General features: G+C 63.2%; 101 protein-coding genes and 1 pseudogene (1 of these 102 running past the window's edge). 61 read left to right on the top strand and 41 right to left on the bottom strand.

The window, feature by feature from the left end; genetic code table 11:
• Positions 1-49: 49 nt before the first annotated feature.
• The 8 genes from AC3ANQ_RS00005 to dnaA form a co-directional block, all read right to left on the bottom strand.
• Positions 50-745 carry a DUF3566 domain-containing protein gene (locus AC3ANQ_RS00005; RefSeq protein WP_488303225.1) on the bottom strand — a complete coding sequence of 232 codons (696 nt, stop codon included), beginning with the start codon at positions 743-745 and terminating at the stop codon, positions 50-52.
• The gene (gyrA, locus tag AC3ANQ_RS00010) at positions 742-3,483 is read right to left on the bottom strand and encodes a DNA gyrase subunit A (RefSeq protein ID WP_488303226.1); all 2,742 of its coding nucleotides are present in this window, start codon (positions 3,481-3,483) and stop codon (positions 742-744) included. The genes AC3ANQ_RS00005 and gyrA overlap by 4 nt, the downstream gene beginning before the upstream one ends.
• Before the next feature lie 62 nt (positions 3,484-3,545).
• A complete protein-coding gene (gyrB, locus tag AC3ANQ_RS00015; protein ID WP_488303227.1) occupies positions 3,546-5,621 on the bottom strand; it encodes a DNA topoisomerase (ATP-hydrolyzing) subunit B in 2,076 nt (691 codons plus the stop codon).
• Positions 5,622-6,018: 397 nt separating this feature from the next.
• Positions 6,019-6,573: a DciA family protein gene (locus AC3ANQ_RS00020; RefSeq protein ID WP_265978184.1), complete on the bottom strand. Its 555-nt coding sequence runs from the start codon at positions 6,571-6,573 to the stop codon at positions 6,019-6,021.
• A complete protein-coding gene (recF, locus tag AC3ANQ_RS00025; RefSeq protein WP_488303228.1) occupies positions 6,560-7,753 on the bottom strand; it encodes a DNA replication/repair protein RecF in 1,194 nt (397 codons plus the stop codon). The genes AC3ANQ_RS00020 and recF overlap by 14 nt, the downstream gene beginning before the upstream one ends.
• 23 nt (positions 7,754-7,776) lie before the next feature.
• Positions 7,777-8,661: a phosphogluconate dehydrogenase (NAD(+)-dependent, decarboxylating) gene (gnd, locus tag AC3ANQ_RS00030; protein ID WP_488303229.1), complete on the bottom strand. Its 885-nt coding sequence runs from the start codon at positions 8,659-8,661 to the stop codon at positions 7,777-7,779.
• 93 nt (positions 8,662-8,754) lie between these two features.
• Positions 8,755-9,879 (bottom strand): DNA polymerase III subunit beta, encoded by a 1,125-nt coding sequence (gene dnaN / locus AC3ANQ_RS00035; protein ID WP_488303230.1) that lies wholly within the window; start codon positions 9,877-9,879, stop codon positions 8,755-8,757.
• 523 nt (positions 9,880-10,402) lie between these two features.
• The gene (dnaA, locus tag AC3ANQ_RS00040; protein ID WP_488303231.1) at positions 10,403-11,824 is read right to left on the bottom strand and encodes a chromosomal replication initiator protein DnaA; all 1,422 of its coding nucleotides are present in this window, start codon (positions 11,822-11,824) and stop codon (positions 10,403-10,405) included.
• Positions 11,825-12,283: 459 nt separating this feature from the next.
• Between dnaA and rpmH the strand changes: the two genes are divergently transcribed.
• The 8 genes from rpmH (at position 12,284) to AC3ANQ_RS00080 (ending at position 17,886) form a co-directional block, all read left to right on the top strand.
• Entirely contained in the window at positions 12,284-12,421 is a 138-nt protein-coding gene (gene rpmH, locus AC3ANQ_RS00045; protein ID WP_011776797.1) for a 50S ribosomal protein L34, read from the top strand.
• A 41-nt stretch (positions 12,422-12,462) separates the two neighbouring features.
• On the top strand, positions 12,463-12,870 hold the full coding sequence (gene rnpA, locus AC3ANQ_RS00050) for a ribonuclease P protein component (protein WP_488303232.1): 408 nt from the start codon (positions 12,463-12,465) through the stop codon (positions 12,868-12,870).
• Positions 12,863-13,261, top strand: a complete 399-nt coding sequence (yidD, locus tag AC3ANQ_RS00055; protein WP_395800055.1) for a membrane protein insertion efficiency factor YidD — start codon at positions 12,863-12,865, stop codon at positions 13,259-13,261. Before rnpA ends, yidD begins: the two co-directional genes overlap by 8 nt.
• Before the next feature lie 17 nt (positions 13,262-13,278).
• Positions 13,279-14,250, top strand: a complete 972-nt coding sequence (gene yidC, locus AC3ANQ_RS00060; protein WP_488303233.1) for a membrane protein insertase YidC — start codon at positions 13,279-13,281, stop codon at positions 14,248-14,250.
• Positions 14,250-14,828, top strand: a complete 579-nt coding sequence (locus tag AC3ANQ_RS00065; RefSeq protein ID WP_488303234.1) for a Jag family protein — start codon at positions 14,250-14,252, stop codon at positions 14,826-14,828. Before yidC ends, AC3ANQ_RS00065 begins: the two co-directional genes overlap by 1 nt.
• A 6-nt stretch (positions 14,829-14,834) precedes the next feature.
• Positions 14,835-15,485: a 16S rRNA (guanine(527)-N(7))-methyltransferase RsmG gene (gene rsmG, locus AC3ANQ_RS00070; protein ID WP_488303235.1), complete on the top strand. Its 651-nt coding sequence runs from the start codon at positions 14,835-14,837 to the stop codon at positions 15,483-15,485.
• Between the two features lie 87 nt (positions 15,486-15,572).
• Positions 15,573-16,628, top strand: a complete 1,056-nt coding sequence (locus AC3ANQ_RS00075; protein ID WP_488303236.1) for a ParA family protein — start codon at positions 15,573-15,575, stop codon at positions 16,626-16,628.
• Between the two features lie 67 nt (positions 16,629-16,695).
• Entirely contained in the window at positions 16,696-17,886 is a 1,191-nt protein-coding gene (locus AC3ANQ_RS00080) for a ParB/RepB/Spo0J family partition protein (protein ID WP_488303237.1), read from the top strand.
• A gap of 6,602 nt (positions 17,887-24,488) precedes the next feature.
• Here the strand turns inward: AC3ANQ_RS00080 and trxA are convergent.
• From trxA to AC3ANQ_RS00105, 5 genes are all read right to left on the bottom strand, one after another.
• Entirely contained in the window at positions 24,489-24,815 is a 327-nt protein-coding gene (gene trxA / locus AC3ANQ_RS00085) for a thioredoxin (protein ID WP_184741286.1), read from the bottom strand.
• A gap of 36 nt (positions 24,816-24,851) precedes the next feature.
• On the bottom strand, positions 24,852-25,808 hold the full coding sequence (gene trxB, locus AC3ANQ_RS00090) for a thioredoxin-disulfide reductase (protein WP_488303238.1): 957 nt from the start codon (positions 25,806-25,808) through the stop codon (positions 24,852-24,854).
• Positions 25,809-26,019: 211 nt separating this feature from the next.
• Positions 26,020-27,666 carry an ABC transporter substrate-binding protein gene (locus AC3ANQ_RS00095; protein ID WP_488303239.1) on the bottom strand — a complete coding sequence of 549 codons (1,647 nt, stop codon included), beginning with the start codon at positions 27,664-27,666 and terminating at the stop codon, positions 26,020-26,022.
• Between the two features lie 142 nt (positions 27,667-27,808).
• Positions 27,809-29,890, bottom strand: coding sequence for a murein biosynthesis integral membrane protein MurJ (murJ, locus tag AC3ANQ_RS00100; protein ID WP_488305398.1), 2,082 nt, complete (start codon positions 29,888-29,890; stop codon positions 27,809-27,811).
• 60 nt (positions 29,891-29,950) lie between these two features.
• The gene (locus AC3ANQ_RS00105; RefSeq protein WP_488305399.1) at positions 29,951-30,451 is read right to left on the bottom strand and encodes an NUDIX hydrolase; all 501 of its coding nucleotides are present in this window, start codon (positions 30,449-30,451) and stop codon (positions 29,951-29,953) included.
• Between the two features lie 226 nt (positions 30,452-30,677).
• Between AC3ANQ_RS00105 and AC3ANQ_RS00110 the strand changes: the two genes are divergently transcribed.
• The 5 genes from AC3ANQ_RS00110 to AC3ANQ_RS00130 all read left to right on the top strand — a co-directional run bounded on the left by AC3ANQ_RS00110 (position 30,678) and on the right by AC3ANQ_RS00130 (position 36,641).
• On the top strand, positions 30,678-32,174 hold the full coding sequence (locus AC3ANQ_RS00110) for a CCA tRNA nucleotidyltransferase (RefSeq protein WP_488303240.1): 1,497 nt from the start codon (positions 30,678-30,680) through the stop codon (positions 32,172-32,174).
• A complete protein-coding gene (locus tag AC3ANQ_RS00115; RefSeq protein WP_265978165.1) occupies positions 32,175-32,759 on the top strand; it encodes a histidine phosphatase family protein in 585 nt (194 codons plus the stop codon).
• Between the two features lie 582 nt (positions 32,760-33,341).
• Positions 33,342-33,482, top strand: a complete 141-nt coding sequence (locus AC3ANQ_RS00120) for a hypothetical protein (protein ID WP_265978164.1) — start codon at positions 33,342-33,344, stop codon at positions 33,480-33,482.
• A 188-nt stretch (positions 33,483-33,670) separates the two neighbouring features.
• Complete coding sequence (locus AC3ANQ_RS00125; protein ID WP_488305400.1) at positions 33,671-35,203, top strand: glycosyltransferase family 87 protein; 1,533 nt, start codon at positions 33,671-33,673, stop codon at positions 35,201-35,203.
• Positions 35,196-36,641 carry a phytoene desaturase family protein gene (locus tag AC3ANQ_RS00130; protein ID WP_488303241.1) on the top strand — a complete coding sequence of 482 codons (1,446 nt, stop codon included), beginning with the start codon at positions 35,196-35,198 and terminating at the stop codon, positions 36,639-36,641. Before AC3ANQ_RS00125 ends, AC3ANQ_RS00130 begins: the two co-directional genes overlap by 8 nt.
• Before the next feature lie 229 nt (positions 36,642-36,870).
• Here the strand turns inward: AC3ANQ_RS00130 and AC3ANQ_RS00135 are convergent, their stop codons facing one another.
• A complete protein-coding gene (locus AC3ANQ_RS00135) occupies positions 36,871-37,476 on the bottom strand; it encodes an NAD(P)-dependent oxidoreductase (RefSeq protein WP_488303242.1) in 606 nt (201 codons plus the stop codon).
• An 83-nt stretch (positions 37,477-37,559) separates the two neighbouring features.
• Here AC3ANQ_RS00135 and AC3ANQ_RS00140 point away from each other — a divergent pair, with 83 nt between their 5' ends.
• Positions 37,560-37,952: a winged helix-turn-helix transcriptional regulator gene (locus tag AC3ANQ_RS00140; protein ID WP_488303243.1), complete on the top strand. Its 393-nt coding sequence runs from the start codon at positions 37,560-37,562 to the stop codon at positions 37,950-37,952.
• A 72-nt stretch (positions 37,953-38,024) separates the two neighbouring features.
• Here the strand turns inward: AC3ANQ_RS00140 and AC3ANQ_RS00145 are convergent, their stop codons facing one another.
• Together AC3ANQ_RS00145 and AC3ANQ_RS00150 are read right to left on the bottom strand one after the other, a co-directional pair.
• Complete coding sequence (locus AC3ANQ_RS00145; protein ID WP_488303244.1) at positions 38,025-38,723, bottom strand: ABC transporter ATP-binding protein; 699 nt, start codon at positions 38,721-38,723, stop codon at positions 38,025-38,027.
• Between the two features lie 38 nt (positions 38,724-38,761).
• Positions 38,762-39,853 carry an ABC transporter permease gene (locus AC3ANQ_RS00150; protein WP_488303245.1) on the bottom strand — a complete coding sequence of 364 codons (1,092 nt, stop codon included), beginning with the start codon at positions 39,851-39,853 and terminating at the stop codon, positions 38,762-38,764.
• Between the two features lie 199 nt (positions 39,854-40,052).
• Here AC3ANQ_RS00150 and AC3ANQ_RS00155 point away from each other — a divergent pair, with 199 nt between their 5' ends.
• The 9 genes from AC3ANQ_RS00155 (at position 40,053) to AC3ANQ_RS00195 (ending at position 50,734) form a co-directional block, all read left to right on the top strand.
• Complete coding sequence (locus AC3ANQ_RS00155; RefSeq protein WP_488303246.1) at positions 40,053-41,396, top strand: sensor histidine kinase; 1,344 nt, start codon at positions 40,053-40,055, stop codon at positions 41,394-41,396.
• The gene (locus AC3ANQ_RS00160) at positions 41,393-42,052 is read left to right on the top strand and encodes a response regulator (protein ID WP_488303247.1); all 660 of its coding nucleotides are present in this window, start codon (positions 41,393-41,395) and stop codon (positions 42,050-42,052) included. The genes AC3ANQ_RS00155 and AC3ANQ_RS00160 overlap by 4 nt, the downstream gene beginning before the upstream one ends.
• 82 nt (positions 42,053-42,134) lie before the next feature.
• Positions 42,135-44,129, top strand: coding sequence for a penicillin-binding transpeptidase domain-containing protein (locus AC3ANQ_RS00165; RefSeq protein WP_488303248.1), 1,995 nt, complete (start codon positions 42,135-42,137; stop codon positions 44,127-44,129).
• 305 nt (positions 44,130-44,434) lie between these two features.
• On the top strand, positions 44,435-45,715 hold the full coding sequence (locus AC3ANQ_RS00170) for an FAD-dependent oxidoreductase (protein WP_488303249.1): 1,281 nt from the start codon (positions 44,435-44,437) through the stop codon (positions 45,713-45,715).
• Complete coding sequence (locus AC3ANQ_RS00175) at positions 45,712-46,335, top strand: TetR/AcrR family transcriptional regulator (protein ID WP_488303250.1); 624 nt, start codon at positions 45,712-45,714, stop codon at positions 46,333-46,335. Before AC3ANQ_RS00170 ends, AC3ANQ_RS00175 begins: the two co-directional genes overlap by 4 nt.
• Before the next feature lie 33 nt (positions 46,336-46,368).
• Positions 46,369-48,051: an ABC-F family ATP-binding cassette domain-containing protein gene (locus AC3ANQ_RS00180; protein ID WP_488303251.1), complete on the top strand. Its 1,683-nt coding sequence runs from the start codon at positions 46,369-46,371 to the stop codon at positions 48,049-48,051.
• A gap of 281 nt (positions 48,052-48,332) precedes the next feature.
• Positions 48,333-48,911: a sugar O-acetyltransferase gene (locus AC3ANQ_RS00185; RefSeq protein ID WP_488303252.1), complete on the top strand. Its 579-nt coding sequence runs from the start codon at positions 48,333-48,335 to the stop codon at positions 48,909-48,911.
• 4 nt (positions 48,912-48,915) lie between these two features.
• Entirely contained in the window at positions 48,916-49,485 is a 570-nt protein-coding gene (locus AC3ANQ_RS00190) for a TetR/AcrR family transcriptional regulator (protein WP_488303253.1), read from the top strand.
• 55 nt (positions 49,486-49,540) lie between these two features.
• Positions 49,541-50,734, top strand: a complete 1,194-nt coding sequence (locus AC3ANQ_RS00195; RefSeq protein WP_488303254.1) for an MFS transporter — start codon at positions 49,541-49,543, stop codon at positions 50,732-50,734.
• 132 nt (positions 50,735-50,866) lie between these two features.
• Here the strand turns inward: AC3ANQ_RS00195 and AC3ANQ_RS00200 are convergent, their stop codons facing one another.
• Genes AC3ANQ_RS00200 through AC3ANQ_RS00215 form a run of 4 tightly spaced genes read right to left on the bottom strand, consistent with a single transcriptional unit; the run spans position 50,867 to position 54,860 of the window.
• Positions 50,867-51,283: a hypothetical protein gene (locus AC3ANQ_RS00200; protein WP_488303255.1), complete on the bottom strand. Its 417-nt coding sequence runs from the start codon at positions 51,281-51,283 to the stop codon at positions 50,867-50,869.
• 59 nt (positions 51,284-51,342) lie between these two features.
• Positions 51,343-52,590: an ABC transporter permease gene (locus AC3ANQ_RS00205; protein WP_488303256.1), complete on the bottom strand. Its 1,248-nt coding sequence runs from the start codon at positions 52,588-52,590 to the stop codon at positions 51,343-51,345.
• On the bottom strand, positions 52,587-53,315 hold the full coding sequence (locus AC3ANQ_RS00210) for an ABC transporter ATP-binding protein (protein ID WP_265978112.1): 729 nt from the start codon (positions 53,313-53,315) through the stop codon (positions 52,587-52,589). Before AC3ANQ_RS00210 ends, AC3ANQ_RS00205 begins: the two co-directional genes overlap by 4 nt.
• A gap of 6 nt (positions 53,316-53,321) precedes the next feature.
• The gene (locus tag AC3ANQ_RS00215; RefSeq protein WP_488303257.1) at positions 53,322-54,860 is read right to left on the bottom strand and encodes an efflux RND transporter periplasmic adaptor subunit; all 1,539 of its coding nucleotides are present in this window, start codon (positions 54,858-54,860) and stop codon (positions 53,322-53,324) included.
• A gap of 383 nt (positions 54,861-55,243) precedes the next feature.
• On the opposite strand from AC3ANQ_RS00215, the gene AC3ANQ_RS00220 reads away from it, so the two are divergent.
• The 5 genes from AC3ANQ_RS00220 to AC3ANQ_RS00240 all read left to right on the top strand — a co-directional run bounded on the left by AC3ANQ_RS00220 (position 55,244) and on the right by AC3ANQ_RS00240 (position 60,684).
• A complete protein-coding gene (locus AC3ANQ_RS00220) occupies positions 55,244-56,278 on the top strand; it encodes an ABC transporter ATP-binding protein (protein ID WP_488303258.1) in 1,035 nt (344 codons plus the stop codon).
• Positions 56,275-57,165 (top strand): ABC transporter permease, encoded by an 891-nt coding sequence (locus AC3ANQ_RS00225; RefSeq protein ID WP_488303259.1) that lies wholly within the window; start codon positions 56,275-56,277, stop codon positions 57,163-57,165. Before AC3ANQ_RS00220 ends, AC3ANQ_RS00225 begins: the two co-directional genes overlap by 4 nt.
• A gap of 67 nt (positions 57,166-57,232) precedes the next feature.
• Positions 57,233-58,519, top strand: coding sequence for a sensor histidine kinase (locus AC3ANQ_RS00230; protein ID WP_488303260.1), 1,287 nt, complete (start codon positions 57,233-57,235; stop codon positions 58,517-58,519).
• A complete protein-coding gene (locus tag AC3ANQ_RS00235) occupies positions 58,516-59,211 on the top strand; it encodes a response regulator (protein WP_488303261.1) in 696 nt (231 codons plus the stop codon). The genes AC3ANQ_RS00230 and AC3ANQ_RS00235 overlap by 4 nt, the downstream gene beginning before the upstream one ends.
• A gap of 171 nt (positions 59,212-59,382) precedes the next feature.
• Positions 59,383-60,684 carry a M18 family aminopeptidase gene (locus AC3ANQ_RS00240; protein WP_488303262.1) on the top strand — a complete coding sequence of 434 codons (1,302 nt, stop codon included), beginning with the start codon at positions 59,383-59,385 and terminating at the stop codon, positions 60,682-60,684.
• A gap of 33 nt (positions 60,685-60,717) precedes the next feature.
• Here AC3ANQ_RS00240 and AC3ANQ_RS00245 read toward each other — a convergent pair whose 3' ends face one another.
• Complete coding sequence (locus tag AC3ANQ_RS00245) at positions 60,718-61,392, bottom strand: DUF1345 domain-containing protein (protein WP_488303263.1); 675 nt, start codon at positions 61,390-61,392, stop codon at positions 60,718-60,720.
• 37 nt (positions 61,393-61,429) lie between these two features.
• The gene (locus tag AC3ANQ_RS00250) at positions 61,430-61,768 is read right to left on the bottom strand and encodes a YnfA family protein (RefSeq protein WP_488303264.1); all 339 of its coding nucleotides are present in this window, start codon (positions 61,766-61,768) and stop codon (positions 61,430-61,432) included.
• Positions 61,769-62,028: 260 nt separating this feature from the next.
• On the opposite strand from AC3ANQ_RS00250, the gene rpsF reads away from it, so the two are divergent.
• From rpsF to AC3ANQ_RS00280, 6 genes and pseudogenes are all read left to right on the top strand, one after another.
• A complete protein-coding gene (gene rpsF, locus AC3ANQ_RS00255) occupies positions 62,029-62,334 on the top strand; it encodes a 30S ribosomal protein S6 (RefSeq protein WP_265978101.1) in 306 nt (101 codons plus the stop codon).
• Between the two features lie 55 nt (positions 62,335-62,389).
• Positions 62,390-62,965, top strand: a complete 576-nt coding sequence (locus tag AC3ANQ_RS00260) for a single-stranded DNA-binding protein (RefSeq protein WP_265978099.1) — start codon at positions 62,390-62,392, stop codon at positions 62,963-62,965.
• 123 nt (positions 62,966-63,088) lie between these two features.
• On the top strand, positions 63,089-63,328 hold the full coding sequence (rpsR, locus tag AC3ANQ_RS00265; protein WP_003800144.1) for a 30S ribosomal protein S18: 240 nt from the start codon (positions 63,089-63,091) through the stop codon (positions 63,326-63,328).
• Between the two features lie 17 nt (positions 63,329-63,345).
• Entirely contained in the window at positions 63,346-63,798 is a 453-nt protein-coding gene (gene rplI / locus AC3ANQ_RS00270; RefSeq protein ID WP_265978085.1) for a 50S ribosomal protein L9, read from the top strand.
• 150 nt (positions 63,799-63,948) lie between these two features.
• A pseudogene (locus AC3ANQ_RS00275) lies at positions 63,949-64,683 on the top strand (PhzF family phenazine biosynthesis protein); the annotation flags it as partial.
• A 103-nt stretch (positions 64,684-64,786) separates the two neighbouring features.
• Complete coding sequence (locus tag AC3ANQ_RS00280) at positions 64,787-65,413, top strand: FMN reductase (protein ID WP_488303265.1); 627 nt, start codon at positions 64,787-64,789, stop codon at positions 65,411-65,413.
• 28 nt (positions 65,414-65,441) lie between these two features.
• Here AC3ANQ_RS00280 and AC3ANQ_RS00285 read toward each other — a convergent pair whose 3' ends face one another.
• Complete coding sequence (locus tag AC3ANQ_RS00285) at positions 65,442-66,017, bottom strand: hypothetical protein (protein WP_488303266.1); 576 nt, start codon at positions 66,015-66,017, stop codon at positions 65,442-65,444.
• A 3-nt stretch (positions 66,018-66,020) separates the two neighbouring features.
• Positions 66,021-66,500, bottom strand: a complete 480-nt coding sequence (locus AC3ANQ_RS00290; RefSeq protein ID WP_488303267.1) for a hypothetical protein — start codon at positions 66,498-66,500, stop codon at positions 66,021-66,023.
• A gap of 623 nt (positions 66,501-67,123) precedes the next feature.
• On the opposite strand from AC3ANQ_RS00290, the gene dnaB reads away from it, so the two are divergent.
• A complete protein-coding gene (dnaB, locus tag AC3ANQ_RS00295) occupies positions 67,124-68,503 on the top strand; it encodes a replicative DNA helicase (RefSeq protein WP_265978081.1) in 1,380 nt (459 codons plus the stop codon).
• 47 nt (positions 68,504-68,550) lie between these two features.
• Here dnaB and AC3ANQ_RS00300 read toward each other — a convergent pair whose 3' ends face one another.
• Entirely contained in the window at positions 68,551-69,519 is a 969-nt protein-coding gene (locus tag AC3ANQ_RS00300) for an acyl-CoA thioesterase (protein ID WP_488303268.1), read from the bottom strand.
• A gap of 153 nt (positions 69,520-69,672) precedes the next feature.
• Here AC3ANQ_RS00300 and AC3ANQ_RS00305 point away from each other — a divergent pair, with 153 nt between their 5' ends.
• From AC3ANQ_RS00305 to AC3ANQ_RS00315, 3 genes are all read left to right on the top strand, one after another.
• Positions 69,673-71,016: an MATE family efflux transporter gene (locus AC3ANQ_RS00305; protein ID WP_488303269.1), complete on the top strand. Its 1,344-nt coding sequence runs from the start codon at positions 69,673-69,675 to the stop codon at positions 71,014-71,016.
• Positions 71,017-71,025: 9 nt separating this feature from the next.
• Positions 71,026-71,580 carry a DUF308 domain-containing protein gene (locus tag AC3ANQ_RS00310; RefSeq protein WP_488303270.1) on the top strand — a complete coding sequence of 185 codons (555 nt, stop codon included), beginning with the start codon at positions 71,026-71,028 and terminating at the stop codon, positions 71,578-71,580.
• A 72-nt stretch (positions 71,581-71,652) separates the two neighbouring features.
• Positions 71,653-72,009 carry a hypothetical protein gene (locus tag AC3ANQ_RS00315; RefSeq protein WP_488303271.1) on the top strand — a complete coding sequence of 119 codons (357 nt, stop codon included), beginning with the start codon at positions 71,653-71,655 and terminating at the stop codon, positions 72,007-72,009.
• Positions 72,010-72,133: 124 nt separating this feature from the next.
• Here AC3ANQ_RS00315 and AC3ANQ_RS00320 read toward each other — a convergent pair whose 3' ends face one another.
• A complete protein-coding gene (locus AC3ANQ_RS00320) occupies positions 72,134-72,682 on the bottom strand; it encodes a CGNR zinc finger domain-containing protein (RefSeq protein WP_488303272.1) in 549 nt (182 codons plus the stop codon).
• 70 nt (positions 72,683-72,752) lie between these two features.
• Here AC3ANQ_RS00320 and AC3ANQ_RS00325 point away from each other — a divergent pair, with 70 nt between their 5' ends.
• Together AC3ANQ_RS00325 and AC3ANQ_RS00330 are read left to right on the top strand one after the other, a co-directional pair.
• On the top strand, positions 72,753-73,784 hold the full coding sequence (locus AC3ANQ_RS00325) for an EamA family transporter (protein ID WP_488303273.1): 1,032 nt from the start codon (positions 72,753-72,755) through the stop codon (positions 73,782-73,784).
• Positions 73,785-74,044: 260 nt separating this feature from the next.
• Complete coding sequence (locus AC3ANQ_RS00330) at positions 74,045-74,317, top strand: DUF2277 domain-containing protein (RefSeq protein WP_184739977.1); 273 nt, start codon at positions 74,045-74,047, stop codon at positions 74,315-74,317.
• Between the two features lie 78 nt (positions 74,318-74,395).
• Here AC3ANQ_RS00330 and AC3ANQ_RS00335 read toward each other — a convergent pair whose 3' ends face one another.
• The 6 genes from AC3ANQ_RS00335 to AC3ANQ_RS00360 all read right to left on the bottom strand — a co-directional run bounded on the left by AC3ANQ_RS00335 (position 74,396) and on the right by AC3ANQ_RS00360 (position 83,267).
• Positions 74,396-76,831: a heavy metal translocating P-type ATPase gene (locus AC3ANQ_RS00335; RefSeq protein ID WP_488303274.1), complete on the bottom strand. Its 2,436-nt coding sequence runs from the start codon at positions 76,829-76,831 to the stop codon at positions 74,396-74,398.
• 8 nt (positions 76,832-76,839) lie between these two features.
• On the bottom strand, positions 76,840-77,079 hold the full coding sequence (locus AC3ANQ_RS00340; RefSeq protein ID WP_488303275.1) for a heavy-metal-associated domain-containing protein: 240 nt from the start codon (positions 77,077-77,079) through the stop codon (positions 76,840-76,842).
• A gap of 49 nt (positions 77,080-77,128) precedes the next feature.
• Positions 77,129-77,545, bottom strand: coding sequence for a metal-sensitive transcriptional regulator (locus AC3ANQ_RS00345; RefSeq protein ID WP_488303276.1), 417 nt, complete (start codon positions 77,543-77,545; stop codon positions 77,129-77,131).
• Between the two features lie 1,000 nt (positions 77,546-78,545).
• Positions 78,546-79,121, bottom strand: a complete 576-nt coding sequence (locus AC3ANQ_RS00350; protein ID WP_488303277.1) for a TetR family transcriptional regulator — start codon at positions 79,119-79,121, stop codon at positions 78,546-78,548.
• 70 nt (positions 79,122-79,191) lie between these two features.
• Positions 79,192-81,864: a glycoside hydrolase family 3 protein gene (locus AC3ANQ_RS00355; protein ID WP_488303278.1), complete on the bottom strand. Its 2,673-nt coding sequence runs from the start codon at positions 81,862-81,864 to the stop codon at positions 79,192-79,194.
• Complete coding sequence (locus tag AC3ANQ_RS00360) at positions 81,861-83,267, bottom strand: MFS transporter (protein ID WP_488303279.1); 1,407 nt, start codon at positions 83,265-83,267, stop codon at positions 81,861-81,863. The genes AC3ANQ_RS00355 and AC3ANQ_RS00360 overlap by 4 nt, the downstream gene beginning before the upstream one ends.
• Before the next feature lie 396 nt (positions 83,268-83,663).
• On the opposite strand from AC3ANQ_RS00360, the gene AC3ANQ_RS00365 reads away from it, so the two are divergent.
• Entirely contained in the window at positions 83,664-83,981 is a 318-nt protein-coding gene (locus AC3ANQ_RS00365) for a hypothetical protein (protein WP_488303280.1), read from the top strand.
• 111 nt (positions 83,982-84,092) lie between these two features.
• Here AC3ANQ_RS00365 and AC3ANQ_RS00370 read toward each other — a convergent pair whose 3' ends face one another.
• From AC3ANQ_RS00370 to AC3ANQ_RS00385, 4 genes are read right to left on the bottom strand one after another with little or no spacing between them, the layout of a single operon-like run.
• On the bottom strand, positions 84,093-85,193 hold the full coding sequence (locus AC3ANQ_RS00370; RefSeq protein WP_488303281.1) for an aminotransferase class V-fold PLP-dependent enzyme: 1,101 nt from the start codon (positions 85,191-85,193) through the stop codon (positions 84,093-84,095).
• Positions 85,193-85,597 carry a RidA family protein gene (locus tag AC3ANQ_RS00375; RefSeq protein ID WP_488303282.1) on the bottom strand — a complete coding sequence of 135 codons (405 nt, stop codon included), beginning with the start codon at positions 85,595-85,597 and terminating at the stop codon, positions 85,193-85,195. Before AC3ANQ_RS00375 ends, AC3ANQ_RS00370 begins: the two co-directional genes overlap by 1 nt.
• Positions 85,594-86,355, bottom strand: a complete 762-nt coding sequence (locus tag AC3ANQ_RS00380) for an IclR family transcriptional regulator (RefSeq protein ID WP_488303283.1) — start codon at positions 86,353-86,355, stop codon at positions 85,594-85,596. The genes AC3ANQ_RS00375 and AC3ANQ_RS00380 overlap by 4 nt, the downstream gene beginning before the upstream one ends.
• The gene (locus tag AC3ANQ_RS00385) at positions 86,352-87,383 is read right to left on the bottom strand and encodes a sugar kinase (protein ID WP_488303284.1); all 1,032 of its coding nucleotides are present in this window, start codon (positions 87,381-87,383) and stop codon (positions 86,352-86,354) included. The genes AC3ANQ_RS00380 and AC3ANQ_RS00385 overlap by 4 nt, the downstream gene beginning before the upstream one ends.
• Before the next feature lie 231 nt (positions 87,384-87,614).
• On the opposite strand from AC3ANQ_RS00385, the gene AC3ANQ_RS00390 reads away from it, so the two are divergent.
• From AC3ANQ_RS00390 to AC3ANQ_RS00420, 7 genes are all read left to right on the top strand, one after another.
• Complete coding sequence (locus tag AC3ANQ_RS00390) at positions 87,615-88,967, top strand: type III PLP-dependent enzyme domain-containing protein (RefSeq protein WP_488303285.1); 1,353 nt, start codon at positions 87,615-87,617, stop codon at positions 88,965-88,967.
• Between the two features lie 10 nt (positions 88,968-88,977).
• Positions 88,978-90,645, top strand: coding sequence for an N-acyl-D-amino-acid deacylase family protein (locus AC3ANQ_RS00395; protein WP_488303286.1), 1,668 nt, complete (start codon positions 88,978-88,980; stop codon positions 90,643-90,645).
• The gene (locus AC3ANQ_RS00400) at positions 90,635-91,270 is read left to right on the top strand and encodes a bifunctional 4-hydroxy-2-oxoglutarate aldolase/2-dehydro-3-deoxy-phosphogluconate aldolase (RefSeq protein ID WP_488303287.1); all 636 of its coding nucleotides are present in this window, start codon (positions 90,635-90,637) and stop codon (positions 91,268-91,270) included. The genes AC3ANQ_RS00395 and AC3ANQ_RS00400 overlap by 11 nt, the downstream gene beginning before the upstream one ends.
• A 22-nt stretch (positions 91,271-91,292) precedes the next feature.
• Entirely contained in the window at positions 91,293-92,684 is a 1,392-nt protein-coding gene (locus tag AC3ANQ_RS00405; RefSeq protein WP_488303288.1) for a GntP family permease, read from the top strand.
• 374 nt (positions 92,685-93,058) lie between these two features.
• Positions 93,059-93,259, top strand: coding sequence for a hypothetical protein (locus tag AC3ANQ_RS00410; protein WP_268019899.1), 201 nt, complete (start codon positions 93,059-93,061; stop codon positions 93,257-93,259).
• A 57-nt stretch (positions 93,260-93,316) separates the two neighbouring features.
• The gene (locus AC3ANQ_RS00415) at positions 93,317-94,471 is read left to right on the top strand and encodes a WD40/YVTN/BNR-like repeat-containing protein (protein ID WP_488303289.1); all 1,155 of its coding nucleotides are present in this window, start codon (positions 93,317-93,319) and stop codon (positions 94,469-94,471) included.
• A gap of 8 nt (positions 94,472-94,479) precedes the next feature.
• On the top strand, positions 94,480-94,767 hold the full coding sequence (locus AC3ANQ_RS00420; RefSeq protein ID WP_184740006.1) for a MoaD/ThiS family protein: 288 nt from the start codon (positions 94,480-94,482) through the stop codon (positions 94,765-94,767).
• 17 nt (positions 94,768-94,784) lie between these two features.
• On the opposite strand, the gene AC3ANQ_RS00425 is transcribed toward AC3ANQ_RS00420, so the two are convergent.
• Both AC3ANQ_RS00425 and AC3ANQ_RS00430 read right to left on the bottom strand, forming a co-directional pair.
• On the bottom strand, positions 94,785-95,021 hold the full coding sequence (locus tag AC3ANQ_RS00425) for a hypothetical protein (protein WP_059388807.1): 237 nt from the start codon (positions 95,019-95,021) through the stop codon (positions 94,785-94,787).
• 195 nt (positions 95,022-95,216) lie between these two features.
• Positions 95,217-96,536, bottom strand: coding sequence for an MFS transporter (locus AC3ANQ_RS00430; RefSeq protein WP_488303290.1), 1,320 nt, complete (start codon positions 96,534-96,536; stop codon positions 95,217-95,219).
• A gap of 206 nt (positions 96,537-96,742) precedes the next feature.
• On the opposite strand from AC3ANQ_RS00430, the gene AC3ANQ_RS00435 reads away from it, so the two are divergent.
• The 12 genes from AC3ANQ_RS00435 (at position 96,743) to AC3ANQ_RS00490 (ending at position 108,174) form a co-directional block, all read left to right on the top strand.
• Positions 96,743-97,513: an IclR family transcriptional regulator gene (locus tag AC3ANQ_RS00435; RefSeq protein WP_488303291.1), complete on the top strand. Its 771-nt coding sequence runs from the start codon at positions 96,743-96,745 to the stop codon at positions 97,511-97,513.
• A 166-nt stretch (positions 97,514-97,679) separates the two neighbouring features.
• On the top strand, positions 97,680-98,603 hold the full coding sequence (locus AC3ANQ_RS00440) for a shikimate dehydrogenase (RefSeq protein WP_488303292.1): 924 nt from the start codon (positions 97,680-97,682) through the stop codon (positions 98,601-98,603).
• Complete coding sequence (locus tag AC3ANQ_RS00445; protein ID WP_488303293.1) at positions 98,603-100,552, top strand: bifunctional sugar phosphate isomerase/epimerase/4-hydroxyphenylpyruvate dioxygenase family protein; 1,950 nt, start codon at positions 98,603-98,605, stop codon at positions 100,550-100,552. Before AC3ANQ_RS00440 ends, AC3ANQ_RS00445 begins: the two co-directional genes overlap by 1 nt.
• 54 nt (positions 100,553-100,606) lie before the next feature.
• Entirely contained in the window at positions 100,607-101,479 is an 873-nt protein-coding gene (gene pcaH / locus AC3ANQ_RS00450; RefSeq protein WP_488305401.1) for a protocatechuate 3,4-dioxygenase subunit beta, read from the top strand.
• Between the two features lie 4 nt (positions 101,480-101,483).
• Positions 101,484-102,065 carry a protocatechuate 3,4-dioxygenase subunit alpha gene (gene pcaG, locus AC3ANQ_RS00455; RefSeq protein ID WP_488303294.1) on the top strand — a complete coding sequence of 194 codons (582 nt, stop codon included), beginning with the start codon at positions 101,484-101,486 and terminating at the stop codon, positions 102,063-102,065.
• Entirely contained in the window at positions 102,062-103,486 is a 1,425-nt protein-coding gene (locus AC3ANQ_RS00460; RefSeq protein ID WP_488303295.1) for a lyase family protein, read from the top strand. The genes pcaG and AC3ANQ_RS00460 overlap by 4 nt, the downstream gene beginning before the upstream one ends.
• Positions 103,479-104,282 carry an alpha/beta fold hydrolase gene (locus tag AC3ANQ_RS00465; RefSeq protein ID WP_488303296.1) on the top strand — a complete coding sequence of 268 codons (804 nt, stop codon included), beginning with the start codon at positions 103,479-103,481 and terminating at the stop codon, positions 104,280-104,282. The genes AC3ANQ_RS00460 and AC3ANQ_RS00465 overlap by 8 nt, the downstream gene beginning before the upstream one ends.
• Positions 104,279-104,701 (top strand): 4-carboxymuconolactone decarboxylase, encoded by a 423-nt coding sequence (gene pcaC, locus AC3ANQ_RS00470; protein ID WP_488303297.1) that lies wholly within the window; start codon positions 104,279-104,281, stop codon positions 104,699-104,701. The genes AC3ANQ_RS00465 and pcaC overlap by 4 nt, the downstream gene beginning before the upstream one ends.
• Complete coding sequence (locus AC3ANQ_RS00475) at positions 104,698-105,927, top strand: thiolase family protein (RefSeq protein WP_488303298.1); 1,230 nt, start codon at positions 104,698-104,700, stop codon at positions 105,925-105,927. The genes pcaC and AC3ANQ_RS00475 overlap by 4 nt, the downstream gene beginning before the upstream one ends.
• A 6-nt stretch (positions 105,928-105,933) precedes the next feature.
• A complete protein-coding gene (locus AC3ANQ_RS00480) occupies positions 105,934-106,593 on the top strand; it encodes a 3-oxoacid CoA-transferase subunit A (protein WP_488303299.1) in 660 nt (219 codons plus the stop codon).
• Position 106,594: 1 nt separating this feature from the next.
• Positions 106,595-107,266 (top strand): 3-oxoacid CoA-transferase subunit B, encoded by a 672-nt coding sequence (locus tag AC3ANQ_RS00485; RefSeq protein ID WP_488303300.1) that lies wholly within the window; start codon positions 106,595-106,597, stop codon positions 107,264-107,266.
• Between the two features lie 86 nt (positions 107,267-107,352).
• The gene (locus tag AC3ANQ_RS00490; RefSeq protein ID WP_488303301.1) at positions 107,353-108,174 is read left to right on the top strand and encodes an IclR family transcriptional regulator domain-containing protein; all 822 of its coding nucleotides are present in this window, start codon (positions 107,353-107,355) and stop codon (positions 108,172-108,174) included.
• 43 nt (positions 108,175-108,217) lie between these two features.
• On the opposite strand, the gene AC3ANQ_RS00495 is transcribed toward AC3ANQ_RS00490, so the two are convergent.
• From AC3ANQ_RS00495 to AC3ANQ_RS00505, 3 genes are all read right to left on the bottom strand, one after another.
• On the bottom strand, positions 108,218-111,841 hold the full coding sequence (locus tag AC3ANQ_RS00495; RefSeq protein ID WP_488303302.1) for an RCC1 domain-containing protein: 3,624 nt from the start codon (positions 111,839-111,841) through the stop codon (positions 108,218-108,220).
• 163 nt (positions 111,842-112,004) lie between these two features.
• Complete coding sequence (locus AC3ANQ_RS00500; RefSeq protein WP_488303303.1) at positions 112,005-112,616, bottom strand: NADPH-dependent FMN reductase; 612 nt, start codon at positions 112,614-112,616, stop codon at positions 112,005-112,007.
• Between the two features lie 655 nt (positions 112,617-113,271).
• Positions 113,272-114,414, bottom strand: a complete 1,143-nt coding sequence (locus AC3ANQ_RS00505; RefSeq protein ID WP_488303304.1) for a YncE family protein — start codon at positions 114,412-114,414, stop codon at positions 113,272-113,274.
• A 777-nt stretch (positions 114,415-115,191) separates the two neighbouring features.
• On the opposite strand from AC3ANQ_RS00505, the gene AC3ANQ_RS00510 reads away from it, so the two are divergent.
• A protein-coding gene (locus tag AC3ANQ_RS00510) for a hypothetical protein (protein ID WP_488303305.1) crosses the window boundary here: on the top strand, positions 115,192-115,343 show its 5' portion. 52 nt of this gene lie beyond the right edge of the window; 152 of the gene's 204 nt are visible here — the first part of the coding sequence; its start codon is at positions 115,192-115,194; the stop codon falls past the right edge of the window.

Here is a 115,343-nt window from a genome sequence, read left to right on the forward strand (position 1 = left end):
TTTCCACCACTGTTTTTCAGCAGTTTCCCTCTTTTTCCGACCGTTTGGGCTAGTCGTCGGTGAGGGTCACTCCGATGCCACCCACGAGTGTTGCCGAAATGTTATACAGCACGGCGCTCAGCATCGAGAGGGCAGTCAGCAGGACCACATTCACCACGGCAATGATGGTGGCGAAGGAGGCAACCTGTCCGAGAGATGCGACCTTCTTGAGTTCAAAGCCGCCGCTTTCCGAACCTGCGAGCGTGCCCAGAAGGCTGTCCACCTGGTTGAAAATGCCAGTGAGGTCCAGAACGGTCCAGAGAACGATCGCGGCAATCACGGTCACAATGCCCAAGGCAACGGACAGCAGGAATGCCATCTTCAGCACCGACCACGGATCAACTTTGCTGACCAGCAGGCGGGCGCGGCGGACCTTTGCCTTCGGTGCCGGCTTCACAAGCCCCGGATTCCCTGCGGCCGGACGCTGCTGAGACTGCGCGGGCCGCTGGCCGGGTGCAGGACGCTGGCCGGGAACGGCGGGACGCTGCCCTGCCGGGCGCTGCTGACCCTGTGCGGGCCGCTGGCCGGGAACGGCCGGGCGTTGGCCCGGGACCCTTTCCTCGCCAGTTCCTGCCGGGCTCGATGCAGATGCCGCTGGGCGCTGCTGGGGACGGGCCGGTGCGTCTACCCGCGGAGTAGCCGACGGCTGCCGGAATCCTCCAGGGACACCCGTACTCGGCTTGGGATATGAGTCCGAATTGCTCACTCGTTACCTCCGGTGTTGTCTTCGTTCAGCTCGACGCCGGACCCATTACCGGATCCCGCGGCCGATCCCGATTCGGCCGTTGCGGTCGCCTCATCGGCACCGCCGTTTGCAGCCAACGTTACGTCATCGGCCGCCTCGGACAGTCCTTCAAGAGGATTTTCGACACTATTGGCGGCTAAGTCGTTGTCAGCGCCGTCGCCGTGCTCGTCGTCGGTATCCTCGCCATCAAGGCCGCGTTCGCTGTTGCGGGCCACCTCGATGATGCGATCGTTCTTGTCCGGCTTCGCGAAGATGACGCCCATGGTGTCGCGGCCCTTGGCGGGAACGCCAGCCACAGCAGAACGGACAATCTTGCCGCCCTCCATGACCACAAGGACTTCATCTTCCTCGTTGACGATCAGGGCACCGACGAGGTCGCCGCGCTCTTCCTGAAGCTTGGCCACCTTGATGCCCAGGCCGCCACGGCCCTGGAGCCTGTATTCCTCGACGGCAGTGCGCTTAGCGTAGCCGCCTTCGGTCACCACGAACACGAACGAGCCGTCCTGGACGACGTCGGCCGCGAGGAGTTCGTCGTCTTCGCGGAACTTCATGCCGGTCACACCGGAGGTGGCGCGCCCCATGGGACGCAGCGCCTCGTCGGTGGCCGTGAAGCGGATGGACTGACCCTTGCGGGAAACCAAGAGGAGATCGTCGGTTTCGGACACGAGCTGCGCCGAAACGAGCTCGTCCTCATCCCGGAGGTTGATAGCGATGACGCCGGCGGTGCGATTGGTGTCGTAGTCCTCCAGGCGCGTCTTCTTCACGAGGCCGTTCTTGGTGGCGAGCACCAGATACGGGGCTTGCTCATAGTCGCGCAGGTCAAGGACCTGGGCGATGTGCTCGTCCGGCTGGAAGGCCAACAGGTTTGCCACATGCTGGCCCTTAGCGTCGCGTCCGGCCTCGGCAAGTTCGTACGCCTTGGCCCGGTATACGCGGCCCAGGTTGGTGAAGAACAGCAACCAGTGGTGCGTGGTTGTGACGAAGAAGTGCTCCACGACGTCGTCGCCGCGAAGCTGGGCACCCTTGACGCCCTTGCCGCCGCGCTGCTGCGAACGATAGTTGTCGCTCCGGGTGCGCTTGACGTATCCGCCGCGGGTGATGGTGACCACCACTTCTTCCTCGGGGATGAGGTCTTCCATGGACATGTCTCCGTCGAACCCCATGAGGATGTGGGTGCGGCGGTCATCACCGTGCTTGGCCACGATCTCGGCCAGTTCCTGGCTGATGATGTCGCGCTGGCGCTGCTCGGAGGCCAGGATCGAGTTGAACTCCGTGATCATGGCCTCAAGCTCGGAGTGCCTGTCCTGGATCTTCTGCCGTTCCAACGCGGCGAGGCGCCGGAGCTGCATGTCGAGGATGGCGCGGGCCTGAAGCTCGTCGATCTCCAGCAACCCCATCAAGCCATCGCGGGCAGCCTCGGTGGTGTTGGACGCTCGGATGAGCGCGATAACCTCATCCAGCATGTCAAGCGCCTTGAGGAGTGCGCGCAGGATGTGCGCCTCTTCCTCGGCCTTGCGCAGCCGGTAGCGAGTCCGCCGGACAATGACAGTCATCTGGTGGATCACCCAGTGCCGGATGAAGGCGTCCAGGCTTAGGGTGCGGGGTACGCCGTCAACGATCGCCAGCATGTTGGCGCCGAAATTGTCCTGCAGCTGGGTGTGCTTGTAGAGGTTGTTGAGCACAACCTTGGCCACGGCGTCGCGCTTGAGAACAATCACCAGTCGTTGTCCGGTGCGGCCGGACGTCTCGTCGCGGAGGTCCGCGATGCCTTGGATCTTGCCGTCCTTGACGAGTTCGGCGATCTTAATCGCCAGGTTGTCCGGGTTTGCCTGATACGGCAGTTCGGTGACCACCAGGCACGTGCGGCCCTGGAGTTCCTCCACGTTCACCACGGCGCGCATGGTGATGGAGCCGCGGCCCGTGCGGTACGCGTCCTCGATGCCCTTGTGGCCGAGGATGGTGGCCCCGGTCGGGAAGTCCGGGCCCTTGATGCGCAGCAGCAATGCTTCAAGCAGCTCTTCACGGCTCGCCGTTGGGTTGGCCAGATACCACTGCACACCCTCGGCAACCTCGCGGAGGTTGTGGGGCGGAATGTTGGTGGCCATGCCGACGGCGATGCCGGAGGAACCGTTGACCAGCAGGTTGGGGAAACGCGCCGGCAGAATGGTGGGTTCCTGGTTCTTGCCGTCGTAGTTGTCCTGGAAGTCGACCGTTTCCTCGTCGATGTCACGGACCATTTCCATGGCCAGCTGGGCCATCTTGGTTTCCGTGTATCGCGGAGCCGCCGCACCGTCGTTGCCAGGGGAACCGAAGTTGCCCTGGCCCAGCGCCAGCGGATAGCGCATGGTCCAGTCCTGGATGAGGCGGACAAGGGCATCGTAGATCGCGGTGTCACCGTGCGGGTGGTACTGGCCCATGACCTCGCCCACTACACGGGCGCACTTGTTGAAGGAGCGGTCCGGGCGGTAGCCGCCGTCGAACATCGCGTAGAGCACTCGGCGGTGGACCGGCTTCAAGCCGTCGCGGACGTCCGGAAGAGCACGGCCAACGATAACGGCCATCGCATAGTCCAAGTAGGAACGCTGCATCTCCGTCTGGAGGTCCACCTGGTCTACGCGGTCGGTCAGGACATCGCCCTCAAGTACGGGTTCCGGAATGCCGGCCGACTCAGCGGGAACCTCGGGTGTTTCTTCACTCATAGTTTATGATTTCCGTTTCAGGTATATGTCAGTTCTGGAATATTCCTAGGGCCTTGAAGTCCCTAGATATCCAGGAACCTGACATCCTTGGCGTTCTGCTGAATGAAATTCCGGCGCGATTCCACGTCCTCACCCATCAGCACGGAGAAGGTCTGGTCCGCTGCCAGGGCATCGTCCATGGTGACTTGCAGGAGCGTGCGGTGGTCCGGATCCATGGTGGTGTCCCAGAGCTCGGTGTAGTCCATTTCACCGAGGCCCTTGTAACGCTGGATGCCGTTGTCCTTCGGGATTCGGCGGCCAGCGGCCTGGCCGGAGACCAGCTTGGCATCACGTTCACGGTCGCTGTAGACATAGTCGTGAGGGGCGTTCGACCACTTGATGCGGTACAACGGCGGCTGGGCGAGGTAGACGTAGCCGTTCTCAATCAGCGGCCGCATGTAGCGGAAGAGCAAGGTCATGAGCAGCGTGGTGATGTGCTGGCCGTCCACGTCTGCGTCGGCCATGAGGACGATCTTGTGGTAACGCAGCTTGGAGATGTCGAAGTCCTCGCCGATGCCCGTGCCGAAGGCTGTGATCATGGACTGGACTTCATTGTTGCCGAGGGCCTTGTCCAGGCGTGCGCGTTCCACGTTCAGGATCTTGCCACGCAATGGCAGGATGGCCTGGGTTTCGGGGTTGCGTCCACGCTTGGCCGAACCACCGGCGGAGTCACCCTCCACGAGGTAGACCTCGCAGCGCGCGGGGTCCTTGGAGGAACAGTCGGAAAGTTTGCCCGGCATGCCGAAGGATTCCAGGGGGCTCTTGCGACGTGCGTTGTCGCGGGCCTTGCGGGCAGCCATACGCGCTTGGGCAGCCTGGACAGCCTTGCGGATGACGTCGCGGGCCGGGCCGGGATTGCGCTCCAACCAGTCGCCAAGCTGGTCGGTGACCACGCGTTGGACGAAGCCCTTGACCTCGGAGTTGCCCAGTTTGGTCTTGGTCTGCCCCTCGAACTGGGGCTCGGACAACTTCACCGAGATGACCGCTGTGAGCCCCTCACGGATGTCGTCACCAGTGAGGTTGTCTTCTTTTTCCTTGATGATGGTTTTCTCACGCGCGTAGCGGTTGATGAGCGAGGTCATCGCAGCGCGGAAACCTTCTTCGTGGGTGCCGCCCTCGTGCGTGTTGATGGTGTTCGCGTAAGTGTGGACACTCTCTGAATAGGCCGTGGTCCACTGCATCGCGACCTCGACGGCGATGTGCCGCTCAGTGTCTTCGGTTTCGAAGGCGATAACGTCCTCGTGGACGATGTCCACCTTCTTGCTTGAGTTCAAGTGCTTCACGTAGTCGAGCAGACCGTCGTTGTACTGGTAAACGACCGTGCGGTGTTCTGCCGCCACTTCGCCGTCAGTAGCTACTGCGTCAAGATCCAGGTCATCGTCGCCGGCCCCTGCCACAGGACGCTCGTCCGTGAGGGTGATGCGCAGGCCCTTGTTGAGGAAGGCCATTTGCTGGAAGCGTGCACGGAGAGTCTCGAAATCGAAATCGGTGCTCTCGAAGATGGTGCCGTCCGGGTAGAACGTCTGGGACGTTCCGGTCTGATCGGTTGCTTCGCCCTGGACGAGCCCGCCCTGCGGCTTGCCGCCGTCGGCGAAAGTCATCCGCCAAACGTGGCCCTGGCGACGCACCTCGGTGTCTACCCTGCGTGAAAGCGCGTTGACGACTGAAATACCGACGCCATGGAGGCCACCGGACACAGCATAGCCACTGCCGCCGAACTTACCGCCCGCGTGCAGAATGGTCATGACAACTTCAACGGTCGGCTTCTTCTCGGTAGGGTGCATATCCACCGGGATGCCGCGGCCGTCGTCCACGACCTTCACGCCGCCGTCGGCCTGGAGGGTCACTTCAATGTGGCTGCAGTACCCGGCAAGAGCCTCGTCCACCGAGTTGTCCACCACTTCGTACACCAAGTGATGGAGGCCGCGCGGGCCTGTGGATCCGATGTACATACCGGGGCGCTTGCGCACCGCTTCGAGACCCTCAAGCACGGTAATGTCGCTTGCACCGTACTCCCTGGACCCTGAGGGTGTGTCAGGCTTATGGGCGTTCTCCTTCGCGGGCTCTACTGCCAAGGTCTCTGCATTGTCGTTAGCCACAGGCGCTTTCGACTCCTCCGTGTTCGATGGTCGCCAGCCGTCACCGCACCAAGGAAGCACGTCCGTCAGGACACACCACAGGGATACGGCAGCCGCCAACAGGGACGTCACTGCTAACGCCGGTTACTCCGTGACTGGCGGATCCGCTTTTACATTGCTGTTTCAGCGAAGCCAATCAACGTTCACCGGCGCCCAGTTGTCTATGCCGATTCTATCGTGACTGAGCGCCGTTCCTTGCAAAACCCGGCCCTAATGCTCACGAATGTACCTGTGGGAGGCCGCTGGCCCCATCTTGAAGCCATCAAAAGAGCACCCTCTAGGGAGCTATACGGTCCGGGGAGGTTTCTCGCCCCTGTGCGCCGTTCAAGGAAACCGGCTGACGCGGGTGCCCGGGAAGTTACCCGTAGGTATCCCGGGGGCCTCGTCCATTGACGCTCCGGCCGCCCTTTCGCCAGTTGGGTGCGGTTGGCGCGAGCACCTGAATAGACGTCACCACACCGTCGCCGAGCTCCCTCCGGAACATCTCCAGAAGGCTCGTACTCAGGAGCCGCAGTTGCGTCGCCCAGGCCGTGGAATCACAGCGGACGTGAAGCGTGGTGTCGGTAAAGCTCTCAGGGGTGCAATGCGCCGAAATTTCCGGACCCACCAGGGCGTCCCATTCCGCCATCACGGAACCGACAGCCACGGGGGACGTCCAACCCCGTTCAGCGACGAGCCTCCCCACGACTTTCCCCAAACCAAGCGGGTCCCGCCCACTGCCATGGAATTGGCTGAATCCACGGGTATCACGGACACCTTTCCGTTTCGGAGCGGCACCGGTACGTGGCGCAGCACGCCGGATTTCGCCCCGTGCGGCGGCCGCTTCGCGCATCCGGTTCAGGGCCGATTGGGCAGCGTCAATCTCGTCAGGGTCCCTGCCCGGCTGGCGTCCGCCGGGGCTATCCTTCTCCATCAATGCCTCCGGGCACTACCTTCACGCGCCGCCCAGCCAGTTCCTCGGGAATGTCGGCGTCGACAGCGGCCGTCACCAACACCTGTTCGGCGCCGGCCACTATTGCAGCCAGTTTACGCCTGCGCTCCACGTCCAGTTCGGCGAACACGTCGTCAAGAATGAGGATCGGGGCGGAACCGCCCGTACGCGTGTCATCGAGCATGACGTAGTAGGAGGCGAGGCGCAGGGAAAGGCACATGGACCACGTTTCGCCATGGGAGGCATAGCCCTTGGCCGGAGCTTGCCCTAGAACCAATTCGAGTTCGTCGCGGTGGGGTCCAACCAAGGAAATCCCGCGTTCCAACTCCTTGCGGCGCGATGCGGCGAAGGCCTGGACATAGCGCTCGGTGAGCTGTTCCACGGAAAGCGAGCGGAGGTCCTCAACCCCGTCCGAACCTTCATCCATGCGCTCGGCGGGACCGCCGTCGTCGTCCAACACCCCCTGAATGGTGGAGCGGTAAACCGCGCCGGCTTCCTTGTTGCCATCCGTCAGTTGCGCGTAAGCGTTCCTGAGGTGGGGGCGGAGCCGCTCCACGAGTTCCAGCCGTGCGTGCAGGAGCTCCGCGCCGGCCCGGGCCATGTGCTGGTCCCAGACATCAAGGGTTGCTTCATGGGCCGAGGTGAACTTTCCGGTGCGGGCCGATTTCAGGAGGGCGTTACGTTGTTTAAGCACGCGATCGTAGTCGCTCCGGGTCGCCGCGTGAACCGGCATGAGACTGACCAGAAGTTCATCGAGGAAGCGCCGGCGGTTGGACGGATCACCCTTGACCAAGGCGAGATCCTCAGGGGCGAACAGCACCGTGTGGCAAATCCCCAGGATGTCGCGGGCGCGCACCGGATTCCCGCGATTGATCCGCCCACGATTGGCGCGCCCCGCATTGATTTCAAGTTCTACCACCGTCGATTGTTCGCCGCTAACAAATTTCGCGCGAATCAAAGCCCGTTCGGTGCCGAAGCGCAATAGGGGCGCATCCGTACTGACCCGGTGCGAGCTCAGTGTGGCCAGGTATCCAATGGCTTCCATGAGGTTCGTCTTGCCGATGCCATTGGATCCCACCAGGACAGTGACGCCGGGGCCGAGCTTGAGGTCAACCTGCGCGTAACTGCGGAAATCGGTGAGGGAAAGATGTTCGAGGTACACGCGTACTGCTGGTTGCCCTGGGCCTAGTTGGCCGGACGGGTGGCGTGTCCGCCGAACTGATTGCGCAGCGCCGAAACCATCTTCATGGCCGGTGAGCTGTCCTCCCTGGAGGAGAAGCGGGCGAAGAGCGCAGCGGTAATGGCCGGCGCCGGAACCGCGTTGGCGATGGCCTCTTCGACGGTCCAGCGTCCCTCGCCTGAATCTTCGACGTAGTCGCCAATGGAGGCCAGGCCCGGGTCTTCATCCAAAGCCTTGACCATGAGGTCCAACAGCCACGAACGGACAACCGTGCCCTTTTGCCAGGCGCGGAAGGTGCCGGGAAGATCTTTGATGATGTCCTTGGCCGCCAGCAGTTCGTAACCTTCGGCGTAGGCCTGCATCAGACCGTATTCGATGCCGTTGTGCACCATCTTGGCGTAGTGGCCTGCACCCACGCCGCCCACGTGGACGAAGCTGTCGGCACGTTCGCCTTCGGGGCGGAGCGCATCGAATACCGGCATAGCGAGTTCGATGTCTTCATCTGCGCCACCTGCCATGAGTCCGTAGCCGTTTCGCAGGCCCCAGACGCCACCGGAAACACCGCAATCGGCAAACCGAATGTCCTTGGATGCCAGGAACGCCGCATGCTTCTGGTCTTCGGTAAAGCGTGAGTTACCGCCGTCGATCACCATGTCTCCGGGAGAGAGCTTCTCGCCAAGTTCGCTGATCACGGCATCGGTGATGTCGCCGGATGGAACCATGACCCAGACCAGTCGCGGCGCTGGAAGCGCGGCAATGAGTGCATCGATGGAAGCAACGTCTGCGACGTCGGGATTGCGGTCAAAGCCAGTGACTTCGATCCCGCCGTTCCGCATGCGTTCGCGCATGTTGAAACCCATTTTTCCAAGGCCGATCAGTCCGATGTGCACGGTGTGAACTCTTTCCTGGGTTGGTGGTTGTGGTGTCCCGACTGGCTCGCATTTGTTGTCGTTTTGGGCGCCGGGAACGACAACAACTGCTAGCTAGTTGGGCAGGCGGACGGGCATCACGAGGTAGCGGTAGTCGCCCTTGTCATCGCCGTCGGCGTCAACCTGGGCAGTGATCATGGCCGGCTTGGGCGCTGTGGTGAAGGAGAAACGCACGAACTTGGTTTCTATGACACCCAGGCCTTCCACGAGGTAGTGCGGGTTGAAGGCTACCGTGATGTCTTCGCCGCTGAGCTGGGCTTCCAGTTCCTCAGATGCCTGGGCGTCTTCGCCAGTGCCGGCGTCGAGGCTCAGCTGGCCTTGGGTGAACGCCAAGCGGACCGGGGTGTTTCGTTCGGCGACCAAGGAAACGCGGCGAACAGCTTCGACAAGCTCCTGCGTCTGGACGGTTGCGTGGATCGGCGTGGAATCCGGGAACAATGAGCGGATCTTGGGGTAGTCGCCGTCTACGAGCAAGGACGTGGTGGTGCGCCCGCCGCTTTCGAAGCCAATCAGGCGGCTGTCGTCATTAGCGAGGGCGAGGTGGATGTCACCGCTGCCACCAAGGGTCTTCGCCACTTCATTGAGAGTCTTGGACTTCACCAAGGCACTGGTGGAAATTCCTGGGGTAACAGGCTTCCACGGTACCTCCCGCATGGCGAGGCGGTACCGGTCCGTCGCGAGGAGGGTGATCATGTCATCCTCGATCTCCATCCGGACACCGGTGAGGATCGGCAAGGTGTCGTCCTTGCTGGCCGCGATGATGACCTGGGAAACGGCCTGGGCGAAGGCGTCGCCTGGCAAGGTTCCACTGATAGCGGGAAGTGCGGGAAGCGGCGGGTATTCGGATTCCGGCATCGTGGCGAGGTGGAAGCTGCTTCGACGGCATGTCAGGGTGACCCTGCTGCCATCGGTTTCGATTTCGACGGGCGCCGATGGAAGGCTGCGGCAGATATCGGCCAAGAGGCGCCCGGAAACCAGGATTGTTCCCTCGGTGGTGATGTCGGCGGGAATCTCAAGACGGGCAGAGGTCTCGTAGTCAAAGCTCGAGAGGCTCACTGTTCCGGCTTCTGCCTTGAGCAAGAGGCCTGAAAGGACCGGGACGGGCGGCCGCGGAGACAACGACCGGGCTGTCCACGTAACGGCTTCTGCCAGGACATCCCGCTCGACTCTGAACTTCACGGAAGGGTGCCGCCTTTCATTGCTGCTGCCAGTGTTCCACCGGAAACTCCCCAGGAGCCCCGAAAACCAGCGTCCGAAACCCGAAAGCTGCACGGCCCGCGGTAAGCGAACTACAAAGCAGCGCCAAGGATGGACGCGATGCAGACAGCTTAGCCGGAAGTTCGGGCATTAACCCATCCCCGGTCTGCTGGCTCGTGGTTCAGAGCAGCCCCGGGCTGCGACGGTGAGTGAGCGGAAGGAGATTGTTATTTGAGGGAATTCATTTTTTTGGGATTAGTAGTGTTAATAACCCCTGTGGAAACTGTGGATAACTGCTCCTGGACCCGCAGTTCCGCGGTTAAGGCCTGTTCACGATGTGTGGGTGACTGGGTTTTAAACAGGGTGTGGACGTGGATAACCCCCAGGCCCGTTTTTGACGATCCACAGATGCCTTAAGGGTTTTAAGCCCATTAACCGCGCTTGTCCCCTTAAGTATCCACAGGCTTATCCACATGTGCCTGTTAATAAGGTATGTAGTGGCGGCTTACGAATCGCGCTGTTGCTGTTTGATGCGGTTGGTCAGCTCTGTCACCTGGTTGTAGATCACACGGCGCTCGGCCATGAGTTCGCGGATCTTGCGGTCGGCGTGGATCACCGTGGTGTGGTCGCGGCCGCCAAGCTCCTGACCGATCTTGGGTAGGGACATATCCGTAAGCTCACGGCACAGATACATGGCGATCTGCCGCGCGGTCACCAAGGTGCGGGTACGGGACTTGCTGCAAAGCTCTTCCATGCTGAGCTTGAAGTACTCGGCCGTCTGCTTCAGGATCTGGTCAGCCGTGATCTCCTGGGCGCCGTCGTCGGTGATCAAGTCCTTCAGGACCATTTCGGCGAGGGCTACATCCACGGCCTGGCGGTTGAGGCTGGCGAACGCAGTGACGCGGATCAGCGCGCCTTCGAGCTCGCGGATGTTGCTGGAGATCTTGGAAGCGATGTATTCCAGGGCGTCGTCGGGGGCCGACAAACCCTCGCTCTGTGCCTTTTTGCGGAGGATGGCGATGCGGGTTTCGAGTTCCGGAGGCTGGATATCGGTCAGCAGGCCCCACTCGAAACGGGACTTCATGCGGTCTTCGAAGCCCGCCAGCTGCTTGGGCGGAAGGTCAGAGGTGATGACCACTTGCTTGTTGTTGTTGTGCAAGGCGTTGAAGGTGTGGAAGAACTCTTCAAGCGTCCGGTCCTTGCCTGCAAGGAACTGGATGTCGTCAATCAGCAGCACATCGACGTTGCGGTAGGTGGTCTTGAAGCTGGCACCCTCGTCGTCGCGGATGGAGTTGATGAAGTCGTTGGTGAACTCTTCGGAATTCACGTAGCGCACACGGATGCCGCTGTAGAGCCTGCGGGCATAGTGGCCGATCGCGTGCAGCAGGTGCGTCTTGCCCAGCCCGGAATCACCGTAGATGAACAGCGGGTTGTAGGCCTTGGCGGGCGCTTCGGCAACCGCGACGGCAGCAGCATGGGCAAAGCGGTTGGACGAACCGATCACGAAGGTGTCAAAGACGTACTTCGGATTCAGGCGGCCAAATTCGTGCGAAGTACTCGGCGGGGTGGGCTGCGGCTTCAGCTCCACGGCCAAGTCGTTCGCGGAAGAGAGTTCGACGGCGGGGGCCGGCTCTTCGTGGATGGGCACCAAGTCTGTGTCGACGTCGATGGCGCACCGGATGTCATCGGAAAAGACATTGCGAAGGGCGTCGTCGAGGGCGTCCTTGACTTGCGTCTGGAGAACCTCTCGGGTCAGCTCATTGGGTACGGCCACCAGGAGGGTGGAGCCGATCAGGCCTTGCGCCTGGGCGAGGATAACGAAACCACGTTGCCGGGGCGTGACACGATCGTCTTGTTCCAGCAGGCTCAGCACCTGCCGCCAGGAACTTCCGACCGTGTTGGCGTGGTTGGCGTCGTCTACCGTCATCAATTGGTTCCCTCGAGTGCTTGCTTGCCTGGATTGCGGCAGCCGAAAGGTCCAAACCATGAGTGGATTTCGAACCGAATCCACAGGGTTATGCACAGTCCGTGGATAATCGGCTACTGAGCCACTCTAGGGGATGGAAACCCCAGAAGATAGCTGGGAAGAAGCTTGTGGATAATTACACGGTTGTGGTTCTAAAACGGGCCCTGTGAGCCACTTCATCCACAGGCTGTTGGGTGTAGTTAGCCACAGTTGGGGATAACGGGCCGCGCGGCTCCCGGTTTGACCTGGGAGGTCTTTTTGCCCTAACGTTGTGAAGTCCTATGTGTCCGCTTTTCGACCACCCGCACCTCCGGTAAATCCGGCGTTGGGCGGCGGCGGATACACAAATAAACTTAGCGTCGGCCAGTTCTTCCCCTTTTGATCGGGTGGGCGCACCTTTGATCCACTGGAGTAACTAACGTGAGCAAGCGGACTTTTCAGCCGAATAACCGCCGTCGGGCTAAGAAGCATGGCTTCCGCCTTCGTATGCGCACCCGTGCCGGCCGCGCCATCTTGGCCGCCCGTCGTGGCAAGGGCCGCGTCGAACTGTCGGCCTAAATAACTGACTCGTCGGTCAGTCTCCCAAGCGAGTCAAATAGGTGCTAGCCACCCGTAACCGTCTACGGACTTCAACCGACTTTTCAACAACTGTACGTTCCGGCGTCCGCAATGGACGCCGGAACTTAGTGTTATATACGGCACCTATTGGCGCCGGAGAACCGAGCCGCATCGGCTTCATCGTTTCCAAAGCTGTCGGGAACGCTGTGACCAGGAACCTCGTTAAGAGGAGACTGAGAGAAGCAGGTGCTTTGTCTTTGAATAGGCATGGCACGGGTCTTGCTGTTGTTGTCCGGGCGCTGCCCGCGGCTGCGACGGCGAGCTGGGACCAGCTGCTGACGGATTACAACGCCGCCTTGGCGGCAACCACGAAACGGCTCGGCGGATCCTCTCCGCAGGTTGTTTCGCCCACCCAGGGCACCACAACGGAAGGGACACCGCGTGCATGAGCTGAGCTCCGCCGTCGTCCGCTTCTTTAGAGTCTCTCCGAGGATCCTTGGAACATTTCTTTGGGAGCTGCCGCGCAACGTCCTCATCATCTTGCTGAAGACGTATCGCCGGATCATCTCTCCCTTATACGGCCAGGTGTGCCGATTCTTCCCATCCTGCTCGGCTTATGCCCTCGAAGCGGTGACGGTACATGGTGCCGTCAAAGGGAGTTGGCTCGCAGCGCGACGCCTAGCGCGTTGCCACCCCTGGAACGCCGGCGGCGTGGACCACGTCCCCGCCGGACATCGTCACTGGCCCGAAGGCCAGACGCCCACAATTGTTGTACTGAACAACCCGGACCAGTTCCTGGCTGTGCGGTCTGATGAAGACGGTCGCCGTACAGCGGCCTGAGGAAATAGGGAAAACGTATGGACATCTTTGGAACAATTCTGGCCCCGTTCAAGTGGCTTGTGTCCGCGATCATGCTGGGGTTCCACGACGGCCTGAGCTTCATTGGCCTGCCCGCGGCGAATGGTTGGACGTGGACGCTGTCCATCATCGGCTTGGTGCTGGTGATCCGCGCTGCTCTTATCCCTGTGTTCGTCAAGCAAATCAAGGCACAGCGGGGCATGCAGCTGCTTCAGCCCGATCTGAAGAAGATGCAGGCGAAGTACAAGGGCAAGACTGACCAGCTCTCGCGACAGGCGATGGCTCAGGAACAGATGGCGCTGTACAAGAAGCACGGCACCAACCCGTTCTCCGCGTGTTTGCCCATGCTGATCCAGATGCCGTTCTTCTTCGCGCTGTTCCAAGTGCTTTCCGGAATCAGTGCTGCTAAGGAAGCTGGCCAAGGCATCGGTGCGCTGAGCCACGAGCAAGTGGTCCAGTTCGACCAGTCCAGCATCTTCGGGGCTCCCCTGTCCGCGACGCTCCTTCACGGCACACCTGCGGGCGGCGACGTTGTGGCGGTGTGGGTCCTGTCGATTGTGATGATTCTCGCCATGACGGCTTCGCAGTTCATCACGCAGAAGCAGATCATGGCCAAGAACATGTCCGAAGAGGCCATGGCCAGCCCGTTCATGCGTCAGCAGAAGATGATGCTCTACATCCTGCCGGTCGTCTTCGGTGTGGGTGGCATCAACTTCCCGATTGGTGTGCTCATCTACTGGACCACTACCAACCTGTGGACTATGGGCCAGCAGTTCTTTGTCATCCGCCGCATGCCGACGCCGGGATCCCCCGCAGCCAAGGCACTTGCTGAGCGTCGCGCCGCCAAGGGCTTGCCGTCTATCCCGCTCCTGGGCGGGAAGAAGGACGCCGACGTCGCTGCCGAAGTGGCCGCCGTCGAACTCAGGGCACAGCGCATCCAGCCACAACGTAAGAACAGGAAGAAGAAGTAATGTCTGTTGAAAGCACCGAAGAGGCAACGGCCGCTGGGGCCACCGAGGAACTGGCAGAGGCCACGGTAGAAACTGCCGCTGGGGACGAGTCCACCGGAACTAGCTCTTCCGTGAGCCGTCTTGAGGAAGAGGGCGACGTCGCCGCAGACTACCTTGAGGAACTCCTGGACATTGCCGACATCGACGGCGACATCGACATCGAGATCCGCAATGGCCGTACCTACATCTCCATCGCGGCCGAAGGCGATTCCGCGGGTCTTGAGAGCCTTGTAGGCCGCGACGGTGAGGTGCTCGAGGCCCTTCAGGAGCTTGCTCGCCTCTCTGTACTGTCTGCAACCGAGAACCGATCGCGCCTGGTGCTGGACATCAACGGTTACCGTAAAGAGCGTGCCGGCGATCTGCTGCAGATTGCCGAAGATGCTGTCGCCAAAGTCAAGGAGACTGGCGCTTCAGTGGCCCTCGAACCGATGAGCGCCTACGAACGCAAAATTGTGCACGACGCCGTTGCGGACCTCGGCTTTGTTTCTGAGTCCGAGGGCGAAGGCGCTGGCCGCCACATCGTGGTTTCGGCCGACTAACGGATCATGGTTGAAATTACGGCGGCCGAGCTGCAGGCGGCAGAGAAGATTTTCGGTGACCGTCTGGGTCTGGCCCAACGGTACGTAGAACATTTGGCGACGTCGGGAACCGAGCGCGGGCTGATCGGCCCGCGTGAAGTTCCCCGCCTCTGGAGCCGGCATGTCCTCAACTGTGCCGTCATCGAGTCGGCCATAGCCCACGGAAGCCACGTTGCGGACGTTGGTTCAGGCGCCGGGCTTCCCGGCTTGTGCTTGGCGATTGCACGTCCCGACCTTGAACTCACGCTGATCGAACCTCTGGAACGCCGGGTTATCTGGCTCCAGGAAGTTGTGGATGATCTGGGGCTGGGCAACGTCACCGTTATGCGAACCCGGGCTGAGCTCGCGGTGGGAATGGTCAACGCTGACGTTGTCACTGCGCGGGCAGTCTCTGCTTTGTCCAAGCTGGCTGGACTCACCATTCCCTTGCTCAACGGCAAGGGTGAAGTGGTCGCGATCAAGGGCCGCAGCGCGGCCGAAGAGATTGACCAAGCAGCCAAGGTTATCCGCAGGCTCGGAGGCGTGGAAACTTCCGTTGTGGTTTGTGGACAGGAACTTTTGGAGGAACCCACCACAGTGGTGAGGATCGTCGTCAACAAACAGCGGAAGATCGCTTAGCTTTCGGCGCTGTGTCCCGCGTGTCCGCAGCTGAGCGGTTAAGCTAGAGAACGGCAGCTAGAGCCGAATGAGAGTGAGAGTGTGACAGTGGGCAGTAGCGAAACCTCCACGCAGCGGATCCCGCCATTTATTTCCCTGGGGTCCGCGCGGGCAATGGCTGCGCCCTCGGCGTCGTTTGAATCTGCGCTAATGCGCACTAATTTGGTTGCAAATGCCGCTGTTTCACGTGAAACATTGATTGTTGGAAGCGACAACGTCATGGACTCCATCGACGACTCCAGCCCGATTGCGCGCCAGCTCGCGAACGAGACCCGACGCCGGGAACGGCTGTTGGGACGCGAACTTCCCAAGCCGGAGAAGACTCGTATTTTCACGGTCTCCAATCAAAAAGGCGGGGTGGGAAAGACCACCACTACGGTAAACATCGCCGCCGCTCTGGCTTCCGCAGGACTCAATGTCCTGGTGATCGACATAGACCCACAGGGCAATGCATCCACCGCTCTCGGCATTGAGCACCACGCCGATGTCGACAGTATCTACGATGTTCTGATCAATGACCTGCCCCTGCGCGAGGTCGTGGCTCCTTGCCCCGACATTCCCAATCTCATCTGTGCACCGGCTACGATTCACCTCGCCGGCGCTGAAATTGAGTTGGTCTCCCTTGTTGCGCGTGAGCAGCGTCTGCGCCGTGCAATAGAGGTGTACTCGAAGGAACGCGCGAAGAATGGTGAAGGCCGCTTGGACTTCATCTTCATCGACTGCCCGCCGAGCCTGGGCCTGCTGACCGTCAACGCTTTCTGCGCGGCCAGCGAGGTACTCATTCCCATCCAGTGCGAGTACTACGCCTTGGAAGGCCTTAGCCAGCTCCTCAAGAACATCGAAATGATCCAGAAGCACCTCAACGCGGATCTGGTGGTTTCCACTATTCTGCTGACGATGTATGACGGCCGCACGAATCTTGCCGCTCAGGTAGCGTCGGAAGTCCGCCAGCATTTCCCGGAGCAGGTTCTCGGAGCTGTGGTTCCGCGCTCTGTGCGAATCTCAGAAGCCCCGAGCTACCAACAGACGGTGATGACTTACGATCCGTCATCCAGCGGCGCGTTGTCCTACATGGAAGCCGCCACGGAAATCGCCGAGCGCTAGACTTTCTGAATCACTGCAACATCCTTGGCGGGCTCCATTCTTGCCATTCCACCGGAGGGACATACTAATGAGCGAAAAGCGACGAGGCCTGGGTAGGGGTCTTGGGGCTCTCATTCCCAGCTCCGCTTCGGCTGGTGCATCGGGCAATGGCGTTCCGGCATCGCGCCCTGTGGACCTCTTCTTTCCCGAGGCACGCAAGGCACCTGAGACGGTGGATACTCCGCAGGCGCTTGAGACGGAGGTAGCGAAGAGCTCCCCCTCACGAGGATCTTCGGTTACGAGTTCGACGGCGGCAAAGACTACCGCGGCGAAGTCGCCTTCAGCGGAGATCTCCGCCACGTCAAAGCCAGCCGAAGCGAAGGCAGCGAATTCCGATGTTGCGGGAGACGCGGTTTCCGAAACTCTTCTTGGGGACGCGCCGAAGGTTGAGCTGGTCGAGGTTCCAGGTGCGCGTTTCGCCGAAATTCCTGTTGGTGACATCCACCCCAACCGCAAACAGCCGCGCAGCGTCTTCGATGAAGATGACATGGCGGAGCTGGTTCACTCCGTCAAGGAAATCGGCGTCCTCCAGCCAATTGTTGTACGTACTTCAACCGAAAAGGGTGGAGAACCGTATGAGCTGGTCATGGGTGAGCGACGATGGAGGGCAGTTCAGGCCGCCGGCCTCGAAACGATCCCTGCGATCGTCCGTGACACGAATGACGACGACCTGCTTCGCGACGCTCTGCTGGAGAACCTCCACCGTAGTCAACTGAACCCCTTGGAAGAGGCAGCTGCATACCAGCAGTTGCTTGAGGATTTCGGTACCACCCACGAGCAGTTGGCTGATCGCATTGGACGCTCGCGTCCGCAGGTGTCCAACACCATTCGTCTTCTCAAGCTTCCTCCTCTGGTCCAACGGCGCGTTGCTGCCAGCGTGCTGTCGGCGGGTCATGCGCGCGCACTGCTCGCACTGCCGGACGCCGCTGCCATGGAACGACTCGCACAGAAGATCGTCGCCGAAGGGATGTCTGTTCGCGCCACTGAAGAAGCCGTGGCACTGTACCAGGATCCTACGGTGCCGCCCAAGAACAGCATCCCGCGCCCCAATGCACGCCACGAGCGCCTCGACTACCTTGCTTCGTCTCTCTCTGATCGATTGGACACCAACGTGAAGATCACGCTGGGAGCACGCAAGGGGCGGGTCAGCATTGAATTTGCGAGTGTCGAGGACCTCAACCGCATCATGGATGTGTTGTCGCCTGACGCCGAAGGCTAGTCTGTCCGATCTCTATGGAATGGGGTTTGCTTCTGAGGAAGCAGGCCCCATTTTCTTTGCTCGGATTGCTGGGCGCGTACGGCTCGGCTTGGTTATTCGAGGCGCTTTGGGGCGCTTTGGGGGCGTTCGCGCCTTGAGATCTACCCGGGTGTGACTTTCGTCTTTGCTGACCCCCTCGCAGCAGGTTCGCGCGCGCTTTTCGGTGGTGTGAGCGGCCCGGTACTCCTCAGGGCAGTGGCAAGCGTGTCACGTGAAACGATGGTTGTACTGTGGTGTCGCGATTGGTGGTGGTCGCTCGTCCATCGGTGTCCTCGAGAACCGCGAGGGACGGATTCTCGTGAATAGTGTCGGCGAGTTCGCATTGGCTCCTGGGTCCTGGATTTTGGCGATCAGCGAGTGCGGGAGCGGGGAGTAGACGCTCGGCACGAGCATCCCATTTCGGGGTGTTCTGAGTGGGTGGCCGCAAACTTGCAACTCGCGGTCAGGTTTGGGCGCGTTGGGGATGTCTCTGGTGTGTCTGCGAGAGTGCTGGAGACGAGATCATTGTCTTCAGGACTTTGTATTGCTGCGGATTGCGCGCTAACTCTCAGTCTCGTCCACAGTGAATGTCCAGAACCCAGATCGCCGAAGCCAATCCGGGGTTCCAAGCCGAAAGTAGACACAATCGGCGTGCCCGGGTTCTTTGGTTTCACGTGAAACACTCGCGGATCCTCTCCCCCGGGTACAGCGATTCAGGAATCCCAAGTGGCCGTACCCTTCGGTATGGCTTTCCATAAGTCGTCCGTTGGGAGCAGATTCCGAACACCGCTGAAAAGAGATATTTCCTCGCAGGCCCTGGCAGCTCATTGGACTACGAAAGCTGCTCGCGGAGGAAGGCGGTTCAGTTCCTTCGACACTCAGCTGAGAGCCGCCTGCGGCGTACCGCTTAAGTAGGATGCTGTTGGCTGCGACGGCTGGTCTACTATCTGCCTGGTAGGACTACTGGCCGCTTGGCTGACAGACCGGAGGCATCCTCATAGGTGACGGCCTTCGGGTATTGGACGTCTGCCTCTATGTTTCACGTGAAACGCACCGCATGAGGCATAGTGCCACCGTAACGGAAGAGTGTCATCGATGTTCCATCGCGTCAGAGCTGGAGTGGGATGGGCCATTCTGTTCCTGTTTCACGTGAAACAGTCGCGTTGAAGGTCCACGACGCTGACCCGCGAGCATTCCCATGCGCGGAACTGGGAGTTCACTCGCGGTCTGACGACGGCCGCGATAGGCAGGTGTGCCAGGAGGTGACTGGATGGACGACTTGGCGTTCGATTTGGTTCATGTACTCACCCCCGATGGGATGAGATTTTCCTCGTTACTTGAGGCCCTGGCTTTCCATCTTTAGAATGGCTCAGCGCCGGCCCCGATTCTGCTGGCCCCGTGTTCTCTGCACAGCCCATCCACGGCAACGTCGAATTCGATTTCTCTGTCTACTGTTCCAGTATCTGACGTCACCACTTTTGGGAACGGACTCTCTTGGATCCGCGGTGAGTTGAGCCCTCTTCTTTTGAATTATGGGAAGCGAAGGCTTCGTGACTTAGCTCCAGAACTGCGCCTCATTAGATCTGCGCCAGAGCTGAGAATGGATTCGGCGTCTCACCTGCCTGGCTATCCCCTGCTTGCCGGGCGGTGTCAGACACTCGGCGCTAGTTGCTCTTCCTCGCCGCGTTTCTGTTTCGACCGCCTTTGAACCTCCGTGATTCGGTCATGTTCGTTTTAGGCAGATGCGATTGCGGGACGGCAATCGTGATGTTGGAACCCGGGATTCTTGTGAGCCGTGCGGGCAGGCTGAGGGCGCGAGTTGGGCTTCGGTGACCCAGGTCAGCCCTCCGCCGGTTTCATGTGCGTGGAGTGCGCGTTCCGTTCTTAGGGTTCCAGATACTCCGGCTAAGCAGTGTCACCGACAATGGATTGCACGCAAGTCCATTCCGCTGCGTGATTCGCGTTCCGCGGTGCTCGGGGCTCGGCCAACCGTAACCAAGTTCTCTTCGCCAGGACCGAGCGCCGGGGTCGGGGGTGAAGTTCTGCTGGACCGTATCTGTCCCAGGCCGGCTCTATATATGAGCGGAGGCCGCGAGCCCGTGTCTTCCATGGAGTCTCGTCCGATTGCACGTCGCCACCTGGCTCACGCTGCCACCTGGCTCACGCTGCCACCTGGCTCACGCTGCCACCTGGCTCACGCTGCCACCTGGCTCACGCTGCCACCTGGCTCACGACGCGCTAGTGCTCGTGGGCTCCCCCAGGCTCCCTGGCTCAGATAGGGCTCTAGCCAAGTCTCGGGCGCGCTGCCCCAACCTGGCACAACTAGGGTGGCTCCTCGGGAACCTGGGTTGGGTGTTCTTGGAGACCCCAGGGTTGGGCAGTTGCACGCTCGTAACGAGCGCGGGTAGGGGGAGGGGGCTTGATCGTGTCGAGCGGCGACGGCCAATTGGTGTGCTTGCCGCCTTGGTCTTGCGGGATCCCGTCCTACTCTCCAGAGATCGTTCACCCCCATACCTGTCCGGGCGCGGCAAGCAGAGAGGTCTGTGTGGCCCGGATAGGAAGATCGTCCCCAGCTCGGCCCAGTCCCTTGCATTCGGTCTCGGATGCTCGCGGATCAGGACACCGTTTGTTGTCGCCATGTCTACGAGTTGGTGGTGCTTCGATCCGTTGGGCTCCACGGACAGGATGGCAGCGCTAGCGGCGAGCTGCCGGTGCGCGCGGGCCTTCCGTCATTGAGCGTTATGAGGTTCGGACGGAGTTGTGTTCGAAGTCTTCCCGGCTCCAGTCCGGGACTTTGCGAGGACCCTATCCGAGATTTGCTTGAGGCTGCTGTTGCCAGTCTCAGGGGAGCAGACGTTCTCCTAGCGTGGCAAAAGTTGTCAGTGAACGTCGGAAGTACAGGGACGGGTTAGGTCTAATGTGGCCGTGCTGGTGGCTCAGCGAGCCTGCTGGCTGGCTGTTGAAAAGCCCGGACGGTCCGGTGGATATCGTTGTGGATAACTTTGTTGATAACGTGTCTGCTTCTTGAAGCTGAGGGTCTCGGATCTGTCACCGTCTGTTAGGTCTGCGCTCTGAGTTTCGGCCAGCCTGAGCACCCTGGCGTCTTGTTTCACGTGAAACAAGACTGCAGAACATGAACTCGGCAAAATTTGCCCTTTTGGATCGCTTTTTTGCTTATTTTCGCGCGTCTGATCGCAACTTCGACCCTATCGGCGGATTGATCTTGGATTGGACCTGCAGTCGAACATCCATCCTCGGACGCAGCGTCTTTTGCCCCGAGCGGACGGGCGGTTATTCACATCCTTCTGCCCCGTGGATATCGCTGTGGATATCGCTGTGGATAACTATGTGAATAACTTTAAGTGGAGCGGTGGATATCTTCCTCCGATGTGAATGCTACTGGCACCTTGGACCATGTGGCCGCGACCCGGTCGGCAACTAAGAGGGGGTGGCGAGGTTAGTACTGAAGGACTGCCAGTATCGTGGTCTGCCGATGTTTCACGTGAAACCGCGACCTCTGATGACTTCATGCTCATGGGACGTCCGCACTGAAGTGAAGAAGCAGGACCTTCAGTGCCCTAACGAGCCGCTGGCGTATCCGCGAGAAATGGAGTCCGTGCACAACTCTTGTGGCTGCGCAAGCCGCCGCTATTCTGACGCCCACCCGGTCGAGTGGTTGGTTGCTGACGTGGACGCGATCTGTCGAGCCTGAGTAAATCCTCCTCGGGATCACCTTTGTGGTGGCCGAGACTGTCAGGCTAGGAGCGTGTCCGTAGACTCTGACACCCAGCCGTGTTCGAGGAAATAGATCGCACGGAAGACCGTCCGCCGGGAGCCCTCCTCCCACAGACTTGGGCAAGGCTCATTCAGAAAGGTCCCGGTGCGAAGTGGTTCGTTCCCGGGGGCGACTCACGGCGCCATTGGTTCAGTGAGCTCTCCCAGCCAGGTTAGTCCGGCGTTTGACGACACGCACCTTTGGCGCACCCAGAGCGCGACCATGCACTCATGGGAAACTCATCCCTGGAGGGCCACAAAGCATGGGGCGAGAAGTCTCGGACTGCTTCCGTGGGGCACCACCGAGTGGCTGGTGCCGTCGGTTTCGCCCAAGGTCACGGACCGCTGAGGTGTACAAGGCGTAGCATCGATTGGCCCGAGCTTCCTCGGTGGATGTCTTTAGAGGTGAACCGGGCATTCGCGCCTGCGTGGATCCTGGAGCCGCCAAATTTCGCGCTGAGTTGCCTGAATGCTCGGGCGAAGTACTGCCCCTCGAACGAGGATGGATCGGGTTCGAGCTTTGTGAGTCTGCGCGCCGTACGGGCTCTGCGTAGTCTCTCTTCAGCTAGGTCGGTCGATTCTGGTCTTCTGGATCCGGACGGTTTCGCTCCCCCGTTGTCGCCAGATCGTGGAGGTGATCTGAGTATTGAACGCGTATTGTGTCTCGAAGCGAAGAAGGGAACCACTATCCCTGGCCACCCACGGCAAGTCTCGCGAACGATGTGATCGACGCGCATTCAATGTCAGCGATGTCCAACAAACGCCACCCGAATGGCGCGGGCGTAAGCGTACCGTCCTGGGCGCGTGCAAAATGAACGCCGCTGGGTGGTAGTTTCGCACGCGCCATCGTACGCTCGTTGCCATCGCACCCACGGTAGTGCCTGCTCGCCGCGCGGGCCTGTTCCGCTTCCAGCCCTAACGATGGCTATGGCGTTGCCGGCAGAGCCGTCAGACGCCGGTGGAGGTCGGCCCGCGTCCTCGGGCACGAACACCCTGGAAGGCCCCCACTGGTCTCTTGAATTCGTCGAGAGGTGGTGCTCTTTTGCCCGTCAGATCCTGTCTTTCAGAACCTAGAGTCAATGCGAGTTTCATGCTTCTTGCTCTACCCCTTCTCTTGTGGGCAACGAAGACCAGGGCGCAGCGGATCCCGGTGGCAGACCGGAGAATGGTGATGTTGCCAGCCAATGTGGCCCCTCACGGGTGTCTGTAGACCATGACGCATTCCCGTGAAAGGTCAATACGGATTCGCAAGAACTAGCGGTGCCTGCAGGATTCGGACTGATTGAAACACACACATTTGTATTCGTGACTCAGAGAAGCAAGCTATTTCGTTTTCATGTACAGAATCGTAAAAAATCAAGCCAGATCTTGGAGCCAATTCAGTGGGCTATTGAACTCGTTTCCGGTTAGGAAAGCATGCGTTCCACCGTCCGCAGCAGTCGTGGACGCGGGAGTTGGAGCTGGGTGCGTTGAGGACTGCTCTAGGCCGAAGGGATGGAATGGTTTGGAGGCCTACTTAGCTCCGCCCGTGGATGTCTGCAGTCCGAAGTGCCTGTAGATGTCTGCAGTTCGAAAAGTCTTTGGGGCTGGTGGATTTCCGCCCCGGGCGGTCGTCAGTCTGTCACCCGAGCCTCTGGGTAGTCTCTAACAGGCATTGCAGTTGCACGGACTCCGAGCCGCTCAAGGCTGCGAGTGCGCCTCCTTCTGGCGCCCGTCAACATCCATTCCCGCTGTCCTGGCGGCTTCAAGTTCACAAAGGCACTTGCTCCGCCAACTGACTGGCTAGGACATAGACAGAACCTCCGATCATGAGGAGCGCGTAGGGCTCCTAACGCTGTCTCCGTGCCCGGCGCCGTCTCCGCGCCAGACGCACGCGTTGTTTCACGTGAAACAAGTAGGAGAAGGCTGCAGGTTAGCTACGGTGGCTATGCACGGACAAACCTTGGATGGTCCCTATGCCTCACCCGGCTAAGATGGCGCACCACGTAGTACTTGACGCATGGGCATGTGCATGGAGATGGGCCTAGACACAGTCGGCCACAACTCTCCACACCGGTCTGGGATCTGCGCGCCGTTCCTGCCCACCCTTGGATAGGGGGACGTCATCTGGAGCATTGCGCGTGGTGAGTCCGCGAGCAACGCTGGCCCCGGAACTTGGAACTTGGAACTTGGAACTTGGAACTTGGAACTTGGAACTCGGAGAACGGAGAACGGCGACTGCAGCGGCCATGGGTGTTTCACGTGAAACATTGCCCGAAACAGCTTTCACGCCAATTTATCGTGTAAACCCACAAATCCAGGTGCATCCAGACTCATCGGCAGCGCCTTGCATTGTTTCACGTGAAACCGGCTCCTTAACCTATAGGGCCTTTTGCACCGATGCAAGGGAGTCCACCCCGGGCCGGAGACAAGGATTTTGGCTAGAGGCTTCGCAAGAGACCTGGAAAATAGAGAAATGATCAACTCTGGGCGGCCAACCACAGAGGCCGCCGCATTCCGGCCCTACCCCAGGTAGGCAAGAAGCTCCTTCTAGGCTGGGCGCTTCTCCCTCAAGATAGCCAGGTTTAGAAACTGGAAAAAGGTTCCTGACCGTAGACTTTGGGATCAACGCGGCCAGCGGCAGTAGACCTCCATGCCTTCGCTCGAACTTCAAGCCAATACACGAACAACCGGAATGGCAACGCGGTGAATGGATACCTGGAGCGGAGGGCACGAAAAAACCGGTGGCTCCCGCTCACAAGCGAGAACCACCGGCTGAGTCAGGAAGCGCCACCAAAGTGCAGCCCTCAAGCCTTAGGACAGCACGAGCCTTAGGACAGGACCGACTCAAATTCCTTTTCGAAGAACTGCTTCGGCTTGGCACCGATAACCGTGCTCTTCACTTCTCCCCCACTGAAGAGGTACACGGCCGGAATTGACGTGATGCCGTACTCGGCGGCGATGGCCGGGTTGTCGTCGACGTTAAGCTTGACGACATCAACCTTGTCTCCGTATTGAACCGAGATCTCGTCAAGGATTGGACCCAACTTACGGCACGGGCCGCACCACTCTGCCCAGAAGTCCACGATGACCGGCTTTTCAGCGGCCAGGACGTCGGTGCTGAAACTGGCGTCGGTAACGTCTTTAGCGTTGCTCATAATTCTTTCCCTTCGAGTGGATAGCTGCTGTGCCGATTAGGCGTGCAGGTCTGCAAGATAGTGCTCGACGTCCAGGGCCGCGACACAACCGGAGCCCGCGGCCGTGATGGCCTGCCGGTAGGTGGGGTCGACGACGTCGCCGGCAGCGAAGACGCCCTTGATGCTCGTCTTGGAACTGCGGCCCTCGACGGCGATGGTGCCTTCTGGGGACAGCTCCAGTGTGCCCTTCACGAGTTCCGTGCGGGGGTCATTACCGATGGCCACGAAAACGCCAGTGACGGCGAGCTCGGACTCGGTACCGTCCACGAGGTTCTTCAGCTTCAAGCCGGTCACCTTGTCACCGCCGATGACGTCCTCCACGGCGGTGTTCCACACGAAGTTGATCTTCTCGTGGGCCTGGGCACGGTCGCCCATGATCTTGGAAGCCTTCAGCGTGTCCCGGCGGTGCACCACGGTGACGGACTTGGCGAACTTGGTGAGGAAGAGTGCCTCCTCCATGGCCGAGTCACCGCCACCGATCACTGCAATGTCCTGGTCCTTGAAGAAGAAACCGTCACAGGTTGCACACCAGCTCACGCCGTGGCCGGAGAGACGCTTTTCGTTCGCCAGGCCGAGTTCCCGGTAAGCGGAACCGGTCGACAGAATGACCGCCCGGGCCTTGAAGGTCTCCCCCGTGCCGATGGTCACGGTCTTGATGTCGCCGTCGAGATCTAGTTCGGTGACATCCTCGAACTGGATCTCGGTCCCGAAGCGCGCCGCCTGTTTTTCGAAGTTCTCCATGAGATCAGGTCCCATGACGCCGTCAGGGAATCCCGGGTAGTTTTCGACGTCTGTTGTGTTCATCAGTTCGCCACCGGCAGTCACAGAACCGGCGATGAGCAGCGGGTTCATGTTGGCGCGTGCCGTGTAGACGGCGGCCGTGTAGCCGGCAGGCCCGGAGCCTACGATGATGACATCACGTACTTGGGACGCGGTGTTTTCTGCGTTGCTCACTGTTGGGTGAACCTCTTCCTTAGTCGATGCACCGGACTATCGCGGCCGGCCACATGGCACAACCCTATGGCGGCGTCGAATATTCCGGCGTTTCCGGGGACCCTAATATCCACCACCATTCAGGGTACCGTCTGGTGGCGCAGGGCATGGAAGGGCGCAGGCTCCATTACCCGAGTTGACGGTCCCCGCCGTCGGCTACTGGACCGTGTATTTACTGGACCTTGATCTCGGCGAGCCGTAGGCCGAAACCGTAGCGGGTCTTGGGTGCGGTCAGCTTGGGCAGTGATTTGATGGAGATGATCACGTACTGGGCTGTTGCAGGGGTGCTGAGCGGCATGGTGAGCTCCGGAGAGGTGAAGCTGTTGGTGCCTACCAGCTTGGCGCCGTCCATCGCCGGACGGTCGTTGGTGTAAACGCTGATGTTTCCACCGGAAGCACCCAACTGGCTCAGCGTGACCGACTTGACCTGCGCGGGCGCCTTGAGCTTGACCAGCAGGGAAACTCCATCAGGGGCGAGTCCACCCCAGTCCGCAGTGGCGAACTCCATATCTGACCAGTAGCTCGCGGCATTGCCGTCGAACGTCTTGACCAAGTCTTTGTCATAGCTCGCCGCAAACTCGAAATCGCCCATGCGGGTAACACCATCAATGACCGGTGGTGCGACGGCGGCAGTGGCCGACTCGGAGCTGCCCGGCTGTCCGGATCCTGCTTGAGACGCTTGGGTGGACTGCTTGGCCGCGGGAGTGCCGCCCGGGATGAGATTACCGAGGTTGGTGACCGCAAGTATCAATCCGACGATCAGGACGGCGGCGAGGACGCCACCCACCAGCCACCGGAAGGAACGGGGCTCGCGCACGGGCTCGTCGTCGTAGTATTCGTCCTCGTCGAGCGGATCGGCTTGCTCCCGGGCCGTGGCAGGGAAACTCGACGCGCCCCGGTTGTACACGCCCGAAGCGCGGCTTGCAGCAGCGCCGGCCGCACCACGGGAGGTGGCGGCGTCGTCGTTGATGAAACCATAGTCGTCCTCGGACCAGAGCGAGACCTTGGCGTCCTGGGAAGGGCTCGCAGACGCCGTCGCGGGAGGAGTCGACGCTGGAACGGCCTGCGTTGCCGGCTCTTTCTGGATTTGCTGGGGGGCGGTTTGGTTCGGCTGTACGGTCGAAGACGCCTCGGTGGAAGCGGTGGCCGCAGAGGTGCGCCGGCCGTCGTCGTTCTTTGGCGCGCCGGCACCCTTCACAGCCGCACCCGCCGCGGCGGCCGCAGCCCCTGCTCCAGCTGCCGCAGCGGCGAGGCGGGAAACAACGCCACCTGGGGCCGACGCGGGCCGGCTAGCAGGCAAGGGAGGAACCACGGGGCGGCGCTTGTCTTCGGCGGCTGCCGCTTGCGATCCACCGGCCGGATTGGGCTCGACGCCGTGGTAATTGATGTACTCGGCGTCGTGCTCTTCGTCGTCGTACAGTCCGTCGTAGGTTTCGGGCTCGCGGGACCGGGCTTGGCCGAAGATCTCGCTTCCGAGCGTGTCCGTGAAGAACGGCTCGACGTACGGCGGGTTGGTGGCCACCACGAGGTCCAACAGATCAGGAGCACTGCTGTGGTTGGTGATGAGGTACGTGGTGCTGTCGCTGACGCCGAGATCGAGGATCTGGACGTGTCCGGGCCGTTCACCGGTGGCTACTTCCCTGGCGCTCTTCGCAACTTGCTCGGCGTTTCCGGGGCCGGCCACGAGGATACTGACGGGCCTGTTAAGGACCTGGTCGACGCCGTCGAGCACCAGATCTTGGTCGTGCGAAGTCAACACGGTGGCTGTGACTTTGTAGCGGCCGCCAAGCACTGATCCGACATCGATCGGGTGGGACACGGGTTCCTCCTAGACTGTCCGGAAGCTGCGGGTCCTGAATACGGGATCCGGCCAGCCGGGTGACCCGTGGTCTGCAACTACCTGTATTAGTTTCTGATCCTAGCGGATTGGGCCGTTCCGGCCCCCGGTTTGCGCCGATGCGTCACCGTTTGCGGCGAGGTCCACCGCGGAAATAGGGGTTGTTTCCCAGCGGCCCCTGATAGGTGCGGCGGCCAGGCAGCGGAATGCCAGGACGGCCCGCGCCTCCTTGGGAGGTGCTGGGGAGGTCCTCGTCCGGCAGGTAGGACTTCTCGACATCGGACCAGGCATCCACCTTGCCGTGCCCCTCCGCAGCGGCCGCATCGGCAATGCCGCCGGAATCTTGGCCCGCATCCCACCTGTCCTTGGCCGGGAGGGTTTCCAACGCGGGGCCGGCGCGGAACGATGCCGCGTCGAATTCGCCCGAGATGCGCGGAATGAGCCCGGTATCGTCGGACACGGTGGCGCGAACCGGCGTCGGGGTTGGCGTTTCGCTGGCGGACGGCGCTTGTGCCACCGGAACGCCCCGTCCGAAGCGGCCGAGTACGGGCAGGAGCAGGTCGCGCAGTTCGCTGACATGGAAGAGGCGCAGCAGGAAGAGGTAAGCAAGCAGCATGACGGGCCCGACGACGATCACCGTCACCAAGGCGGCAGGCCTGCTGCTCCAGGCGAAACCATCGGCATGGTAGCTGCCGAGTAACCACAGGGCCAAAGCGCCGGCGATCGCCGAGCCCAGGGCCGCGTAGCCCATGCGGATGTAGGAGTTGGCAATCCGGGGGCCGTCCACATGGCCGAGGAGGCGCCTCAGGAACCAGACGCTGATGACCACGGAAAGGATGTTGCCGAGGGTGTACAGGACGGCGATCGCGAAGATGATCTGGGCGACCGGCAGGAACTGGATGATGAACGCGCCAACAACGTTCAGTAGCGCCAGCATGAGCTGGATGTAGAACGGGGTCCGGGCGTCCTCGTTGGCGTAGAACACGCGGGACATCATGAAGTTGGCACTCATGAACGGTGTGCTCAACGCGAGGATCGTGAGTGTCTGGGCCAGCATGACACCGTCTTGGGGCTTCCCGCCGGAGAAGAACATGCCCAGCGGGCCGGCGAGGGCAAAGAGTGCCAGTGCCCCGAAAACGGTGGCGACGGCCATGGTCCGCAGTCCGTGTGAAAGCGCTTCGCGCAACTCGGCTTTGTTGCCGGCTTGGGAAGCACGGGTCATGCGGTTGAACAACACGGTAGCGAGCGACAACGCGATGATCGAGTGTGGCAGCAGGTAAAGCTGGCTGGCGACTTCCAGGACCGCGTTACCGGGAAGCTTGGCGGCGGCCGGGTCTTGCGCATGCTCGAGGCGGAGGCGCTCGGATCCGGGAATGGTGGCGATCCTCATGACATAGAGGAAGGCGAGCTGCCCGACGGCGGCGGTCAGGAGCGTCCAGACGCTCAGCTTTGCTGCCTGGCCCAGGCCCACGCCCCGCCAGCCGAAGCGGGGCCGGAGACCGAGCCGCAAGCGGATCACCGGGATGAGGAGTATGGCCGTCTGGGCGAGCACGCCCACGGTGGAGAAACCCGCAATCAGGAAGGTTTGGAAGGGCCCCCAATTGTCCAGGGTGTGGGGGTTGGTGTTGTTGGCACCGAGGATCCAGATGAACATGCCCAGTCCTGCGATGGCCACCACATTGTTCAGGATCGGCGCCCACATCGCGGGACCGAAGGCGCCGTTGGCGTTGAGTATCTGGGTCAGGAGGGCGTACAAACCGTAGAAGAAGATCTGCGGCAGGCAATAGAAGGCGAAGGTCACCGCGATCGATTTTTGCTGTGGCGAATAGCCCTGGGTGGTGAGGTCGATGACGATCGGTGCGGCTAGCGTGACCAACGCTGTCAGTGTCAACAGAACCAACACAGCCAGAGTCAGGAGCCGGCTGATGTAGTCCGCGCCCCGGTCCGGTCCCTTGCTGGCTTTGATGATCTGCGGCACCAGCACCGCATTGAAAACGCCACCGGCCACCAGAAGGAAGATCAGGTTGGGCAGGTTGTTGGCATTGATGAAGGTGTCATTGACCGTCGATCCCAGGCCCAGCGCGGCGCCAAGCATCCACGTTTTGGCGAAGCCGAGAAACCGTGAAACGAGCGTCCCGGCGGCCATGACGGCGCTGGAACGGGTTTCTCCGGACTGGACTGGCTGGGTTGATTTGGCGGCAGACATTGTCATTATCGTCCCATGAGCCGGGCTGCCTGTTGCGTCAAGACTGCATAAAGGGCCGCGTTAGAGGTGTTCGGGCAGGACTTCCCGGGCCAGATCAGCGATACGCCGCTCATTAGGGAAGGACAACTTGCGTGCCAGGTCCTGGAGGGGAACCCAAGCTGCGTCTATGGCCTCTTGATCGGGATCGTTCTCGATGGTCAGCTTGCCGCCCGTGGCGCGGAGCAGGAAATGGTGCACGGTTTTGTGTACACGGTGCCCGCTCACGGTGAACCAGTAGTCGATGCTTCCGAGTGGAGCCAGGACGTTGCCTTCGATTCCGGTCTCTTCGGCGATCTCGCGGACTGCGGCTTCCTCGTTGTTTTCCTTGCCTTCCGGATGTCCCTTCGGCAGGCACCACTCAAGCCGGCCACCCCTATTAAGACGGGCGATGATCGCAACCCTCAGTTCGCCGTCGGACGTGTCCACTACGACGCCGCCGGCAGAGACCTCCTCCACGGTCGGAAGCGCGGCCTGGGCCGTGTGCGGAGCGGGCGCGACGTGAGCACCAATTGCCGACGGCAATGGTGCATTCGTCCTCCTGCCAGGAGCACTCGGGATCGGGTTGGCCATGAAGTCCACTCTAACGACTCTTGCCCGTTGGTGATGACCGGGACATGGACTCACGGTGACGTGCGGATGGCGTTCGGCCGTGTTCCCGGTGCCGTAATCGTGCAATCGCGCTGTGTCGCCCTGTAATGACAACGGTCCGGTGTGATGGCGCGGTGAAATCTGACAAGCTTAAGGAACTATGGCGCAAGTATTGGACAGTTCTTCAGTTAATTTCCAGATGGATCCAGTGGTCCTGGACCTCGGTCAGCGGTTCGTGGACGCTGGATTCGAACTGTCGCTGGTGGGCGGGCCGGTGCGGGACCTCTTCCTGGGACGCGTCTCACCGGACCTGGATTTCACCACTGACGCCACTCCGGACCAGACGCTTTCCATCATCAAGAGATGGGCTGACAATTTCTGGGAGATTGGCCGCGCCTTCGGAACGATCGGGATGAAGAAGTCCGGCTTCCAGATTGAGATCACCACGTACCGTGCCGAGGCTTACGATGCCGCCTCCCGCAAGCCGGTGGTGGCCTTCGGCTCGTCGCTGCTGGACGATCTCCTCCGCCGCGACTTCACCATCAATGCCATGGCGCTCCGGCTGCCCTCCCTCGAGCTCGTGGATCCGTTCGGCGGGGTGCGCGATCTCCACGCCTCGGTGCTTGCTACCCCTGGATCCCCCGAATCGTCGTTCTCCGATGATCCGCTGCGCATGATGCGGGCCGCCCGCTTCGCGGCGCAGCTAGGCGTTGCAGTGCACGACGACGTCCGCCTCGCCATGTCCGGGATGGCCGAGCGCATCAAGATCATTTCCGCCGAACGCGTGCGCGAGGAACTGGTCAAGCTCATCAATGGTGCGCATCCGCGGGCGGGAATCGACCTTCTAGTGGACACCGGCCTGGCAGAGTTCGTCCTGCCCGAGGTCTCTGCGCTGCGCCTTGAAGCCGATGAGCACCACCGGCACAAAGACGTCTACCAGCATTCCCTGCAAGTCCTGGAGCAGGCCGCGTCGCTTGAGACCGGTCCGGATGGCCCGGTACCTGGCCCGGACTTTGTATTGCGCTTCGCCGCGTTAATGCACGACGTCGGGAAGCCGGCTACGCGCCGATTCGAACCGGGCGGCGCGGTGAGCTTCCGCCACCACGACATGGTGGGTTCGAAGCTGACCGCGAAGCGCATGAAAGCCTTGCGCTTCGACAACGACACGATCAAGGCCGTGGCGCGGCTCGTCGAGCTGCACATGCGCTTCTACGGATACGGGGATGCGGGCTGGACCGATTCCGCCGTCCGCCGCTACGTGGCAGATGCGGGCCCCCTGCTGGAACGCCTGCATCGCCTGACCCGGTCCGATGTCACTACGCGTAACCAACGCAAGGCAGAGCGGCTCTCCTTTGCCTACGATGACCTTGAGCAACGGATTGACGTCCTGGCCGAACAGGAATCACTCAATGCCATCCGGCCGGACTTGGATGGTGCGCGCATCATGGCTTTGCTGGGACTCAAGCCCGGACCCGTGGTTGGCCGGGCCTACAAGTTCCTGCTGGAAGAGCGCATGGAAAACGGTCCGTCGTCCCCGGAGGACGCCGAATCCAAGCTTTTGGCGTGGTGGGAAGAGCAGCCCGAGTCCGCCGTCGAACCTTCATCGGAACCATCCGTCGATGCCCATGCCGGCATTGCCGAACCAGAGGAGTCCTAAGTGAACGAAGCAGCCAAGCCCGCCCGGCCACAGCTCTGGATCATGCGCCACGGGGAGACCGAATGGTCCAAGAGTGGCCAGTACACGGGATTGACCGATCTCCCTTTGACCGTGGAAGGCGAGCAGCAGGCCGTGGAGGCGCGCAAGATCCTGGAAGGCATCGACTTCGACCTCGTCCTGACCTCCCCGCTGCGCCGAGCCCGGCGTACCGCGGAGCTGGCCGGTTTCCCGGACGCCGTCCACGAGCCACTGGCCGTGGAGTGGAATTACGGGGACTACGAAGGCATCAGCTCGGACCTCATCCGCAAGGACAACCCGGACTACCTCATCTGGTTCGATGGCGTCCCCAACGGCGAGACGCTCGACTCGGTGGCGGCACGTGCCGACAAGATCATCGCCCGCGTCCTGGAGTCCGGGATGGACAACGTCCTGATTGTTGCCCATGGCCATTTCTCCCGCATCCTCACGGCCCGTTGGCTTGAATTGGATGCCAGGGAAGGACGCCACTTTGTCCTGGGAACAGCCAAAGTTTGCACCTTGGGATGGGACAAGCGGACGCCGGCAATTCTTCGCTGGGGACTGTAAGAGGAATTAATTTCTAAATTGTTTGTAATTGGCTGGTCAACAGCGCGATTCATGGTGTAACTTTATTTTTGATCCCAGAGCGATCCGCCGGGATTAAGGCGTGCACTACCCAGTAAGTCAGCTGCGGTGGTGCCAAAGCAGAAAAGGAGGTTGGGAAAATGATTACTTTGACTAGCGGATGGAAGATGACCGTTGCTGGCACCCCGGCCTTCGCTGCTCGACGCCGTTTTTCGGCCTAACTTCTCCTGATGTACTTCCGCCCCTGATTATTGGGGCGGTTCAAGGTGCAATCAGGCTCCGAGTTGGGCCTGCCATTGAGCGGTATCACGCGATTGACGTGGTGCGCAGTTTCCTCATAGTTCGGAACCAGCTTCTTGTTGGGGACGGCTGCCCCCTGGATACCACATACCGGAACTCCATGCTCCGGTACTATCCACGGTCATTCGAACAATCCGCTTAATCCACCCCATCATTGCCTGCATTCACCTGCCTATTTCCGCCCTGCTTTCTTTCGAATTCACGGGCTTAATTGTCATGTCCGAATTCCGGCAATTCTCTTCCACAACGAAAGGAGGTGACACCATGGCCAAGCGCCTCAAGGACCTGATGGTCTTCAACGGCAAGCCTGTCGTCAAAGACAGGACTCTCTTCAACGGACAACTGCTGGATCAGCGGAGGGAAGACGTCTACGTCGTCCTGCACCAAATGGGAATCATCCGCTGAGTGTCCCCACCACTGCAATTCAGGAGGGACTGATGGCACGCATCGGACCGTTCGCCTCGGAAGCCCACGCGGCTATGCGTGGGCTTCCGCCTTTTGAGGACTGGGCATGGGCGGGCTCGGGGCGAGGCTCGGCGGGGCCGGGGCGAGGGGCGACGCCGTCCGGCGCGGCTGAAGGTAAGCTCGATTGCATGCAGGAGACCAAGCCGCACATCCAGCAAAAGCGTGCGCGCTTTGTAGTTCCCAGCCGTAGCGACTCCTTGCTGAGGAACTTCACCGAACTAATCGGAGGACCCCTCGGCCGGCGTTCCTCCCCTGGAGCCATCTCCCCCGGATTCTTCACCGTTGAACGCGTCCTGATCATCCTCACGATCGTTGCCGCATTGATGGCGATCCTGATCAAGGGCTACTGCAGGGTCAACGGTTGGCAGGCACCCCAGCAGTTCTACGCCACGTGCTACTCGGATTTCCCCGAACTCTTCCGCAGCCGAGACCTTGCCGACGGCGTCTTTCCGTTCTTCGACCAGAAAAGCCTCTTCGAGTATCCCGTGATCGCCGGGTTGATAGCCGGTGCTACGGCATGGTTGGTACCCGGTCATGGTGCTAGCCCCGAACGGATCTTGGGCTACTTCGATGTGAATGCCACCTTGATTGTGGCCCTGTGGATCGTGGCTGTCCTGGCTACCGCGCGCATCAACCGACGCCGGCCCTGGGACGCAACCATGGTGGCGCTGGCCCCTGGGATCGTGCTGGCCGGATTCATCAACTGGGACATGTGGGCCGTAGCCATGCTCGCAGTGGGGATGTATTTCTTCGCGAAGGAACGTCCCGTCCTGGCCGGCATATTCATTGGTCTGGGCACTGCCACCAAGCTGTACCCAGTGCTCATCCTCGGTGCAGTCTTTTTGCTGGCGCTACGCAGCGGCCGGTTCCGGGTCTTCTTCGTGACCACCCTTTCGGCGGCAGTGGCCTGGCTTGCGGTTAATATCCCGATCGCCGCCGTCAACCCAGCCGGCTGGCGGTACTTTTTCGACTTCGCCCAGGACCGCCCAGCCGGATACAGCTCGTTGTGGTTCGCCTACAACTTGGTGGCAGACCGCCTGCGCCTTGTCCAACTTGGTCCGGAAGCCATCAACGCCTTGGCATTCAACGTGTTCCTCCTTGCCTGCATCCTGATTGCGGGATTGGCTTTGACGGCGGCGCGGCGCCCCCGGCTTGCCCAGCTGACGTTCCTGATAGTGGCTGCCTTCATCCTGAGCAACAAGGTCTATTCGCCCCAGTTTGTGCTGTGGCTCGTGCCGTTGCTGGCCTTGGCCCGGCCGCGATGGCGCGACTTCCTGCTGTGGCAGGCTGCCGAGGCTCTGCACTGGACCGCCACCTGGATGTATTTGGGCCAGACCAGCAGCGGCGGCCCGGTGCAGAACAACATCGACATGCCGTATTACGTCATGGCCGTGATGCTGCATACGGCCGCGACGGCATATTTGATGTTGAGGATTGCGTGGGACATTTGGGATCCACATCTGGACCCCCTTCGGATCCAAGACGAGGACGACCCCCATGGAGGGGTGTTCAACGGTGCCAAAGATTGGTTCCGAGTGGACCTCAAGAACCCTGCCGCATCGGTGCTGCCTTGGCGGCACGTTGCCCCGGTCCCTGAAGAGCAGCGGCCCAACCAGGACTCAATCACCTCCGCGAAAGGCGAGGCCGAGCGCGATGCCTGAAGTCGCCGTCGTCGGCTCCGGACCGAATGGCTTGGCTGCAGCGGTAGTCATGGCGCGCGCTGGCCTGGCTGTCCGGGTCTGCGAGGCCGCGGGGACGATCGGGGGCGGGACCCGAACTGCCGAACTCTTGGAACCGGGTCATGTCTACGACGTGTGTTCCGCGGTCCACCCGATGGCGCTGGCTTCGCGATTTTTCCGGGATTTTGAACTCGAGCGGCGCGTGGAGCTACGTTTGCCGGCGGTTCAGTACGGCACTCCACTCGACGGCGGCCGGGCAGCTCTCGCTTACCGCTCGCTGGAGCGGACGGCTTCTGAACTCGGGGCCGACGGAGCCGCTTTTGCCCGCCTGATGGGACCATTGGTGGAGCACTTAGGCGGCGTGCTGGACGTAACTCAGAACCAACTGCTGAGAGTACCGGCGAATCCCGTGGCCGCACTGCGACTTGCGTTGGCGACCCTGGAGCAGGGTTCGCCGTGGTGGAACCGGCGTTTCACGGGAGACGCGGCTCCCGCACTCTTGAGCGGGGTCGCGGCCCATGCTGTGGCGCCGTTGCCCTCGCTCGCCGCAGCGGGGGCGGGACTCTTGTTGGGAGCGCTGGCGCATGCCGGTGGCTGGCCCATCCCGGTTGGCGGCTCGGCGGCGATAGCGGACTCGATGGCCCGCGACATCGTGGCCCACGGCGGGGTGATTGAGACCGGCGTGGAGATCGATTCCTTGGAGGAGTTGCGGCCTGCGAAGGCCATTTTGTTGGACGTGGCACCCCCGGGCCTGCTGCGCATGGCCGGTTCGGCACTTCCGGGGCGCTACCGGCGGGCGATGGAAACATTCCGTTTCGGGAATGCGGCGTGCAAGGTTGACTTCATCCTGTCCGGCCCGGTTCCGTGGGCCGCGCCGGGGCTCGCTGGCGCCGGGACTGTGCACGTGGGTGGCACGCGAGCCGCCATGGCTGAGGCCGAGAATTTGGTAGCTGCTGGCCGGCACCCTGGGAAACCGTATGTGCTTGTCGCCCAGCCATCGGTAGTGGATCCCGGGCGTGCTCCTGCTGGGCGGCACATTCTCTGGTCCTATTGCCACGTGCCCAAGGGGTCAACCGTGGACATGGCCGAGGCAGTCATGGCAAGGATCGAAGAATTCGCGCCAGGCTTCCGGGATGTGGTGGTCGGCTGGAAAACGACGACGGCGGCGGGCCTGGCCGGCTACAACGCGAACTATGTGGGCGGAGACTTCAGCGCGGGACTGATGGACATTCGGGGACTGGTGCAGCGTCCAGTGCTTTCACCGGTGCCCTGGCGGACGCCGCTGCCTGGAGTGTACCTGTGCTCATCGTCCACGCCGCCAGGGCCTGGAGTGACAGGAATGCCCGGATACCACGCAGCGAAGCATGCCTTGAAAGACATGTTCGGCCTGCGGGCACCCGGGCTGGGCCTGGGTGCCTAACGGCGCCCCCCCGACGCTCGCTCACATCTGTGGTCCTCCCGGCCGACGCTCGCTCACATATGAGCCCAAACGACGGAACGCCGCTGCAGATCATCTGCACGAGCGTTCCGGATGTTTCCCCCATATCTGCAGGAGCGTCGGGTTGGAGGCCCCTATATCTGGAGGAGGGTCGGGAAATGGGCCGTCAGACGTGAGCGGGCGTGAGGTTAGTTGGCTGCCGTGAAATGGGCTAGTTGGCTGCTGTGAAACGTGCGCGGCGGTGGGCCGGAGTCTCGATCTCGTCCAGCATGGCGACGGCGTAGTCCTGGGTTGAGATGCTGTTGCCGGCAGGCGAATCCTTCGCGGTGGTGTAGTTGCCCGTGCGTTCACCGGGCTGGATGACGGGTGCCGGTGCCAGCACGGTCCAGTCCAGGCTCTCCGGGGCTTCCTTGACGGCGGCGAAGGCTGCGGCCGCGGTGGTGGCCTCGGCCTTGTAGGCCTCCGGGAAGTCAGGCGAATCGAGGAGGCGGACGCCGTCGATCTCCAGGGTACCGGCGCCGCCGACGATCATGAGGCGCGTGCCTTCGGCGTTGGTGTAGGCGGTATCCATCGCTGCAAGCCATTCTCCGTGGTCTCCGCCGGTGCGGCTCGGGCCGGCGGCGAGGATGACGGCGTCGTGCGCTTTGGCGATCTCCGCGAACCTCTGGCCATCAGCGAGATCGGCGGCGAGGGACGTCGCTCCGGTGACCTCCGAGCCCTTGCGGGAGATGGCGGTAACTTCGTGGCCACGCGTGAGTGACTCGTTGACGATCTGGCTTCCGACCATGCCTGTTGCGCCGTAAACTGCGATTTTCATGACTCTCCTTGGGGTTGCTATCCTTGCGATACGAAAACAGTATCTATTTGATACTGATAGCTTCAAAGGAACTTAGTTACCTCATGGATACCAACGAACTGCCAGCAAACGTCTTGGACCCTGATTGCCCGTCCCGGGTGATCTTCCAACGCATCGGCGACAAATGGGCCTCGCTGGTTGTCCAGGTCCTCGCAGACGGTCCCATCCGGTTCTCCGAGCTTCGCAAAATGGTCCATGTGGTGACGCCTAAGGTGCTGACCCAGACCCTTCGTACCCTCGAACGCGACGGTCTCATCACTCGGACTATCCACGCCCAGGTGCCGCCACGAGTCGACTACGAACTCACAGAACTCGGAACGTCCTTATTGGAACCACTGACCCTCCTGCGCCTCTGGGCGGAGGACCACGTACCCAGGATCCTTGAGGCCCGCGACGCCTATGACGATGCCAAGGACGAGGCTGTCCTCGGGGGCTGACCCTCCCCCCCTTTCCCCAACTGCCTCGCAGTAGGTGTCGTTATAAGAGCGCAATACGACAACAACTGCGGGTCAGTTGAGTGTTTCGACGGGTACACCCGAGCCAAGGCGCCCGTCCCGCATGGTTGCGACGGAGTCGGTGAGCGGCAGGAACTCCGTATCGTGCGTCACCATGACCATTGCCGTGGCGAACTCGTCAGTGACCTGACGCAGCAACCGCACCATCGATTCGCTGCGTTCGTGATCCAACGCTGCTGTGGGTTCGTCGACGAGCAGTATCCGGGGTTGGCCCATGAGCGCCCTCGCAATGTTCACGCGTTGCCGCTGTCCGCCGGAGAGCTGGTGCGGCCTTTTGTTGAGTGAAGCGCCGAGGCCGACGACGTCGAGCAGTTCCGTGGCCAGTGCGCGTGCCGCTTTGGCCGACTTCCCCCGGAGATGGTGGCCGATGATCAACTGCTCGACGGCGGTGAGGGAAGGCAGAAGGTTGGGCTGCTGGAAGATGATGCCCACTTTCTCCCGGCGCAAGGAAGTGAGTTCGGTGTCCTTAAGTTCGGTGGCATCCACGCCGTCGATGACGACGAGCCCTGAGCTTGGCCGGACCAGCGTGGCCGCCACCGCCAGAAGCGAGGACTTCCCGGAGCCGGACGGGCCCACGAGGGAAAAGAATTCGCCGGCGTCCACGCGGAGATCCACAGCGTCCAGGGCTTTCAGGGTGGAGTCTCCGTCCGGGTACTCCAGGGTGACGTTGACTAGGTTGAGTACGGGATTCATGAATATACCTTTCATAGAATATATATTTAGGAGATGCTTTAGTTCCCGCCGAGGGCGATGAGCGGATCCACTGTGGTGATGCTGCGGACGGCAACGGCAGCCCCCGCCAGGCCCAGGAGGACAATCCCGGCAATGGGCAGGAGCGTGGTCAGCGGAGTCACAAGGAATGGAGCCGCTTGGGCCGCGAAGAATCCACCCAGCACGCCAAGCCCACCACCCAGTCCCGCACCGGCGAGCAGCACGATTCCCGCCTGGACCAGTGCGTCCCTCACCACGTAGCCGGAAGACGCACCCATGGCCTTGAGCACCGCGATGTCGCGTGTGCGCTGGACCGTCCAGACAGTCAGGAACGCCACGACGACGAGGGCCGAGATGCCGTACAGGAAAAACTGCATCAACATGAGGGAGCCGTTTTCGCTTTTGTAGGAACCGAGGGCCTGGAACGAGCCTTTGGGGCTGGCGCTGACCGTGCCGGCCGCCGCATTGGCGGCATCAACGTCCACGGAGGCCCCGGCGTCGTACGTCACGGCGAGAACTGTTCCTATGGATGCCTCGGCAGGAATATGTGCGAGCTTCTGCCATGTGGAGCGGGCGGTCCAGACGACGCTGGTGTGGGAATACCACTCATCCTGGGTGATCGCGGAGACCGTCAGGCCGGTACCGCCGACCGTGACCCGACTCCCGGGACTCAGCGAGAGTTCCTTCGCCAAGGACTTCCCGACCACCACCTCGCCGTCCTTGACTGGGACAGGTGGGATGCCGGCGTCGGCCCCGAAGACCGCCGCGTTGGCAGTGCCGGCTGCATTGTTGGACGAATCGAGGGACTGGAATCGCGTCTGCGTGATGCCAACGGCCTCGGCAGAGGCAACACCAGGCCGGTTTCGCCAGGCCTCAAGCTGTTTACCGGAAACCTCCGACTCCGTGTAGGACGCCTTGGCCTCGCCTCCGGCGGGCGCGCCGAACACGATTTGCTGAGCCGGGAGGCCCGCGATGGCCGACGTCGACTGGTTGCCGAGGCCCGCGGTGAGTCCGGAGAGCATGACGAGAAGGAGAGTGATGAGGGCGACGACGCTTCCCATCAGGGCGAAGCGGCCCTTGGCAAAGCGGATGTCGCGCAAGGCGAGAAACATTTGATTCCTTTGTTCGGTGCCATTGAGGCGATCTTCTGGTCCTGCTTCAACTCTCCGACGGGACCTAGCGCAAGGCATCGGGAGGCGGATGGATCCGTTCGATCGACTTAGTTGACCCGCGGATCAGCCGTTTGGTTGATTGGCCCGAATACCGCGGAATCGGGCAAAAGTGTCGGAGGGCGGGGCTAGTCTGGAGGGCATGCAGGGAGCCGATTTGCCTCAAGCCGCGCCGCAGCCCGGTGTCACGGGACAGCCCAGTGTCGCGCCGCAGCCCGGTGGCGCCGCCGTGATTTTGCGTGTCCTGCGCGTCAGCCTGCACGTTGGTTTCGCCGTGCTTCTGTTAGTCGCCGTCCTGAGGCTTGTGGCCGCGGGCTTTTCGCCATTAGGCACCGCGGCAGGCCTGGTACTTGCCTTCTTGCTGGCGGCCGTCTACCTCGTGGGGACGGTCCTCGAGAAGAGGCACGCCCTCAATCCCAAGCGCCTCGATCCGAAGCCCTACGCATGGTGGTGGCTCGCCGCCGTTTCTTTCCTGTGGCTGCTGCTCATGCTCATCAGTCCGGACTTTGCGTGGATGGCCTTCCCGTTGTTCTTCCTGCAACTGCACGTTTTGCCGCGGCGATTGGCCCTGCCGGCAATAGCTGCCAGCACTGCGCTCCTGATCGCAGCCATGTGGTTCCACAACCGCGGCGCTGGGGCGGACGCCTTGCAGCTTCCCATGGTCCTTGGTCCGGTTTTGGGCGCCGCGTTCGCGGTGGTCACCGGGCTGGCGTATCGGGCGCTCTTCGTCGAGGGGGAGAACCAACGCCTCGCCGCCGAGGAATTGCGCCGCACCCGTGCCGAACTGGCACGCAGCCAGCACGACGCCGGTGTGCTGGCTGAGCGCGAAAGGCTCGCCCGCGAAATCCACGACACCCTGGCCCAGGGATTCTCGAGCATCGTCCTGATGGGACGTTCGGCGGAGAAAGCCCTCGACGCTGGTGACGACGCTGCGGCCCGTGATCGTCTCAGGACCGTCCGCGAAACTGCAGCCAGCAATTTGGCGGAGGCCCGCAATTTTGTCCGGGGGCTGCGGCCGCCGGAACTGGAGGAGTCTGGTCTGGCGGATACTTTGCGGCGTCTCTGCACGAAGACCGAGGCCGAGGCCGCTGCGCGTGGAGCCATGCTGCGCTGCCGCTTCGAGCTTCAGGGCACGCCGGTGCCGCTGCCCAATCCATACCAAACCACTTTGTTGCGCGCCGCACAGTCTTCGCTGGCGAACGTGTGGGCGCACGCGCACGCTAACACCGCCGTCGTTACCCTGTCTTTTCTGGACGCCGAGGTGACCATGGACGTGTTCGACGACGGTGCGGGCTTCGATTCCGTCGCGGCAGCCGCCGCGGAAGCGCGCGGTGACGGAACCGGCGTCGGGCTCAAGAGCCTGCGCGAGCGTCTTGCGACTCTGGACGGAACGCTCGACGTCGAGTCTGCTCCCGGGGAGGGGACCGTGGTGGCTGTCCGGCTGCCGCTGGGTACCCGCAACCCAACTAAGGAGGCATCCCAATGACCGGCAACATCAGGGTGTTGCTGGTGGATGACCATCCCGTGGTCCGGGCGGGGCTCCGGGCTATGCTTGCCGACTTCGAGGGCGTCAGCGTTGTGGCGGAAGCCTCCGACGGCGGCGCCGCGCTGGCGGAACTTTCGAAACTCCATACCCTCGGCCAGCCCGTGGACGTGGTCCTCATGGATCTGCAAATGGGCTCGGGGATGGACGGCGTCACCGCCACGGGCAAGATCAAGGCCGGTGAGGCCGGGACTCCCCCGCCGCCGGTCCTGATCCTGACCACCTACGACAACGACGCCGACATCCTCGCGGCGGTGGAGGCCGGCGCGAGCGGATACATGCTGAAGGATGCACCGCCGGAGCAAATCCGGCATGCCGTAGTGTCTGCGGCGGCGGGCCAGACCGCACTTGCCCCGGAGGTTGCGGCGCGCCTCATGGGACGGATCCGAAACCCGGCTGCCGCCCTGAGTACTCGTGAGGTCCAACTTGTAGAGCTCCTCGCCACCGGCATGAGCAACCGCGCCATGGCCAAGCAGCTCTTCATTTCCGAGGCCACGGTGAAGACCCATTTGGTGCACATCTACGCCAAGCTGGGTGTGGACAACCGGACGGCGGCCATCGCGGTGGCCACACAGCGCAGGATCATCCGGGGCCAATAGCTCGCATGGTGACTCGGGCTGGTTGGGTAGGTTTTCGCGCCACAAATGTCGAGAGCCAAGCGTAGAAGGCATAATGTCGCAAATGGGGAAAACCAAGAATCTTGTCCTAGGGCTTGCAGCCTTGATGATTGCCGGCTCGCTGTCCGCGTGCGATGACGGCCGTTCCGGGGCGGAAGGTGCGGCCAAGCAGCTCGCTTCCTCGTTGGCAGCCCTCGACGTTGGCTCGCTCGCCGTTGACGGCAAGGACGCCGCCGCGGCGAATGAGCAGCTCAAGGCTGTGTTCGCAGCCCTCGACCCAGCCAAACCTTCCGTCGAAAGCGGAGCGGTGAAGCTCGACGGCGACAAAGCCACAGTCCCGCTCAACTACACGTGGAACATCGGAACCGCGGAGTGGAAGTACACCTCCCAGGCTGCGCTAAAGAAGTCGGGCGACAAATGGGCCGTCCAATGGACTTCGGCACTCCTGGAGCCCGACATCAAGGACGGTGAAGTCCTGGACAAGACTGTCACTTCCTCGTCCAGGGCCGAGATCCTTGGTGCCGGGGAAGCCAAATTGATCAGCTACCGTCCCGTGGTCTACGTCGGCATCGACAAGACCATGATCGGATCGGCGGATCCTGCTGCTTCGGCGGCGAAGCTCGCGCAACTGGTGGGTGTGGACGAAGCCGCGTACGTGAAACAGGTCCAGGCGTCCGGCCCACAAGCCTTCGTCAGTGCCATCACCCTGCGTCAAGACGGCCGGGCGATCACGGACCAGCAGATTGCGTCGATTCCGGGTGCCCGTGGCATTCCTGATTCCCTGCCTTTGGCGCCGACGCGGACCTTCGCGCGCGCTGTGTTGGGTACTGCGACAGAAGCAAGCGCCGAACAGATCCAAAAGGCCGGGGGTGCCCTCAAAGTGGGAGACATCGTCGGGACTGGCGGGCTGGAAGAACAATACGACGCCCGACTCCGGGGCCAAGATGGAGTCTCCATCAAGGCCCGGCCGCAAGGCATGACCGACGACCAGATCAAGGCCGCGAAGCCCGATCCCCGTCGAGTGCTCTTTGCTGTTGACGCGAAGCCCGGCGAGCCGGTGAAAACCACCCTGGATCCGCGCTTGCAGCAACTCGCGGAGGACACTTTGTCAGGAGTTGGCCCGGCCTCGGCCATCGTGGCGCTCCGCCCGTCCACCGGCGCAATCCTTGCGGCCGCTTCCGGGCCTGGAAGCAACGGATACAACACGGCGATGCTGGGCCAGTACGCGCCGGGCTCGACGTTCAAGATCGTGGATTCGCTTGCCATGATCCGCAATGGAATGACACCGGATTCCAAGGTTGAATGCACGCCGACAATTACGGTGGATGGCCGGACCTTCAAGAACGCCGAAGGTTATCCGGCGTCGTCTTTGGGCTCTGTCGCTTTGCGGGACGCTTTTGCGCATTCATGCAACACAGCCTTCATCAACGCCCGGGACAAGGTCAGCCAGGCCCAGCTCGAATCCGCGGCAACGTCCCTTGGGCTGGCCGTCCAGGCGCCGAAGCTGGGGGCCGATGCCTTCCTGGGCTCGGTCCCGGGAAGCGCTGACGGCACCGAACACGCTGCTTCGATGATTGGCCAAGGCAAAGTGCTGCTTTCCCCGCTTGCCGCAGCCATCATGGCGGCTTCGGTGGCCCGCGGCGCGCCGGTGTCGCCGCAACTCGTCCTGAACCCCGGCTCAGGTTCGCCCTCCGCCGGTGCCACGACGACGGCGTCCGGCTCGCCGTCGTCGTCGGCTACTCCCGCCGCGTCGGCCGCTCCCGCCGCTTCCGCCGCTTCCGACAAGCCGGTTACCCCGGCAGAGGCTGCCGCCCTGGGTGACATGATGCGTGCAGTGGTGACCTCCGGCCATGCCGGATTCCTCGCGTCGGTGCCCGGAGCGCCGGTGGGCGCGAAGACCGGGACGGCGGAATTCGGAAAGGACAACCCGCCCAAGACGCACGCCTGGATCGTTGCGGTCCACGGCGATCTGGCAGTGGCAGTGTTCGTCGAGGACGGCGGCCTCGGGGCCACCACCAGTGGCCCGTTGCTGAAGTCGTTCCTGACAGCGGCAGGCTAACGCTCGCGGCCGCCCGGGCCGCGCCCGAGTTGGTGCCCGCCCGGGCCGCCTCTCAGACGCTCGCTCACTTTTGAGTCGCAAAACGGAATCCCTCCTGCACATCTGGTGCAGGAGGGATTCCGATTTTGGCGTTATATATGCAGGAGGATCGGGCTTTTTGACGCGATATGTGAGCGAGGGTCGCCGGAAACGGGCATTTATGTGAGCGAGGGTCGGTGTTGATGAGGGCGCCCTAGACACGCCCTGCCTGCAGGTGCACACTTAATTCAACGCTTGTTGAATTAGTTGCGACGGTGGGAGTGGCTATGAACCAGTTCGAAAGCACCACTTGTGTCGTTGTGGGTGGCGGTCCGGCTGGTGTGATGCTCGGACTCCTGCTGGCCCGGGCAGGAGTCGAGGTCACCGTCCTCGAAAAGCATGCCGACTTCCTACGCGACTTCCGCGGCGACACCGTCCACCCCTCTACCATCCGGCTCTTGGATGAGCTCGGGCTGGGCGAAGGATTCCGGGCCCTGCCCCAAAGCAAGCTCGGCAATTTCAAGCTCCCCGCGGGTGGCGGAGAAGTGACCCTGGCCGCCTTCGATCGCCTCAAGCCGCCCTACGATTACGTAGCCATGGTTCCGCAGTGGGACCTCTTGAACTTCCTGGTGGACGCCGCGCAGCAAGATCCGCACTTCACGCTCAGGATGAACACTGAAGCCACGGATTTGCTGTACGACGACGGCGGGAAGGTCGCCGGGGTGGCGTACCGCACCCGCAACGCGGCGTCGGGAGCGGAAACCGGCACAGGCGAGCTGCGCGCAACTTTGACGGTTGCCTGCGATGGCCGCAGTTCGGTACTGCGCCAGAAGGCTGGACTTGTCCCCCACGAATTCCCGGTGCCGTTTGACACCTGGTGGTTCAGGCTCTCCCGGCGTGCCGACGAACAGGAGCAGCTGGCCTCCATCATGCCGCGCTTCTCCGGTAAAGATGTTCTCCTCAGCCTGACCCGCAAGGACTTCTACCAGATCGCGTACATCGCGGAGAAAGGAAAGGATGCCCGGTTGCGTGCTGAAGGGGTAGAGAGCTTCCGCGCACGCGTCGCCCGCCTCCGCCCGGACCTGGCCGACCGCATGGACGAGATCAGGTCCATGGACGATCTCCACATGCTGGACGTGAAGCTCAACCGGATCAAGCAATGGCACAAACCCGGGCTCCTCCTGATCGGCGACGCCGCCCACGCCATGTCTCCGGCAGGCGGCGTGGGCATCAACCTGGCCATCCAGGACGCCGTCGCCGCAGCCCAGCGTATCGCCCGCCCATTGCTTCAGGGCACCTTGGACGAGGCCGATCTCGCTTCAGTGCAGAAGCGCCGCTGGTTCCCCACCGTGGTGATCCAGAAGGGGCAGCTCCTTATCCAGAAAGCGGTCTTCGGTCCCGCGGTGAGAGGCCAGTTGGTGGGGCCGCCGAGTCCGCTGGTCTTTGTCGCCCGCCACGTTCCCTGGTTCGGGAAACTTCCAGCGCTCATGATCGCCTTCGGGCCCCGGCCGGAGCACGCCCCGGACTTCGCGCGCCGGAAGGCCGCAGCGATCCGGGATGCGGCGTGAGCAGGGGTCGCCGCCCGGGACAAGTTAGCAGCCGCGACGCCGTTCTCCGCGCGGCCCGCGAACAATTCAGCCGCAGAGGATATGACGCTGCAACAGTCCGGGCCATCGCAGCCGAGGCTGGCGTGGACCCGTCCATGATCAACCACCATTTCGGCACCAAAGAACAGTTGTTCATGGCTGCGCTTGAGTCTCCTGTGGACCCCAAGGAACACCTGACGGCTGTCCTTGACGGGCCGCGGGACGGCGTCGGGGAGCGGCTGGTATCGCGCTTCCTGACAGTTTGGGACTCGCCCGCGGGGGCGGCCGGGGTCGCGGTGCTGCGGACGGCCATGCAACACGAATGGAGTGCGGCATTGGTCCGCGAATTCATCCTCAACCGGGCCATCAAACCGCTGCTGGCTGGCCTTGGTGTCCCCGCTGAAGAGGCTTCGTGGCGCGGAAGCCTGGTGGCATCGCAGCTTTCCGGACTAATCCTGACCCGCTACCTGATCAAACTGGAGCCGATCGCTTCGGCCCCGCACGCCGTCGTCGTCCAAGCGCTTGGGCCGACTATCCAGCGGTACCTGACCGGCGCCGTTGCCGGCGATCTGCCGGTTCAGGCGGGCAAAGCCACCGACTAAGGAGTCCCCCGCGGTCCGTGGGAAGATTGGGCAGTGGCCCATATTGACGTTTCAGGCATCGACTACTTCCTCTCCGACGGTACGCAGCTGCTCAACGGAGTGACCTTCAAGGTCCCGGACGGCAGCAAAACCGCCCTGATTGGCCCCAACGGAACGGGCAAGACCACGCTTTTCAAGATCATCGCCGGCGATCTCACGCCGGACGAAGGGGTAGTGGGACGCTCCGGAACCATGGGCATCATGCGCCAGTTCGTCGGCCAGGTCCGCGATGAGTCCACCGTGCGCGACCTTCTTGTCTCCGCGGCGCCGCCGGCCCTTGCCGCGGCCGCCAAGGCAGTCGAAGACGCCGAGCTCGCCATGATGGAGCACGACGACGAGCCCACCCAAATGCTGTACGCCCAAGCGATCGTGGACTGGGGAGACGCCGGCGGGTACGACGTCGAGACCGTCTGGGACGAGGTCTGCATGGCCGCGCTGGGCATCCCCTTTGACCGCGCCCAGCACCGTCCGGCGTCGAGCCTTTCCGGTGGCGAGCAAAAGCGCTTGGTCCTCGAGGCACTGTTCTCGGGACCGGATCAGCTGCTGCTCCTCGACGAGCCGGACAACTACCTCGATGTTCCAGGCAAGCGTTGGCTCGAAAGCAAACTCAACGAATCCAAGAAGACGGTTTTCTTCATCAGCCACGATCGCGAGCTGCTCAACAATGCCGCGGGACGCATCGTGACCCTTGAACCGGGCATCAACGGGGCTGGCGCTTGGGTGCACGGCGGCGGTTTCGGGACGTACGTGGACGCGCGTATTGACCGCAACGCGCGCTTCGAGGAGCTGCGCAAGCGCTGGGACGAGGAGCACCTGAAGCTCAAGGAACTCGTCATCATGTACAAGACCAAGGCTGCGTTCCGCTCGGACATGGCCAACAAATACCAGGCCGCGCAGACCCGTCTCGCCAAGTTCCTGGAAGCCGGTCCGCCCGAAGCCTTGCCGCTGGAGCAGAACGTACACATGCGGCTCAAGGGAGGCAGAACGGCCAAGCGCGCCGTCGTCGCTGAAAAGCTTGAACTCACGGGCTTGATGAAGCCGTTCTCCACGGAGATCTGGTTCGGGGACCGCGTGGGCGTCCTGGGTTCCAACGGCTCGGGCAAGAGCCACTTCCTGCGGCTGCTGGCCGCCGGCGGCACCGATCCGGAGCGCGAGCACTTGCCGGTTTCCGACGTCGAAATCGCTGAAGTCCCGCACGAGGGCACTGTTAAACTGGGTGCAAGGATCCGTCCCGGATTCTTCGCGCAGACCCATTCCCGCCCGGACCTCCTGGGCCGGACACTCCTCGATATCCTCCACCGCGGCGACGAGCACCGCTCTGGGCTGGGCCGCGAGGCTGCTTCCGGCGCGCTCGATTCCTACGGGCTGGTGGGCTCGGCTGAGCAGAAGTACGAGTCGCTCTCCGGGGGGCAGCAGGCGCGCTTCCAGATCCTGTTGCTCCAGCTCTCCGGCGCCACGCTCTTGCTCCTTGACGAGCCCACGGACAACCTTGATTTGCACTCGGGCGAAGCCTTGGAACGCGCGATCGATGCGTTCGAGGGCACCGTCCTGGCTGTCACGCACGACCGCTGGTTCGCGAAGTCCTTCGACCGTTTCCTCGTCTTCGGGTCCGACGGCAAGGTCTACGAATCCGCCGAGCCCATCTGGGACGAGTCCCGGGTAGAGCGGGCGCGCTGAGGTTCGGTTAGTTCCGCCGCCGGCCAACTCCCCCGGACTGACGGCGCCCGACGCTCCTGCAGATATGGCGGTCTCCACCCCGACGCTCCTGCAGATATGGCGGTCTCCACCCCGACGCTCCTGCACTTGATGAACTGCTCCCCGGAAATCGGAACTGAATTTCTCAGTCCAACTTGCGGGGAGCAGTTCAACTGCAGGAGCGTTCTCTATTTTGGGCTTAAAGGTGAGTGAGTCTCGTCGCAGGCTTCCCCTCAGGCACGACGATGTGTACGATCGTACGCATGGCTGATTACTTCGCTGATGACCCCCGCACAAACCGGGAACGGATGCTCGCCGGAGACCTCTATATCTCCGACGATCCCGAGAGTGCGCGTGAATCACAGCGGGCGGCCTTGTTGCAGACCAAGTACGCTGCGGCCTACGTGGACGACCAGGATGCCGCACGGCTCATCCTCGGGGAGCTCCTGGGCGCCCTGGGCGAAGACGCCCACATCAAACCACCGATCTTCGTGGACTACGGCACGTTCATCACCGTCGGAGCCCGCACCTTCATCAACTACAACCTCACTGCCTTGGACGTCGCCCCGATCACCATCGGCGAAGACTGCCAGATCGGGCCCAATGTCCAGCTGTTGACGCCGACCCACCCCGTGGAGCCGCAGCCGCGCCGCGACCGACTCGAGGCCGCGCAGCCGATCACCATCGGAGACAATGTGTGGCTCGGGGGCGGAGCAATCGTCCTTCCAGGCGTGAGCATCGGCGACAACTCCGTGATCGGCGCGGGCGCGGTGGTCACCAAAGACATCCCCGCCAACTCGCTCGCAGTCGGCAACCCGGCCCGGGTCATTCGGGAGATCTGAAACCGTGGCCGCACGCCGCTTCGATCCGGACCGCCGGGACCGGATCATCGACGCCGCCTTGGATGTGATCGCCGCCCAGGGTGTTGCCGGCGCTTCGCATCGCAAGATTGCCGAGCATGCCGGAGTGCCCCTGGGGTCCATGACCTATCACTTCGCCAACATGGATGAACTCCTCACGGAGGCGTTCAGGCGCTTCGGGAATTCGATCGCCGATCGCTTTGATCAGGCGTTGGGAGAAGCGACAGACGTCGACGGCGCGCGGCTGGCTGTGGTGGACTTGATCCATCTCGACCTGCTGGACTCACAGCGGGACCTCGTGCTGACGCATGAGCTCTACACGCTCGCCGCCAGGAAGCCGGCATTCCGCCAGATCACCCGGGACTGGATGGCCCGGAGCAGGCGTGCCCTCGGACTGCATTTCGACCCGGAAACCTGCAGGATGTTGGATGCACTGATTGAAGGCCTTTTCATCCACGCCGCGCTCGACACCGAACCACACGACCGGGCCACCACTGTAGAGGCGGTCGCCCGCATCACCGCCCCGTATCACCACCCTGCCCGGACCGCCCATTAACGCACTCCTAGCACCGAAACCCGACGTGAAATCTCCCCGTGGAAGTTGTGACCGTATGACCACCAGCACCAGAACCGCCCCCGGCGTCAAAGCCGCGGCAATCGCCACTTTCCTGGTCTTCGGCATGAATGGGCTCGTTTTTGCCAGTTGGGCGGCCCGCATACCTGCCGTCACCCAGACCTTGAATCTCACCTCTGGACAGATGGGCACACTGTTGCTGTGCACCGCCGTTGGATCTCTTGTGGCGCTGCCATCCGCTGGATGGGTGGTCGGCAGGATCGGTACGGCCAACACAGTCCGTGCCGCCGGGCTGCTAGCCGCGTCTGCTGGAACGGCCATCGCCTTCTCCTTGATGGCCGGCTCCGTAGCCGCCACTGCGGTGGCGCTGGTTTTCTTCGGTGCGGGGGTCGGCCTGTGGGATGTTTCGCAGAATATCGAAGGGGCCGACGTCGAACACCGGCTCGGGCGCACCATCATGCCGCAGTTCCACGCAGCCTTTAGCGGGGGCGCCTTTGTGGGGGCATTGATTGGGGCGTGGCTTTCCCAAATGGGCGTCGGACTTCCAGAACACCTGCTGGTGATTGCCGGCGTCGTGGTGCTTCTCACCTTGACGGCGCCGCGCTACTTCATGCCCCACGAAACCACAGGCACGGCGTCCGACGCCGGCGTGCCGGCTGTCAAGGGTCCCTCGGCGTGGCGGGACTCCCGCACCCTGCTGATCGGTGTGGTGGTACTCGGAGCGACCCTCACGGAAGGCGCCGGAAACGACTGGATCGCAAAGGCCTCGGTGGATGGCCTGAATACGACGGAATCGACGGGCGCCCTCCTGTTTGCCCTTTTCGTCGCGGCGATGACCCTGATGCGTTTCCTTGGCGGACGCGCGATCGACAGGTTCGGACGCGTCGCGGTGCTCCGGGCGAGCATGGCCGCCGCCGCAATGGGCCTGGCGCTGTTCGTCTTTGCGGACAACCTCATCCTCGCCGGGGTGGGCGCGGCCCTCTGGGGCATCGGCGCGGCCTTGGCCTTCCCGATGGGCATGTCCGCCGCTGCCGATGATCCCAAGCACGCAGCCGCCCGCGTCTCTGTGGTCTCGACCATTGGCTATGTTGCGTTTCTCGCCGGCCCCCCGCTCTTGGGGTACCTGGGCGACCACACCGGCATCCACATGGCACTGCTTGCTATCGGAGTGCCGATCTTGATTGCCCTGTGGCTGGCTGGCGCCGCGAAGCCCCTGGTTAGAGACAACTGATCCCCACCGCCACCCTCGCCTCGCAAGCTCGGCCAGGGAACCCTGGCGGCGTGGGCCCACGCAGTTGTTGTCGTTAAAGCGCTTCATAACGACAACAACTGCGAGTCAGTTGGGTGACTGCGAGGCGGGTGGCTACGGCGCCGAGGTTGCGGGTGCCGACGGAACAGCGCTTGGCGATGCCCCGTTGGTGGGCGCATCGCTTTGCCGGTTCCGGCCTTGACCACCCTGACCGTTTTGACCGCCATTGAAGTTCTGGAACTGGCCGCGACCAGGACGGGCCTGTCCGGCGTCCATGAGCTTGGTGACGCCGACGCCTCCGAAGAATCCGACGGCCACCAGCAGCAAGGCGAGGAGGATCTGCGTCAGGCGTCCCATCTGGAAGCGCTTCTTGGGCACGAACGGCTCAGGTGCTTGGCCAAACGGCTGTCCGGTGGGTACCTGAGTGGCCTGCAGAACTGCGGTTGGCTGGCCGGCATAGGGCTGCTGGGCGTAGGGCTGTTGAGGCTCTGGCCGGTTCGAGGGACCGGGCTCCGGCGCTGAATAGGACATTTGTGGATCTCCTGTTTGGGTGTTCTTCGTTTAGTTGCTGGGCGTGGAAATGGTCCGGGCTATTCGTACCGCAGGGCGTCGATCGGCCGCAGTTTCGCCGCCTTGTTGGCCGGATAGATGCCGAAGATCAAGCCGATCGCCGCGGAAACCAGGAACGACAGCCACACGGTCCACCACTGGACTTCGGGCTGGGTTCCCAACACGGGGAAGGCACTGCCGATGTACCCCGCGGCAATGCCCAGCACACCGCCAATCAGCGAAATGATGAGCGATTCGATCAGGAACTGACTCACGATGCTCCCCCGCGAGGCTCCGATCGCCTTGCGGATGCCGATTTCGCGCGTGCGTTCGGTGACCGTGACGAGCATGATGTTCATGACGCCGATTCCGCCTACGAGGAGTGAAATACCGGCCACGGCGCCCAAGAGAATGGTCAGTGTGGCGGTGGTCGTCGTGGCCGTGGTGAGGATCTGCGCTTGGTTCCGCACTTGGTAGTCACGGTTGGCAGACGTGACGTTGTGCCTGGCATCGAGGATCATTTGGACCTCGTTCTGGGCCTGGTTCATCACGTCCGCCGACTTCGCCTGGACGCTGATGGAGGCAAGGGAAGGCGAGTATCCGGTGAACTTGTCCTGGGCGGCACTGTAGGGGATCACCACAATGTCATCCGGATCGTTCAGGCCGGACGAGCCCTTTTGAGCCAGAACTCCGGAGACCACGAAGTTCTGGCCGTTGAGGGCGATCGTCTGCCCCACGGCTGAGGCCACTGAGTTGCCCACAAGATCTTGGGCCACGGTGTTGCCGATGACTGCCACCGCAGTGCCGTTGCTCGCGTCGCCCTCGCTGAAGTACGAGCCCGCTGCGAGCGTGTCGTTCGAAATGCCAAAGTACGACGGCGTGGTCCCCACAAAAGTTGCGACCGCGTGGGTTGCGTCCTTATAGGTTCCCGTGACGTTCTGGGCGGTGACTACGGGCGCCGTCGCGGCGACGTCGGGGGCCATGACGGGGTCAGTCAGCGAGGCCATGTCCTGGAGGGTCAGGTTGGTGCCGCGGGAGCGCGGACCGGTGACGGTTTGTCCGCCGCCTGCGGCGCGCCCGCCCGCCGTCGTCTGGCGGCTGACCGTGAGTACGTTGGTTCCCAGTTTGCCGATCTGGGCCTTGATGGCGTTGGAGGTTCCGGCGCCCACTGCCAGCAGGATGATGACGGACGCGATGCCGATCAGGATGCCCAGGGTGGTGAGTATGGAGCGCATCTTGTTGGCCATCACCCCCGTCAGGGCGAAGCGTACCGATTCGGCGATCATCATAGTGGCACCGCCGTCGCCAGAGGATGTCCGTGGACGCCGCGGACCCGGTGGTCCTCAATGATGTGGCCGTCCTGGAATCGCACTACCCGGTTGGCCCGCGCCGCTACGTCGGCCTCGTGGGTGATCATCACGATGGTCCTTCCGTTGGCGTGCAACGACTCGAAGAGGTCCAGGATCTCGTGGGAGGACTTGGTGTCCAAGGCGCCTGTCGGTTCGTCGGCCAGCAGCAGGACCGGGTTGGTCACGAGTGCCCGGGCGATGGCGACGCGCTGTTGCTGACCTCCCGAGAGCTGCGAAGGCTTGTGATCCGCACGTTCCGCCAAGCCCACCGAATCGAGCACCTCCAAGGCCCGCTCCCGCCGTTCTTTCCGGTGCACTTTTGCGTAGGCCAGGGGCATGGAGACGTTGTCCACGGCCCGGGTGCGCGGTATCAGGTTGAAGTTCTGGAAGACGAAGCCGATTTTCCGGTTGCGGATCTGCGCCAGCTGGAATTCGTCCAGGGTCCCGGTGTCGATGCCGTCCAGGTGGTAGGTACCCTGGGTGGCTCCGTCGAGGCAACCGATGATGTTCATCATGGTGGACTTTCCGGAGCCCGAGGCGCCGATGATGGCCACGAAGTCGCCGCGGTCGATGGAAATGCTGACGGAGTCCAGTGCCCGGACCTCGGCCTCCCCCTTGCCATAGATCTTGCTTACGGAGTCCAGTTGGATGACAGCGTCGTTCACGGCTGTTTACCCACCATTTCCGCGGGTACCGCCGGTGCCCCCGGCGCCGCCGGCGCCTCCCGTTCCACCAAATCCACCGGTACCGCCGAGGCCGCCCGTCCCGGTCCGTCCAGTGGTGGTGCTGGTGTCCAAAGTGGAGGAGATGGCCGGGAGTTCGATCTGGTCGCCTGCGCTGAGCCCAGTGAGCACCTGGGTGCGTCCGTTGTCCGTGATCCCGGTGGTGATGGTTACTGCCGCCGAGGTTCCGTTCTTGAGGACGTTGACTGTTTGCCGGGTCCCGGTGGTGGTGATTGCCAGCGAAGGCACGGTCAACGCGTTCTTGGCGGTCGCTGTCGTCACGGAGATGTTTGCGCTCTGGCCGAGCCGGAGGGCTGCCGGGGGATTCTTGATGGAGATGGTGACCGGGTAGCTGACCACGTTGTTGGTTGTGGTGGCGTTCTGGGCGATCGCTGTGATGGTACCCGTGACAGGTGCTGCGGCCGGGTCGGTCTTGAGCGCCGGGAAGGTGAAGGTGGCGGAGTCGCCGGTCTTCATGGCGGCGATGTCCGATTCGGCGAAGTTGGCGATGACCTGAAGATGCGCGGTGTCGCTGATCGTGATGAGTCCGGAAGAGGATGTGTTCGCGGTGCTCGTGGAGGAGCTGCCGGAGGCGCCCGAACTGCCGGATGCACCGGATGAGCTGGAACCGGATGAGCCGGAGCTGCTACCGGCGTTGCCTCCCACCACGGCGTTGACGGCGGTGATTGTGCCTGAAACCGGGGCGGCGAGGGAGCACGACGCCAGGTTCTTAGTTGCGGTGTCGACGGCGATCTGGGCAGACGTGGTGTTTGACGTGGCCCCGCCGCCGCTTTGAGCTGAATTGAGGGCTGTCTGGGCCGAGGCGAGCTGCTCTTTGTCCTTGAGGGCCGAGCTGGCTTGCTGGTTGACCGCCTGGGTCAGGGCTTGATTGTCCTTCGCCAACTGGGCCTGGGCAGCGTTGAGCGCGGTCTGGGCCGGCTGGCTGGAGGGCGAGGCATTGGCAGCGGTTTGCGCAGACGCGACAGTTGCAGTGTCATTGTTCACGGCCGTCTGCGCCGCGGCCACGGCACTGGCCTGCTGGCTCGCGTCAAGATCGGCCGTCTGTTGGGCGTTGGCCAGGTTTTGGTTTGCCGAAGCTACTTGGTTGCTGGCAGAAGCCTGCTGTTGGTTTGCCTGTGCCGTGGCCGAATCCAATTGGGCCTGGGCAACGGCCAGGGCATTCTGGGCGTTGGTCGGATCAATGGTGACCAGCACCTGCCCCACCGTGACTTGCTGGCCCGTCACCGCGGAGACCGTGGCGATTGGCCCGGTGCAGTTCTGCGCGTTGATGACGGTGGTGCTTGCGGGCGAGACGTTACCGCTCGCCGTGGAGACGGCCGCGAGGTCCGCCGCGCTGACCGCGACCGTACGGGCTGTGGTGTCGGCGGCTGTTTGCGGTACGCCGTTCAGCACGAAGAAGGCACCGGCGGCAATGCCGACTACGGCCACCCCGATGCCGCTGTTGATGAGTTGAGGCTTTGAGAGCATGCCCGAAGACTATGGTTGCTCGCTTGGAACATGCCGAGTGCTACCTGAGGGTTTACCTTATGTGATGTGTTGCTCACCCTAGCCAGCCCCTTCCGACCGCATATTACCCGCGGGATTTGGGGCCGTTGACGCGGCCTGTGCTCGACGACGGTGTCCGGCGTCGCGCACTGCGGGTCTATTCGCCGCTTTCCTAGGGCTTTCCCGGAGCTCTCGCAGAGCCCTCCCGGAGCCGGAGGCTCCCCCGGAGCCGGCCGGCATCATCCATAGGGACTACCCTGGCCGGACCCTGAATCATCCCTGAGACCGGCGAATTCCGCTGCGCAGGTGGCTAGCGTTGTACTTACAGTCAACACATAGCTGCAGCAAGCGGAGGGAACGCTTCCATGATTGAGGCAACAGGCTTGAGGAAGGTCTACGGCGCAAAGACAGCCGTGGACGGAATCAGCTTTACCGTACAGCCCGGGAAAGTCACGGGCTTCCTTGGCCCGAACGGCGCCGGCAAGTCCACCACCATGCGCATGATCATGGGTCTCGACCGTCCGACGTCGGGCGACGTCACCGTCAACGGTCGGCACTACTCCCAGCACAAAGCGCCATTGCACCAAGTTGGGGCCTTGCTTGATGCCAAGGCGGTGCACACGAGCCGCAGCGCCTACAACCACTTGCGGGCCATGGCTGCGACGCACGGGATTCCGAACTCTCGCGTTGAGGAAGTCATCGAAATGACCGGCCTCACCGCAGTCGCCAAGAAGAAAGCCGGCGGATTCTCCCTCGGCATGGGCCAACGGCTCGGCATCGCGAACGCGCTCCTTGGTGATCCCCAGACGCTCATCCTCGACGAACCGGTGAACGGACTGGACCCCGAGGGCGTCCAGTGGGTCAGGAACCTTGCACGCTACCTGGCAAGCCAGGGCAAAACGATCTTCATTTCCAGCCACCTCATGTCCGAGATGGCCCAGACTGCCGATCACCTGATTGTGATTGGCCGCGGCAAGATTATCGCCGACACCTCGGTGGATGCGCTGATCGAGAGCCAGTCCCGCAAGCGCACCTTGGTACGTACCTCGGAGACCACGCGACTGTCCGAGTTGCTGGCCCGCGACGGCGTCCGGGTTGAGCAGAACGAGCGGGAGACCTTGGAAGTGTACGGTGTGGAACCGCTCCGCATTGCACAGCTCGCCTTGGACAATCGGGTGCTGGTTTACGAGCTCACACCGCTCACGTCCTCGCTGGAAGAGGCCTACTTCCAGCTGACCAAGGACGAGGTGGAATACCACTCGCACATCACCGGCGGGCCGGAAGCATCAGGCGGGCCGGCGGCACCAGGCGGGCCGGCGGCACCAGGCGGGCCGCTGGGTGCCAGCCCCGCCGGCGTCGGCGCCACCTCCGCTGCCACCATGGAAGGGATCCAGTCATGAGCACCACAACCATCAGCGGGAAGCATGCTGTCCCGTCAGCCGGAACCAGCGGCGTCAATTTCCTTCGGGTGCTGAACTCCGAATCCATCAAGTTCCGGACCCTCATGAGCACCAAGCTTTTGTTGGTCCTGACCTTCGTGGCGATTGTGGGCATCGGCGTCTTGTCCGCCCTGGTCCGCTGGAACGTTGTCAACCAGTTGGTCACGGTTGGCCGCCAGGGCCACACGATGACGGCAAAGCAGGCCATTCAGTCATTCCCTCCGGGCCAGGGTTTCGATCTCTACAACCTTCCGAACGCAGGCCTGAATATCGGCATCCTGATCATGGGATCCCTGGCCGTACTGTTCATTGCTTCCGAGTACGCCACGGGCATGATCCGCTCAACCATGAACGCGGCCCCGGGCCGGCTCTCCACTTTCGGTGCCAAGGCCGTCGTCTTGATTGTTGTCTCCTATGCCCTTTCGATCGTGGCGGGCGTCGTGACTTTCCTGTTGGCATCTCCTATGTTCGCCAACTTCGGGGTTGACCTTGGCTGGAGCACCGATGGAGTCCTGTACAGCGTCCTCACCGGAGGGCTGTACGTCTCCGGAGTTGCCTTGATCGGGCTCTCGCTCGGAACTCTGCTCAAGAACCCGGCCGGTGGCATTACCGTCCTGGTGGGCATCATGTTCGTGCTTCCGTTCGCTGGCCAGTTCCTCACCTTTGCTCCGGGCGATTTTTGGAAGTACGTTCCCCAGTACCTGCCCAGTGAAGCAGGCGGCCGGTTCTTGTCGATCGGCCACGCGGACGGCATCCTGGACCCGTGGGCGGGCGGACTTGTGTTCCTCGGCTACGTCATCCTGTTCATGGTTCCGGCCCTCATAGCGCTCAAGAAGCGCGACGTCTGATCCGCAACCGCTTGATCCGAAAATCCAGGAACAGCCACTCCAGGCAAGGCCACACTAGGCTCAAGCCATGAGTGAACAGTTGCCAGCACAGGACGCGTCGGCCCGCGTGGCCGATGCTTCCTTTGCTGAAATCACCCTGCGACGCCGTGGCAGGATCCGCCGCTACCTTTTCGAACACCCGCGGGTCATGGACGCGGTGGTGGTGCTTTGCTATTCGCTCTTGGCGCTGCCCACCTTCATTGGCTCCATCGTGGACGGCAAGTGGTTGGCCGCCGCGCTGCTCGTTGCCATTGCGGCCATCTTGTTCCTGCGGCGCCCCTACCCGCTCAGTGTCACCGCGGCCGTGGCGGTGCTCGAGGTGGCCGTGACGCTACTGAATCCCTGGGGATCCAACGTCTCCGCAGGGCTGTGGTTTGCGCTCTACGCGGTGGCAGTGGCGAGGACCCGGACCTTCACGTTGGCGGTGTTTGGCGCGGCGAGCCTGCCGCTGACCTTGGTGTACCTGTTTATGTGGATCAGCCCGGCCACGCCGTCCAACGCGGAGGCGATTCCGGAGAACTTCCATCTCATCAGCAACATCACCGCCGCGGTCAGCATTGTGTTGTCGAATTTGATCGCCACCGGCATCGGCATTTCGGTGCGGCAGCGGCGTGAGCACGAGAACGAGATCAGGGCCTGGGCAGCCCGCACCGCCCGCTTGGGGTCCGTCACCGAACGGAACCGGATCGCCCGCGAGATGCACGACGTCGTTGCCCACTCCCTGACGGTCATGATCAGTCTCTCGGACGGCGCCGCCGTCGTGGTCAAGAAGGATCCGGAGCGCGCAGGTGAGGTGCTCAGTGAGCTCTCGCGCACAGGGAGGACGGCGTTGGCCGATATGCGTCGAGTCCTTGGCGTGCTGCGGGACGACTCCGGTGGCCCGGCGCCTTTGGCGCCCCTGGTCAGTGGCCACAACCTGAGCAAGCTGCTCGATGGATTCCGGACAGCAGGGCTGCCGTTGCACTATTCGCATACGGGCCCTGCCCTTCCCGAAGACCCGGCCTTCCAGCTCACCGTTTACCGGATTGTGCAGGAATCCCTCACCAACGTGCTCAGGTATGGGCGCTCCTTGAGCCAGGTGGATGTGCAGATCGCGCGGGACGGTGACTCAGTCACCATTGAAGTGCGCGACGACGGCCGGGGCGCCCGGGACCCGGGGACCGAAGAGGTTGCCTTGGGAACAGGCCAGGGCATCGCGGGGATGCGTGAACGTGCGGGAATTTATGCTGGCACCGTAGATGCCGGTCCTGGCATGAACGGCGGATGGAGGGTCCATGCGGAGCTGAATTGGAATGGAGACAAGGGGAAATCATGACTGACAACGCTCCCATCAAAGTTCTGCTAGTGGACGACCAGCCCCTGCTGCGCATGGGATTTCGGCTCATCCTGGAAGGCGAAGAGGACCTCGAGGTGGTCGGCGAAGCCTCCGACGGCGCCGAAGCGATCAGAAAAGTGGACGAACTGGAGCCGGACGTGGTCCTCATGGACGTCCGGATGCCTGCCATGGATGGAATCGAAGCCACACGGCGGATCACGGCCTCGGCATCCAACGCGAGGATCATCATCTTGACTACCTTCGACCTCGATGAATATGCCTTCTCCGGGCTCCAGGCCGGAGCATCCGCTTTCCTGCTCAAAGATGTTGCGCCTGCCGAGTTGGTCCAGGGCGTCCGGCTCGTAGCCAGCGGCGACGCCGTGGTGGCTCCGAGGGTCACCCAGCGGCTGCTGGAGACCTACGTCCGTGGGGGCCCCGTGCCCGGCCAAGCGCCGGCCCAGCCCCGCGATCCACTGCTCGAAGAACTCACGCCTCGCGAAACTGAAATGCTGGAGGCAATCGCGGGAGGGCTATCCAACGCGGAAATCGCCCATAAGTTCTTCCTGTCCGAGGCCACGGTCAAGACCCACGTTCGGCGGATCCTCACCAAGCTGCACCTGCGGGACCGGGTCCAAGTGGTGGTCTACGCGTACGAAACCGGACTCGTGATCCCGAGCAACCCGGACTACTAGGACTGTTTGGACTGCCGGCGCTGCCTCGCGACACGGATGATCCTTGACGACGCGGAGATATCCTGACGACACGGACGATCCCTGACGACGCGGAGACACCCGCATCGCCAAGGAAATACCGCATCGCGAATCCGGAACAGCGTCGCCGGGGACACAGCTAGACTCGGAGCCATGCCTTCGAACTCCGCTGCTGACCACATCCAGGACCTTGGCGCGTATGTGAGCGCATCGCCGTCGAGCTTCCATGCCGTCCACGAGGCCGCGCGCCGGCTCGACGACGCTGGTTTCACGGCCCTCGATGAACTTCAGCGATGGGAAGGCGGCGCTGGCCGTTTCTACGTCATCCGGGATGGTGCCCTCATCGCCTGGGTGACACCGGAAGGGGCAGCTCCCACCACGGCATTCAACATCCTCGGGGCCCACACGGATTCTCCCTCGTTCAAGCTCAAGCCCAAGCCAACAACGGGCAAGTTCGGCTGGCTCCAGGCTGGCGTTGAGGTCTACGGCGGCCCTTTGTTGAACTCCTGGCTGGACCGCGAGCTCCGGCTCGCAGGGAGGCTCGTCATGCTGGACGGTACCCAGCACCTCACGGCAACTGGACCGCTCTTGCGCTTTCCGCAGTTGGCCATCCACCTGGACCGGACAGTCAATGACGGCCTCACGCTGGACAAGCAGCAACACATGAACCCGGTGTTCGGGCTCGGCGATCCCAACTCCGCGGACGTCCTGGCAATCCTGGCAGAATCCGTGGCAGGGGCCCCGGTGGATCCCGCCCAGATCGGCGGCTACGACATCGTTGTCGCGGACACGCAGGCGCCGGAGGTGTTCGGAGCCCAGGGTGAATTCTTCGCTTCGGGACGGCTCGACAATCTGTCTTCGACCCATGCCGGACTTGCAGCACTCATCGCTCACGCAGCCACAAGTGCGCCCGCTGGCGGCCCCATCGCGGTCCTGGCGGCCTTCGACCACGAAGAAATCGGTTCCGCCTCGCGCTCCGGAGCCTGCGGACCGATCCTCGAAGACATCCTCATCCGGATCTCCGACGGCCTAGGCGCGACGGTGAGTGAACGGCGCCAGGCGTTGTCGGCGTCGTTCTGTGTTTCCGCGGATGCTGGCCACGCCGTCCACCCCAATTACTCCGAGCGGCACGATCCCGCCAACCGGCCCCTTCTCAACGGCGGACCGCTCCTCAAGATCAACGCCAACCAGCGCTACGCAACGGACGCAACCGGCGCGGCATTCTGGGCCCGGCTCTGCGGCGAGGCGGGCGTCCCGTACCAGGAGTTCGTCTCCAACAACGACGTCCCGTGTGGCTCCACTATCGGCCCGCTGACGGCAACCCGATTGGGAATCCGGACGGTCGACGTCGGCGTGCCCCTTTTGTCGATGCACTCGGCACGCGAACTGTGTGGCGTTGAGGACCCGCGTCACTTGGCTACCGTGGCGGAGTTGTTCTTCCGCTCGGCGATCTAGCTTCACTGCGGCGCGGGTTTAGGCGGCCGGGGCTCAGGAAGCGAGGCTCACCACGAGGTTGATGGTGGTGGCCAGGATCCCGACGCCGAAAACATAGGCGAGCAAGCTGTGCCGTAAGGCGGCGGATCGCATCTCCCTGGAGGTGATGGATGTGTCCGAGACCTGGTAAGTCATCCCGAGGCTGAAGGCCATGTAGGCGAAATCCGCGTACTGCGGCGGTTCCTTTTGGTTGAATTCGATTCCACGGGGCGGCTCGGCCGTGTAGTACACCTCCGCGTAGCGCAAGGTGAAGAGGGTGTGTACCAGGAGCCACGACGCCACCGCCCCACCGAGCGCCAGCAAGGCGAGCATGAATTTGTCGACGCCGTGCGCATCCTTGGCCCCGAACATCACCAGCACGAAGGCTGCGAGGGATCCGACGGCGGCACAGAGGATGAGGAGGTCGGAAGTGGACCGCCGTGGGTCTTCTTCCGTGGCATGGCTTGCCGTTTGATCGGCTTTCATCGGGGTGATGACTGTCCACACGAAAACGTTGTAGACCGCCGCGGCCACTGCCCAGCCAGCGGCGGGCGCGTAGATCCATTGACCCCATATTCCGGTCGCAACCGCGGCAGCGATGCCGGTGACGATCATCAGCAGAAATCGCAATTGGGACCGCTTCGCCCGGGCGGACTTTGGCCCTTGGTTCTTTGCTGCGGCAGCATTCATAGTCAGATCATGCCACGCGGTGCCGGCGGGGGTGCCGTCAATTTCCCGGACGCGGCGCGAACATAATAATTGCGACGCCCATGAGGCAAATCACGGCTCCGATAATGTCCCAGCGGTCCGGCCGGAAGCCGTCCAGGAGCATTCCCCAGGCCAAGGATCCGGCGATGAACACGCCGCCGTAAGCGGCAAGGACCCTCCCGAAATGCGCGTCCGGTTGGAACGCCGCGACGAAACCGTAGACGCCCAAGGCCACGATCCCAAGGCCGGCCCACCACCAGGGCTTGGCCTCCCTGACCGATTGCCACACGAGCCAAGCCCCGCCGATCTCGGCCAAAGCCGCGAGGACAAAGAGGGCGGTGGATTTGAGGATCGTCATGGATTCAGTCTGCCCGAGCCTCGCCGCTCCTGGCCGACGGCTGATCCGGGCTTCTTTAGTTATCCACATACGCGAGCCCGTCCGTAGCTCTCCGCCGACACGCCGAATAGGCTTAGACACGGGAAATGGACTAGGATATTGAAGTCTGTGCTGCGCCTTGCTTCCGCTTCTGGAACGGGTCGTGCGCACGGTTCATCGCAAATGAACCTCCTGTTACGGAAATGCCGTAACCGCTTAGCCCAAAGGAGGTGGGTTCACATATGCGTCCTTACGAATTGATGGTAATCATCGACCCCGAGGTCGAAGAGCGTACGGTAGAGCCGACGCTTCAGAAGTTCCTCAGTGTCATCACCACCGATGGTGGGACCATCGAAAAGGTTGACATCTGGGGCCGCCGTCGCCTCGCTTACGACATCAAGAAGAAGTCCGAAGGTATCTACGCCGTGGTGAACTTCACCGCCAAGCCGGAAACCGCCAAGGAACTTGACCGCCAGCTGAGTCTCAACGAGACCATCATGCGCACCAAGATCACCCGCCCCGAAGAGCAGAAGGTCGTTGCTGAGTAATTTCAGCTCCCGGCTTTCATTCTTTACCCCGCAGGAACGAACAAGGAGGCAGTAGATGGCAGGCGAAACCACTATTACGGTCATCGGTAATCTCACCAATGACCCCGAACTGCGGTTCACACCGTCAGGCTCGGCGGTAGCGAACTTCACCATCGCTTCTACTCCCCGGACCTTCGATCGCCAGTCCAATGAGTGGAAGGACGGGGAAACCCTGTTCCTCCGCGCATCGGTATGGCGTGAAGCAGCTGAAAACGTCGCCGAATCCCTGACCAAGGGCATGCGCGTGATCGTTTCCGGCCGCCTGAAGAGCCGTTCCTACGAAACCAAGGAAGGCGAGAAGCGCACCGTTATCGAGCTCGAGGTCGATGAAATCGGCCCGAGCCTGCGTTACGCCAACGCCAAGGTCAACCGCACCCAGCGCTCCGGCGGTCAGGGTGGCCAGGGCGGCTTTGGTGGCGGCAACAACAGCGGCGGCTTCGGGGGTGGCGGCGCTGGTGCAAGCCAGGGCGGCAACTCCGGCGGAACTTGGGGCGGCGGCCAGTCCGCACCGCAGGAAGACCCCTGGGCTACCCCGGGTGTCAGCAACGCGGGCGGATGGGGCAACGGCCCGGATTCCGAACCTCCCTTCTAAACATTCATAAGTTCGACGCCGGAACCCGCCGTAAGTGCCGCGAGGCATCCGAGTGGCAACCGCCGTCGAGCACCACCATCCCGTGGATCCATTCCACGGGCTCCATAGAAAAGGAGCTCCACGATGGCTAAGGCTGAACTCCGTAAGCCCAAACCAAAGTCCAACCCCTTGAAGGCCGCTGACATCACTGTCATCGACTACAAGGACGTAGCATTGCTGCGCAAGTTCATCTCCGACCGCGGAAAGATCCGCGCCCGTCGCGTCACTGGCGTCACGGTGCAGGAACAGCGCAAAATCGCCCAGGCAATCAAGAACGCCCGCGAAGTTGCTCTGCTGCCTTACTCCGGCGCTGGCCGCGGCTAGGGAAGGGATTAACTAACATGGCAAAGCTCATTCTGACCCACGAAGTAACCGGTGTCGGTGCTGCTGGCGATGTTGTCGAGGTCAAGGACGGTTACGCACGTAACTACCTGCTGCCCCGCGGCTTCGCTCTGACCTGGACCAAGGGTGGCGAGAAGCAGGTTGAGTCCATCAAGGCTGCCCGCGCTGCTCGTGCCCACGCTTCGGTTGAAGCTGCACAGGCCCAGGCTTCTGCGCTTTCTTCCAAGAAGGTCAAGCTCGTAGTGAAGGCCGGCGAGACCGGTCGTCTCTTCGGTACCGTCAAGCCGGCAGATGTCGCTGCTGCAGTTGAGGCCGCTGGCCTCGGCTCCATCGACAAGCGCAACGTTGAACTGCCGAACCACATCAAGTCTGTTGGTTCGTACCAGGCCAACGTCCGCCTGCACGAGGACGTTTCCGCTGTGATCGACCTTGAGGTCGTTGCAAGCAAGTGATGCAGGGTTCCCTGGAAGCTGAGCTTGCGAAGCTTCGAGGGGGCATCACGCAGCGGTAGTTCTGACGCAGCTCGAAGGACCCCCGTTTCCGGTTTCCGGAGGCGGGGGTCTTTTGCGTTGCGCGCGGACCCTCGGTGGTAGCCTGCACCGGTGAACATTGAACCCATGCGCACCAGGCCCTTCTCCCAGGTGGACGTCTTTACCGACGTGCCGTACGGTGGAAATCCGCTCGCCGTCGTCCGGATCTTCACCGGCCGCGAGGAATTCCCCTTTGCGGGGCATCCGACGCTCGGATCGGCGCACGCATGGCTGGAGGCTGGCGGAGTGCCGAAACAGGCCGGAGTCCTGGTGCAGGAATGTGGCGCCGGTTTGGTGAGGGTAGAGCTCGACGGCGGACGCCTCGCCTTTGCGGCACCCCCGCTGACCCGTTTCGGCCCCGTGGACGAGGCAACCTTGGAACAGTTGGCCGGTGGACTTCGTTTGCCGATAACCGCACTCCTGGATGCCTCATGGCTGGTCAACGGCCCGCAATGGATCGGTGTGCTGCTCGAATCGGCGGAACAGGTCCTGGGCATCGAGCCGGACCTTGTTGCGATGGGGGAGTTGAAGGTGGGGGTCATTGGTCCCCATAAGCCCGGCGCTGGCATCGACTTCGAAGTCCGCACTTTCATTCCCGGCGATGCCATGGTGGAGGATCCGGTGACAGGCAGTTTCAATGCCGGTGCTGCCCAATGGCTGATGGGGAGCGGCCGGGCGCCAGAACAGTACGTCGCCGCGCAGGGCACTGTGCTTGGCCGGGCGGGACGCATCCACGTCAAAGCGGAGGACGGCGACGTGTGGGTGGGCGGGAGCGCCGTGACCTGCATCGAGGGAGGCGTGCGGTTGCAGCAAGGGAATAAAAGGGGCAGGGGCGCAGTTTGGGAGTATAGATGCAAATGCATGTACTCTGGTTTGAAGCTATCGAACCGCCGAGCAACAGGAGATCGCTATGGAAACCCGCCGCATAACCGTCCTTTCCGCCGGACTTGGCGTACCGTCGTCGAGCCGGCTCCTTGCAGACCAGCTCGCCGCGTCGGCCAAGCGCCAGCTGGGCGACGCCGGGTACGAGGTGCGGGTGGACGTTATCGAACTCCGGGACCTGGCAGTGGATATCGCCAACAACTTCGTGACGGGCTATGCCGCGCCGCGCCTGGCAGACGTAATCGCCGGCGTCGAGGACTCCGATGGCATCATCGCCGTGACGCCCGTCTTCAGCGCCTCCTACAGCGGGCTGTTCAAGTCCTTCATTGACGTCCTGGACCCGAAGTCCCTCGACGGCAAGGCAGTCCTCCTCGGCGCCACGGGCGGCACGGACCGGCACCAAATGGTGCTCGATTACGCCATGCGTCCGCTCTTCACCTACCTTCGCACCAGGATGACCCAGACGTCCGTTTTCGCCGGCCCCCAAGATTGGGGAAACACGGACGACGGCGCGTCCCCGCTGTCAGTCCGCGTGGACCGGGCAGCGGGCGAGCTTACCCAGCTCCTGAGTGGCGAACAGCCGCACCGGAAGGCGGAGGCGATGGAATCCTTGCCTTTTGAGCAGCTCCTCGCCGGGATTACGGCCGGACGCTAGGCGCGGCTGGGCTACCCCGCAACAGACATCAATCGTCCAGCAGCTCGATGAACTCGAGTGCCTGCTTCATGCTGATGTCGGAATGTTTAGTCAGGGCCAGAGCCGCGGCCTCGACGTCGCCGCTCTTGGCAAGGGTGCGGATCCGTCCGTAGATTTCATCGTTGAGCATGTTGCTGCTTACCTCGCGCGTGACGTCGCCCTTGCTGGCGATCGCCCGGTAGCGGTACGGGAAGCGCTCAGGCTCGTCGTCGTCGGGCAAGAGGTCCTGCGGGGCGGGCTCCGGCTTGCGGAAGGGCTGCGGATGCGCTGCAAGGGCGCCGACGGCGTCCCGGGAGGCGCGCAGGCCTTCTCCCGTGGCGCTGAGGTACAGCTTGATGGCCGCCATGGCCTGGCCTTGGGCGATCAGGGAATACAGCAGCCGGTGTTGATCCTCGCTCAGCTTCGCCGCGGCCTCGCGGGCCAGCTCCGCCGGGTCCACTGGCGTCTTGCCTGCGGCCGCATTGCCGCGCCGTTCTGCCGCGCGGCGGGAGAGCGCGCGGCTGATCAGGAGCACGCCGACGGCGACGGCCACCAGGATCAGGACCGGAACGAGTAGGGATTCCATGCGCTAAAGCCGATCTATGTAGTTCTTGGCGGTCAGCAAGTCCGAGTGCGTTTCGTGGCGGAGAAGCTTGATGGCCTGGATCTTCTGTCCACTGCGGACCATGCCTTGCAATTGCAGCGCAAACTGTGGATTCAACTGCCCGTTGGGCAGGATGGGGCCGTTGTAGCCCGCCTGGCCGACCCCAGGGCTGGCCCCGACTTGCGCCTTGAGTGCCGCCCGCGACTGGCTGTCCTGCTGGGACTGTTGCTGTGCGTTCTGGCTTGGCCTTGTGGACGCATCGATGCGTGCCCTTGCTGCCGTTGCCGCCTGCACCTGGGCGGCCTGGTGGGCTGCCGAACGGACGGCCAACTCCCGCTGATAACGTTCGGCGTCGGACAACCCCGTGTCGCGTGGTTTGAACGCCGCCGTCAGGGCCCAGATCACAGCCACAAGAATAACAACGGGCATTGCGACCAGCAGTACATCCCCAACAGTGAAACCCATACTTAGAGCTTATGTCAGAACCCAGTTATCCACAGCACATTCCTGCTTCGGCATAGCTTCTGAGAGCCTGCTGTCAAATTCTGGAAGTGATTGTGGGGAGTATCACATTTTTTGCATATTTATCCCGTTTCGTTCCATTGAGTGGGCCCGGGAGTGTGGATTGGGCGAATTGGCCTGTGGATGAGCGGCGGAACAAAATACTTTTGATCCACATGCCCTGGAGAACGTTTCCGCAGCTCAGGGGCCATTTTCCGCAAAAAGAATTTCTCTTTCCACAGGGTACTGCACAGACTGTGCACAAGTAGGGGCATGTTTTCAACACTTTATCCACAAGCCCGGCTTGGTGCCGCGGAAAAGCAGGGCTAACGTGGCTGAGTACCTGCTTTAGGTACTTGGAAAACCCCTGTTTCTCGTGAGCAGCGCCATGACGCCGTCGGTAACCAGCGTGCCCGCTGCCGGTCTGTGGAAAAGCTGTGGAAATCGGGGAATCCAAAATTGTCGGTGCCCTACGGAATGGTTTGGACCAGCCGGCACGCCGGGCGGCCGGGCCAACCCACACCAGGGTATTGGCCTACCGAACCGCCAGGAACAGTTATCTGCCGCGGTACACATTGGAGGACGGCTTGTCAGTTACGCACTTGGATTCGATCGAGGGCGGCCGGACATCGGACGCCAGCCGCAAACCTCCCCAGGACATCCCCGCTGAGCAGTCAGTTCTTGGCGGCATGATGCTCTCCAAAGACGCCATCGCCGACGTCGTGGAACTTGTCCGCGGCCATGACTTCTACCGCCCGGCCCACGAGACCATCTACGAGTCCATCATCGACCTCTACGGCCGCGGCGAACCTGCTGACGCCGTCACGGTGTCGGATGAGCTGACCAAGCGGGGTGAGATCAACCGGATCGGCGGCCCCGCCTACCTGCACGAGCTCATCCAGACCGTGCCCACGGCGGCCAACGCCGGTTACTACGCCGAAATCGTGGCTGAACGGGCCGTCTTGCGCCGCCTCGTCAACGCCGGCACCAAGATCGTCCAGATGGGCTACGGGCAGGACGGCGAGGTGGAAGACCTCGTCAACCAGGCCCAGGCCGAGATCTATGCCGTGGCCGAACGCCGCACCGCGGAGGACTACGTGGCGCTCAAGGACGTCATGGAATCCACCGTTGACGAGATCGAGGCATCCGGCCACCGCGGAGAGGGCATGACGGGCGTCCCCACCGGGTTCTACGAACTTGATGAGCTCACCCACGGTCTGCACCCGGGCCAGATGATCGTCATCGCCGCGCGCCCCGCCGTCGGTAAGTCCACGTTCGCGCTGGACTTCGCCCGTTCCGCTGCCATCAAGCACAACCTCGCCACCGTGATGTTCTCCCTGGAAATGGGACGGAACGAAATCGCCATGCGACTGCTGTCCGCGGAAGCAACTATTGGCCTTCAGGACCTCCGCAAGGGCACCATCAAGGACGAACAGTGGTCCAAGATCGCCACCACCATGGGCCGCATGAACGACGCACCCCTTTTCATTGACGACAGCCCCAATATGTCCCTCATGGAAATCAGGGCAAAGTGCCGCCGCCTGAAGCAGCAGCACGACCTCAAACTGGTGATCCTCGACTACCTCCAGCTCATGAGCTCCGGCAAGAAGGTGGAGTCACGCCAGCAGGAAGTCTCCGAATTCTCGCGAGCCCTCAAGCTACTGGCCAAGGAGCTCCAGGTTCCGGTCATCGCGCTCTCCCAGCTGAACCGTGGGTCTGAACAGCGCCAGGACAAACGGCCCATGGTCTCGGACCTTCGTGAATCAGGCTCCATTGAGCAGGACGCCGACATGGTCATCCTGCTTCACCGCGAAGACGTCTACGACAAAGAATCCCCCCGCGCGGGAGAGGCCGACATCCTCATCGCCAAGCACCGTAACGGCCCTACCAAGGACATTGTGGTTGCCTTCCAGGGCCATTACTCGCGCTTCGCGAACATGGCGGGCGAGACTGGCGGCGGGTTCTAATTCCGGCCGACGTCGGGGCCCCGAGCGGCAGCCCAGTCCTGCTGGACCTACCCGCCATTAAGCAGATGGTCCGGCATCCGGTTTCCCGGCGCCCCTCCGCGGATCTCCAGCAGCTCGCGGGCGTGGGCATGAAGTCGCCGGTCCTCGTCCGTTTTCGGTACCCACTTTGGGATCGGAACGGACGTGCCGGTCTCATCCCGGGCCACCATGACTGTGAGGCAGTACGTGGTCAGGTTCATCTCGCGGCTCTTCGGGCTCCCTGAACGCACGTGCACCGCAATGTGCATGCCTTTGCGGCCTGTGTAGACGAGACGGGCTTCGACCTCCACCACGTCGCCGATCATGAGTGGGCGGTAGAAGCGCACCCCGCCGGAGAACACGGCCACCGTGTCCTTGCCGCAATAGCGGGAAGCGCAGACGTACGCGGCCTCGTCGATCCACTTCATGACGATGCCACCGTGGACCTTCCCGCCCCAGTTCACATCGGTGGGGGCCGCCATGAAGCGCAGAACAACCCGCTCGGCCGTACCGGCGTCGGTATATTCCTGTGCGTTCATGGCTTCGACAATCTGTTCCCGCACGGCGATCCTAGCGAGGGCGCTGTCTCGTTGCTCAATCTCCCCCGGCGTCGACGGCTCGAACTGGGGGACCGGGACCGGCCTGCCGTCGGGGCCGACGGCAACGAAGATCACCAAGCACTGGCTGCGCATCGTTGCGGGGCCGCCCTTGGGATCGCCGGAGGAAACGATGGTCCGGATGTGCATTGAAGAGCGTCCCGTGTAGACGATGGTGGCTTCCACCTCCACCATGTCTCCGCTGTTCACGGGATCGGCGAAATGGATGTTCCCCACGTACGCCGTGACGCAGTAGGACTTCGCCCAGCCAACGGCGGCCGCGTAGGCGGCCTTGTCCACCCACTCAAGAACCGTTCCGGCGTCGACGGACCCGCTGTGTCCAACGTCGGTGGGGGAAGCAAGGAATCGCAGCGTGACGGAGTGGGAGGGGAGCTCGCTCATGACGTGAGTGTATCGACGGCGCAGATGCCGATGCGCAGTATGACGGACTGGCGACGCCCGAACGGTTCACATCAACGGGTTGGGAAAACCATCCCTCGATCCCGTAACGGTGCTCCACCCTTGTGACCTCCGGGCCCCCGCTAGGCTGGGAAAGTGCCCCGAACAGTGACCCGTCCCACCGCGCCCTCCAACGCCCGCGAGATTCTGCGCCTGGCCGTCCCCGCCCTTGGTGCGCTCATTGCCGAACCCCTCTTCCTGCTGGCCGACTCTGCAATTGTCGGGCACCTCGGCGTCCCGCAACTCGCCGGCGTAGGGTTGGCTTCCGCGCTGCTGCACACCGCCGTCGGACTTATGGTCTTTTTGGCATATTCGACAACTCCGGCCGTGGCGCGGGCTATCGGGGACGGAAAGCTCACTAAAGCGCTCGCTGCAGGGCGCGACGGCGTCTGGTTGGCCCTGCTGCTGGGCATGGTCCTGGCGGTGGCCGGCTTCCTCGCGGCTGAACCGCTGGTTGGGCTACTCGGGGCCAACGGCGAGGTCCGGGCATTCGCCGTGGACTATTTGCGCTGGTCCATGCCGGGACTCGTGGCCATGCTCCTGATCTTCGCCGGCACTGGTGTTTTGCGCGGACTGCAGGACACCCGCACCCCCCTGGTGGTCGCGACGGCGGGCTTCGCCCTTAACATCGCCCTCAACCTGGTCCTGGTCTACTGGCTGCATTTGTCCGTCGCAGGGTCCGCCATCGGCACCAGCATCGCGCAGTGGGCCATGGCTGCCGTCTATCTGGTGATGGTGGGCCGAAATGCCCGGCGCCATTGCGTTTCGCTCCGTCCCGACTGGCATGGCATCCGCACGATGACCACCATCGGTTCTTGGCTCATGCTCCGCACCCTCAGCCTGCGCTTGGCAATCCTGGCCACGATCCTGGTGGTCACTTCCCAGGGGCCGGTGAACCTCGCCGCGCACCAACTCGCGATGACCATCTTTTCCTTCCTTGCCTTCGCCCTGGACGCCTTGGCGATTGCCGCGCAGGCCCTCATCGGGAAGGAACTCGGAGCTTCCCATCCGGCTCGGGCTCGCGAACTCACGCGCACCATGATCCGCTGGGGCGTGGGCTTCGGTGTGGTGACCGGCGCACTCCTCGCGGTGGCGGCTCCCTGGGCGGGTTTCCTCTTTACTCCCGACGCCGGCGTTCAGTCCGCGCTCACTGCGGCACTGTGGGTGCTCGCCGTCGGGCAGCCTCTCGCCGGGTACGTCTTCGTCCTGGACGGCGTCCTGATCGGCGCGGGCGATGCCCGCTATCTGGCGATTGCCGGCGTCGTGAACCTTGCGGTTTATCTGCCGCTTTTGGCCGGGGTCCACCTGACAAGGCCCGACGGCGCGGCGGGGCTCGTGTGGCTGTGGGCCGCGTTTGCGCTGGGCTACATGCTGGCCCGCGGAGTCACGCTGGGGCTGCGGGCCCGCACGGACAAGTGGATGGTCCTCGGTTCGCACTAAACTGGACGGGTGACTCTCCCCGCCTCTTCAGCGACTTCATCCACGCCCACCGCAGCCGGGCTCTGGAAGCCCGTCCTTCTCCGTGCCGGTGTTGCGCTGGTGTTCGGAGCCGTGACCGTCTTCTGGGGCTCGCCGTCCGTACAAGTTCTGGCCTGGGCTGCCGGACTCTATCTCCTGGCAACGGCGGGCGCCGCGTTCCTGGCCGCAAGCCTTCCTGCTGCCGTGGCGGTCGTTGTTGCACTGGGCGGCGTTGGCGCCCTGATCACGCAATCCGATACCGGGGTGGCGGTTTCCGCGCTCGTGGGACTGCTGGTGCTGGGGGTGTCTGAGCTGGTCCAAGGATTCCGTCAGCGCGGACGGCACGTGCTTGCCCGGGACTGGATGATTTCCGGGGTAGTAGCTATCGGGACCGCCGTGGCGTTGCCGTTCTTCATCAGCCTTGGCGCACACGCTTTGCTCGGTGTTGCCGGCGGCGGCGCCATTATCTCGGGTGTCTTGTGGGTGCTTTCCGGCCTGAGCCTGCGGCACGATGGGCGAACCCCCTCCGCCGAGGCCGTAAACTAGTAATCGTACGTTCTACTCTGCGTAGAACTCTGACGGCGCGCACGGCGCCAGCACCCACGCCACATTGGAGGAATGACCTTGGCTGACCAGAAACCAGGAGAGCCGCGCAAGGCGCGGACCTCGGTTAAGGGACCGCTGATGTTCTCCGCGTTCTGGGGCGTCGTGATCTTCTTCGCCGTGCTGATTTTCGCCTCCGGTGGCAGTGCCCGCTCCCCGCGCTTTGACCTAGCCTTTACGGGCGCCGGCATCGCATTCATCGTGAGCCTCGTTATCGCCGCCATGCTTTCCATGAGCCACAAGGAAAACGCCGAGCATCTCGGCAAGGGCTCGGGCGTCAATCTGAGTTCCAGGAAGCCGGGCCACGGCCACGCTTCTGCGGCCCCCAAGTCGGGCACCGAGACGGAAAACCCCGACGCCGACCAGCGCTAGGTTACCGTCAGGTTCGCGTCACGCCACGCAACTTTTAGCCGCCTGGCCACCACCGCAACCCCGGAAACATGCGGCAGACCGCCGTCGTCCGCTCCGAAAAGTTGCCGGACGTGACGCCGTTGGCTCACTCTGTACCTGACGCCTTCCGCGCCCGGTAGGCGGCAACGTGCGTGCGGTTCGCGCAATTTCCGGTGTCGCAATAGAGCTTGGAGCGATTGCGGCTCAAATCCAATACGACTGCGTTGCAATCGTCCGCGGCGCACACCCGTAGGCGGTCCATTTCCTTGCTGCGGATCACGTCTACGAGTGCCATGGCAGCTTCCGTCCCCATGCGTTCAGCGAGGGGAGCTTCCGGAGTGGTGGCGTGTAGGTGCCAATCCCAATGGTCGTGTTTGACCAGCTGGGGGAGCGCTCGTGCGTCGGTGAGGAGCTGGTTGACGGTCTTCGCGGCCGCGTCCTCATCCGAGGTCCACAGGGAAGCGAGCTGGCTCCGCAGGCGCTTCACGCTGAGTAGCTCGGCCTCGGTCCCGGCTCTTGTCCCGGTGAATTCTTCCGCGTCCAGGAAGGCGTTAAGGTCGGCGACACTCATGAGGGATTCGGTGCCGTTGGCGGACGTATTGATCAAATTGACCACGCTGCGCAGCGCCACTTCAGTGTCAGGTGCAAAAAGCACTTTGACTCCTTACATCTCTCGGGAGTATTGTCAGCAGCGTAACCCATTTTACTCCTGACAGGAGGCTGCTGTGTCAGCTGCAACAACCCGGGCTGGTGCTGGAGGTTTCATGGCATCGGGCCTGGGGCTCGCGCTCTTCTCCTCAGCGGTCTTCGGTCTGTCCGGCTCATTTGCCAAGTCCCTGCTGGAAACCGGGTGGACCCCCGGTGCTGCTGTTGCCATCCGGCTGAGCGGCGCCGCGCTCATCTTGGTGATCCCCGCCGTCGTCGCCCTCCGGGGCCGTTGGCACCAACTCAAGGACAACTGGCTCACCATTCTGTTGTTCGGCATGATTGGCGTTGCGGGATGCCAGCTTTTCTATTTCAACGCAGTGTCCAGGCTGTCCGTCGGGGTCGCGCTGCTGCTCGAATACCTCGCCCCCACCATGATCGTGCTGTGGCTGTGGGCAGCGAGCCGACGCCGTCCCCGGGCGCTCACCGCTGCCGGAACGCTGCTTTCCCTTGGCGGACTCGTCCTGGTGCTTGACCTGACCGGCTCCGTGAAGGTGGACTTCGCCGGCGTCCTGTGGGGCATGGCCGCGGCCGTCTGCCTGGTCATTTACTTCTTCATCACAGCCAAGCAGAACGACACCCTTCCGCCGATCGTCCTGGCCTCCGGCGGTCTCATGGCAGGTTCCATCCTGATCTGGATTGCCGGTGGGACCGGAATGCTATCCATGACTTTCGCCACCGCGGACACCCAACTCGGGCCGTGGACCACGCCGTGGTGGGTTTCCGTCGCCGGCCTGGTCATCCTGTCCACCGTGCTGTCCTACGTCACGGGTATCATGGCGGCCCGCAGTCTCGGATCCAAGGTGGCGTCCTTTGTCTCGCTCACTGAAGTGCTGTTCGCCGTGGTGTGGGCGTGGCTGCTGCTCTCCGAGTTGCCCGGAACCATCCAGCTCTTGGGTGGTGCGCTCATCGTGTGCGGAGTGGTCTTGGTACGCGCTGACGAGCTGCGGGCTGACCAACGTGATGCCGCGGAGCCTGGCAAGCATGAGGTGGCCCGGGAGCTTGACCACGCGAACGACGTCGAGCCGGTTCCTTCGGAAAGGTTCTTCTAGACCGGTCCCCGCGCGGGTTGGCGGTTGGTTGTTGACCGAATTGACGACTGGGTGCCGACCGCGTCAACGACAGAAGGTCCGGGCGCCGCAGCGTCCGGACCTTCGGTGTTCACCGTGTTAGCGGGAAGCCCTGTTCCAGGTCGGAAGCCCCGGGTGGGGAGGCGGGCCAGTGAGGCGGGCGGGCACGGTGGGGGCTCTTCGGGGGGCACGATGTCAATTCACGGATCCCGGAAGACCGAGCCGGGGCCTAGCATGTTGGTATGTGCCGCAACATCCACACCCTTCATAATTTCGAGCCACGAGCCACCTCGGCGGAGGTGGAAGCTGCAGCGCTTCAGTACGTGCGCAAAATCAGCGGCAGCACCAAGCCGTCCAAGGCGAACGAGGAGGCCTTCGCTGAGGCCGTCCACGAGATCGCGCACATCACCCAGCATCTGCTCGATTCCCTAGTGACCCACGCGCCGGCGCGGAGCCGCGACGAGGAGGCCGCCAAAGCCAGGGCCCGGGCTGCCGTTCGTTTCGGAACGGCTTAGGCCCAAACTGACTGGCAGTTGTTGTCGCTTACCGGCCGGTTGGAGACAACAACTGCAGTCAGCTGGATGCGTCGGGGGCTATTTTGCGAACGACCGGAGCCGTAGCGAGTTCGTGACCACCAGGACCGAGCTTGCTGCCATGGCCGCGCCGGCGATCATTGGGTTAAGCAAACCGAGGGCCGCCACGGGGATGCCGATGGCGTTGTAGAAGAACGCCCAGAACAGGTTCGTCTTGATGGTGGTGAGGGTCTTCCGGGATAGCTCGATGGCTTGAACGAGTTGCCCGAGATCGCTACCCATCACGGTCAGGTCCGAAGCCTCGATTGCAACATCCGTGCCCGAACCCATGGCAATTCCGAGGTCGGCTTGCGCGAGGGCCGCTGCATCGTTGACTCCGTCCCCGGCCATGGCCACAGTGGAGCCCTGGGCTTGGAGTTTCCTTACCGCGTCCACTTTGCCTTCCGGCAGGATGCCCGCGAACACATCTTCGGGGGCGATCCCGACCGCGGCAGCCACTTCGGCTGCGACCGCGGCATTGTCTCCAGTCAGCAGCATGGGCCGGATTCGAAGTTCCTTGAGCCTTGCTATCGCTGCGGCCGAACCGGGTTTGACGGTGTCCCTAAGCGTGACGATTCCAGCAGGCTCCCCATCCACAGCAACCCAGATAGCGGTGGCGCCACCGGCTTCCTCAGCGGCCAGGGCCTGGCGCTGCGTATTGTCGGGGAAGATCCCGTTTTGTTCCAGCCAGCCGGTCCTGCCGGCGACAACAATGCGCTCAGCTCCGCTTCCGGTTCCGTTCGCTGGAACTGTCCCGCGAACTCCCCCGCCCGGGGCGGAACTAAAGTCCTTCACGCTAGGGAGCCTGCCGGCGTCGGGCACCGCAGACTTGGCTGCAGCGGCGATGGCGTGGGCAATAGGGTGCTCCGAAGCTGCCTCAACAGCACCCGCGATAGACAGAACGTCGGCAGGGGAGTGGCCATTCAGTGCCACTGTGTGTCCGACGGCCAGTTTGCCGCTGGTAACGGTACCGGTCTTGTCCAGCAGAATGGCGTCCACGGTGCGGGTATCTTCAAGGACCTGCGGGCCCTTGATGAGGATGCCGAGTTGTGCTCCGCGACCGGTTCCGGTCAGGAGGCCCACCGGTGTCGCGAGCCCGAGCGCACACGGGCAGGCAATCACGAGCACCGCAACTGCAGCCGTGAACGAGGCATTGAGGTCTCCGCTCAGAACGAGCCACAACACGAAAGTAACGACGGCGATGACGAGCACCACCGGAACGAACACGGCGCTAATGCGATCGGCGAGCCGTGCAATCGGGGCCTTGCCCGTCTGCGCTTGGCTAACCAGGCGCCCCATCTGTGCCAGTGTTGTCTCGGAACCGACCCTCGTGGCGCGGACCAGAAGGCGTCCCGAAGTGTTGATGGTGGCACCAGTAACCTGGCTGCCCGGGCCGACTTCCACCGGCATGGATTCGCCCGTGATCAGCGAAGCGTCGACGGCGGATGCACCGCCCGTCACCACGCCGTCGGTGGCGATCTTCTCGCCCGGGCGGACCACGAAGACGTCCCCGGCCACGAGTTGCTCGGCCGGGATCTTGTGCTCGACGCCGTCTCGCAGCACCGTTGCGTCCTTGGCGCCCAGATTCAAGAGGGCCTTAAGGGCATCGCCGGCCTTAGCTTTGGCGTTGGCCTCAAGGAAGCGGCCAAGGAGCAGGAACGTAGTGACGACGGCCGCAACTTCGAAGTACAGCCCACCGCCCATCCCCGTGGATTCCATGCCGGGGTTTTCCGTCATCATCGGGTTGGCGAAAAGTTGCCAACCCGAAAAGAGGTACGCGGCCAGGACTCCGATGGAGACAAGCGTGTCCATGGTGGAGGCGAAGTGGCGTGCGTTGATGGCCGCGGCGCGGTGGAAGGGCCAAGTAGCCCACGTCACCACCGGAAGTGCCAGCACGGCGGCGACCCATCCCCAGTGCGGGAACTGCAATGCCGGAATCATCGAGATGGCGAAGACCGGGACCGTCAGTATGGCGGCGGCGATCAGCCTTGGCTTCAGCTGGCGGCCCGCAGGACCGTGATGCATGTGGTCTTCGTGGGAGCGCGAGTCGTGCTCGCCTTGCGCTTTGTGGTCGCCAGCCGCGGCGGCACCGGCGCCATGCGCGTGTTCGCCAAGGTGCCCGTCGTCGGTCTCGAGCGCGCCGAACATGCTGGGTTCGTGGTGTTCCGCGTGATCAGAGCCGGTGTGGGAGCGGGCGTACGGAGGCGTCGGCTTCGATTCGCGGATCCAAGCTTTGTAGCCCGTGGCGTTGACTGTGTCCACGATTTGTTGGTCCGTGACGTTTGCCGGAACTGTTACCTGGGCTGATTCAAGGGGGAGATTCACGGAGGCTTCCACACCGTCGAGCTTGCCCAGTTTCCGCTCCACGCGGGCCACGCACGATGCGCACGTCATGCCCTCTATATCGAGTTCGATGATGCGCGTACCTGGCTGGTGCAAAATGTCCTGATTGCTCACGCTGGCCCCTAGGCCTCGTTGGCGACTACCAAATAGCCGGCTTCGGCGACGGCCTCGCCGATTTCGGACGGCGACAACTCCTGCGTGGAGGTGATGGTGACCGTGGAGATTCCGCCGGTATTCAGATCGATTTCGACACTCTCCACGCCAGCCAAGGACTCGATTTCCTCGCTAACGGCTGAAACGCAGTGCCCGCAGGTCATGCCGGAAACGCTTACGTTCGTTTGGATGGTGGCTGTGTGGCCCATGGCGTGCTCCTTGGTGGTGAGTTGGATGGTGTGGTGAGTGCTTGCGGGATTACCGCAGCAGGCGCCCGATGGCATCGGCGGCCTCCTTGACCTTGATGTCGATTTGCTCTGCGCGAACCACGGGATCGGATTCGGATGCGGCTCCGACTACGCAGTGCCCAATATGTTCCTCCACGAGCCCGAGGCTCACGGCGTGCAGGGCTTTAGTGGCAGCCGAGACCTGCGTGAGGATGTCGATGCAGTATTTGTCCTCTTCGACCATGCGCGCAATACCGCGCACTTGGCCCTCGATCCGCTTGAGGCGCCGCAGGTAGGCGTCCTTGTTGGGGGAGTAGCCGTGTTGGGAATGCACCCCGTCCTCGATCTCGATGCCGGGCTGCGCAATATTCAAGTCAACCGGGCTCAAGTCGACTGGGTTCGCCTCTGCGGACTTCAAATCTGTGGGGTTCACATCGACAGTGCTCATGTTGCAAAGGTATACCCCATGGGGGTATAAATCAAGTACCCCCGAGGGGTATGGGAAAAGTCACGAAAGGAGATCGCTTTACAAATTCTCGTTTTGCAAAACAAGCCTTTTGCCGTTTGTGCTTCCGTTCACAAAAGTATGTTTATAAAGTTTCCTTCCATACCCGGCGCGGGGGAACCGCCGGGCAACCAACCGTTTTCTCATGGAGGATCCATTGAAAATCGCACGCCGCTGTAGATTTGTGTGACCGCACAAGAGTAATTGGTAGCCCAGATAGCCCGTCAGTCGTTGTGTCACTTCGGCAACTGTGGCCGGACGAACACCTTCGGCCGTCACTGTTTCGAGTAGGTACTCCAGGTCGTTGTTCGGAGTGCCGTGGAAAGCGAGAACGCCTGGAGCGACCTACCACGTACTCGTTGCTTCAGGTGGTCTGCCGACGATCCACCCCTCGATCCGCTCCCCACCGGCTGCCCCCAATGAAGCCTGTGGGTCCCCTTTCGACAAGGATTGCTGCCACGTCGAGCTGCTCTCACCCCGACCCCTCGGCCGGGCGCTCGACATCGCACTCACGTGCAATCACCGAAGCCAGCGGTCTCCTTCGCCGACGGCTCCGCCCGGCCGTGCTGGTCGCAAGTTCTGCGCGATTTTGCCCCGAGCGGCTAGCGGGAGTTGCTGTTCTTTTGCCGAGACACGAAGTCGCTGGTTCTTCGCCTTGTCTCCTTGGATGATGGCACTGTCCGTTTTGCCAGGCCGGTCCCGCAGCACCGCGGGTCCCGCAGCTCCGCGGGTCCCGCAGCTCCGCGGGTCCCGCAGCTCCGCGGTAGTGGGTTTTCAGCCGGGCCGACTGGAATGTGGGCTTGGCGAAGGCTGAACCCGATTTGGCACGTGGCGGAGAGGCGAGATGGCGGTTCGCGATCACTAAAACGATCCAAGATGGTAGGGGTCAGCGCGAAGACATGGGGTCTTGGAATCCAGCCCCGTCGCCGCCGGGCGACGCCTTTCAGTTAGCCACGCACAGGCTCCTCCAGAGCAGGCGCAATCGGCCTGCCATGTCCATGCTCCGGTCCAGGAGCCACTGCACCTGCAGCCCGTCGGCAGTGGCGATCATCAGTTCGGCGACCACCCGCGGGTCAAGGTCGGGCCGCAGCTCGCCGACGGCTTTCGCCTGCACGATGTCCCGCTCAAGCGCTTCACGCAGATACGCGTAGCGTTCCAGAAAGAATCGGTGGGAGGGGTGGTCGGCGTGTGCTGCCTCGGCCGCGAACTCGGCAAAGAGCTGCACAAGACCGGGCACTTGCTGATTGTGCTCGATGACGGCGAAGAATCCCTCGATCCCGGGGGGAAGGTCCGCGAAAGTATCGCGGTCGTAGATGTCCCGGGCCCGAATGACTTCCTCGTAAAGATGCTCGCGGGTCCGGAAGTAGTACACAAGGCCGGCCTGGGTCAGCCCGACCCGCTCCGCGATCTCGCTGACGTAACTCCTGCGGTAGCCATGCTGTGCCACCGCCTCCAGTGCCACGGCGAGGATCTCCGCCCGCTTCGCTTCTCCCTTTGCGTACGGTCCTCTGCTCGCCATGCCCACCAGCCTACGTGGCGGGGCCGGGCTTTCGATCGAAGTCCCCGGCCCTGCCACGTCAACGGCGTGTCTATCTGACGGTCAGGGTCCCCGTCAGCCGGATATCCGCAGAGGATGCGCCGACCAGCACCTCCACTTCTCCCCGGGGTGTCACCCAGTCATGTTCTCCGGGATCAAAGTAGGACACCGCCCTGCGTGGGATCCCCAAGATGATGCGGGCCGACTCGCCCGCGCCGAGCCGGACCTTCGCGAAGGATGCCAGCTGCCGCTTCGGGGTCGGGAGCGGCGCGGGTAGTTCCCCGACGTAGATCTGTACCACCTCGGCGCCGGCACGGCCTCCGGTGTTGCGCACCGTCAGCGCGACCGATGCAACGAGGTTACCGTCCCCCGGAAGAACTTCGAGATCCTCATGGGCAAAGGAGGTGTAAGTCAACCCGTATCCGAAATGGTACGCGGGCTGGGCACCCGCGGGATCGACACCGCGGTAGCCCACGAACACCCCTTCGCGATACGCGGCCCGCCCGTTCATACCCGGGTAGCAGTGCGGATCAGCACCCGGCGTCTGCGCCAGGCTACTCGGCATGGTCAGTGGCAGACGGCCGCCGGGCTCGGCCTGACCAGTGAGGACCCGGGCGAGTGCATCTCCTTGTGCCTGGCCCGGGAACCAAGCCTGCAGCAAGGCGGCAGGCTCGCCACCCCGCCGGGTCACGTCCACAGGGGCTCCGCTCATCACCACCACCACCGTGCGTGGGTTCGCCCGCAGCACGGCGCGGATCAGTTCGTTCTGACCGCTCGGGAGACCCAGGTGGGGGCGGTCGTCCGACTCTGCTTCGTAGGAGCGCACGACGACGACGGCCGCATCGGACGTTGCCGCCAGCTCGGCCGCGGCGGTGATGTCGGTGGAAATGACACCGTTCGGCGGCTCCCAGCCGAGCCTGATCCTGGCGCCAATGAGGAAACCCTGCGCGGGAGCATTGGCCGAGTAATCGAAGCGGATGCGGTAGGCCCGCCCAGCTTCCAATCGGAGGGAGACACTGGTGAGCTGCGGTTTCGTATCACCTCCGGCCGGGGTAGGGGTATAGGGCTGCGGATGGACCGGATCGGCCTCGAAGGAGGGCGCGTCCCCTTTCGCCGGGGTTTCCTGATCCAGGTTCGGGACCATCTCCGCCCCTTGCGTCCCCGAGGCTGCGACAACGGTGTCGTCAAGGACGAAGGAGAACTGTCCGAGAGCAGTAACAGTGAACCGGTAGGTTCCCGTGGTTGGAACGGACAAGACCCCGCTCCAACGCGCTGACATCCGGCCGTTCAATTCGGTCGGTAGAAGTTCATACCGCGGCGAGCCAGCATTGAAGCCCGGAAAGTTGTGGAAGCCCAGGTTGTGCTCGATCCTCCCGTCCGTGCGCACCAGGAGCGGTTCCCCGCTGAAACACGTGTTCGTCCAGAACTCGGCGCGTAGACCTCTCCGGCCGTCCGGCGTGGTGAAGAACGACGACGGTACTGCGTCCGGTCCAGGCAGCAGCACTCCGGGGGTGACCGGCTCCGCACCATAGGCGACCGCGATCTCCACGCCATCTCCGAGGACCCTGCTGAGTCCCTCAAGCGGAGAGACTTCCCGTGTCGCCCGGACCTGAGAGCTCCCCCCTCCCCGGGCACCGGCTGTGTCGATGTCCGTGCCGATGAGTGCTAGGCGTTGCACATCCTTCAGCGGCAGTAGGCCGTCATTGCGCAGGAGAACCATGGACTCCTCCGCGATGCGCCGTGCCACGTCGTGATGTTGCTCGACGGGGAACTCACTTACCCCCACGGGGTTTTCCAACTGCCCCAGCCCGATCAGCGGGCGCAGGATGCGGCGTACCATTTCATCGAGTGTTCCTTCGGAGACCTCCCCGGCCTGAACCGCTGCTAGTAGTGCTGACCCCCAGTGCCCCGCGTTGGGCTGTTCCTGATCCAGACCGGCGTTCGCGGATGATGCCGTGCTGTGGTTGGCGCCGTAATCGCTCATGACCCAGCCCCGGAAGCCGAACGCCCCGCGCAGGATGTCGTTGAGCAGAACGGGGTTCTCGCATGCGAAGGAACCGTTCACCCGGTTGAAGGAGGCCATCATCGAGGCAATGCCTCCCTCAGATATCAGTGCCTCGAACGGCGCCAGATAGAGTTCACGCATGGTCCGTTCGTCGACAATCGCGTCGATCGAACTGCGGAGTTCCTCCTGGTTGTTGATCGCGTAGTGCTTCCCGCAGGCCTGCACACCCTGGGCTTGGACCCCGCGGACATACTCGATGCCCATAGCCGCGGTCAGAACGGGATCCTCACCGTACGACTCGAACGTCCGCCCGCCAAGCGGGACCCTGGCGATGTCGACGGCGGGGCCGAGCGATACATTGTGATCGCTTGAGCGCGCCTCGACTCCGATGACCTCACCGTATTCACGGGCCAGGACCGGATCCCAGGTGGCCGCAAGGGCAATAGGCGCCGGCAACGCCGTCGCCCTGCCCTCGTGCACATCGCCTTTGTTGATGCGTACCCCGGCGGGCCCGTCCGCCATCTGCAAGGCGGGCAGCCCCAGCCGCTCAAGGGGACCGGAGTAGAAGCCGTAGTTCCAGTTGAGATCACCAGTGACGAAAGCGACCTTCTCTTCAAGGGTCATCCGTGCCAGGAGGCTGTTGGCGCGATCTTCCGTCTCCGGGGTTGCCCACTCGGTCGTCACTGATCCGGCGATCGCAGCCGGCTGTGGAGTATTCATCTCACGTCCCTTTCAGGAGAGCGATCGGATCGGTTTGGCCTGGGTTCCAAACTCAGTTCCGTTCCCTTAGCACGGCATCTGGCTACGCCACGCACGGGGACGATGGTGAGGGCACCGAGGAGGGCAATAACCAGCGCTCCGGCGAATAGCGCAGGGTAGTTCGTCAAGCCGCCACCGATGCCCAGCAGGAAGGCGCCGACGGCACCGGCGAGCGACTGGGGCAGGGCATTGGCGATGTTGAGCACCCCCAGATCCTTCGCCGAATCGTCCGGATTGGGCAGCACGTCAACTACCAGCGCGGTGTCCACCGCAACATAGATGCCGTAACCGACGCCCATGATGGCCTCCACGAGATAGAACATGGGCACATCGTGCGTAGCGGCGAGCAGGCCGATGCCGATGCCGAAGACTATGGTCGAGGCGATGACGAAGCCCTTACGGTTGGAAGTCTTGTCTGAGAGCCAGCCGCCGATTTTGGCGAACACTACCAGCACCATGGTGTTGATGAGTACGCCTGTGGCGACGGCGCCGGTGATCTCGGCAGGCGTTTTGAGTCCGACCTGTTGCTCCAGGAAGAAGAATCGGAAGGCGATGAACAGGAACATCGACAGCGTGACCAGGAAGCGCGACACCCAGACCCAGACAAAGTCGGGGTGCTTGAGCGGGTTGACCCAGAAGGTCATCATGAACACCTTCAATCCACTGCCTTCGCTTGGCTTTTGGGCGATCGCTTTGTCGGGGAGTACGACGCAGTACAGGATGACAGTTGCAGCGGCGAACACGGCCGGCACTACGAAGAGCAGGAATATGTTGTTCACGAACCAGAGCGCGACATAGGCGGCCGCCATGATTCCGAGATTTTGCATGATGCCGACGTTGCCCGACACGGTGGCCCGCTGGGACTCGGGGACCTGGTCTGCGATGGTGGTCAACAGTGGAGCGAGGATCATGTTGCCGAAGAGTTGGGCCCCGGACCAGCCGACGAAGACGAAGGCGATGTCCTGAGCCAATGCCACCGCCATCAGCGACAGCACGAAGCCGACGGCGCCAGCGAACATCCATGGCCGGCGGCGGCCCCACCGGGAGGTGGTGTAATCAGACAGGCGCCCGATCACCGGATTGGCCACGAGCGCCACGAAAGCGGCTGCCGCCAGCACATTGCCGTTCACGATTGCCGCTTCTTGTCCCGCAATCAGCGAGGACACCTTGATGGCCAAGCTCACGGTTACGGGAGCCAGCAGAGCCACAAAAAGTCCGAACTGGGCAAGGGCCATTCCCCAGACGACCTTGAACGGCGCCCTTGCGGAGGGCGCCTCCGGCCCGGTTACAAGGCTGACGTAGGGTCCGCCCGATTCAGGGTGCGGAACGATGGTTGCTGGATCAGGAGATGTTTCCTCGGACATGGCTTCTCATTTCAAACGGGGTGGCCCGAACGTGCCGATCCCTATCGGCCCGCCGCGGCGCAGAGCATTCCTGAGTATGAGTGACGAAAACCTAAGTCGGCAAGAGTTTCGGGGAAACCGATCAAAAACTTAAGTGAGCTGAACCGGGTCTGCTGACACGCTTCGCGACACGATCCGAGCATTACTGACACTTAGTTATTGCCTGGCATGCGACAGATGAAGCGCGGAAATTTTAGGGGCTGGCGCCGCGCTGAGTCCTCCTGTGCCGCATGTCAGGTAGTGCCCCGGGGGAATGTCCCCCAGCGACCGATCCGCCCGGGGCACGTCTCGACGATACCCGTCAGGCGGTTACAACGCCGGGCCGGGGATACCAGGCCGACATTGAAGGGTATAGGAATGGGACTCAAGGGATTCCTCCAGCGCAACAAGGCAAAGGACAGCATTGCTCTTCCCGGTGCCGGGCCTCGGCCCAAGGAAAACGGTGCAGGCATGCCCGGCGAATTGACCCTGGAGCAGATGGCTGAACTGACTGCCGCGTGGGGTGAGCTTTCAGAAGCGGCCACCGCCGCGGGCGTGCCCTGGCTCCAGGCGTGCACAAAGGACGGATGGTCTTGGGAGACCGACCCGGAGTCTGTGATGGCACTGGTCGGAGTCCTCCGAAAAGTGACAGATGAAGAACGCGCCAGTATTCGAGGTCTGGATCCGACAGGCTAATCCACGATTTCACTTTCCGCAGGTTTGCCCTTTCGGCCCCAACCCTGGACGGGTGAGTGGTTGAAGCCCAAGGAAATCAGTGATCCCGTCCCGATCGGCGGGTCTTGGCGATCATGTATGGAGGTGGCCGGTGAGTGCGTCCGCGGCGCGATCGGCGTCGTCGGCGGTGTTGTTCAGGTGGAACGCCAGCCGCAGACGGCCCGCGCGGACGCTGCCGACGACGCCGGCACGCGCCAGCCGGCCGGGCGCACTCTGACCAGCGGCAACGCTGACGATGGCGGAGTTTCCCGGTGGGAGGCCGACGGCTGCCCGGAATCTGTTTGCCAGGCCGAGGGCGTGTTCGTGAAGGACGGCCGGGCCAATGCCGGCCAGCAGGCCCAGTGCCGGTGCCTGGGCGACCCAGGAGTGCCAGACCGGTGAGACGTCGAAGCGGCGGGCGGAGGTGGCCAGGCGCAGCGGGCCGCCGTAGATGCTCTCCCACGGTTGGTCGCCGGCGTACCAGCCGGCGTTGTGCGGGATGAGGTCCCCGGCGAGGTGCGGTTGCACGGTGAAGAAGCAGGTTCCGCGTGGTGCCAGCAGCCATTTGTAACCGCCGCCGGTGGTGTAGGCGAAGCGGCTTGCGTCCACGGGCAACCACCCAACGGCCTGGGTTGTATCCAAAAGGATCCTGGTACCGGTTGCCGCACACGCAGCCGTGAGGGCGTCCAGATCGGCGAGCCGTCCGTCCGAGGATTGCACCGCCGATACCGCCACCAGCGTCGTTCTCGCGGTCACCGACCCGGCCAGTTCCTCCAGGGCGACCTCGCGCACGGTCACGCCACGAGGTGCCTGGGCGAGGAACGGGAACACGATGCTGGTGAACTCCCCGGCCGCGGTCAGCACCTCGGCCCCTGCCGGCAGCGAGGCCGCAATCAGTCCCGCGAAAACACTGACCTGGCTGCCCGTCGCCACCCAGGACGGATCCACGCCAACCAAACCCGCATAAGAAGTCCGGGAAGCCTCGATCGGGGTGTCGTAATCTGCCGGGTTCGCGGTCCCGGCCCGCCACTGTTCCAGCGCGAGGTGCAGCAGATCCAGGGACCTCCGGGGCGGCAGGCCAAGGGACGCAGTGTTCAGATACACGACGTCGGGGTCGAACTCCTGCCGGGCGGCCGCCAGACGGGACAACCCTTCGGCGTCCCGGGCAAGATGGGAAGGTGAGCTGGTTCGCATTAGCCCGTTACCGCCAGCGCGTCGATTTCCACGAGCATGACTTCGTGCGGGAGGTCGACGAACACGGTGGTGCGGCTCGGCAGTTGGCCGCTGGGGACGTTTTCGGTGATGAACTCGCCATACACATCGTTCATGGCCGCGAAGTCGTCGCGCGTAGTGAGGTAGACGCGGAACATGATGACGTCCTCCACCGAGGAGCCGCCGGCCTCGAGGATCGCCTTGACGTTTTCCAAGGTGCGGCGGGTCTGGACGCGGACGTCGCCCTCGCCGATGTACTGGTTGGTGGCAGGATCCATCGGGCCCTGCCCGGATACCTGGAACATGCCGCCCTTCTGGATGCCCTGGGAAAATACATGCGCCGGGGCCGGAGCATTTTCGGTCAGTACTACAGTCTTTTCACTCATGCTGGGTTCCTTTCATGGCTGATCCAGCCGAGGTCGCGGGAGATGGCCTCGGTGCTGGCTTTGAGGTCGGGCAGCAGCTCAAGCAATCCTTCATAGCTGAGCATCACCACCGGCACCGAACAAGAGGCTGCGGCCACGACGGAGCCGCTCGCGTCGCGAATGGGGGTCGCGATGCAGTGCACGAAGGCTTCGTGCTCGGCGTTGTCGTGGGCCCAGCCCTGGATCCTGACCTGCTCCAGTTCGGCCAGCAGGGCCTTCGGTGAGGTCAGGGTGGTGTCGGTGATTCTTGTGTAGTCCAGGCTCGCCGCGATCCGTTCCTGCCGGCTGCGTGGCATGTCGGCAAGAAGAACCTTTGCGACGGCGGCCGAATGCAAGGACGCGGTCAGGCCGATCCGGGAGTACATCCGCACGGGATGGTGGGACTCGAACTTGTCGATGTACACCACGTCATTCCCCTCGAACGCGGCAAGGTGCACGGTGTGCCCGGTCTTTCCGTTCAGCTCGGCCAGGTACGGATGTGCCACTTTGCGGATGTCCCGCTGCTCCAAGGCGAGCGAGGACAGCTCAAACAACTTGGAGCCGAGCATGAATCGTTGGTCCTCATCGCGGACTACGAAGCGCTTTTCTTCCATGGCATGCAGGAGGCGCATCACCGTGGTTTTGTGGACCGATGCTTTGGACGCGAGCTCGTCGAGGGTGGCCGGTTTGGCCGCGAGTTCCGCAAGCAGGTCAAGGGCCCGCATCAGGCTCTGGCTCATGGCGCTGTGCTCCGATCTTGAACGCTCCGGTTCTGGCTGCTGAAATGCCCCCTGGCAACGCGGATCGCAGCCCATTCGGCGTCGGTTGAATCGAGGATGGCCGAAAGCAGGGCGGAGTCGGGAAGGGGGCCGCGATCGCCGTGCACGGTGAGGGTGCAGGCTGCAGCGACGTGGCCGCGGCGGAGGCTCGCCTTCTGCTCGAGTCCGAACAGCATGCCACTCAGGTAGCCGGCGGCAAAAGAATCGCCCGCGCCCACCGGCTCGAGCACGTCCACGGACAAGGCGGGCACTTCCGAGCGAGAACCGTCCCGTTCCAGGGCGATGGCACTGATGGCTTCGTTCTTGATGACGACGACGGCGGGATCGGGCATGAGGCGCCGAAGTTCAGTTTCGTCTGTGGTGCCGAAGGCGTGCTCGGCCTCGTCCTTGCCCACCAGCACGATGTCGGCAAGATTGGCCAGTCGACGCAGCACCGAGCGGTCCTGCCCGGCCCAGAGTGCGGCGCGCCAATTGACGTCGAAGCTGATGAGTCGGCCGTGCCTCGGTGCGGCGAGGATGGCTTCCATCAGCTCGAGGCATTCCGCCGAGAGCGCCGCAGTGATGCCGCTCAGGTGGATGAGCGAGGCTTCTTCCAACAAGCGCTCGACGGCGGGATTCGCCAGGGTGCCCGGGCTCATGGCCGAAGCGGCGGAACCTTGGCGGTAGTACAGAACTGAACTGCCGCCGTCGGGATCTGATTCCTGGGCGGGGACCTTGACGTACAGGCCGGTGGGCCGCTCCGGGTCAACTTCGACGCCAGCGACCCCTACGCCGTGGCTGCTGAGCTCGTCCAGGATCCGGGTACCGAATCCGTCCCTGCCAACCCTGCCCACCCAGTGCGAGTCCAGGCCCATGGCGGCCAGGCCCATGGCAACGTTCGATTCGGCGCCGCCGATGCCGCAGTGCAGCTCGGTGGCTTGGTGTAGCGGGACGGCCTTCACCGGGGTGAGCATGGCCATCGTTTCGCCCACACATACAGCTGAAAGCATGAAACTCCCGCACTCCCTCTGCCGCTTCCAGCGGCACTCGACACCCCCAATGAAGAAGGGATTTCAGTGGCCGGATCGAGGCTGCCGGGACTTGCCACGGCCTTGACTCCCGATCCTGCACCATGTTAGACATGTCACCAACAGCTTTGCAACCCGCGTTGCAAAATACGCAACGCAACGGAGGTTGCGGAAAAGCTTGCCAAAAATGCGCACCGTGAAGGGATCTAACTGGTGAACACTTCCACGTCCGGAGCAGGGATAGAGGCCGGAGCCGGGACAGAGTCCGGGGCAATTGCAACCGACGCCGTGGCCCGCCTGGCGGATGTCCGGCTCGATTGGCGGCACAAAGCAGTGCCCGCCACGGCCGACGGCACCAGCCACCGCGAGTTCCTCTCCGCAGCCCCGAAGCTCGCGGACCTCCAGACGCCGTTGCTGACCCTCGATGCCGGCGCGCTTCGCGGCAATGCCGATCGCTTGGCCTCGTGGTGTGCTGAGCACGGCGTGCTGCTTGCCCCGCACGGAAAGACCACTATGGCACCGCAGCTGTGGGCCGAACAGCTCAACCGCGGCGCATGGGGGATCACCGTGGCGAACTTCGCGCAGCTCCGCGTTGCCCGCGAATTCGGCGTGCGGCGGCTGCAGTTGGCCAATAGCCTCACCGATCCGCATGCCATCGAATGGGTTGGCGCGACCGCCAGTCCGGATCAGCCGATCCTGTCCTGGGTGGACTCCACCGTCACGGTGGATGTCATCGGACGCACCCTGGAAGTCGCTGGAAGCGACGCCGTCCTGGATGTCCTGGTTGAGCTTGGCGGAATCGGCGGACGCACGGGTGCTCGGGGCTTGGAGGCAGCGCTCGACGTCGCCCGGTCCGTGGCCGCTTCATCTCACCTAAGGCTGGTGGGCGTCAGCGGCTACGAAGGATCGCTCGCCCACACGGCCGACGTCGGCAGCCTCGCCGCCGTCCGCGGCTACTTGGGCCAGATGCGGGAGCTGCACGAGCGGCTGCTCAAGGAAAGTCTCTACGGGTCCGACGCCGTCATCCTCACCGCGGGTGGCAGCGCCTACTTCGACGACGTCGTCGACGTCCTTTCGCCGTGCATCGACGCCGGCACGCAAGACGGTCCGCGCGTCGAACTCATGATCCGAAGCGGCGCGTACATCATCCACGATGACGGCTTCTACCGCGGCATCTCGCCGTTTTCCCGCGACGGCGGACAGCCGTTCAAGGCAGGAATGCACGGCTGGGCGCGCGTCGTTTCCCAGCCCGAGCCAGGCCTGGCCATTCTCGACGCCGGGAAGCGCGACCTTCCCGTGGACGAAGGCCTGCCCCGTCCGCAGCTGGTCGGACCGGTCCTCGGCGGTCCCATGCAGCCGCTCGCCGGTGCCGAGATCACCGCTGTCAACGATCAGCACTGCTTCATGACGTTCGACGCCGGCACCACCACTGTGCGGCCCGGCGACGTGGTGCGCCTGGGACTTTCGCATCCGTGCACCGCCTTCGACAAGTGGACGCTCATCCCGGTGCTGGCGGACACGGACGGTGACCAAACCGTCGTCGATCTCATCCACACCTTCTTCTAGGACACGCGCCATGAAGACCCTGATCAGCAACGCCCTCCTCGTGGACGGAACCGGAGCGGACCGTCGCCCGGCGGACGTCCTGCTGGACGGTGGGGTGATCGCCGTCGTCGCCGAGGCCGGATCCCTCACCGCCAGCGGAACAGGCGCCGAGCGGATGATCGATGCCACGGGACTCGTCCTCAGCCCTGGTTTCATCGATATGCACGCCCATTCGGACCTGCAGCTACTGGTCAACAAGGACCACTACGCGAAGCTCAGCCAAGGCGTCACCACTGAGCTCCTGGGCCAGGACGGGCTGTCCTACGCTCCGGTAGACGACGCCACCCTCGCCGGAGTCCGCGAAAAGATCGCCGGTTGGAACGACAATCCGCAGGACTTCGACTGGAACTGGCGAACCGTGGGCGAGTACCTTGACCGCCTCGATCTCGCAGACAACAAAGGCCGGATCGCCACCAACGCCGCCTACCTCGTGCCGCAAGGAACTGTCCGGGCATTGGTGATGGGCTTCGCCGAAGGGGACCCGACGCCGGAGCAGCAGGAGCGGATGCAGGACGTTGTCCGCACCGCCATGGAGGAAGGAGCCGTGGGGATGTCCTCGGGGCTGACCTACACCCCCGGCATGTACGCCCGCACGGAGGAGTTGGCAGGACTTTGCCGCACCGTGGGGGAACTGGGCGGGTTCTACGCTCCGCACCACCGCTCCTACGGCAGGGGCGCGCTCGGAGCCTACGCCGAGATGATCGAGCTGAGCCGGACTACCGGCTGCGCCCTGCACCTGTCCCACGCCACCATGAACTTCGCCGAAAACAAGGGCCGGGCGGGCGAGCTGCTGGAGCTGATCGACTCGGCCCTCGACGCCGGCGCAGACATCACGCTCGACACTTACCCCTACTTGCCTGGCGCCACCACGCTTTCGGCCATCCTGCCGAGCTGGGCATCCTCTGGCGGCACCGAGGCCACGCTGGCCCGGCTGGCCGACCCGGAAACCAGGGCGAAAATCCGGGAGAGCGTGGAGATTTACGGCTCCGACGGCTGCCATGGAGTGGTTGCGGAGTGGCACACGCTCGAGATCAGCGGCGTCCAGAATCCCGCGCTCGCCGGCCATGTGGGCAAGACGATCGCTGCGATCGCCGAGGAAACGGAACAAGAGCCCTTCAACGTGTTCGCGGGGATCCTCCAGGAAGACCGCCTGGGTACCGGGATCCTGCAGCACGTTGGCCACGAAGAAAACGTGCAGGCCATCATGGTCCACCGCGCCCACACCGGCGGCAGCGACGGTCTTTTGGTCGGGGCGAAGCCGCACCCCCGCGCCTGGGGAACTTTTCCCCGTTACCTGGGCCATTACAGCCGCGACTTGGGCTTGCTGACGCTGGAAGACATGGTCCACCACTTGAGCGGACGCCCGGCCGGGCGGCTCAAGCTCGACCGTCGCGGCCTGGTCCGCGAAGGCTACGCGGCCGACGTCGTCCTCTTCGATCCGGAGACCATCCGTGACGAAGCCACTTTTGAAAATCCCCGCCAAGCCGCCACCGGCATCCATTACGTGTTCGTCAACGGGACGGCAGCGATCGACGGCGGGCAACCCACCGGCGCTCGTGCCGGCCGCGCCCTGCGTCGCAGCCCCGACGGACGCACCCGAATAGCGCCAGAAGAAGGTATCGAATCGCATGACTCCTGAAGAATTCGTCCAGCAGCTCGAAGCCGACCGCGCCCTCGCCGTCGTCCGGGCGTCGTTTATCCCCGACGCCGCCGATCTCTGCCGGGCACTTGCCGACGGCGGCATCCGCAGCGTCGAACTGACGTTCACCACGCCGGACGTGCTAAGCCATGTGCGACGGGCGGCGGAGACTGCCGCGCAGCACGGCGCCGCCGTCGGGATCGGCACCGTCATGACAGCCGAGCAGGCTAAGGCAGCCATCGACGCCGGCGCCCAGTTCCTGGTGACGCCCGGCCTTCGTCCCGAGGTGGCCGCAGTCGCTGTGGCTGCCGGTATTCCCTTCAGCTTGGGCGCCATGACACCCACGGAAGTTGCGCAGGCCCTCGATCTCGGCTCCGCCGCTGTCAAGATCTTCCCGGCCAGGCAGCTCGGCCCTGCCTACTTGAAGGACCTCCGGGGGCCGTACCCCGGCATTCGGCTGCTTCCCTCCGGCGGGATCGATGCGTCGAACGCCAAGAGCTATCTCGACGCCGGTGCAGCCGCGGTCTGCTGCGGAACCAGCGTTGTCCCTCCTGCCGCCGTGGCCTCGGGCGAGTGGGCAGACATCTCCGCCAGGGCCTCCGCCTTCACCGCCACCCTCACGTAGGAATCCCCAGAAAGTAACCTCCATGAATGAATTCCTGAACTGGCTGCGGCACGATACAGCCGGCCTGCTTCTCCTGGCAGGTGTGGGCATTGCCCTCCTGCTGTTTCTGATTATCAAGGTCAAAGTCGAACCGTTCATCGCCCTGGTGGGTACCAGCGTGCTTGTGGCGCTGGTTGGCGGAGTGAGCATCGACGCCCTTGTGGGCTCGCCCATCAAGAGCGGCGATGCCCTCATTGAGAGGGGCTTCGCCGGGATCCTAGGACACATCACACTGATCATTGGCCTGGGTACCGTGCTCGGCGCCATCCTGGAACGTTCCGGTGGCGCGGAGGTCCTCCTGGGGAAGCTCGTGAAGGTCTTCGGCGAAAAGGGCACCCCCGTGGCGATGGGTGTCACGGGCTTCGTCCTGGGTATCCCGGTCTTCTTCGACATCGGTATCTTCGTGCTCGCACCCCTCGTGTACGTCGCGGCGGTGCGAGGCGGGAAGTCCCTCATCTTGTACGCCCTGCCGCTCCTCGCCGGCCTCTCCGTAACCCACGCTTTCCTGCCGCCGCACCCGGGCCCCGTTGCCGCCGCCGGGCTGTTCCACGTTGAACTTGGCTGGATCATCATCATGGGCTTGGCCTGCGGCATCCCGGCCTGGTTCGCCTCCGGTATCCTCTGGGGCCGGTGGATCGGCAAGCGCGTGCAGATCGCCGTGCCGGAGGACCGCGTGATCCCGGAAGCCGAAGAGGCCGTTGGCCACGAGCCGCCCATGAGCCTTGTTGCCCTCGCCATTGGCCTGCCGATGGTCCTGATCCTCGGCGCCACCTTCGGCAACGTCTTCCTGCCCGCCGGCGGATTCCGCGACACGTTGGTGTTCTTTGGCAACCCGGCCATCGCGCTGACCGTTGCCGTGGGGCTGTCCATGTGGTTGTTGGGCATCCGCCGGGGCATGAGTGCCAAGGAACTCTCCGAACTCAGCTCTGCTTCACTGAAGCCGGTCGGCATGATCTTGCTTGTTGTCGGAGCGGGTGCATTCTTCGGCGCGGTCCTCTCGGCAACCGGAGTAGGCAACGCGGTAGCTGACACTTTGTCCAAGGCGGGACTCCCGGTCATCGTGTCCGCCTACGTGATCGCCTGCGGCATGCGCATTGCCCAGGGCTCAGCCACAGTGGCGATCGTCACCACCGGCGGAATCCTGGCCCCCGCGCTCACCGCCGGACACTATTCGCAGCCCCAATTGGCGCTGATCGTCATGGCGATCTCTTCCGGCTCCATCATCGCCAGCCACGTGAACGACGGCGGCTTCTGGATCATCTCCAAGTACTTCAACATGTCCGTCAAGGACACCTTGAAGACGTGGACCGTGCTGGAAACCGTACTCTCCGTGGTGGGCTTCGGCATGGCGGCCTTGCTTTACCAGTTCGTCTAAGAGCTGAGCGACACGCAAAATCCCTGGCGACACCGGAATTCCGGGGGCGCCAGGGATTTTGCGCATCGCCTGGTAATTTCCGCGTCGCGAGGTAGCTTAAACAAAGAGCTCCGGAGTGCGTTATTGGGGGATACGCACTCCGGAGCGGACTTTGGAGCAGGTTCTTGGCTTCCTGCTGACAATTAGCTTACGTGCCCCAACGGCCCTCCGCTACCAATCTGAATAACTACTTTCACTTTACTTTTTCTAGGCCCGTTCCAGGCCCGTTCCACGCCAGAAATTAGGGCCGGATCCGGCGTTTGATCAGGCCTCCGCCCCTTGTAGAGCACCCCCCGCAGGCCTAGCGTTAACTTGCACAGGAAGGGGTGGTCCACGTGGAGATCTTCATGTGGTGGCTGGACATTGACCTCAAGAGCAAGGAATGGCTGCGGGAGAACCTGCGGGCTGCCGAGCTTCCGCTGGAGGTTCTGCAACGCATTGCCGAAGTCGGTGGGCCGCGTCTGGAGGAGTTGGCCGGCGGGCTGTCCGATGCCGACTGGGACTTTATCGAGACGCAGTCCGAGTTCGTGGACTGAGAAGGTTTCCTAGACCGGTTCATAAAACCGTTGCGGCTCCCGCGCGGGGATGGTTGCATGGGGTTCATGGCTACCGCAGAGAGTTATGTTTTGGCGATCGGGACCAAAAAAGGACTGTGGCTGGCACGCAGCTCAGACCGCAAGGAATGGTCCCTTTCCGGTCCGCACTTCCTCATGAGCGAGATCCCCAGCATCGGGATCGATACGCGCGGGGACAAGCCCCGGATCATGGTGGGCGTACGCTCCGAACACTGGGGTCCCACCGTGGCCCACTCCGACGACCTAGGCGCCACGTGGACCGAGCCCGAACAGGGCGCCATCAAATTCCCAGAGGGCACCGATGCCGCACTGGAGCGGATTTGGCAGATCTACCCGGACTCCGCGTCCCGGCCAGGAGTCGTCTGGGCCGGTTGCGAACCGATCTCCGTCTGGAAATCCACCGACGGCGGCGAGCACTTCGAGCTGAACCGTGGCCTGTGGGACCATCCGCACCGCAGCGAATGGGGAGCGGGTTACGGCGGCGCTGCCGCCCACTCGATCGTGGTCAACCCCTCCGGGGAGAACGTCCACGTTGCCATGAGCACTGGCGGGGTTTACAGATCGCTCGACGGCGGAACCTCCTGGGAAGCTCGCAACAAGGGAATCTCGGCCTACTTCATGCCCGATCCCAACCCGGAGTTCGGCCAGTGCGTTCACAAGATCGCCGCGGATGCCGCCGTCGAGGGTCGCCTGTATGCGCAGAACCACCACGGCGTGTACCGCACGGATGACAACGGCGAGAATTGGATTTCCATCGCGGATGGGCTGCCCGCCGATTTCGGCTTCGTGATGCTCACCCACCCCCGCCGCGAAGGTACCGCGTGGGTTGTCCCGATCAAGGCAGACAGCGAGCGGATTCCGCCGGATGGCCATCTCGCGGTGCACCGCACGGACGACGCCGGCGGGACCTGGAAGCGTTTGGATGTGGGGCTCCCGGACCACGAATACAATGCTGTGCTCCGTGACGCGGCCGCGGTGGATTCAGCTGAACCTGCCGGGGTGTACTTCGGAACACGCGGCGGTTCGGTCTACGCCAGCGCTGACGAGGGCGAGTCCTTCATTGAGGTTGCCTCGCATCTGCCCGATGTGTTGTGCGTCCGGGCTGCCGTTGTCTCCGGCGATCTGTCCGCCGAATTCGCCACTGCCTCTGCGGCATCCGGTCTGCCGGCTTAGGACGGACCTTGTCCGACATCACCGTGGTTTTGCCCAGCGTTCTCCAGCCACTCGCCGGCGGGCAGTCCTACCTGACTACGCCCGCCGACGGAGCTGTGACCGTGGAAAGCTTGCTTGATGCTGTGACCGGGGACTACCCGGTGTTGGCCCGGAGGCTCCGGGACGAAACCGGGTCCCTCCGCCGTTACGTGAATATATACGTGAATGGCGAGGAGGTCCGGCGCCTGAAAGGTCTGGATACTGAGGTTGCGGCCGGCCAGGAGGTCTTGATCATCCAGTCCGTGGCTGGCGGCTGAGCGGTTCGAGGCCAGGATCAGGCCACTCGCCAGACTGTGCATTCGTCGGTATTGATGGCCTTGCGCAGGCCAGTCAGCTGATCCATGATCCAGACGACGCCGATGCCCGGGGCCGTCTCTTGGACGCTGCCTCGGCGGATGACCACGTCATCGTAGGAGGGTCCGACGGAGAGCCGGGCTTCGATCTGGTCGCCGCGGTGCAGCTGGTCAAGTGCGCGGATTCGTGTGGGGTGGGTTGATACTTCCTTCAACATGGTGGCCTCCCTGGCTGGAGCTGCCAGCGTTTGCCGGCTATTCCAGTGTGGCGGGCCAATGTTGCAGGGTGGTTTCGCACGGGTTAGCCGTGGGTAAGACTTCCGTGCACAAAAAAATCCATTGTTCCGCACCTGCCGTTCTGAGGGCTCAAAACGACGGGTGCGGAACAATGGATGGGGTTAGAGCGGGGAAGTTTACCTCAGGCCGAGCTCTGCCGTCGGGGTTTTGAAGGATTCCCGGGCCGTCATTGCGGAGACGGCTGCGATGATGCAGATGACTCCGGTGAAGATGCTGATCTGGATCCAGCCGCCGGCCTTGGTGCCGCCCATTGCGGTGACGATGGTCGGGGCGAAGCCTGCCAAAAGGAAGCCGATCTGCGTGCCGATGGCCAAGCCGGAGAAGCGGACCTTGGTGCTGAACATTTCGCCATAGAAGGAAGGCCATACGGCGTTGGCGGCGGCGTATCCGAGGGCGAAGTACACCACGGATACCAGGAACATGAGCGGTACGTTTCCGGATTCAAGGGTCAAAAGGAACACCGGCGTCATGATGGCGCTGGCAATGGCGCCGTAGATGAATACGGGCTTGCGGCCGATCCGGTCAGCCAGATTGCCGAAGACCGGCTGGGTGCCAAGGGCCACGATGTTGGCAGCGACGACGAGCCACAGCGTGATGGTGCTGTTGACGTGGGCCACGTCCTTGGCGTACGCAATGGCCAGGGTGCCGAAGACGGTGCTCACGGCGGAGATGAAGGCACAGCAGATAACGCGCAGGACATCGGCCCAGTGCAGCCTGAGGAGGTCGGCCACTGGGAGCTTGGCGATCTGGTTGTTCTTCTTGGCCTCGGCGAATGCCGGCGGCTCGTGCAGGGTGCGTCGGATGAAGAAGGCAACCAGCACCACCACGGCGCTGAGCCAGAATGGGATACGCCAGCCGATGCCGTACTTGATCTCGTCCGGGAGGGCGACGACGGGGATGAAGACCAATGCTGCGAGGATCTGGCCACCTTGGGTTCCCGTGAGGGTCCAGGATGTGAAGAAGGAGCGGCGGTTGTCCGGGGCGTGTTCCAGTGTCATGGACGAAGCGCCGGCCTGCTCGCCGGCAGCCGAAAGACCTTGGCAGAGGCGCGCGAAGACCAGCAGGGCCGGAGCCCACCAGCCAATGGCCTTGAAGTCGGGGAGGCAGCCAATGATGAACGTTGCACCGCCCATGAGCACCAGGGTGAACATCAGCACACGCTGGCGGCCGATGCGGTCGCCGAAGTGCCCCAGAATGATGGCTCCAACGGGCCTTGCAACGTAGGCGAAGCCGAAAGTCGCGAAGGACATGATGGCTGCGTTGGCGTCCGCGCCGGGGAAGAAGACGTGCGGGAAGATCAAGGCCGCGGCCGAACCGAAGATGAAGAAGTCGTAGTACTCGACTGCGCTGCCGAGGAAGCTCGCGAGGGCGGCCTTCTTCGGCGTCCCCGCCGTGGCAGCGGTGCCCGGCGTCGTAGACGGGATGGTGTGACTCATGGTGTTCCTTTGTGTGACGGCGATGTCGCATCTGGCTGAAATTGCTTACTTGGAACGCTGATGTGGGTCCGGCAGCGGCCTCACACTATAGCCACATTGTGAGAGCTACTTGTGCGATATAGCAATAATGACTGTGAGCGCAGTCACTTGTCAAGATATTTACTCACCATCTAGATATAGCTCTCACGATGTGGCAATCTTTAGTTATGGATGTGAAGGAAGACACAAAGACGGACATGATCGGCAAAGCCCTGGGCCTCCTCGTATTGCTGGGCAATGAGCCAAGGGGGGCCAGTGCCTCAGAGCTTGCCCGCCAGGCGGAGCTGCCGTTCAGCACTACTTATCGACTGCTCGGATCCCTGACCCGCGACGGTTTTGTGGACTATGAGCCCGATGGGCGCCGCTACCACCTGGGCCTCCGTGTCTTCCAGCTCGGGCAGCGGGTGTCCAATCACCACGGATTTGCGGGTACCGCGCGGCCTATCTTGCAGCGCGTTACGGAGGGGACCGGCGAGGCCACCATCCTTTCAGTCCGGGATGGCCACCACCACCTCACGGTCAACAAGGTGGACGGCCCCCAGATGTTCCGGGTTACGAGCGATCCGGGGCACCTTGGAATGCTGCACACCACGGCAGTAGGCAAGGCATTGGTCGCCTTCGCGGACGACGGCGAGCGGCAGCAGCTCGTGGAAGAGCTCGAGTTGGAGCCGCTCACGGAGTTCTCCATTACCGACCGCGACGCATTCCGCCTGGAAATCGAAAAGGTTCGGCGCCAGGGCTACGCGATCATGGACGAGGAGAACGAGGTGGGCATGCGCGCCGTCGCCGTCCCCGTGCTCAACTCCCAAGGTGTTGCCTTCGCATCCCTGGCCACCGCGGTCCCTGTTTTCCGGATGACCGTGGAGCAGCTCGTGGCCGTCGTTCCCCTGCTGAAGAGTGCGGCATCCGAGCTTGCCGACCGCCTGCCGCAGCGCTAAGAGTCCGCCGGTAGTCATTTTTGTTCGCGATAAGAACACAAGTGCAATATGTGAACATTTTGTGTAGTCTGATTCATACCGCCCGGCGGAGCAGCTCTTTTCGGACGTCCCAAAGGACTCCGGAGAAGGCCCATCCGCGGGTGCAGTTGTCAAAGGAGCAATGAGCATGAGCAACCGAGCCGAATCCTTCTTGGTGGGCCTTATTGGCGAAGGCGTGACGCCTTCTCTGACGCCGCCCATGCACGAGAGGGAGGCCGACGTCCAGGGGCTGCGCTACCTGTACCGGCCCATCGACCTGCTGGAGCTCTCCCTGCCCGGCTCCGCCGTCGGCGATCTCCTGACTGCAGCTTCCCGGCTCGGTTACAACGGCCTCAACATCACGCATCCGTGCAAGCAGCTGGTCCTGCCGTTCCTGGACGAGGTTTCCGAGGACGCCCAGCGGCTCGGCGCTGTGAACACCGTTCTGATCCAGGACGGCCGCTTCATCGGCCACAACACAGACTTCTCCGGCTTCGGTTCAGCTTTGGCCAGCGGCCTTCCCGACGCCGGCCTGGACCGCGTCGTCCAGCTGGGCGCGGGCGGTGCCGGCTCCGCCGTCGCATACGCCCTGCTTTCCGCGGGCGTCAAGACGCTGGACCTTGTAGACGTGGATCCCGCGCGCTGCGCCGAACGGGCGGCGGAACTCGCCGGGCTGTTCCCGGGCAGCACCGTCACGGCACGCACGACGGCGGAGCTGCCGCAGCTCATGCCGCTTGCCGACGGTATGGTGCACTGCACGCCGGTGGGCATGGCCGCGCATCCAGGCCTCCCACTGGACATGTCCCTCGTGGAACCCCGCCATTGGGTGGCCGACATCGTCTACCGCCCCATCGAGACCCAGCTGGTGCTCGAGGCCCGGGCCAAGGGCTGCCGCGTGCTCGACGGCGGACGCATGGCCGTGGGCCAGGCCGCCGACGCTTTCCGCATCTTCACCGGCCGCGACGCCGATCCGGAACGAATGCGGGCACACTTCCTTGAGCTGGTGGGCGCCGAGGAAGCCAAGGCTGAAGCGTCCGAGGCCGGCAAGGCTCTCGCCGGGGCGGGGCACTGATGCGCACCGGAATCGCCACAGTTTGCCTCTCCGGGACGCTCAAGGAAAAGATGCAGGCCTGCGCCATCGCGGGCTTCGACGGCATCGAGATCTTCGAACAGGACCTCGTCACGTCGCCGCTCAGCCCCGAGGATGTGCGGAAGATGGCCGCGGACCTTGGACTCGGCCTTGATCTCTACCAGCCGTTCCGCGACTTCGACAGTGTCTCAGAGGACATCCTCCAGGAAAACCTGCGCCGGGCGGACGCCAAGTTCAGGCTCATGTCCCGCCTTGGCATGGACACCATCCTGGTGTGCACCAACGTGGGAACTGCCACGATCGACGACGACGACCTCCGCGCCGAACAGCTCTCCCGACTGGCGGAACTGGCCGGGGACCACGGCGTCAAAGTAGCGTACGAGGCCCTCGCTTGGGGCAAATACGTCAACGACTACGAACACGCGCACCGTTTGGTGGAAGCGGTGGACCACCCCAATCTGGGCACCTGCCTGGACTCTTTCCACATCCTTTCACGCGACTGGGATACCGCACCCATCGAGGCCATCAAGCCCGGGAAGATCTTCTTCGTCCAAGTGGCCGACGCCCCGAAACTCTCCATGGACGTGCTGTCCTGGAGCCGCCACTACCGCGTGTTCCCGGGCGAAGGACAATTCGAGCTTGCCAAGTTCATGGGCCACGTTGCCCGGGCCGGCTACTCCGGTCCGGTCTCGCTGGAAGTCTTCAACGACGTCTTCCGCCAATCGGATGTGGAGCGCACAGCCGTCGACGCCATGCGTTCGCTGATCTGGCTTGAGGAACAGAGCGCCAAATGGCTCGACGCGAACGCGTCCTCCTTTACGGCAGGAGGAACGCCGGGAGGCGCCAGCGGTGACTCGCCCGCCAACGCCGCCAGCCGCCGTCGTTATCCCATGGAACTGGCCACGCTGCCCAAGGTGGCTGAACCGGCCGGTTTCAACTTCGCCGAAGTCAAAACCGATGAGCCCGCACAGCTCGAAACGCTTCTGGGTCAGCTCGGCTTCGAATTCGACGGCCGGCACCGGACCAAGGACGTGCAGCTGTGGTCCATGGGCCAGGCGCGCGTCATCATCAACGAACAGGCGCCGTCGCACAGTGAACCCGCCATCGCGGCGTTGGGGTTCGACGTCGACTCTCCCGTGATTGCCTCGGCCCGCGCCCAGCAACTCAAGGCCCCCGTGGTACCGCGCAAGGTCCAGGCGGACGAGGAAGTGTTCCAAGGCATCGCAGCCCCGGACTCCACCGAGATCTTCCTGTGCCAAGGCAGTCCGGACGGCACCGCCGCCTGGACTCGCGAGTTTGGCGAAGGCCTGGAGCACCCTTCAGCGGGGGCGCAAGCATTGATCGACCACGTGAACCTGGCCCAGCCCTGGCAGCACTTCGACGAAGCCGTCCTCTTCTATACGAGTGCCTTGGCCCTGGAACCGCAGCCGTTCGCCGAGGTGCCAAGCCCCAGCGGCCTGGTGCGCTCGCAGGTCATGGTGACTTCCGACCGCGCAGTGCGCCTGGTGCTGAACCTTGCTCCGTTGCTTCAGCAGGAACCCGGCCAGCAAGGACCCGGCCAGCAAGGCAATGGTTCCCGCAAGAGCTACCAGGAACACATCGCGTTTGCGGTGGATGACCTCGTGGCCACGGCCCGGGCGGCACAGACACGCGGACTCGAGTTCCTGCAGATCCCGGCCAACTACTACGAGGACCTGGATGCGCGCTTCGCTTTGGAGCCTGCTTTCCTGGCCAGCCTCAAGGAACTGAACCTTCTCTACGACAGGGACGCCAACGGTGAATTCCTGCACTTCTATACCGCCACGGTGGGCAGCGTGTTCTTCGAAATGGTGGAACGCCGCGGCAACTACGACGGCTACGGCGCCCCCAACGCCCCGGTGCGGCACGCCGTCCAGTACGACTCGCTTCACGCCCACCACATGCACCGCTGAGCAATGACGCACGCAGAAACCAGGAAAGCAACCACCCGAAAGGAGCCGGCCGTGCTGCTAGACGCAAATGCCGGGCACTACCAAGACGACGAGCTCGTACCGGCGGCCGAACCGCATGCCGGGCACGCGCCGTCGGACGCCGCCGTCGAAACCCAAGCGGATCTCAGCGCCGAGATCAAAGCCATCGGCGAGGCGTACGCCCAAGCGCTCAAGAATGGTGCCGCACCGGAGACCCAGCCCCGTCTGGACTTCGCACCGTACCGCAGCAGCATCCTGCGCCACCCCACCAAGAGCCTGCACCACGCGGACCCTGAGACCATCGAGCTTCACTCGCCGGCATTCGGGCACCAGGACGTGCACGCTTTGGAATCGGACCTCACCATCCAGCACAACGGCGAACCCCAGGGCGAGCGGATCATCGTGCAGGGCAAAGTGCTCGACGGCGACGGCCGCCCGGTTGCCGGCCAGCTCGTGGAGATCTGGCAGGCCAACGCCGCCGGCCGCTACATCCACAAGCGCGACCAGCACCCCGCCCCGCTCGACCCGAACTTCACCGGCGTCGGACGCTGCATCACCGGACCGGATGGCACCTACCGCTTCACCACCATCAAACCCGGCGCCTACCCGTGGAAGAACCACCTCAACGCCTGGCGTCCGGCGCACATCCACTTTTCCATGTTCGGCACGGACTTCACGCAGCGCATCGTCACCCAGATGTACTTCCCGGGCGACCAGTTGTTCCCGCTGGACCCTATCTACCAGTCGATCGTGGACCAAGACGCCCGCGACCGCCTCGTTGCCAAGTACGACCACGAACTGACGAGTCCCGAGTGGGCCCTCGGCTACAACTGGGACATTGTCCTGAGCGGGTCGAAGCGCACCTGGACCGAAAACGAAGCCTTTGGCGACACCGGGGATGAGGAGTAAGCACATGAGCAAGTTGATTCCCACACCTGGCCAGACCGTTGGCCCGTTCTACGGCTACGCCCTCCCCTTTAATAAGGACAACGAACTCCTCGCCCCAGGCAGCGCCGGAAGCATCCGTCTTCAAGGCACCGTGTACGACGGCGCCGGCGAAGCCATCCCGGACGCCATCCTGGAGATCTGGCAGCCCGATTCCGAAGGCAACGTGGTCCAGCGCACCGGCTCCCTGGTCCGCGACGGCTACACCTTCACCGGCTGGGGCCGCGCGGCGGTAGGCAACTCCGGCGTTTTCACCTTCACCACGGTCAACCCCGGACCCACTTCCCCGGTCCCCGGAAAACCAGCGGCTGCGCCGTTCATTTCCGTCGCCGTCTTTGCGCGTGGGCTCATGAACCGCCTGTTCACCAGGATCTACTTGCCGGAAAACGAGGAAGCGCTCGCTGCCGATCCGCTTCTCAGCTCCCTCGACCCCGAGCGCCGCAAGACGCTCATCGCCCGACGCGATGCGGATGGCGGCCTCACCTGGGATCTGCGCCTGCAAGGCGGGAACGAGACTGTCTTTCTCGACTTCGAAGGCGCCTCCCGATGAGCCTCGACGGCGATTTCGGGCTGCTCAGCCCGGTTTCGGCGTCGTCCGCCGTGGCGGCGCTGACGGGTGACCGTGCGGTCATCGCGGCCATCCTCGACGTCGAAGCCGCCTGGGCATCCGTGCTGGAAGAGGCGGGCTTAGTGCCCGCCGGTTCCGCCGCCGTCGTGGCCGAGGCCGCGGAAACCTGGGCCTACGACGCCGCTTCCATCGCCGAACGCGCGCAAGGCGGCGCCAACCCGGTCATTCCGCTGCTGGCCGATCTCCGGGGCCGGGTCAAAAGGCTGGACGCCGGCGCACTTGCTGCCGTGCACACCTCGCTGACCAGCCAGGACGTGCTGGATTCGGCCCTGATGCTGCTTGCTCGCCGCGTAGTTTCCGCACTTCTCGCCGAAGTAAAAAGCACGACGACGGCGCTCGTCGCCCTTGCGGAGCAGCATGCGGACACGCTGTGCGTGGGCAGGAGCCTGACCCAGCATGCGCTGCCATTCACCTTCGGGCTCAAGGCGGCGCAGTGGTTCCACGGTGTGGCTGCCGCGGCCCGCCGTCTGGAGTCGTTGGAGCTGCCGGTGCAGTTCGGTGGGGCCAGTGGCACCCTGGCGTCCGCCTCCGTGCTTACGGAAGGCTCGCCGTCGAGCCCCTTTGATTTGGCAGATGCACTGGCCGGGAAGCTGGGACTGGCTCCCGTCCCCGCGCCTTGGCACACCAACAGGCTGGCCGTCACGGCACTCGGAGACGCTTTGGCTTCCTTGACGGACTCCTTCGGCAAGATCGCCTCGGACCTGCTTTTCCTCAGCCGCCCCGAGGTTGCCGAGCTGGGTGAACCCATTGCCGCGGGCCGTGGCGTCTCCTCGGCTATGCCACAAAAGCAGAACCCGGTGTTGTCCGTGCTGATCCGCAGCGCAGCGCTTCAGGCTCCCGGGTTGGCAGCGCAGTTGCACCTCGCAGCAGCGAACTTCAACGACGAACGCCCCGACGGTGCTTGGCACAGCGAATGGCCTGCTCTGCGGGGCTTGCTGCGCCTGGGCCTTGGCTCCGCCATCCAGCTCCGCGAGCTCGCCGAGGGACTCCGAGTCTTCCCCGAGGCGATGCGTCGCAACCTGGAAATCTCCGGACCGTTGCTGCTCAGCGAAGCCGTGGCGTCCTCCATTACTCCGTTCCTTGGCGCGGACAGGGCCGAAGCGAAGGCCCGGCTGCAAGCGGTCGTCGACGAGACCCTCCAAGCACCCGCTGCGGAGCAGTCCCGGATCTACACCAAGCTTCTTCGCGAGGCCGTGCCAGCGGGCAAGCTGTCCGACGAGGAACTGCGGGCCCTCCTGGACCCAGCGAACTACCTGGGCGAGGCTGCGGAGATCAGTCGCCGCATCCTCGCCGCCTACCCGGAATTTTCCAACACCAATCCGAAGGGAGCCGATCGTGGCTAAGCCCAAGGTCAAGGCGGTGTTGCTGTCCCCGCAGCGCCCCCTCGGGGAGAAGCCCCTCCTCTTGGTAGGGCCCTCGCTCGGAACGTCCACCGTGCTGTGGACCGAGACGGCAGCCCTCCTCGGCGACGACTTCGACGTGATCGGCTGGGACCTGCCTGGTCACGGCGTCTCGCCCGCGGCTTCCGAAACGTTCAGCGTCGCCGAACTGGCCGACGCGGTGGTGGACTTGGTGGACTCGATCGCTCCCGGCGCCGTGTTCCACTATGCCGGGGACTCCCTTGGCGGCGCCACGGGGCTGCAATTGGGCATCAAACACGCCGAGCGGCTCAAGAGCCTGTCCGTGCAATGCACCGGAGCGAAGCTCGGAACTCCCGAGGGATGGCTCGAACGGGCTGAAACCGTTCGCGCGCAGGGCACCGCGGTGATGATCCAGGGATCAGCCCAACGCTGGTTCGCTCCCGGGTTCATGGACCGCCAGCCCGTGGTCAGCAGCCGCCTCCTGCACGCGCTGCGGGACGCCGACCGCTTCAGCTACGCCTTCTGCTGCGAGGCGCTCGCCGCTTTCGACGTCCGCTCCGAACTCGGCAGCATCACCGTCCCCACGCAGGCGCTGGCTGGCGTCGAGGACACTGTTGCACCGCCGTCGTTCGCTGAAGAAGTGGCGGACGGCATCAACGCCGGCGGCGGCAGCGCTGTTTCCGTAGCGCTCGACGGCGTCGGGCACCTTGCGCCTGCGGAGGCGCCCGCCGTCGTCGCGGACCTCATGCGGACGTTCATGACGGAGGCCGGAAAATGAGCACTGATTCTTCGCAGGGCGCCGTTCAACGCGACGCCACCTCGCAGGAAATCTACGACGCCGGCATGGTGGTCCGCCGCGAAGTGCTCGGTGATCCACACGTGGACCGCGCCAACGCCAAGAAGGATTCCTTCACCGAGGACTTCCAGGACATGATCACCCGCATCGCCTGGGGCGGCATCTGGACCCGCCCGGGCTTGACGCGGCAGATGCGCTCGGCCGTCACCATCACGGCGATGGTGGCGCACGGGCACTGGGAAGAACTGGCCATGCATATCCGCGCCGCCATCACCAACGGGCTGAGCAGGGAAGAGATCAAGGAAATCCTGCTTCAGACCGCCATCTACTGCGGAGTTCCCTCCGCCAACACCGCATTCAAGACCGCACAACAGGTCTTCAAAGAAATGGATAACGCATGAACCAGGCCTATGTGTACGACGCCGTACGCACCCCTTTTGGAAAGTTCGGCTCGGGCCTCGCCGGGGTGCGACCGGATGACCTCGCAGCCCACGTGGTGCGCGAAGCCGTGAAGCGCGCACCTGGTTTGGATGTTGAGCGCATCGACGAGGTGGTGTTCGGCAACGCCAACGGCGCCGGCGAGGAGAACCGCAACATCGCCCGCATGGCCACCCTCCTGGCCGGGCTTCCGACGTCGATGCCCGGCACCACGGTCAACCGTCTATGCGGCTCTTCCCTGGATGCCGCCATCATCGCCTCCCGCCAGATCAACGCCGGCGACGCCGAGCTGATGCTGGTGGGCGGCGCAGAATCCATGTCCCGTGCCCCGTGGGTGCTGCCGAAGACGTCCAAGCCGTACCCGGCCGGCGACATGACCCTGGCCTCCACCACCCTGGGCTGGCGCCTGGTCAACCCGGCGATGCCCAAAGACTGGACCATTTCCCTGGGCGAGGCCACCGAGCGCCTGCGTGAGAAGTACGGGATCACCCGGGAGCGGCAGGACGAGTTCGCCGCGGCCTCGCACAACCTCGCCGCCGCCGCTTGGGACGAAGGCTTCTACGATCAGTTGGTGACACAGGTTCCGGGCACAGAGTTGGTCCGCGACGAGGGCATCCGGGCAGGCTCGACGGCGGAAAAGCTCGCCGGGCTCAAGACCGTGTTCCGTCCCGAATCTTCGGACGCCGCCGCAGGTAAGACCACAGGCGGAACAGTGACGGCAGGTAACGCTTCGCCGCTGTCCGACGGCGCCTCCGCGGCCTGGATCGGTAGCGAAAGCGCCGCCGGGCTGCTGGGCCTGGAGCCGCTGGCCCGCATCGCCGGTCGCGGGGCGCACGGGAACGATCCCCAGTTCTTCGGCTACGCGCCGGTGGAAGCGGCTAACAAGGCCCTCGCGAAGGCGGGCATCGGCTGGGACCAGGTGGGCGCCGTCGAACTTAACGAAGCTTTCGCCGCGCAGTCCCTGGCCTGCATTGATGCGTGGGGGATCGATCCTTCGATCGTGAACCGGCACGGCGGCGCGATCGCGATGGGGCACCCGCTGGGCGCCTCCGGCACGCGCATCCTGGGCACGCTGGCCCGCAGCCTGGAGGCTTCGGGCCAGCGTTGGGGTGTCGCGGCGATCTGTATCGGCGTCGGGCAGGGCCTGGCCGTGGTGCTTGAGAACGTTACTGCTGGGGTTAAGGGCTAAAGGACCATGCTGAAATTCATTGACACCGTTGGCGAAGCAGTCGCCGGCATCAAGGACGGCTCCACCGTCATGATCGGCGGCTTCGGCAATGCGGGCCAGCCGTTCGAACTTATCGACGCACTGCTGAATTCCGGTGCCACGGACCTCACCGTGGTGAACAACAACGCCGGCCAGGGCGATCAGGGCCTGGCTCTGCTGATCAAGGAAGGGCGGGTCCGCAAGATGATCTGCTCCTTCCCGCGCCAGTCCGATTCCTGGCACTTCGACGCGAAATACAAGGCCGGGGAAATCGAGCTGGAGCTCGTGCCGCAAGGCAACCTCGCCGAGCGCATCCGGGCTGCCGGGGCCGGCATCGGCGGTTTTTTCACCCCCACCGGCTACGGCACCATGCTCGCGGAGGGCAAGGAAACCCGGCTGCTGGACGGTAAATGGCAGGTGTTCGAGACGCCCATCCAAGCCGACGTCGCGCTCATCAAGGCGCTCAAGGCCGACGGCAAGGGAAACCTCGTGTACCGCAAGACGGCCCGGAACTTCGGTCCCATCATGGCCGCCGCGGCCAAGCACACAATCGTCCAGGTGTCGGAGATCGTCCCGACCGGCGCCCTGGATCCGGAGAACGTGGTGACCCCCGGAATCTACGTCAACAGCATCGTGAAGGTGGCCTGACATGAGCACCCAAACCTCAACAACGCCCCTGGGCCGTGACGACCTCGCACGTCTCGTGGCGCGGGACATCGCGCCCGGCTCGTTCGTGAACCTCGGCATCGGGCAGCCCACGCTCGTCTCCAACTACCTTACGGAAGAGCAGAACATCACGCTCCACACCGAGAACGGGATGCTGGGCATGGGCCCGGAGGCCAAGGGCGACGAGATCGACGGCGACCTCATCAACGCCGGCAAGATCCCCGTCACCGAACTCCCCGGGGCTTCGTATTTCCACCATGCCGATTCCTTCGCGATCATGCGCGGCGGCCACCTGGACATCTGCGTGCTCGGCGCTTTCCAGGTCTCTGCGACGGGCGACCTCGCCAACTGGCACACCGGGGCACCGGACGCCATCCCGGCTGTCGGCGGCGCGATGGACCTCGCCACCGGCGCCAAGGATGTGTTCGTCATGATGACGCTCCTGACCCGCGACGGCGTGTCCAAGCTCGTCGACACCTGCAGCTATCCGCTTACCGGTGTGGGCTGCGTGACCCGCGTGTACACGGACAAAGCCGTCTTCCTGATAGGGCCCGACGGCGTGACCGTGCGTGAGACGTTCGGCTGCACCTTCGAAGAACTCCAAGCGCTGGTGCCGGTCCCGCTGAAGGCGGCTGGCGCCGTCGTCGGCGTCTAAACGGGAGCGCGAACTGGCAGCAGATTCCCTCTGGAAGCACTTTAAGGGGCATTTGGTGCCAGTTCGCGCCAATAAGATTGGTAACCATGACCGACGCAGCAGTGGCAGGAGCACCCCAGGCAGGTGCTCCCCAGGCGAGTGACCAGTACGTACAATCGTTGGCACGCGGCTTGTCCGTGATCCGTGCCTTCGACGCGGCCAACCCCGTCATGACGCTCAGCGAGGTGGCGGCGCGCACCAATCTGACGCGCGCCACGGCGCGTCGATTCCTGCACACCCTGGTAGAGCTTGGCTATGTCCGCACGGACGGCAAGACGTTCGCACTCACTGCGATGGTGCTGCAGCTCGGCTACTCCTACTTGTCGGCGTTGTCCCTGCCCCAGCTCGCGCAGCCGCACCTCGAGGACCTTTCGCTGAAACTGGGGGAATCGACGTCGGCCGCGGTACTGGATGGCGCGGACATCTTCTACGTGGCCCGCGTGACCACGCGCCGGATCATGACGGTCGGCATCTCGGTGGGCACCCGCTTCCCGGCCTACGCCACGTCCATGGGTAGGGTGCTTCTGGCCGATCTTTCGCAGCAGAAACTGGACGAATACCTGTCCTCGGTGGAGTTCAAGGCCCTGACGCCACGGACCATGACGACCCGCGAGGAACTTGTGGCCGAGCTGAACCGCGTGCGCACACAAGGATGGTGCCTGCTGGACCAGGAACTGGAACTCGGGCTCATGTCCGTTGCAGCCCCCGTGCGCAACGCCGCGGGGAAAGTTGTGGCCGCAGTCAACGTCTCGCTCCAGGCCCAAAACGTCGCCGCGCAGCCCGAGCCCGCGGCGTACATCGAGTCAGTTCGGGGCGAAATAGTGCATACCGCTGGGCTGATTTCGGCGGATATTGCCGCCAAGCACTGAGTCCCAAGCAAGTCTCGGCAGCGCTTAGCGCCGAAGGTGGCGCTTACAGCCAGAGGCGCGTCACTCTGGTGAGGCCCTGGACCTGAACGGGCGTGGTGCTGCTGCCTGTGGTGCCGTTGCCGAGTTGACCCTGCGCGTTGTAACCCCACCCGCGGACCGTTCCATCGCTGAGCAAGGCGAATGCGTCATAGATGCTGCTCGCGATTGAGTTGACTCCGGTGAGGCCTTGGACTTGGACGGGGGTGCTGCTGTTTGTGATGGTGCCGTTGCCGAGTTGACCGTACCAGTTGGCACCCCAGGCCCGGACTGTCCCATCGTTGAGCAGGGCATACCCCGTGATTTCACTGGCGGCCACGGCCGTCACTCCGGTGAGGGCCTGGACTTGGACCGGGGTGCTGCTGTTGGTGGTGGAGCCGTTGCCGATCTCGCCGTAGCCCCCGAAACCCCAAGCCCAAACGGTGCCGTTGCCCAGCACTGCGTAGGCCGTGCCACCGTTGGCCGTGAGGGACACGGTTCCGCTGAGGCCGGCGACCTGGACCGGGGTGTTGCTGTTGGCCTTGGTGCCGTTGCCCAGCTGGCCATAACCGTTGTAGCCCCAGGCTCGGAGGGTCCCGTCAGCCAGGACAGCGTAGGCCGTACCGTAACTGGCAGCGATGGAAGAGACTCCTGTGAGGCCGGCGACCTGGACCGGGGTGTTGCTGGCGGCGTTGGTGCCGTTGCCCAGCTGCCCCGACTGATTGCTGCCCCAGGCGCGAACCGACCCGTCATTGAGCACAGCGTAGGCGGTGCCTCCGTTGGCTGTGATCGAGGTGGCCGTGCTAACCCCTTGGACTTGGACCGGTGTGGTGCTGTTGCTGGTGGTGCCGTTTCCGAGCTGGCCGGACGAGTTGTCTCCCCAAGCCCACACCGTTCCGTCGCCAAGCAGGGCGTAAGCGGTGCTTCCGCTGGCGGTGATGGATAAGACCCCTGAGAGCCCAGTGACTTGGACGGGAATGCTGCTGTCAGTGGTGGTGCCGTTTCCGAGCTGTCCGAACCCGTTTCCGCCCCAGGCCCACACTGTTCCGTTGATCAGCGCGGCGTACTTGGTACTCGCGCCTTGGGCTCCGGCGAACACCCCGGTGAGGCCAGGGATGCCGACCGGTGAGCTGCTGAAGGAGGTTGTGCCAGTGACGCCGAGTTGGTGGTTGTAGTTGTCGCCCCAGGCGCGGATGGTTCCGTCCGCAAGCAAGGCGAACGCGGTCCCTCTGCCGGCCGTAACCGAGCCGACTCCGCTAAGACTGGCGACTTGGCCGGGGGCGTTGCTGGTGACAGTGGTGCCATTACCGAGTTGGCCGGATTGGTTGAGTCCCCAGCTCCGAACAGTCCCGTCGCGCAGCACGGCGTAGGCCACCGTGTTGTTGGAATCCCCTTTGTCAGCTGTGATGGAGGCGGCTCCGGCGAGGCCTTGAATCTGGACGGGAATGCTGCTGTTGGTGGCAGTGCCGTTGCCGAGCTGTCCGGACTGGTTGGAGCCCCAAGCGTGAGCGGTGCCGTCGCCCGAGACCGCGTATGCGGTGCCCGCGCTGGCCGTGATGGACGTGACGTTGCTGAGGCCCTGGACGCGGACCGGGGTGTAGCTCTCTGATGTGGTCCCGTTGCCGAGCTGGCCGCTCGCATTGGCGCCCCAAGAACGTACCGTTCTGTCGGACAGCAGGGCGTAGGCGTCGTGGTTGCTGGCGGCGATCGAAGCCACGCCGGTGAGCCCTTGGACTTGGGCAGGGGTGTTGCTGACGTTGACGGAATTTCCGGTGCCAAGCTGCCCGTTTGAATTGTCGCCCCAGGCGCGGACGGTTCCATCAGCCAACAGTGCATAGGCGCTGAAGTCGCTGGCCGTGATGGAGGTGACGCGGGTGAGGCCCGTAACTTGGACCGGGGATCCACTGCCGCTGCTGGTAGTGCCACTGCCGAGCTGACCCACAAAGTTGGCGCCCCAGGAACGGACAGTTCCGTCACTTAGCAAGGCGAAAGCTCCGTAGTAGGTGGCTGTGATGGAGGTGACTCCCGTGAGGCCGGGGACCTGAAGTGGCGTACTGCTGAAGGTGATGCCGCTGCCGAGCTGGCCGGACGCACTCTCGCCCCAGGCGCGGACGGTCCCATCGTTCAGGAGCGCGTACGCGGTGCCCCCATTGCTCGCGATGGACGTGACTCCGGTGAGGCCTGGGACCTGAGCGGGGGTGCTGCTGTCCAAAGTGGTTCCGTTGCCGAGCTGCCCGGACTGGTTGCTCCCCCATGCCTGCACCGTCCCGTCGGCCAGAAGCGCGTAACTCGTGGATCCATCCCCGGCGAAGGACTTGACTCCGGAGAGGCCAGCGATGGCCGTCGCAGTCGCGAGGTAGGGTGCGGTGCCGTTGCCGAGCTGGCTGGACTGGTTGTCGCCCCACGTGAGGGCAGAACTGGTTGACGTTCCGGCGAGGAAGTAGCCCGCGACGTCGGCGATTAGCTGGGTGGCGCCCGTGGAGCGGTTGAAGAGGGTGATTTTGCCGTCGGAACCAACCGGGACAGTGACGGAGTCCGGGATTGTCTGGCCGCCTGCGAAGTTCACGTTGGAGGCGTTCGGCCGTGTGGTTCCCGAGGCGAAAGCGGTGATGAAACCGTACGACTGCGGGCCGGTGACGGTGAGGTTGAACACGGCCGCCGCGGCATTGGCGGGAATTCCGTTCACGCCACCGACCCGGAAGGACACTGTCCCATCCGGGCCTGCAGGCGCGCTGCTTCGCGTATCCAGGAGCCGTGCAGGGGTCACCGGGACGAACACGCCGGGCGTGGTCGGGGCACCGGTCAGGTAGTAGCCCGCGACGTCGGCGATTAGCTGGGTGACGCCTGCGGAGCGGTTGAAGAGGGTGACTTTGCCGTCGACGCCGACCGGAACGGTGACGGAGTTCGCAACCGTCTGGTCTGCTGCGAAGTTGATGTTGGAGGAGTTTGGGCGTTCAGTTCCGGAAGCATAGGCCGCGATGAACCCGAACGAGGTGGGGTCCGCGACGGTGAGGTTGAAGGTGACCGCGGAGACTGTTGCCGGGATCCCACCCACCCCGCCCACCTGGAAGGACACCGTCCCGTCCGGGCCGGCAGGTGCGCTGGGCCGGGTGTCCAAGAGCCTGGCCGGGACCACCGGGACGAACGCGCCGGGTACCGTCGGGGTGCCGGGAAGGTAGTAGCCGGAGACGTCCGCGATGAGGTGGGTGTTGCCCGCGGACCGGTTGAACAGGGCGACTTTGCCGTCCGAGCCAACCGGTACGGTGACGGAGTTCGGCACGGTCTCGCCGCTCGCGAAGTTCACGTTCGAGGAGTTCGGCCGGTCGGTTCCTGAGGCGTAAGCGGTGATGAAACCAAACGACTGCGGGCCAGTGACTGTGAGGTTAAAGGTGACCGCTGAAACTGAGACGGGGATCCCGTTGACGCCGCCCACCTGAAAGGAAACGGCAGAGTCAGGGCCCGCGGGCGTGCTGCTGCGCGTGTCCAGGAGCCGGGCGGGTGAGATTGGAATGAAGGCGCCCGCCGCCGTCGGCCTCGCCGAGGTTCCGACGACGGCCACCGGCGTTATCGCGGAGCCGCCCGTAACGGCAGCCCCTGCGCCGGGCGCCGCCAGCCCTGACATCACAACCAGGACGCCCAATGCAGCAGCCACGCCAGTGGCTCCCCGCCTTAGCCGCACACGCAAAGAAAGCATGGAATCCTCGAAAGACATGGCTCCCGATGATGGGCAAGCCGCTACTGATCTTCGCGAAAATTACCACGCAGGTGGATCCGGGCTCGGCTGCGGCGCGGTGTTCTCAGTGGCAAAGCCAACATCATCGCGTCAGCTTGGCGCCGTCCGGGTGTTCGTCGCCGATGTGCCCGGGAGCGTTGGCGGCGAGGACGCGTTGGACGAACGCGCTGTACTCCTCCATATAGTGGCGCAGGAGGGACGCGGTTCCTTCGTCCCGGACGGATCCATCCTGGTTGTAGGACGCCGCATCGAACTTGATGTAGGCCTCCGGGGCGTTCAGTTGCGGTGCGTCGAGGAAGCTCAGGACGCTGCGCATGGAGGACTGCATCACGGCCGTGCCGATGCTGCCGGGAGATGTGCCGATGATGCCAGTGGGCTTGCGGGCGAAGGAGTTGGTTCCCCAGGGCCGGGATCCCCAGTCGATGGCATTCTTCAAGGCGCCGGGGATGGAACGGTTGTACTCGGGGGAGACGAACAGGATGCCGTCCGACGCGGCGATCGCGTCCTTCAACGCCCGGCCTGCACGCGGGAAATCGGCGTCGTAGTCAGAGCTGTACAGGGGCAGGTCCTTGATGGGAATCTCGGTGAATTCGAGCTCCTCCGGCGCTACGCTGATGAGCGCCTTGGACAGGACCCGGTTGATGGATCGGCTTGAGAGGCTGCCGACGAAGTATCCGATCTTGTACGTTGCCATAGCTGTGTTCCTTCCCGACGGCGCGGCCGGAACCGGCTCATCGACGGTGCGGTAACTGGAGGCTCCCAGCCCACAGCGAGCTTAGTAGAGCAGTCCGAAGATGGGAATGGAAGGGCACGATGTATGAATATGCCAACACCGCGCAGAGTCTGGATATTCATACATCGAGCCGGGGGAGTCATCCCGGTGAATCGCGCGTGCGCTTGAATCCGCCGATCCTATACCGGGCGCGCTCCAGGCGACATCCAGTGACCGTCTTGGCTGAGGTAGGCTCCTCCGCCTTGCGGCCTTATTTGAGCCTCTTGATTCGGTCCATCATTTCAAGAACAAAAACCACGGCAACAGGTGCCGTTGCGGCCGTGATCGCAGCTGGCGGCCAACCCATCGCTTTGCCAACGAACGCCTCGCCAATTGAGATAGCAACAACTCCTTGGCCCGTGGCACGTCTGGAGCGGAGGGTGGGGTACGGTACCGGGACTGATCCCGGCACCGTACCCGACCTGCCGGCCTTACATTATGGGGACGGTAAACCGGCCCGCAACCGGCATCCCTCGTTGAACGGTCCGCCCGGTGTGGGGATGGGCGGGAGGCCGTCGCGCTTGATGCGTTGCCGGGCAGCGGCCGCAAGGTTTCGAAGGATGACCGGGGCGGCGAATTACCGTGTTCCTACCACTTGGATACCTCCGTCCGGAAAGTTGGGGACGCCCGGAGCGAACGGAAGATAAACTTGCCCAGATGCGCTGTCTACAGCCACTGAATGTGCGTTGGCGCCGGCGGGCAGCGTGTAGCTGAGAGCATGGGTGGCGCCGTCCACAACTCCAAGAGAGGACACCTGCCCGGTCGTTGAGGCGATTCCGCCGGGAACCCAGTGGCGTCCTGCCAGGAAGTACTTGTTTGAAACGGGGTCGTAATCCACTTGATCCTCGCCGGCGAAGGGAACGTTGGCAATGGTTGCAAGGGAGGTCCTGTCGAGAATGAGAGATGTCAGGGCTTTCCCCGCAGGCGGGTCGCAGCCGATCAGCATTTCATTGTCCGGCCCCAGGACCATGCCGGTCGGATTGCAGTCGCCGAGTGGGGCTGACTTGCTGACGGCTGGAGCGCCGGCCGTCACCGAGCTGGCGGTAATGACGTCGATTTGACCGTGCGGGTTTGTGGGCGTGCCGTCGTTGTTGATGTTGAAAGTTTTGGCCTTGGCGTCGTATTTGCAGTCTTCAAGGCCGGTTGAATCCTTAAAGTCGAGGTGTCCGACGACGGTTTGTGTTTTCGTTGAGATGAAGGTCACAAAGGGCGGCGATTCGCCCGGGCTGGCGATCATGATGAGGTTGTCATCCGGATCGTAGCAGCCTTCATCAGCACGGAAGCCATTCGTGCTGACGGGAATGTTTTTGGTTATTTTCTGCGTGGAAGTATCAATCACCTTTATTGAATTGACGTCTCCGACATATATCGTTCCGGCGCCCGGGATTGTGACGATTCCGTCGGGGCCGGAGGTGTCAAAGGTCTTTCCGGTTCCGGCGAAGCCGCCGGTAATCTGTGCCTCCAGCTTGTTCGTCTTGATGTCGACAACATCAACGGACTTGTTGTTGCGGTCCGTAACGTAGTACTTGCCTGCTTCGACGGCGCCGATGTCGAAGCTGAAGGGCGGGGTTTTCGAATTAGGCACGGCAATGGTTGCAACAGTGCGGGGCGTCGGATTCCCTTTGTCCCCGACCGCACCGGCGGCAGTGTTTCCGCCGCCGCATCCAGTCAGTGCAATTGAGCCTGCGACGAGTAGCACGGATAGAATTCTGACCTTCAAGAGATGCTCCTTGTTCATGGATCTGCAAAACCTTTGGTTTGCCTGCGCATTTCTCGCGGAGGCTGCATGGACCTTTCTTCATGGATCACAGCAGGGTGAAGCGGTCGTCCAACCAAAATGGCAACCCGGTCGCCAACCCGGGTTGGAGCAGGGCCAGAGGGTCCGACCGCGCTGGAAGACCGGCTCTCCAAGGCCAGGACTTTCTTTTCCGGTGGTCGAAATCGCGGCGTGTCCTCAGGGCGCTTTCGTCAAGATCCGGCCTGTTCAGTGCGCAGTCCAACTGGGCCAGCCGATCACCCTGGTCTAGATGCCGACCAGTGCCGCCATTACCGCCTTACCGGTGAAGTTGGTCAACACGGGAGCTTCGCATGATGCCCGAGTTCCAGATGGGAAAGTGTGTTGGGAATCGTACCGGTTCCACCGTCGCGATTCCCGCGCAACGGCGGCGATGAGGGCCAAGTAAAGGGAGTGGGTCCCAACGGGCACACCAACTGAATTGATGGCCCGGGCAGATGGCGACAATGCCATATCAGACTCCTTTGTCATGGCTTTACCGGGAATGTAGAGGGCCGCAGCAAACCCGGTGCGGCCCTCTACATCATTGTCCAAGCGGTGATGTCGATCACGGTTTTGGTCATATTGTGCACATGCCCACTACGACGGCCGGAGTGCGGACCAACCGTAGAGGCATCTCCAGACCGGTGTCCCATGATCCGCCGTAAAGTCCGCTTTAGGCTCCGTGTTGGGCCGTGCAAACGAACACTTGGAGGCTTTCTCATGTCGCGCATCATGCGGTTCGACCACATCGGTGTCACCGTTCGGGACCTCGACCAAGTGACGGCGTTCTTCGTTGGACTCGGGCTCGAGGTCGAGGGCCGGACGTTCGTGGAGGGCGAGTTCATCGACTCGGTCATAGCGATCCCTGATCG

This window comes from Arthrobacter sp. DMZ02-1R, from assembly GCF_057747935.1.

Coding starts and splice junctions, on each gene's coding strand:
- gyrA (WP_488303226.1), bottom strand. CDS start 3,483: ATGAGTGAAGAAACACCCGAGGTTCCCGCTGAGTCGGCCGGCATTCCG.
- AC3ANQ_RS00020 (WP_265978184.1), bottom strand. CDS start 6,573: ATGGAGAAGGATAGCCCCGGCGGACGCCAGCCGGGCAGGGACCCTGAC.
- dnaA (WP_488303231.1), bottom strand. CDS start 11,824: ATGACGGTAGACGACGCCAACCACGCCAACACGGTCGGAAGTTCCTGG.
- yidC (WP_488303233.1), top strand. CDS start 13,279: ATGGACATCTTTGGAACAATTCTGGCCCCGTTCAAGTGGCTTGTGTCC.
- AC3ANQ_RS00065 (WP_488303234.1), top strand. CDS start 14,250: ATGTCTGTTGAAAGCACCGAAGAGGCAACGGCCGCTGGGGCCACCGAG.
- rsmG (WP_488303235.1), top strand. CDS start 14,835: ATGGTTGAAATTACGGCGGCCGAGCTGCAGGCGGCAGAGAAGATTTTC.
- AC3ANQ_RS00080 (WP_488303237.1), top strand. CDS start 16,696: ATGAGCGAAAAGCGACGAGGCCTGGGTAGGGGTCTTGGGGCTCTCATT.
- trxA (WP_184741286.1), bottom strand. CDS start 24,815: ATGAGCAACGCTAAAGACGTTACCGACGCCAGTTTCAGCACCGACGTC.
- murJ (WP_488305398.1), bottom strand. CDS start 29,890: ATGTCTGCCGCCAAATCAACCCAGCCAGTCCAGTCCGGAGAAACCCGT.
- AC3ANQ_RS00110 (WP_488303240.1), top strand. CDS start 30,678: ATGGCGCAAGTATTGGACAGTTCTTCAGTTAATTTCCAGATGGATCCA.
- AC3ANQ_RS00120 (WP_265978164.1), top strand. CDS start 33,342: ATGGCCAAGCGCCTCAAGGACCTGATGGTCTTCAACGGCAAGCCTGTC.
- AC3ANQ_RS00125 (WP_488305400.1), top strand. CDS start 33,671: ATGCAGGAGACCAAGCCGCACATCCAGCAAAAGCGTGCGCGCTTTGTA.
- AC3ANQ_RS00130 (WP_488303241.1), top strand. CDS start 35,196: ATGCCTGAAGTCGCCGTCGTCGGCTCCGGACCGAATGGCTTGGCTGCA.
- AC3ANQ_RS00135 (WP_488303242.1), bottom strand. CDS start 37,476: ATGAAAATCGCAGTTTACGGCGCAACAGGCATGGTCGGAAGCCAGATC.
- AC3ANQ_RS00140 (WP_488303243.1), top strand. CDS start 37,560: ATGGATACCAACGAACTGCCAGCAAACGTCTTGGACCCTGATTGCCCG.
- AC3ANQ_RS00145 (WP_488303244.1), bottom strand. CDS start 38,723: ATGAATCCCGTACTCAACCTAGTCAACGTCACCCTGGAGTACCCGGAC.
- AC3ANQ_RS00150 (WP_488303245.1), bottom strand. CDS start 39,853: ATGTTTCTCGCCTTGCGCGACATCCGCTTTGCCAAGGGCCGCTTCGCC.
- AC3ANQ_RS00155 (WP_488303246.1), top strand. CDS start 40,053: ATGCAGGGAGCCGATTTGCCTCAAGCCGCGCCGCAGCCCGGTGTCACG.
- AC3ANQ_RS00160 (WP_488303247.1), top strand. CDS start 41,393: ATGACCGGCAACATCAGGGTGTTGCTGGTGGATGACCATCCCGTGGTC.
- AC3ANQ_RS00165 (WP_488303248.1), top strand. CDS start 42,135: ATGGGGAAAACCAAGAATCTTGTCCTAGGGCTTGCAGCCTTGATGATT.
- AC3ANQ_RS00170 (WP_488303249.1), top strand. CDS start 44,435: ATGAACCAGTTCGAAAGCACCACTTGTGTCGTTGTGGGTGGCGGTCCG.
- AC3ANQ_RS00185 (WP_488303252.1), top strand. CDS start 48,333: ATGGCTGATTACTTCGCTGATGACCCCCGCACAAACCGGGAACGGATG.
- AC3ANQ_RS00195 (WP_488303254.1), top strand. CDS start 49,541: ATGACCACCAGCACCAGAACCGCCCCCGGCGTCAAAGCCGCGGCAATC.
- AC3ANQ_RS00200 (WP_488303255.1), bottom strand. CDS start 51,283: ATGTCCTATTCAGCGCCGGAGCCCGGTCCCTCGAACCGGCCAGAGCCT.
- AC3ANQ_RS00205 (WP_488303256.1), bottom strand. CDS start 52,590: ATGATGATCGCCGAATCGGTACGCTTCGCCCTGACGGGGGTGATGGCC.
- AC3ANQ_RS00215 (WP_488303257.1), bottom strand. CDS start 54,860: ATGCTCTCAAAGCCTCAACTCATCAACAGCGGCATCGGGGTGGCCGTA.
- AC3ANQ_RS00220 (WP_488303258.1), top strand. CDS start 55,244: ATGATTGAGGCAACAGGCTTGAGGAAGGTCTACGGCGCAAAGACAGCC.
- AC3ANQ_RS00225 (WP_488303259.1), top strand. CDS start 56,275: ATGAGCACCACAACCATCAGCGGGAAGCATGCTGTCCCGTCAGCCGGA.
- AC3ANQ_RS00230 (WP_488303260.1), top strand. CDS start 57,233: ATGAGTGAACAGTTGCCAGCACAGGACGCGTCGGCCCGCGTGGCCGAT.
- AC3ANQ_RS00235 (WP_488303261.1), top strand. CDS start 58,516: ATGACTGACAACGCTCCCATCAAAGTTCTGCTAGTGGACGACCAGCCC.
- AC3ANQ_RS00240 (WP_488303262.1), top strand. CDS start 59,383: ATGCCTTCGAACTCCGCTGCTGACCACATCCAGGACCTTGGCGCGTAT.
- AC3ANQ_RS00245 (WP_488303263.1), bottom strand. CDS start 61,392: ATGAATGCTGCCGCAGCAAAGAACCAAGGGCCAAAGTCCGCCCGGGCG.
- AC3ANQ_RS00250 (WP_488303264.1), bottom strand. CDS start 61,768: ATGACGATCCTCAAATCCACCGCCCTCTTTGTCCTCGCGGCTTTGGCC.
- rpsF (WP_265978101.1), top strand. CDS start 62,029: ATGCGTCCTTACGAATTGATGGTAATCATCGACCCCGAGGTCGAAGAG.
- AC3ANQ_RS00260 (WP_265978099.1), top strand. CDS start 62,390: ATGGCAGGCGAAACCACTATTACGGTCATCGGTAATCTCACCAATGAC.
- rpsR (WP_003800144.1), top strand. CDS start 63,089: ATGGCTAAGGCTGAACTCCGTAAGCCCAAACCAAAGTCCAACCCCTTG.
- rplI (WP_265978085.1), top strand. CDS start 63,346: ATGGCAAAGCTCATTCTGACCCACGAAGTAACCGGTGTCGGTGCTGCT.
- AC3ANQ_RS00280 (WP_488303265.1), top strand. CDS start 64,787: ATGGAAACCCGCCGCATAACCGTCCTTTCCGCCGGACTTGGCGTACCG.
- AC3ANQ_RS00285 (WP_488303266.1), bottom strand. CDS start 66,017: ATGGAATCCCTACTCGTTCCGGTCCTGATCCTGGTGGCCGTCGCCGTC.
- AC3ANQ_RS00290 (WP_488303267.1), bottom strand. CDS start 66,500: ATGGGTTTCACTGTTGGGGATGTACTGCTGGTCGCAATGCCCGTTGTT.
- AC3ANQ_RS00300 (WP_488303268.1), bottom strand. CDS start 69,519: ATGAGCGAGCTCCCCTCCCACTCCGTCACGCTGCGATTCCTTGCTTCC.
- AC3ANQ_RS00315 (WP_488303271.1), top strand. CDS start 71,653: ATGACCTTGGCTGACCAGAAACCAGGAGAGCCGCGCAAGGCGCGGACC.
- AC3ANQ_RS00330 (WP_184739977.1), top strand. CDS start 74,045: ATGTGCCGCAACATCCACACCCTTCATAATTTCGAGCCACGAGCCACC.
- AC3ANQ_RS00340 (WP_488303275.1), bottom strand. CDS start 77,079: ATGGGCCACACAGCCACCATCCAAACGAACGTAAGCGTTTCCGGCATG.
- AC3ANQ_RS00345 (WP_488303276.1), bottom strand. CDS start 77,545: ATGAGCACTGTCGATGTGAACCCCACAGATTTGAAGTCCGCAGAGGCG.
- AC3ANQ_RS00350 (WP_488303277.1), bottom strand. CDS start 79,121: ATGGCGAGCAGAGGACCGTACGCAAAGGGAGAAGCGAAGCGGGCGGAG.
- AC3ANQ_RS00355 (WP_488303278.1), bottom strand. CDS start 81,864: ATGAATACTCCACAGCCGGCTGCGATCGCCGGATCAGTGACGACCGAG.
- AC3ANQ_RS00360 (WP_488303279.1), bottom strand. CDS start 83,267: ATGTCCGAGGAAACATCTCCTGATCCAGCAACCATCGTTCCGCACCCT.
- AC3ANQ_RS00365 (WP_488303280.1), top strand. CDS start 83,664: ATGGGACTCAAGGGATTCCTCCAGCGCAACAAGGCAAAGGACAGCATT.
- AC3ANQ_RS00370 (WP_488303281.1), bottom strand. CDS start 85,193: ATGCGAACCAGCTCACCTTCCCATCTTGCCCGGGACGCCGAAGGGTTG.
- AC3ANQ_RS00375 (WP_488303282.1), bottom strand. CDS start 85,597: ATGAGTGAAAAGACTGTAGTACTGACCGAAAATGCTCCGGCCCCGGCG.
- AC3ANQ_RS00380 (WP_488303283.1), bottom strand. CDS start 86,355: ATGAGCCAGAGCCTGATGCGGGCCCTTGACCTGCTTGCGGAACTCGCG.
- AC3ANQ_RS00385 (WP_488303284.1), bottom strand. CDS start 87,383: ATGCTTTCAGCTGTATGTGTGGGCGAAACGATGGCCATGCTCACCCCG.
- AC3ANQ_RS00395 (WP_488303286.1), top strand. CDS start 88,978: ATGAAGACCCTGATCAGCAACGCCCTCCTCGTGGACGGAACCGGAGCG.
- AC3ANQ_RS00400 (WP_488303287.1), top strand. CDS start 90,635: ATGACTCCTGAAGAATTCGTCCAGCAGCTCGAAGCCGACCGCGCCCTC.
- AC3ANQ_RS00405 (WP_488303288.1), top strand. CDS start 91,293: ATGAATGAATTCCTGAACTGGCTGCGGCACGATACAGCCGGCCTGCTT.
- AC3ANQ_RS00415 (WP_488303289.1), top strand. CDS start 93,317: ATGGGGTTCATGGCTACCGCAGAGAGTTATGTTTTGGCGATCGGGACC.
- AC3ANQ_RS00425 (WP_059388807.1), bottom strand. CDS start 95,021: ATGTTGAAGGAAGTATCAACCCACCCCACACGAATCCGCGCACTTGAC.
- AC3ANQ_RS00430 (WP_488303290.1), bottom strand. CDS start 96,536: ATGAGTCACACCATCCCGTCTACGACGCCGGGCACCGCTGCCACGGCG.
- AC3ANQ_RS00435 (WP_488303291.1), top strand. CDS start 96,743: ATGGATGTGAAGGAAGACACAAAGACGGACATGATCGGCAAAGCCCTG.
- AC3ANQ_RS00440 (WP_488303292.1), top strand. CDS start 97,680: ATGAGCAACCGAGCCGAATCCTTCTTGGTGGGCCTTATTGGCGAAGGC.
- AC3ANQ_RS00445 (WP_488303293.1), top strand. CDS start 98,603: ATGCGCACCGGAATCGCCACAGTTTGCCTCTCCGGGACGCTCAAGGAA.
- pcaG (WP_488303294.1), top strand. CDS start 101,484: ATGAGCAAGTTGATTCCCACACCTGGCCAGACCGTTGGCCCGTTCTAC.
- AC3ANQ_RS00460 (WP_488303295.1), top strand. CDS start 102,062: ATGAGCCTCGACGGCGATTTCGGGCTGCTCAGCCCGGTTTCGGCGTCG.
- pcaC (WP_488303297.1), top strand. CDS start 104,279: ATGAGCACTGATTCTTCGCAGGGCGCCGTTCAACGCGACGCCACCTCG.
- AC3ANQ_RS00475 (WP_488303298.1), top strand. CDS start 104,698: ATGAACCAGGCCTATGTGTACGACGCCGTACGCACCCCTTTTGGAAAG.
- AC3ANQ_RS00480 (WP_488303299.1), top strand. CDS start 105,934: ATGCTGAAATTCATTGACACCGTTGGCGAAGCAGTCGCCGGCATCAAG.
- AC3ANQ_RS00485 (WP_488303300.1), top strand. CDS start 106,595: ATGAGCACCCAAACCTCAACAACGCCCCTGGGCCGTGACGACCTCGCA.
- AC3ANQ_RS00490 (WP_488303301.1), top strand. CDS start 107,353: ATGACCGACGCAGCAGTGGCAGGAGCACCCCAGGCAGGTGCTCCCCAG.
- AC3ANQ_RS00500 (WP_488303303.1), bottom strand. CDS start 112,616: ATGGCAACGTACAAGATCGGATACTTCGTCGGCAGCCTCTCAAGCCGA.